The sequence below is a fragment of the Shewanella sp. MF05956 genome, assembly GCF_059758055.1.
This window is the reverse complement of the sequence record NZ_JCAYNV010000018.1, coordinates 1-98,447: the sequence shown is the minus strand read 5'-3', so window position 1 is coordinate 98,447 and position 98,447 is coordinate 1. Positions and strand designations below refer to the sequence as shown.

General features: G+C 42.0%; 84 protein-coding genes and 4 pseudogenes. 36 read left to right on the top strand and 52 right to left on the bottom strand.

All coding sequences use genetic code 11. The annotated features are described in order from the left end of the window. Positions 1-179: 179 nt before the first annotated feature. The 3 genes from AC19MX_RS17990 to AC19MX_RS17980 are packed head-to-tail and all read right to left on the bottom strand — an operon-like array spanning position 180 to position 1,662. The gene (locus tag AC19MX_RS17990) at positions 180-710 is read right to left on the bottom strand and encodes a hypothetical protein (RefSeq protein WP_432406144.1); all 531 of its coding nucleotides are present in this window, start codon (positions 708-710) and stop codon (positions 180-182) included. Between the two features lie 42 nt (positions 711-752). Next, on the bottom strand, positions 753-1,331 hold the full coding sequence (locus AC19MX_RS17985) for a hypothetical protein (protein WP_432406147.1): 579 nt from the start codon (positions 1,329-1,331) through the stop codon (positions 753-755). A gap of 13 nt (positions 1,332-1,344) precedes the next feature. Next, positions 1,345-1,662 (bottom strand): hypothetical protein, encoded by a 318-nt coding sequence (locus AC19MX_RS17980; protein WP_498299321.1) that lies wholly within the window; start codon positions 1,660-1,662, stop codon positions 1,345-1,347. 185 nt (positions 1,663-1,847) lie between these two features. On the opposite strand from AC19MX_RS17980, the gene AC19MX_RS17975 reads away from it, so the two are divergent. Continuing rightward, entirely contained in the window at positions 1,848-2,951 is a 1,104-nt protein-coding gene (locus AC19MX_RS17975; protein WP_498299320.1) for an ISAs1 family transposase, read from the top strand. Here AC19MX_RS17975 and AC19MX_RS17970 read toward each other — a convergent pair. The 8 genes and pseudogenes from AC19MX_RS17970 to AC19MX_RS17935 all read right to left on the bottom strand — a co-directional run. Continuing rightward, positions 2,923-3,345 (bottom strand): ChaN family lipoprotein, encoded by a 423-nt coding sequence (locus AC19MX_RS17970; RefSeq protein ID WP_432406164.1) that lies wholly within the window; start codon positions 3,343-3,345, stop codon positions 2,923-2,925. The genes AC19MX_RS17975 and AC19MX_RS17970 overlap by 29 nt on opposite strands. Before the next feature lie 113 nt (positions 3,346-3,458). Continuing rightward, positions 3,459-4,025 (bottom strand): hypothetical protein, encoded by a 567-nt coding sequence (locus tag AC19MX_RS17965; RefSeq protein ID WP_432406160.1) that lies wholly within the window; start codon positions 4,023-4,025, stop codon positions 3,459-3,461. Further along, entirely contained in the window at positions 4,015-5,136 is a 1,122-nt protein-coding gene (locus tag AC19MX_RS17960; protein WP_498299319.1) for an ISAs1 family transposase, read from the bottom strand. The genes AC19MX_RS17965 and AC19MX_RS17960 overlap by 11 nt, the downstream gene beginning before the upstream one ends. 44 nt (positions 5,137-5,180) lie before the next feature. Beyond that, complete coding sequence (locus AC19MX_RS17955) at positions 5,181-5,843, bottom strand: lipase family protein (protein WP_432406093.1); 663 nt, start codon at positions 5,841-5,843, stop codon at positions 5,181-5,183. Between the two features lie 51 nt (positions 5,844-5,894). Then, complete coding sequence (locus AC19MX_RS17950; RefSeq protein WP_498299318.1) at positions 5,895-6,362, bottom strand: DUF6795 domain-containing protein; 468 nt, start codon at positions 6,360-6,362, stop codon at positions 5,895-5,897. Positions 6,363-6,567: 205 nt separating this feature from the next. Continuing rightward, entirely contained in the window at positions 6,568-7,251 is a 684-nt protein-coding gene (locus AC19MX_RS17945) for a GAD-like domain-containing protein (RefSeq protein ID WP_432406098.1), read from the bottom strand. Continuing rightward, positions 7,252-7,416: a hypothetical protein gene (locus AC19MX_RS17940; protein WP_432406101.1), complete on the bottom strand. Its 165-nt coding sequence runs from the start codon at positions 7,414-7,416 to the stop codon at positions 7,252-7,254. A gap of 26 nt (positions 7,417-7,442) precedes the next feature. Further along, positions 7,443-8,000, bottom strand: a pseudogene (locus AC19MX_RS17935) (transposase); the annotation flags it as partial. Between the two features lie 67 nt (positions 8,001-8,067). Between AC19MX_RS17935 and AC19MX_RS17930 the strand changes: the two are divergent. Next, positions 8,068-8,636, top strand: a pseudogene (locus tag AC19MX_RS17930) (IS3 family transposase); the annotation flags it as partial. Then, a pseudogene (locus AC19MX_RS17925) lies at positions 8,627-9,367 on the top strand (ISAs1 family transposase); the annotation flags it as partial. The pseudogenes AC19MX_RS17930 and AC19MX_RS17925, both read left to right, overlap by 10 nt. Positions 9,368-9,635: 268 nt before the next feature. On the opposite strand, the gene rhlP reads toward AC19MX_RS17925, so the two are convergent. Further along, on the bottom strand, positions 9,636-10,475 hold the full coding sequence (gene rhlP, locus AC19MX_RS17920) for a rhombotarget lipoprotein (RefSeq protein ID WP_432403796.1): 840 nt from the start codon (positions 10,473-10,475) through the stop codon (positions 9,636-9,638). Between the two features lie 315 nt (positions 10,476-10,790). On the opposite strand from rhlP, the gene AC19MX_RS17915 reads away from it, so the two are divergent. From AC19MX_RS17915 to AC19MX_RS17900, 4 genes are all read left to right on the top strand, one after another. Next, positions 10,791-11,864 (top strand): efflux RND transporter periplasmic adaptor subunit, encoded by a 1,074-nt coding sequence (locus AC19MX_RS17915; protein ID WP_432403798.1) that lies wholly within the window; start codon positions 10,791-10,793, stop codon positions 11,862-11,864. Between the two features lie 12 nt (positions 11,865-11,876). After that, positions 11,877-15,128, top strand: coding sequence for an efflux RND transporter permease subunit (locus AC19MX_RS17910; protein ID WP_432403800.1), 3,252 nt, complete (start codon positions 11,877-11,879; stop codon positions 15,126-15,128). Next, positions 15,125-18,190, top strand: coding sequence for an efflux RND transporter permease subunit (locus AC19MX_RS17905; RefSeq protein WP_432403802.1), 3,066 nt, complete (start codon positions 15,125-15,127; stop codon positions 18,188-18,190). The genes AC19MX_RS17910 and AC19MX_RS17905 overlap by 4 nt, the downstream gene beginning before the upstream one ends. Positions 18,191-18,294: 104 nt before the next feature. After that, a complete protein-coding gene (locus AC19MX_RS17900; RefSeq protein ID WP_432403805.1) occupies positions 18,295-19,185 on the top strand; it encodes an MBL fold metallo-hydrolase in 891 nt (296 codons plus the stop codon). Between the two features lie 158 nt (positions 19,186-19,343). On the opposite strand, the gene AC19MX_RS17895 is transcribed toward AC19MX_RS17900, so the two are convergent. From AC19MX_RS17895 to AC19MX_RS17875, 5 genes are all read right to left on the bottom strand, one after another. Beyond that, a complete protein-coding gene (locus AC19MX_RS17895; protein ID WP_432403807.1) occupies positions 19,344-20,099 on the bottom strand; it encodes a BUD32 family EKC/KEOPS complex subunit in 756 nt (251 codons plus the stop codon). 260 nt (positions 20,100-20,359) lie between these two features. Then, a complete protein-coding gene (locus tag AC19MX_RS17890) occupies positions 20,360-20,536 on the bottom strand; it encodes a Trm112 family protein (protein WP_160054202.1) in 177 nt (58 codons plus the stop codon). Beyond that, positions 20,526-21,533, bottom strand: a complete 1,008-nt coding sequence (gene lpxK / locus AC19MX_RS17885) for a tetraacyldisaccharide 4'-kinase (protein ID WP_432403810.1) — start codon at positions 21,531-21,533, stop codon at positions 20,526-20,528. The genes AC19MX_RS17890 and lpxK overlap by 11 nt, the downstream gene beginning before the upstream one ends. Positions 21,534-21,545: 12 nt before the next feature. Further along, positions 21,546-23,357, bottom strand: a complete 1,812-nt coding sequence (gene msbA / locus AC19MX_RS17880) for a lipid A export permease/ATP-binding protein MsbA (protein ID WP_432403812.1) — start codon at positions 23,355-23,357, stop codon at positions 21,546-21,548. Positions 23,358-23,393: 36 nt separating this feature from the next. Continuing rightward, entirely contained in the window at positions 23,394-25,754 is a 2,361-nt protein-coding gene (locus AC19MX_RS17875) for a DNA internalization-related competence protein ComEC/Rec2 (protein WP_432403969.1), read from the bottom strand. On the opposite strand from AC19MX_RS17875, the gene AC19MX_RS17870 reads away from it, so the two are divergent. Both AC19MX_RS17870 and AC19MX_RS17865 read left to right on the top strand, forming a co-directional pair. Then, positions 25,702-25,839: a hypothetical protein gene (locus AC19MX_RS17870; protein WP_432403978.1), complete on the top strand. Its 138-nt coding sequence runs from the start codon at positions 25,702-25,704 to the stop codon at positions 25,837-25,839. The genes AC19MX_RS17875 and AC19MX_RS17870 overlap by 53 nt on opposite strands. Positions 25,840-25,884: 45 nt before the next feature. After that, a complete protein-coding gene (locus AC19MX_RS17865) occupies positions 25,885-26,394 on the top strand; it encodes a DUF2062 domain-containing protein (protein WP_160054206.1) in 510 nt (169 codons plus the stop codon). A gap of 97 nt (positions 26,395-26,491) precedes the next feature. Here the strand turns inward: AC19MX_RS17865 and AC19MX_RS17860 are convergent, their stop codons facing one another. The 5 genes from AC19MX_RS17860 to AC19MX_RS17840 form a co-directional block, all read right to left on the bottom strand. Then, the gene (locus AC19MX_RS17860) at positions 26,492-26,923 is read right to left on the bottom strand and encodes a MarR family winged helix-turn-helix transcriptional regulator (protein ID WP_432403814.1); all 432 of its coding nucleotides are present in this window, start codon (positions 26,921-26,923) and stop codon (positions 26,492-26,494) included. A 92-nt stretch (positions 26,924-27,015) separates the two neighbouring features. Further along, positions 27,016-27,255 carry a DUF3624 domain-containing protein gene (locus tag AC19MX_RS17855; RefSeq protein ID WP_432403816.1) on the bottom strand — a complete coding sequence of 80 codons (240 nt, stop codon included), beginning with the start codon at positions 27,253-27,255 and terminating at the stop codon, positions 27,016-27,018. Between the two features lie 17 nt (positions 27,256-27,272). Beyond that, positions 27,273-28,514 carry a lipoprotein-releasing ABC transporter permease subunit LolE gene (lolE, locus tag AC19MX_RS17850; RefSeq protein WP_432403818.1) on the bottom strand — a complete coding sequence of 414 codons (1,242 nt, stop codon included), beginning with the start codon at positions 28,512-28,514 and terminating at the stop codon, positions 27,273-27,275. Beyond that, entirely contained in the window at positions 28,511-29,224 is a 714-nt protein-coding gene (gene lolD, locus AC19MX_RS17845) for a lipoprotein-releasing ABC transporter ATP-binding protein LolD (RefSeq protein WP_432403820.1), read from the bottom strand. Before lolD ends, lolE begins: the two co-directional genes overlap by 4 nt. After that, positions 29,224-30,468 carry a lipoprotein-releasing ABC transporter permease subunit gene (locus AC19MX_RS17840; RefSeq protein ID WP_432403822.1) on the bottom strand — a complete coding sequence of 415 codons (1,245 nt, stop codon included), beginning with the start codon at positions 30,466-30,468 and terminating at the stop codon, positions 29,224-29,226. Before AC19MX_RS17840 ends, lolD begins: the two co-directional genes overlap by 1 nt. A gap of 157 nt (positions 30,469-30,625) precedes the next feature. Between AC19MX_RS17840 and AC19MX_RS17835 the strand changes: the two genes are divergently transcribed. From AC19MX_RS17835 to AC19MX_RS17820, 4 genes are all read left to right on the top strand, one after another. After that, a complete protein-coding gene (locus AC19MX_RS17835) occupies positions 30,626-31,234 on the top strand; it encodes a hypothetical protein (RefSeq protein ID WP_432403824.1) in 609 nt (202 codons plus the stop codon). Positions 31,235-31,299: 65 nt separating this feature from the next. Beyond that, complete coding sequence (mfd, locus tag AC19MX_RS17830; RefSeq protein WP_432403826.1) at positions 31,300-34,824, top strand: transcription-repair coupling factor; 3,525 nt, start codon at positions 31,300-31,302, stop codon at positions 34,822-34,824. Continuing rightward, positions 34,824-35,828 (top strand): peptidoglycan binding protein CsiV, encoded by a 1,005-nt coding sequence (locus AC19MX_RS17825; protein ID WP_432403828.1) that lies wholly within the window; start codon positions 34,824-34,826, stop codon positions 35,826-35,828. Before mfd ends, AC19MX_RS17825 begins: the two co-directional genes overlap by 1 nt. Before the next feature lie 390 nt (positions 35,829-36,218). After that, entirely contained in the window at positions 36,219-36,860 is a 642-nt protein-coding gene (locus AC19MX_RS17820) for a TetR/AcrR family transcriptional regulator (protein ID WP_432403830.1), read from the top strand. A gap of 76 nt (positions 36,861-36,936) precedes the next feature. On the opposite strand, the gene AC19MX_RS17815 is transcribed toward AC19MX_RS17820, so the two are convergent. From AC19MX_RS17815 to AC19MX_RS17800, 4 genes are all read right to left on the bottom strand, one after another. Next, positions 36,937-39,366, bottom strand: coding sequence for an outer membrane protein assembly factor BamB family protein (locus AC19MX_RS17815; RefSeq protein ID WP_432403832.1), 2,430 nt, complete (start codon positions 39,364-39,366; stop codon positions 36,937-36,939). 62 nt (positions 39,367-39,428) lie between these two features. Further along, positions 39,429-40,493 (bottom strand): VOC family protein, encoded by a 1,065-nt coding sequence (locus AC19MX_RS17810; protein ID WP_432403834.1) that lies wholly within the window; start codon positions 40,491-40,493, stop codon positions 39,429-39,431. Between the two features lie 145 nt (positions 40,494-40,638). Next, positions 40,639-41,406, bottom strand: a complete 768-nt coding sequence (locus AC19MX_RS17805) for an SDR family NAD(P)-dependent oxidoreductase (RefSeq protein WP_432403836.1) — start codon at positions 41,404-41,406, stop codon at positions 40,639-40,641. A 108-nt stretch (positions 41,407-41,514) separates the two neighbouring features. Next, positions 41,515-43,935 (bottom strand): TonB-dependent receptor, encoded by a 2,421-nt coding sequence (locus tag AC19MX_RS17800; RefSeq protein ID WP_432403839.1) that lies wholly within the window; start codon positions 43,933-43,935, stop codon positions 41,515-41,517. 367 nt (positions 43,936-44,302) lie between these two features. Here AC19MX_RS17800 and AC19MX_RS17795 point away from each other — a divergent pair, with 367 nt between their 5' ends. Then, on the top strand, positions 44,303-45,250 hold the full coding sequence (locus AC19MX_RS17795; protein WP_498299317.1) for an alpha/beta fold hydrolase: 948 nt from the start codon (positions 44,303-44,305) through the stop codon (positions 45,248-45,250). A gap of 43 nt (positions 45,251-45,293) precedes the next feature. After that, positions 45,294-47,324: a TonB-dependent receptor gene (locus tag AC19MX_RS17790; protein ID WP_432403843.1), complete on the top strand. Its 2,031-nt coding sequence runs from the start codon at positions 45,294-45,296 to the stop codon at positions 47,322-47,324. 98 nt (positions 47,325-47,422) lie between these two features. Here AC19MX_RS17790 and AC19MX_RS17785 read toward each other — a convergent pair. Both AC19MX_RS17785 and nagZ read right to left on the bottom strand, forming a co-directional pair. Then, positions 47,423-47,613: pseudogene (locus AC19MX_RS17785) on the bottom strand (IS66 family transposase); the annotation flags it as partial. Between the two features lie 769 nt (positions 47,614-48,382). Next, complete coding sequence (gene nagZ, locus AC19MX_RS17780) at positions 48,383-49,411, bottom strand: beta-N-acetylhexosaminidase (RefSeq protein WP_432403845.1); 1,029 nt, start codon at positions 49,409-49,411, stop codon at positions 48,383-48,385. A 220-nt stretch (positions 49,412-49,631) separates the two neighbouring features. Here nagZ and AC19MX_RS17775 point away from each other — a divergent pair, with 220 nt between their 5' ends. Beyond that, entirely contained in the window at positions 49,632-51,008 is a 1,377-nt protein-coding gene (locus AC19MX_RS17775) for an L-serine ammonia-lyase (RefSeq protein ID WP_432403847.1), read from the top strand. 150 nt (positions 51,009-51,158) lie between these two features. Here the strand turns inward: AC19MX_RS17775 and AC19MX_RS17770 are convergent, their stop codons facing one another. Then, entirely contained in the window at positions 51,159-52,772 is a 1,614-nt protein-coding gene (locus AC19MX_RS17770; protein ID WP_432403849.1) for a methyl-accepting chemotaxis protein, read from the bottom strand. A gap of 529 nt (positions 52,773-53,301) precedes the next feature. On the opposite strand from AC19MX_RS17770, the gene AC19MX_RS17765 reads away from it, so the two are divergent. Both AC19MX_RS17765 and AC19MX_RS17760 read left to right on the top strand, forming a co-directional pair. Then, positions 53,302-54,048, top strand: a complete 747-nt coding sequence (locus AC19MX_RS17765) for an HAD-IIA family hydrolase (protein WP_432403851.1) — start codon at positions 53,302-53,304, stop codon at positions 54,046-54,048. A gap of 139 nt (positions 54,049-54,187) precedes the next feature. Continuing rightward, the gene (locus AC19MX_RS17760; protein ID WP_432403854.1) at positions 54,188-55,840 is read left to right on the top strand and encodes a M28 family metallopeptidase; all 1,653 of its coding nucleotides are present in this window, start codon (positions 54,188-54,190) and stop codon (positions 55,838-55,840) included. A gap of 207 nt (positions 55,841-56,047) precedes the next feature. Here the strand turns inward: AC19MX_RS17760 and AC19MX_RS17755 are convergent, their stop codons facing one another. Continuing rightward, positions 56,048-56,449 carry an ACT domain-containing protein gene (locus tag AC19MX_RS17755; protein WP_432403856.1) on the bottom strand — a complete coding sequence of 134 codons (402 nt, stop codon included), beginning with the start codon at positions 56,447-56,449 and terminating at the stop codon, positions 56,048-56,050. Between the two features lie 509 nt (positions 56,450-56,958). Between AC19MX_RS17755 and asnB the strand changes: the two genes are divergently transcribed. After that, positions 56,959-58,623, top strand: coding sequence for an asparagine synthase B (gene asnB, locus AC19MX_RS17750; protein WP_432403858.1), 1,665 nt, complete (start codon positions 56,959-56,961; stop codon positions 58,621-58,623). An 87-nt stretch (positions 58,624-58,710) separates the two neighbouring features. Then, positions 58,711-59,214 (top strand): GNAT family N-acetyltransferase, encoded by a 504-nt coding sequence (locus AC19MX_RS17745; RefSeq protein ID WP_432403860.1) that lies wholly within the window; start codon positions 58,711-58,713, stop codon positions 59,212-59,214. 44 nt (positions 59,215-59,258) lie between these two features. Here AC19MX_RS17745 and AC19MX_RS17740 read toward each other — a convergent pair whose 3' ends face one another. The 4 genes from AC19MX_RS17740 to AC19MX_RS17725 form a co-directional block, all read right to left on the bottom strand. Further along, complete coding sequence (locus tag AC19MX_RS17740; protein WP_432403862.1) at positions 59,259-59,456, bottom strand: DUF1289 domain-containing protein; 198 nt, start codon at positions 59,454-59,456, stop codon at positions 59,259-59,261. Further along, positions 59,437-59,787, bottom strand: a complete 351-nt coding sequence (locus AC19MX_RS17735; RefSeq protein WP_432403864.1) for a VOC family protein — start codon at positions 59,785-59,787, stop codon at positions 59,437-59,439. The genes AC19MX_RS17740 and AC19MX_RS17735 overlap by 20 nt, the downstream gene beginning before the upstream one ends. Positions 59,788-59,884: 97 nt before the next feature. After that, on the bottom strand, positions 59,885-60,583 hold the full coding sequence (locus tag AC19MX_RS17730; protein ID WP_432403866.1) for a DUF445 domain-containing protein: 699 nt from the start codon (positions 60,581-60,583) through the stop codon (positions 59,885-59,887). A 161-nt stretch (positions 60,584-60,744) separates the two neighbouring features. Then, positions 60,745-61,128: a GNAT family N-acetyltransferase gene (locus tag AC19MX_RS17725; RefSeq protein ID WP_432403868.1), complete on the bottom strand. Its 384-nt coding sequence runs from the start codon at positions 61,126-61,128 to the stop codon at positions 60,745-60,747. Positions 61,129-61,497: 369 nt separating this feature from the next. Between AC19MX_RS17725 and AC19MX_RS17720 the strand changes: the two genes are divergently transcribed. From AC19MX_RS17720 to AC19MX_RS17705, 4 genes are all read left to right on the top strand, one after another. Continuing rightward, positions 61,498-64,770 carry a DUF748 domain-containing protein gene (locus AC19MX_RS17720; RefSeq protein WP_432403873.1) on the top strand — a complete coding sequence of 1,091 codons (3,273 nt, stop codon included), beginning with the start codon at positions 61,498-61,500 and terminating at the stop codon, positions 64,768-64,770. A 107-nt stretch (positions 64,771-64,877) separates the two neighbouring features. Next, positions 64,878-65,234, top strand: a complete 357-nt coding sequence (locus tag AC19MX_RS17715) for a glutaredoxin family protein (RefSeq protein ID WP_432403876.1) — start codon at positions 64,878-64,880, stop codon at positions 65,232-65,234. 163 nt (positions 65,235-65,397) lie between these two features. Then, positions 65,398-65,847, top strand: coding sequence for a hypothetical protein (locus tag AC19MX_RS17710; RefSeq protein ID WP_432403879.1), 450 nt, complete (start codon positions 65,398-65,400; stop codon positions 65,845-65,847). A gap of 203 nt (positions 65,848-66,050) precedes the next feature. Then, positions 66,051-66,278 (top strand): DUF2986 domain-containing protein, encoded by a 228-nt coding sequence (locus AC19MX_RS17705; protein WP_432403881.1) that lies wholly within the window; start codon positions 66,051-66,053, stop codon positions 66,276-66,278. A 523-nt stretch (positions 66,279-66,801) separates the two neighbouring features. On the opposite strand, the gene AC19MX_RS17700 is transcribed toward AC19MX_RS17705, so the two are convergent. Together AC19MX_RS17700 and AC19MX_RS17695 are read right to left on the bottom strand one after the other, a co-directional pair. Continuing rightward, a complete protein-coding gene (locus tag AC19MX_RS17700; RefSeq protein WP_432403884.1) occupies positions 66,802-68,298 on the bottom strand; it encodes an MATE family efflux transporter in 1,497 nt (498 codons plus the stop codon). A gap of 87 nt (positions 68,299-68,385) precedes the next feature. Next, a complete protein-coding gene (locus AC19MX_RS17695) occupies positions 68,386-69,216 on the bottom strand; it encodes an ion transporter (RefSeq protein ID WP_432403887.1) in 831 nt (276 codons plus the stop codon). Positions 69,217-69,426: 210 nt separating this feature from the next. Here AC19MX_RS17695 and AC19MX_RS17690 point away from each other — a divergent pair, with 210 nt between their 5' ends. Together AC19MX_RS17690 and AC19MX_RS17685 are read left to right on the top strand one after the other, a co-directional pair. Next, the gene (locus AC19MX_RS17690) at positions 69,427-69,909 is read left to right on the top strand and encodes a L,D-transpeptidase family protein (RefSeq protein ID WP_432403972.1); all 483 of its coding nucleotides are present in this window, start codon (positions 69,427-69,429) and stop codon (positions 69,907-69,909) included. 39 nt (positions 69,910-69,948) lie between these two features. Further along, complete coding sequence (locus AC19MX_RS17685; RefSeq protein ID WP_432403890.1) at positions 69,949-70,518, top strand: VOC family protein; 570 nt, start codon at positions 69,949-69,951, stop codon at positions 70,516-70,518. A gap of 45 nt (positions 70,519-70,563) precedes the next feature. Here the strand turns inward: AC19MX_RS17685 and AC19MX_RS17680 are convergent, their stop codons facing one another. The 3 genes from AC19MX_RS17680 to AC19MX_RS17670 all read right to left on the bottom strand — a co-directional run bounded on the left by AC19MX_RS17680 (position 70,564) and on the right by AC19MX_RS17670 (position 73,000). Beyond that, positions 70,564-71,022 (bottom strand): GNAT family N-acetyltransferase, encoded by a 459-nt coding sequence (locus tag AC19MX_RS17680; RefSeq protein ID WP_432403892.1) that lies wholly within the window; start codon positions 71,020-71,022, stop codon positions 70,564-70,566. A gap of 331 nt (positions 71,023-71,353) precedes the next feature. Further along, a complete protein-coding gene (locus AC19MX_RS17675) occupies positions 71,354-71,668 on the bottom strand; it encodes a hypothetical protein (RefSeq protein ID WP_432403895.1) in 315 nt (104 codons plus the stop codon). Between the two features lie 120 nt (positions 71,669-71,788). Then, a complete protein-coding gene (locus tag AC19MX_RS17670; protein WP_432403898.1) occupies positions 71,789-73,000 on the bottom strand; it encodes a YbfB/YjiJ family MFS transporter in 1,212 nt (403 codons plus the stop codon). A 125-nt stretch (positions 73,001-73,125) separates the two neighbouring features. Here AC19MX_RS17670 and AC19MX_RS17665 point away from each other — a divergent pair, with 125 nt between their 5' ends. The 4 genes from AC19MX_RS17665 to AC19MX_RS17650 all read left to right on the top strand — a co-directional run bounded on the left by AC19MX_RS17665 (position 73,126) and on the right by AC19MX_RS17650 (position 77,613). Beyond that, positions 73,126-73,959 (top strand): LysR family transcriptional regulator, encoded by an 834-nt coding sequence (locus AC19MX_RS17665; protein ID WP_432403901.1) that lies wholly within the window; start codon positions 73,126-73,128, stop codon positions 73,957-73,959. A gap of 423 nt (positions 73,960-74,382) precedes the next feature. Next, the gene (gene norV / locus AC19MX_RS17660) at positions 74,383-75,876 is read left to right on the top strand and encodes an anaerobic nitric oxide reductase flavorubredoxin (RefSeq protein WP_432403904.1); all 1,494 of its coding nucleotides are present in this window, start codon (positions 74,383-74,385) and stop codon (positions 75,874-75,876) included. Further along, positions 75,873-77,018, top strand: a complete 1,146-nt coding sequence (norW, locus tag AC19MX_RS17655) for an NADH:flavorubredoxin reductase NorW (protein ID WP_432403907.1) — start codon at positions 75,873-75,875, stop codon at positions 77,016-77,018. Before norV ends, norW begins: the two co-directional genes overlap by 4 nt. Before the next feature lie 259 nt (positions 77,019-77,277). Next, the gene (locus AC19MX_RS17650; protein WP_432403911.1) at positions 77,278-77,613 is read left to right on the top strand and encodes a TehB family protein; all 336 of its coding nucleotides are present in this window, start codon (positions 77,278-77,280) and stop codon (positions 77,611-77,613) included. A gap of 182 nt (positions 77,614-77,795) precedes the next feature. Here the strand turns inward: AC19MX_RS17650 and AC19MX_RS17645 are convergent, their stop codons facing one another. After that, on the bottom strand, positions 77,796-78,461 hold the full coding sequence (locus AC19MX_RS17645) for a DUF3047 domain-containing protein (RefSeq protein ID WP_432403913.1): 666 nt from the start codon (positions 78,459-78,461) through the stop codon (positions 77,796-77,798). A gap of 218 nt (positions 78,462-78,679) precedes the next feature. Here AC19MX_RS17645 and AC19MX_RS17640 point away from each other — a divergent pair, with 218 nt between their 5' ends. After that, complete coding sequence (locus AC19MX_RS17640; protein WP_432403916.1) at positions 78,680-80,299, top strand: NAD(P)/FAD-dependent oxidoreductase; 1,620 nt, start codon at positions 78,680-78,682, stop codon at positions 80,297-80,299. 271 nt (positions 80,300-80,570) lie between these two features. On the opposite strand, the gene AC19MX_RS17635 is transcribed toward AC19MX_RS17640, so the two are convergent. The 4 genes from AC19MX_RS17635 to AC19MX_RS17620 all read right to left on the bottom strand — a co-directional run bounded on the left by AC19MX_RS17635 (position 80,571) and on the right by AC19MX_RS17620 (position 85,111). Beyond that, positions 80,571-81,386, bottom strand: coding sequence for a M23 family metallopeptidase (locus AC19MX_RS17635; RefSeq protein WP_432403975.1), 816 nt, complete (start codon positions 81,384-81,386; stop codon positions 80,571-80,573). A gap of 119 nt (positions 81,387-81,505) precedes the next feature. Continuing rightward, the gene (locus AC19MX_RS17630) at positions 81,506-82,378 is read right to left on the bottom strand and encodes a 6-carboxytetrahydropterin synthase (RefSeq protein ID WP_432403919.1); all 873 of its coding nucleotides are present in this window, start codon (positions 82,376-82,378) and stop codon (positions 81,506-81,508) included. A gap of 529 nt (positions 82,379-82,907) precedes the next feature. Then, positions 82,908-83,612, bottom strand: a complete 705-nt coding sequence (locus AC19MX_RS17625) for a response regulator (RefSeq protein ID WP_432403922.1) — start codon at positions 83,610-83,612, stop codon at positions 82,908-82,910. Then, positions 83,609-85,111 carry an ATP-binding protein gene (locus AC19MX_RS17620; RefSeq protein WP_432403926.1) on the bottom strand — a complete coding sequence of 501 codons (1,503 nt, stop codon included), beginning with the start codon at positions 85,109-85,111 and terminating at the stop codon, positions 83,609-83,611. The genes AC19MX_RS17625 and AC19MX_RS17620 overlap by 4 nt, the downstream gene beginning before the upstream one ends. A 135-nt stretch (positions 85,112-85,246) precedes the next feature. Between AC19MX_RS17620 and AC19MX_RS17615 the strand changes: the two genes are divergently transcribed. Then, complete coding sequence (locus AC19MX_RS17615; protein ID WP_432403930.1) at positions 85,247-85,510, top strand: hypothetical protein; 264 nt, start codon at positions 85,247-85,249, stop codon at positions 85,508-85,510. 22 nt (positions 85,511-85,532) lie between these two features. Further along, positions 85,533-85,895 (top strand): hypothetical protein, encoded by a 363-nt coding sequence (locus AC19MX_RS17610; protein WP_432403933.1) that lies wholly within the window; start codon positions 85,533-85,535, stop codon positions 85,893-85,895. A 62-nt stretch (positions 85,896-85,957) separates the two neighbouring features. Here AC19MX_RS17610 and AC19MX_RS17605 read toward each other — a convergent pair whose 3' ends face one another. Next, the gene (locus AC19MX_RS17605; protein ID WP_432403936.1) at positions 85,958-88,453 is read right to left on the bottom strand and encodes a putative bifunctional diguanylate cyclase/phosphodiesterase; all 2,496 of its coding nucleotides are present in this window, start codon (positions 88,451-88,453) and stop codon (positions 85,958-85,960) included. A gap of 280 nt (positions 88,454-88,733) precedes the next feature. Continuing rightward, positions 88,734-89,597: a protease HtpX gene (htpX, locus tag AC19MX_RS17600; protein ID WP_432403938.1), complete on the bottom strand. Its 864-nt coding sequence runs from the start codon at positions 89,595-89,597 to the stop codon at positions 88,734-88,736. A 265-nt stretch (positions 89,598-89,862) separates the two neighbouring features. Between htpX and pepE the strand changes: the two genes are divergently transcribed. Continuing rightward, a complete protein-coding gene (gene pepE, locus AC19MX_RS17595) occupies positions 89,863-90,573 on the top strand; it encodes a dipeptidase PepE (protein ID WP_432403942.1) in 711 nt (236 codons plus the stop codon). A gap of 57 nt (positions 90,574-90,630) precedes the next feature. On the opposite strand, the gene AC19MX_RS17590 is transcribed toward pepE, so the two are convergent. Continuing rightward, positions 90,631-91,050, bottom strand: a complete 420-nt coding sequence (locus AC19MX_RS17590; protein ID WP_432403945.1) for a VOC family protein — start codon at positions 91,048-91,050, stop codon at positions 90,631-90,633. A 97-nt stretch (positions 91,051-91,147) separates the two neighbouring features. Here AC19MX_RS17590 and soxR point away from each other — a divergent pair, with 97 nt between their 5' ends. Beyond that, positions 91,148-91,594 (top strand): redox-sensitive transcriptional activator SoxR, encoded by a 447-nt coding sequence (gene soxR / locus AC19MX_RS17585; protein ID WP_432403948.1) that lies wholly within the window; start codon positions 91,148-91,150, stop codon positions 91,592-91,594. Between the two features lie 135 nt (positions 91,595-91,729). Here soxR and AC19MX_RS17580 read toward each other — a convergent pair whose 3' ends face one another. Continuing rightward, positions 91,730-92,176 (bottom strand): Hsp20 family protein, encoded by a 447-nt coding sequence (locus tag AC19MX_RS17580; protein WP_432403952.1) that lies wholly within the window; start codon positions 92,174-92,176, stop codon positions 91,730-91,732. Between the two features lie 363 nt (positions 92,177-92,539). On the opposite strand from AC19MX_RS17580, the gene AC19MX_RS17575 reads away from it, so the two are divergent. Further along, the gene (locus AC19MX_RS17575) at positions 92,540-92,770 is read left to right on the top strand and encodes a hypothetical protein (RefSeq protein WP_432403955.1); all 231 of its coding nucleotides are present in this window, start codon (positions 92,540-92,542) and stop codon (positions 92,768-92,770) included. Positions 92,771-92,868: 98 nt separating this feature from the next. On the opposite strand, the gene AC19MX_RS17570 is transcribed toward AC19MX_RS17575, so the two are convergent. The 4 genes from AC19MX_RS17570 to AC19MX_RS17555 all read right to left on the bottom strand — a co-directional run. Further along, positions 92,869-93,993 (bottom strand): ABC transporter permease, encoded by a 1,125-nt coding sequence (locus AC19MX_RS17570; protein ID WP_432403958.1) that lies wholly within the window; start codon positions 93,991-93,993, stop codon positions 92,869-92,871. Positions 93,994-93,996: 3 nt separating this feature from the next. Beyond that, the gene (rbbA, locus tag AC19MX_RS17565; RefSeq protein WP_432403962.1) at positions 93,997-96,753 is read right to left on the bottom strand and encodes a ribosome-associated ATPase/putative transporter RbbA; all 2,757 of its coding nucleotides are present in this window, start codon (positions 96,751-96,753) and stop codon (positions 93,997-93,999) included. 15 nt (positions 96,754-96,768) lie between these two features. Next, positions 96,769-97,794 carry an HlyD family secretion protein gene (locus AC19MX_RS17560; protein ID WP_432403965.1) on the bottom strand — a complete coding sequence of 342 codons (1,026 nt, stop codon included), beginning with the start codon at positions 97,792-97,794 and terminating at the stop codon, positions 96,769-96,771. 390 nt (positions 97,795-98,184) lie between these two features. Continuing rightward, positions 98,185-98,447, bottom strand: a 263-nt coding sequence (locus AC19MX_RS17555) for a hypothetical protein (protein WP_498299316.1), incomplete at its 5' end; no start/stop codon positions are given.

Genomic DNA, 98,447 nt, shown 5'->3' with positions numbered 1-98,447 from the left:
GAAATTCTCTTTGAAGTGGTCAATATGCATGGTGTGCTCCCGAAAAAAGGGAGTATAAGATCATAGCGAGATGTTAACGTCAAATAGTGCGTCAAATTGTTCAAAAAACATTCACGATCTCGCCCTGTACGGTTACCCTGGACAGCATAACTATTGAGGTGATTAGCAAGGATATTCTGTTAATGTTTTTTATGTATGCCAGTTAAATCAAAATCATAGTACGACAATTGATTTATCACCTTATCATTAACAAATTCGCTTTTGTTAACTTCAATGCTTCCATTTACGATATTGATTTCGCTTAAATTACTACTTAACGTCAAGTTTGGGATTTCAACTAGAGTAGAGTCAATATATTGGTATCCTTTCAATACTTGAAGCTTATTTCCAGTATGATATTTAATCAAAACATACTCTATTTCATCTTTTTTTATTAATGTGATGTCTGGTGTATGCCCCTTCAAACGAGCAGCAATATACGGAACACCCATATCATATGCTAAAACATAAGTATCAGGCGTCGGTAAACAAATACCCGATTTATCTTCATGTAAAAGCTTAACTTGATCAAATCTTTTTGACTTAACATCATCACTACTAAATTGAACTGTTATAGGCTTTATCACTTTTATTTGAATACAATCAGAAGCAACTGCAAAATGACTCACTGTCAGTAATAAGACTGTTAAAATAATTAATGTAAACTTCATATACACCTATCAATAAGTTTGTTTTTATTGATGCTTAGAATGTCATTCCTCGACTAATTTGTCTTGTGCGAACTTAATCAATTGAGCAGCATATTCTTTATTAAATTCAAACGTAGTATTATCAAAAACGTACTGGGCGTGATCACTAACCGCTAGCCAATTCTGTTGTATTATATACAGCTTTGCTAACTCTTCATGAGCAGCAGTAACTGACGATTTAGGTAGCTCAACATCCAATGCTAAAAACTCTTTATGGAGTGAAATAGCATGATTTATATCTTGCGCTATAAACATACCACTTTCATATAGCCAAGCCAGTGTAGAGTAAGCCATAGGGTCTTTTGCATTGACTCTTTTTGTTGCTTCCTTAACTAACCGAACACCATTACCTGTGTGCAAACTAAGTGGAACCAAACCTCTCCAATACCCCATACCAATGGCTTTTTCACACCAGAGTTCAAGCTTCTCGGGAGCATTAATTAAACTTTTTTGACACTGTTCAGCTGCAACACTAACCTTTAAGTGAGGATCATTTATATCAATTGAATCATCCCACCTTGGACCTGCTGCATTGGCGGAAATAGCCACACAGAATAAAGATAATGAAAATATTTTTATCATGTCAAAATACCTTCTAAAAATACTTTTTCTGAGGGAGATGTACAGTAAAAGAGGGCATTGGCGAAGGAATAAATGCGCCTTTTCGATAAAAATAAGTGTCTTGTAAAGATTTACTTTCATCTGATTGACCTTCACAAATACCATTATCAGAGCATATAGCACCACCAACATACTCTATAATACTCATACTATTAACATTCATACTTAGCATCAATGAATCAATACCAACATGTTTGTTTCCTGCATTAAACGCATGATATCTTTGCATAAAAGCGACTATACGAGCGTGTTTATACACTTGTAAATTCGTTTTCAATATACTTGCCCACATTTGATTTCGCTGTATGTGAGAATCTGAACAAGAACCTGTATTGGCATCCTCCCAGCTACACAGGGGCTGATCATACTCGATCGCTTTTCATACATCCTTTTTAAAAACAAAGAGATAAAAAATAGCTTGATTGATCTCGCCAGTGTGATCAAATAGCGCTCTTTTTCTTTGTCTTTATACTTAATATGCTTAAACATCTCGATAAGATTACTGATTGTCGTTCCCATATAAATCAAGAACATGATGTCATTGATATCTGCTTCCTCGTCCTAAGCGCAGTGATATCAGGTGCGCAAAGTTGGGCCGATTGCCACGAGTTCGGGACATTAAAACTCATGTGGCTGCGTAAATATCGCCCCTTCGCTAATGGTATTCCCAGCCAGCAGAGTATTGGTCGCATCTTCAGAGGAGTGTCAAAGCAATCCTTGCTAGATGCCTTGTTGAGTTGGGTCAACGAGCATCGGCTTAGCACAGGACTTTCTTCTATTGCGATTGATGGGAAAGTGCTTAAAGGTGCCAAAGCATCAGCCTCGAGCGCTGCATTACATATGGTCACTGCATATGATACCGGCTCTGGTTTAGTCTTCAGCGCTAAATCAGGTGCAAGCAAAAAGAGTGAACTCAAACTCGTTCAAGAATTGCTGACGTGTCTTGATTTGAAGTCTGAGTTACTGACATTTGATGCGCTGCATTGCCAGACGCAAACACTTGATTATATTGTCAAAGAAGGTGGGCATTGTATTTTGCAAGTCAAAGGTAATCAGCCCAAGCTGTACGAGGCAGTACAGGCACAATTTGCTGATTACATTACAAATACCCCAGATGCCGAATGCTTTACGCAAGACGATAAAGGCCATGGTCGAGTTGAAAAACGGATAACGTTCCAGTGTCCATTGAATTTACCCGCTGAGATAACGATGAAATGGTCTCAATTAAAAACATTAATCGCTGTAGAGCGTCATCGAAAAGTGGGTAACAAAACCAGTATAGATACGCATTTTTATGTCAGCAGTGCAGTGCTGACATCAGAAGCCTTTGGTACAGCGATTAGGGCTCACTGGCAAACGGAAAATAATCAGCATTGGCTTTTAGATACGCTATTTCAAGAAGATAAGCAGAAGATGTATGATGAAGATGGCGCCAGTATTCTAGCTATTTTAAGGCGTTGGGCGTTAAATCTAGTGAAGCTACATCCCGCTAAAACAAGCCAGAATCAGAAATTCAATAGAGCTTGTTGGAGTGATGATTTCAGGGAAGAGATTATTTTTGGTGCTGGTCAAAAAGTGTAATCAGCCCCTGCCAGCTACATCGTTCATCAATTAAATCCATCATTTCAATTGGCATATCTAACGGAATAATTTTCATACCTAAATCGTTTGCAGCTTTTACTAGCTCAGCATAACCAGTGCTAGCAGCATTATTCCAATTCCAATTATCTTTAAAATACTGCTTTATTGCATCAAAACCTTTCCCTGTTTTTTGGTAGAATTCAATTTTTTCATTTATATGTAATGGCAACATTTCCATTGCAAAGTGAGTAAAACCAGCTGCTTTAAGTTGTTTTAGTGCACGTATAGCTTCATATTTATAAGAAACAGGGTTATGGCTAGATTCTGCGATAATAACTAATCTAGCATTACCAGCCATTTTTCTGTAATTTACATCCGTGTTAACTTTGTTCATTGTTATTCCATAACTTCTTTATATTGAATATGATTTAAATTGCAAAAATAAAGCCTATTAAATACATTTTTTCCTACATGGAAAGCAGTATTCTAGCAATTAGAATCTATTAGTTAAAAAACTAACCCTAAGGCCTCAACTACGACAGATTTTAATCTACTCAATAGCATAGCTAAAATACTTCTCACGGTACTGTAACTGAGGTCAATAATCTTAACTCCAGGCTTGCCGATAAAAGTTAATATATGACCTAGCAATCCTTTACAATCTTCAGCATATTCACGAGACATTTCAGATAGCTCAACTAATGAACGAGCAATTAAATCATAAATGGATAACGTCGAACTGACGCCTACTTGGGCAAGTATTGAAGTCAATTTACCACTTGAACGTAAAAGCCATATTAATCCAGCACTAATTTTATCTGACCAGTGGGCATTAAAACACGCTAAATGACGTTTTTCATACTTTAAGCGAACATGTTCAAGGTTACAGATTGACCCCATTTTCATCTGCTTATAATCAGCGTATCTAGAAGCGGTATTAATGTAACCAGGAGCATTCCCTTTCATTTTGTGTGACGCACCAACAAAAGAAACACAGGTACTTAATCTATATTCATCCCCAGCATGTACAAAGGGCCAAACAGCAGGGTAAGAGCATGAAAATTCACTTGCCAAAAATAACCTTTTCAAGGTAATCGGTGTTGCGATTAGCTTTCATTTGTTTCGCTCTTACTCCTTTTTTAAAGCTTGTCTCTGACTGAAGACGATTCACTGCAACATGCCTAACACCTGCCATAATTTCCGGTGCACCATTACGTCGGATACGACAATCATCTTCTTTCATTCCAACATCAAGTTTCCAGTGCAATCCATTTTCAATACTCCAATGCTCTCGGGCACTTGCTGCCAACTCTTCTGCCGTTAGCGTGGCTGAACTGATGTAGTATCTAAAATTTAACTCTTTGGATACTTTGCCTTTTTCTTTTCGATAAGAAATGATCACCCCAATTGTCGTTAACATTGGCCAATCTGCCGCTGCGGGGATTTGACTCATGTCATTGGTCACAATACAGCACCGGTACTCTTCTCTATTCCGTTGGTAATCCGCTTCCTGAAATAGCGTTCCATCCTGACACTGGCGGCTAATTTCTGGTCCTAATAATTTCTCTACCTGGGAAAAGAACATAGGCTGATTGCCTTTAAGTGCCAGCAGATAATTCGCTTCTTTATCCAAAATTTTCTGAGCTATCGCTTTCTGACATCCCATGGCATCGATGGTGACTAGGCAACCTTTTATTTCTAACAAGTCAAGCAGCACTGGGATGGCGGTTATCTCATTGGATTTACAGTCGGTTTTCTGTTGTCCAAGCACCACACCATTTTCACAAGCAAATGCGCTCACCATATGAATGGCATCCTTTCTATCAGACTGATTAAATGAACCTTTTAATCTTTTCCCATCAATAGCAATCACTTGTCCAGCAGTGACCTGGTGGCACTCTTGCATCCATTTAGAGAAGCAGGATTGAAACGTACTCATATCAATAGTGCTGATAACCCTCGCTATCGTGTCATGTTTAGGAATACCATTTTCAAAAGAGACAAATTTGCGTAACCAATCGAGACGGTCGTGTCCAAAATCCTCAATTTCTTCCCACCCTTGGCATCCAGCAATCACTGCGCTGAGGGTAAGGAATAGGATATCAAAGAGTTTATGGACAACTTTACCTTGTTGACGGGGGTCATCAATGTTTGAAAAGTACTTGAATAGCTGTAGTTGCGACATGGGTTAACTTACTTCTTACTAAAAAGAAGTATAAGATCACAAACTTAAGTCAAGGTAAAGCTTCGTGATCTTGCCCTGGGCCAAACAGGAACCATAGGTACTGGGTCACTTCGGTGAACAGCACGATAAATACCACTTAAACTGGTTTCAACTTGAATTGCATACGGTGCAAAACCCACTCTTGGAGCCCCAAAAGTATATAATTTAACAGGATTTTTGAAGTTTGTTCGAATCCAAATTGCAGCAAGGTTGGCTAAAGCACCACCTAAACTATGACCAATACAATGTAAGGGCTTATCTCCAAGATTTTCTAGTAGCGTTTTGATTTGAGGTTTCATTGAGTTAAATGTTCTATTAAAGCCTGAGTGAACTAATTGGTTATTTGGACCAGATGTTACACCACAATGGAGATCGGTCAGTACATCACACATACCTGCAGTACCGCGAAAAGCAAGCACAGCCTCTCCTTTAAATATCCCCTCATTACGACCAATACCAAAAAAACCGAAACCAGACGTATGGTTTAAAACATGTTCAGCTGTAGTACCTGATACACCATGTAACGTTGACTTTTGAGCATTGAATAAAAAATGTTCCGAAAGAATTGCTGGAACCCTAATTTTAGCAATATTATTACTTTTAATAAATTCACTTTTGTAGGCAAAATCAGCCAAGTTAGAAGCTAGAGTTGGTGTCAAAGTTTTCATTTCATTCCCTTGAATTTAAGTTTACTTTAAGTACAAATTAAAAATTAAAAATTAAAAATTAAAAAAGTCATCATCGTCATCGTCATCGTCATTTCTTTCATAAATATCAAAATCCGTTTCCCATCGACAAATACTTATACCATCAAACATTAAGTTTGCATTTTTTTTATTTGGAAAGGTAAAAGTCACTTCTTTATTACTTAGGTCACAATTTAGCATTGTTAATTTTTCTTTAAACTCTGGAAACTCTTCAATACCACCGAACTCTGAGTCCCATAAAATATACTGAACACTATCAATAATGATGTAAACTTTCTGCATAACAGAATCATTGACGAACATATCACCTGGTTTTTTTGAACTGATACTGACTTCTGGCATAAAAAAACAGCCACACTCGTCCGTTAAGGTTTCATCATTTGATTCAACTTGATGAATATAACTAAGTTCTCTTATCACTTTAGCGCCAACAACAGGTTTTCCGTTTGACAGGACTCGCCCTTTTACTTCTGAGCACATGTGCACGTCGTATGTTTTTAGTAGTCCAAACATGTTGAGCAAATCTCCCTATTAAAACAGCCTTGTTGGCTGATAGCGCAACAACTGCGGTAAGCGTTAATGTTATTTTTTATTCTACACTTGCTAAAATTTAACAACATAGAACTGTATGTTTATCGCACTACTTTTAATTAAACTAATTAGTGTTTAGCATTAGAAGTAATATTTATTGGTTATGTGGTAATTGGTTTGATAAAGCAACAATATCAGCCATGACACGTTTTTCACCGAGTTCAGCTAGAAAGTTAATATGTTCTAGCGCTTTCATTTTTTGTAAATTCTCTAGCTTATTAATCCCACCTAATGATAGCGCAGGCACAAAAGAATAGATTTCATCAGACTCTAGGACTCCCAGCTTTTCTAGGGCTCGATTAAATAAAGGCATTCCATCTGCTTCTTCTTCAATTGAATCTTTTGACATAACTGCAAAAAATAAGTCAATTGATCGTTCCTCGCCCAACGCCTTCAATTTATCACTATAATCAGCAGGGAGTAACATTCCATAACTTGGATTTATTTTAATGCTTTGCCCAGACGTTTTACCCCATACAAATAAGCGACCAAATGCACCTCGACCGATTACATAGTATTTATCGATACCATCTTTCTCTCGTTCTTCAAATTCTGTACCTGACAACCATACTTGTAAAACCTCATGATAATCAGCTGGATTTACAGTCCAGAAAGCTCCATTACCCCAACCACAAAATCCATATTCTTGCCAATATTCTAAAAGACGGTTCGGCAGTTTTTCCTTAAAATAATCAAGCGTTTCTTGAGTAGGATTCACTGACTTGATAGCTGGTCCAAACCCTTTAAAGTTATAAAAATTATCAAAAAACTTATTCATTTATTTACACCTATGCAAATCTACATTCATTTTTGTCTCTGGACCTAACTCTTCTAGTGCTTTTTTAGCCTTTACATCCATCATTTCAACGCGGCTTGCTAGCGATTTATTACCCAACTCATCTTTACCTTTGTTCTTCCACTGCGAGCCTATGGATTTATTAATACTAGCATCACCTCATATACTGGACCTTAAGCATTAAGGCCTGAAAAAACTCCATCTAACGTTATGTCTTTTCTAGATTTTCTTTGTTGTGACTTTTTTGCGTTTATTGTTATATAGCAGACCGCCCAGTCTATCTTTTCTGTTATTTCTGACCAAGCCCGATGACAGATACACTCAAAGATTGGCAGCAGCCAAACGTCCACATTCTTTGCCGCTTTGAACAGCGAAACTGAAGGCATGATGCGCATCGCTGTGCTGCGTCTGATGATAAGTGCCAGCAGGCTGGCCCATACTAGGCCGTCAACTATCGCTTTCTGCGCGGTGGCAAATCTCTGCCAGTTTGTATGTGATTTCAACTCTTTGAACAGCAGCTCAACCTGCCAGCGGCAGCGGTAAATCGCCATAATGTCATCGGCTGAGTAAGACTCTGCCGGTAAGTTGGTTAGCCAGATGCAAAATCGTTTTTCTTCTGCAAACCAACGCCTTATCACTCGAAATTCCTGCGTTCCCCGCTGGGCTTTTAGGTCAAGCACTTCTGAGCGATTGGTGCGACGCGTGATGTCTTTAAGTTTCACTCCGGCAAGTGTAATGGTCTAATGAAACTGTAGAGATTTATAGCTTAAAATATGCAAAATCTTAAAGGTATTTATTATGATTAGAAAAACTAAAATCACTGTCAGCCCTCTTCAAAAATTACAATATGCCAAGCTGATGGTCGAACAGGGTTACACGAACAAGCAAATTGAAGATATGTCAGGTGCAGGTAAATCTGCGGTGTCTAGATGGAAAGTGCAGTACCAGGCTGAATTAGCCGGTAAAACACCGGAAAATACCAAAGCATTAACTGAAGAACAACGAAGAATACAGCTTCTAGAAGCCCAACTAAAACAAGCCATGAGGGATAATGATATCTTAAAAAAGGCTGCAGCTTTCTTCATTCGAGACAATCAAAACTTAAAATGATGCGCGAAGTAAAGAAAGCAAACCCAGGCTTTAAAATGAGTGAATTATCCCGAGTATTCGAGATCAGTTGCAGTAGTCTCTATTACAAACCGATCCCCAAAAGCGTTGAAAAACAAGCTCAGATACAATTGATAGAGCAAACTTTCTCTGAGTCACACTCGACGTATGGTAAACGTCGAATACAGGCTGATTTATTAGATTTAAATTGTAAGGTTGGGGTTTACGCCATAGCTAGCGTAATGAAAAAATTGGGATTAATGGGAAAGTGCTTAAAGGTGCTAAAGCATCAGCCTCAAGCACTGCATTACATATGGTCACTGCATATGATACCGGCTCTAGTTTAGTCTTCAGCGCTAAATCAGGTGCAAGCAAAAAGAGTGAACTCAAACTCGTTCAAGAATTGCTGACGTGTCTTGATTTGAAGTCTGAGTTACTGACATTTGATACGCTGCATTGCCAGACACAAACACTTGATTATATTGTCAAAGAAGGTGGGCATTGTATTTTGCAAGTCAAAGGTAATCAGCCAAAGCTGTACGCAAGGTGATAAAGGCCATGGTCGAGTTGAAAAACGGATAACGTTTCAGTGTCCATTGAATTTACCCGCTGAGATAAAGATGAAATGGTCTCAATTAAAAACATTAATCGCTGTAGAGCGTCATCGAAAAGTGGGTAACAAAACCAGTATAGATACGCATTTTTATGTCAGCAGTGCAGTGCTGACATCAGAAGCCTTTGGTACAGCGATTAGGGCTCACAGGCAAACGAAAAATAATCAGCATTGGCTTTTAGATACACTATTTCAAGAAGATAAGCAGAAAATGTATGATGAGGATGGTGCCAGTATTCTGGCTATTTTAGGCGTTGGGCATTAAATCTAGTGAAGCTACATCCCGCTAAAACAAGCCAGAATCAGAAATTCAATAGGGCTTGTTGGAGTGATGATTTCAGGGAAGTAATGATTTTTGGTGCTGGTCAAAAAGTGTAATCAGCCCCTGAGTATGATCAACCCTTGATACAGAAGAACGCTAAATACCAATCGCTAGTAACATGATTTTAATTAATGTCTCCAAAACTAACGATAGTGTTTCTTGCGCACGCCATTTGCTTTCATTAAGGGTCTTATTGGCTGAAGTTATACATTGGGGAGTCAGCACGTAATTATTAAAACATTGATAAGTGTTTATCTTCTGATTGACCAAACTAAAAAAGCGCCGAAAGGCGCTTTTTTGTTATTATCGTTACCATCGATCGCTTTAATTGAGTTTACGCTTTCTGTTCAATGTCACTATCATTGCAATGAGACACATTAAAAACAGCAGTAAAGGTTCGATCGCGCCACCGCTGTAATTAGTTTTGTGTTCGACCTTAGCGATTTTCTCTTCTTTTACCCTTGTTTTAAAACGCGCTAATTCATCTTCTAAGTTTTGACTCATATCCGTCACGGCGATATTAAATCCTTCCATCGACTTTTCTGACAATGTTTCGTCTATACCGACAGCAGTAGTGCGTTTTTCGAGCTTACTTATTCCTGGTGCTCTAAAAAGCATTTTGCGGCTTTTAATATCAAACACTGCAGTATCAACAAAAGTTTGCACTGTGTTTTCATTTCCAGGAATAATGTACATTCCGACAATCGTCCAGTACAACAATGCGGCGTTATTCTCTACCGACTGAGTCACTTGATCATAAGACACTAATGCCATCACATCGACATTATATAAGCGCCCTACTTGTTCTAATGTGGTAAAGCCTTCACCACCAGCCAGATACGTGCTGGGAATAACCTCAATTCGGTCAATATAATCGTATTTTACAAACGCTGCTTTGACTTTTTCCAGTAGTTCATACTGATCTTTATTATGAATGGCATCGCTGTTCAAGCCACTTGAAGGCACAAAGGCAATCCCGACATTAACAGGTAAACTTAACACTGGGATTTCAGGACTGTGGGCGGCTTTATCTGTTTTTTCAGGATAAAGAAAATCCATTAAACTGCTTGAAACAGATTGCTTGCCCGTTTGTTGACTCATTAGCATACTGCAAGCCGATAATAGGCTGACAGATGCAGCCACTACTAACCATGTTACTCTCATTCACGTTTCCTTTTGTTGTAATTATGTCCGTGTATATACCCAATCAAATACTCGTTAATCAGTCGGTTAACGGATCTCATTAAAAGTTAATCTTTTTCACTATTGTAACATTGTCAATTTTACCAACTTACTCACAGAAAACAACTAAACCGTTGTTATATAACAGTTAACATTATTGGCACACTATGTGCTTTCTATTGGGATATCGACACGCATTAACATTCGTTACAAATGATAACGTGACGTTTACCAATAAAGGCATAGCATCATGCTTAACCGTCACTCAATTAAAAATATAACACTGGCAGGTACCCCATGGATAGGTTTAACAGCATGAAAAAAATGGCAATCCCACTACTTTGCATTGCAGCCCTTAGTGCATGCTCAGGTGAAGCAGAGCAAGCAAAAGAAGAAGAGAAATTTGCTATCCCAGTAGAAACGGCATTGGTTGAAACGGGTAACGTGTCGTCATTTTATAGCACAACCGCCACACTCGAAGCACCAGAAGAGTCGCATGTGATGAGCCGCATAGCGGGAATTGTTGAAGCGATAAATGTTGAAGAAGGCGATAGAGTCACTAAAGGACAAGTGCTTGCAGTGATTGATGCTAAGCGTCAACGTTACGATTTCAATCGCTCTGAAGCTGAAGTACAGATCATTGAGCAAGAATTAAATCGTTTAAATAAAATGATCAATAAAGAGTTTATTAGCCAGGATGCCATGGCTAAACTCGAGTTCAACTTACAGGCGGCAAAAGCACAACGCGATCTTGCTGAGCTTCAAGTCAAAGAAAGCCAAATCACCTCGCCTATCAATGGCGTTATCGCTACCCGTCACATTAAGCTCGGCAATATGGCTAAAGAGTTTCAAGAGCTGTTTTATGTCGTCAATCAAGACCAACTGCATGGAATTTTACATTTACCCGAGCAGCAACTTGCCAGCTTACGCATTGGTCAACATGCCAGCATAGTGCAGCAACATCAAAGTAATAATGACAGCAGTATCGATGCACAAGTATTGCGGATAAGTCCAATTGTTGATGCCCAAAGCGGCACCTTTAAAGTGACATTGGCGGTACCCAATCAAGATGCAACCTTAAAAGCAGGCATGTTTACTCGCGTCGAGCTTAAATACGATACCCATCAAAATGTATTAACCGTGCCATACAATGCCTTGATAAACCAAGACAATACTCAAGCCTTGTATGTGATTAACGACACTAAAGCAGAGCGCCGTGAAGTTAGCCTAGGTTACCGTGAAAACAACACCGTTGAAATTGTATCGGGCGTTAGCGCAGGCGAACAAATTGTGATCCGCGGCCAGCAAAATCTCAAAGACCAATCTCTGGTAGAAATTATCACCCCACTTAGCTTTGCAGCCATTCGATAACGGAGCAAGATCATGTCAATGATAAATACCTCAGTTAACCGTCCGGTGACTGTGTGGATGTTCATGCTTGCCGTTATGTTATTTGGTATGGTGGGATTTTCACGCCTTGCAGTAAAGTTGCTGCCCGACTTAAGCTACCCTAGCGTGACTATTCGTACCGCATATGATGGCGCTGCACCGGTCGAGATTGAACAACTGGTGTCAAAACCCATAGAAGAAGCGGTCGGTGTGGTAAAAGGTTTGCGTAAAATTAGTTCGATTTCTCGCTCTGGTATGTCTGATGTGGTGCTCGAGTTTGAATGGGGCACAAATATGGACATGGCAAGCCTAGAGGTGCGTGAAAAAATCGACACCATTGAGCTACCATTAGACATTAATAAACCGTTGTTATTGCGCTTTAACCCTAATCTTGATCCCATTATGCGCTTAGCATTTTCAGTGCCCAACGCTGATGCTGAGCAGCTTAAACAAATGCGCACCTTTGCCGATGAAGAACTTAAGCGTCGCCTTGAAGCGTTATCGGGCGTGGCCGCCGTTAGGTTATCGGGCGGACTCGAGCAAGAAGTGCATATTGAGCTAAATCAACAAAAGCTCAGTCAATTAAACCTCAATGCTGACCAAATTAAACGTCGTATTAATGAAGAAAACATCAATTTATCTGCCGGTAAAGTTATACAAGGTGACAAAGAATACCTAGTCAGAACCTTAAATCAATTCAACTCATTAGCAGAACTTGGCCAGGTCATTGTTTATCGTAACGAGCAAACCTTGGTGAGACTGTCTGACATTGCAGTCATATCAGACGCCTATAAAGAGCGTAGCGACATCACGCGTATTGGTGATATGGAGTCGATTGAGCTCGCCATTTATAAAGAAGGTGACGCAAATACGGTTGCTGTCGCTAAAAAGCTGCAAGATGAACTGGCCAAAATCAATTTAGCAGGCAATAAAAATCAATTAAAAGTCATCTACGATCAATCAGAATTTATTGAAAGCGCTGTCAATGAAGTCACCTCGGCAGCATTGTTTGGTAGCTTATTGGCCATGTTGGTTATTTATCTGTTTTTACGCGATATTATTGCCACGTTAATCATCTCCATCTCAATCCCCTTCTCGGTCATTGCCACCTTCAATATGATGTATTTTGCCGACATCAGCTTAAATATTATGTCACTTGGCGGTATTGCGCTGGCTATCGGTTTATTAGTCGATAACGCCATTGTGGTACTCGAGAATATTGATCGCTATAAATCACTCGGAATGAGCAAAGTTGATGCTGCCGTCACCGGCTGTAAAGAAGTCGCGGGGGCTATTTTTGCCTCAACATTAACTACGTTAGCGGTGTTTTTACCGTTAGTATTTGTCGACGGAATTGCCGGGGCATTATTTGCAGACCAGGCATTAACCGTCACCTTTGCGTTATTGGCTTCATTATTTGTTGCGCTAACCGCCATCCCGATGTTGGCATCTCGCCAAGGATTTACCAGCCTGCCAGAGCCGGTCGAAACGCCAAAAGTTGCCAAACCCACTAGCGTTAAAGGCAAAATTGGATATTACCTCTTGGCGATAGTAAAATTTCCATTTACATTATTATTCAGCTATTTACCCGCAGGATTACTCACCGCGATTATTGTTATCAGTCGGTTCGTCAGCAGTGTATTGGGATTAATATTAACGCCCCTTTGCGCCGCTTTTAATGCTGTTTATCGCCTTGTTGAATCATTTTATTACCGTATTTTACACCATGCGCTGCGTCATCAAGTCCTCACGGTTGTTATCGCGCTGGTAATGACCTTGGCATCGAGCAGCTTGTTGCCTAGGCTCGGTATGGAGCTTATTCCGCCCATGAACCAGGGCGAGTTCTATGTAGAAATATTATTGCCGCCCGGCACCGAAGTCAGCGAGACTGATGCGGTTTTGCAACAACTGGCCTTATCGATTAAAGACCGCGATGATGTAAAACACGCCTATAGCCAGGCTGGTAGCGGTGGTTTAATGACATCAGACACTGCACGTGGCGGTGAGAACTGGGGCCGTTTACAAGTAGTATTAGCCGACCATTTAGCCTTTAATGCGGTCAGTCAGGTGCTACGCAAAACCGCCCGTAATATTCCTGAGCTTGAAGCGCAAATAGAGCACCCTGAACTGTTTAGTTTTAAAACCCCGTTAGAAATTGAGCTTTCGGGCTATGATTTAAGTTTACTTAAGCAAAGTGCTGATCAGCTAGTGAAAGCCTTAGGTGAAAATGACCGCTTTAGCGACATCAACACCACATTGCGAGATGGCCAACCTGAAATCAGCATTCGCTTTGATCATGAACGTTTAGCGGCACTCGGTATGGATGCACCAACGGTCGCCAATCGTATCGCGCAGCGTGTTGGTGGCACTATTGCCAGTCAATTTACGGTTAGAGATCGTAAAGTCGACATTTTAGTGCGCAGCGAATTAGCGGAACGCGATCAAATAAGCGACATAGAATCATTAATTATTAACCCTAATAGCAAGCAGCCTATCCCGCTCAGTGCGATTGCCGCAGTGCATCTGCAAATTGGCCCCTCAGCCATTAACCGTATAAGCCAACAACGGGTGGCGATTGTGTCATCAAACTTAGCTTACGGGGATTTAAGTGAAGCAGTGCTTGAAGCGCAACAGATACTGGCTAAACAGCAACTGCCCAGTTCTATCCAGGCACGTTTTGGTGGCCAGAACGAAGAGATGGAACACTCATTTGACTCGCTTAAAATCGCCTTAGTGTTGGCCATCTTTCTGGTTTACTTAGTAATGGCAAGCCAGTTTGAATCACTATTGCATCCATTGTTGATTCTGATTGCGGTGCCAATGGCCGTTGCTGGCAGTATTGTCGGATTATTTATCACCGGGACACACTTAAGTGTAGTGGTGTTTATTGGGCTTATTATGCTGGCAGGGATTGTAGTGAATAATGCCATTGTATTGGTTGACCGTATTAACCAGCTGCGCCGTGAAGGCCAGGATAAAATCAGCGCCATTAATGACGCTGCGCAATCGCGTTTACGCCCGATTATGATGACAACCCTCACCACCACACTCGGGTTATTGCCCATGGCGATTGGCATGGGCGATGGCAGTGAAGTGCGTGCCCCCATGGCCATTACCGTCATCTTTGGCTTAAGCATGTCAACATTACTGACATTACTGGTTATTCCAGCGCTTTATGCCCTATTTGACCGTAAGCAATACGCGACTAATGACGCAGCGATAAATAATGCGGAGACACCAGCATGAATATCACTCAATTAGCGATAAAGCGTCCGGTCACCACCAGCATGTTTTTCTTGGCCATAATGCTCTTTGGCATGGCCGCGAGCCGCATGCTGCCGTTAGAGATGTTTCCTGGCATCGATATTCCGCAAATTATGGTTAATGTGCCTTACAAAGGCTCTAGCCCAGCTGAAGTTGAGCGTGACATCACCAAAGTGTTAGAGGAGTCGCTCGCTACCATGAGCGGCATTGAAGAAGTGCGCTCTGACTCAACCCAAGATGGCGCTTTTATTCAGCTTAATATGAAATGGGGTGAAGACGTTGCCACTAAAAGCTTAGAAGCGCGTGAAAAAATCGATTCAGTGCGTCACTTACTGCCGACCGATGTCGAGCGAGTCATGATCCAGCAGTTTTCGACGGCCGACATGCCAGTGCTGACTATCCGAATATCAAGTGAACGTGAGCTATCAAATGCTTTTGATTTACTCGATAAACAGTTACGTAAACCACTCGAGCGCGTCGATGGGGTATCTAAAGTCACCCTGTATGGTGTAGAACAAAAACAAATTGAAATTAGATTAAATGCCGACAAGCTCGCATCGTCTGAGATCAACAGCCTCGATTTACGCACCCGCTTATTATCCGAAAACTTTGTTATTAGTGCTGGAACCATTCGCACCAATTCACAGGTGTATCAGGTGACGCCAAAAGGAGAATTTACCAGCCTAGACGACATCAATGCGCTGGTGATTGTACCTGGCGTTCATTTACAAGACATCGCAACGGTCAGTTACGCTTTACCAGAGAAAGTAGAAGGCCGCCATTTAGATCAAAAGTATGCGGTGGGGATTGATGTATTTAAAGAGTCCGGTGCTAACTTGGTTGAAGTGTCTGATCGGGTACTTAAGGTCATCGAACAGGTTAAACAAGACCAGCAATTTAATGGCATTAAACTGTTTATCATGGAAGACCAGGCTTACGGCGTTAAATCATCTCTTAAGGATTTATTGCTGTCTGGTTTAATGGGCGCTGTATTATCATTTGGGGTGTTGTATTTGTTTTTACGCAATCTCAAAATGACTTTAGTCGTGGTGTCATCTGTGCCGATTTCGTTATGCATGACCCTGGCCGGAATGTATTTTTTAGGCTACAGCCTGAATATCTTATCCATGATGGGCCTGTTATTAGCCGTCGGTATGCTGATTGATAATGCCGTGGTAGTCACTGAAAGTGTGCTGCAAGAAAAGCAAGCCGCACATATCGATGATACCTGCCAAATAAAAGCCAATCAGCTGGCAGTATTAACAGGCGTTGAAAAAGTCTCACTGGCGATATTGGCGGGCACACTCACTACTGCAATCGTATTTTTACCCAATATTTTTGGCGTTAAAGTCCAGCTGACCATCTTTTTAGAACACGTCGCCGTGGCTATTTGTATCTCGTTAGCGGCCTCTTTATTAGTGGCTAAAACGCTTATTCCACTGATGCTTAATCGTTTTCACTTTGAGGTAGAACCCGTTAATGACCACAACCGTTTAGGGCTGTTTTATCAACGCAGCTTAACCTGGATATTAACCCGCCCTAAACGTTCTGGAGTGATTGCTATCGCGCTACTCGTATCAACTGCCCTACCATTAAGTTTAGTGCAACAAGACCAAGGTGATGGCGAAGGCAATGACCGCTTATACATTAACTATCAATTAGAAGGTCGGCATAATTTGGCTGTGACCGAAGCGATGATTAATCGCATGGAGGATTACCTCTACAGCAACAAAGACACCTTTTATATCGACGCGGTATACAGTTATTACGCGCCACAAGATGCGCAATCAACCATTTTGCTAAAAAAAGATATTCCTATTGAAATGAGCGAGTTGAAAAAGATGATCCGCGAAGGGTTCCCTAAATTCTCTATTGCCACACCTCAGTTTGGATGGGGCAATGAAAATAGCGGAATACGGGTCACATTAACAGGTCGCTCTACCACCGAGCTCATTCGCCTCAGTGAACAAGTCTTGCCGTTATTGAGTAACATTGAAGGTCTTGTTGATGTGCGCTCAGAAGTCAACGGCGCCCAACAGGAAGTGGTTGTGGTGATTGATCGTGAAATGGCTGCAAGGCTTGATCTGACCTTAAGCGATATCGCCTCTAACATTGCTATCGCCCTTAGAGGGTCACCTTTACGTTCATTTAGGCATGATCCAAGCGGTGAGCTTCGTATTGAGCTGGCTTATGATAAAAGCTGGCAAAACTCGCTTGAAAAACTCAAACAATTGCCGATTATTCGCCAGGGTGACCGTGTTTACACGCTCGACAGTTTAGCCACAGCCACGGTAGTGCCACGCTTTGACACCATTAAACACTTTAATCGCCAAACTGCGTTGTCGATTGGCGCAAACCTAGATGACTTCACCACAGAAGAAGCACAAGAGAAAATCACCCAAGTCATGGATTCGGTGAATTTTCCTTACGGATATGGCTACTCGCTACGTGGTGGTTTTGAACGTCAAGATGAAGACCAATCTATCATGGCAGTGAACATGATTTTAGCTATCGCGATGATTTATATCGTCATGGCAGCATTGTTTGAATCATTATTGCTACCCACCGCCATTATCACCTCGATAATGTTTTCCATTACTGGGGTATTTTGGGCTTTGTGGTTAACGGGCACACCCATGTCGGTCATGGCCATGATTGGTATCTTGATTTTAATGGGTATTGTGGTCAATAACGGTATTGTATTGGTGGATCAAATTAATCAAATGACACCGGATTTAGATAAACTGAGCGATACCATTATTAGCGTGTGTATTACCCGTTTACGTCCGGTATTAATGACGGTAGCCACAACCGTGCTCGGCTTAGTACCATTAGCCATGGGCGACACCCAAATCGGTGGCGGCGGCCCACCCTATTCACCAATGGCCATTGCCATTATCGGCGGACTCACCTTCTCCACTGTCACCAGCTTGTATTTAGTGCCTTTGTGTTATCAAGCACTATACTTAGTTCGCCATAAGTCTGCGATTCGATTGGGTTTAGCCAACAATTTTGCTCAAAAGCTGTTACCTTGGACCCGATAAGATATTTAATAACAAGTTTGTAACCTAAAAGTGATCAAACAGGCCAGAGCATCAGTATTAATGTAGTTGATTACCAGTTATCCAGCACAAATAAAGGGACAAAAATGAAACAGAGATTTCAAACAAAGATGATTAAACTTAGCACATTGGCCTTATTGGCGATCAGTAGCAGTGCAATAGCCGATGACAGCATGAGCGATGTCAACATCACCTCAAAAAAGCTCAATGACAATACCTATATGTTTATGGGTGCTGGCGGCAACATTGGCGTATCAGCGGGTAGCGACGGTATTTTGATTATTGATGATCAGTTCGCGCCATTAGCCGATAAAATATCAGCCTCATTAAATGAGATACAAGCTGGAGTGCCTAAATACATTGTTAATACTCATTACCATGGCGATCATACCGGTGGTAATGCACACTTTGGTGCCACGGGTACCATTTTAGCCCACCACAATGTATTAAAACGATTAAGTGAAGACAGCAAAACCCCAAAATCAGCCTTACCGGTCATTACCTTTGCTGAAAACATCTCGATTCATTTTAATCAAGATACCCTAGAAGTGATCCACCTGGGTCCAGGCCATACCGATGGTGACAGTGTCGTCATGTGGCAAAAAGCCAACATTATCCACATGGGCGACTTGTATTTTAAAGACCGCTTTCCTTACATAGACCTAAAAGGTGGCGGTTCCGTAATAGGGTATCGTGACAATGTCAGCGCAATTTTAGACAAACTCGATAATAAGGTGCAGGTGATCCCAGGCCATGGTGAACTAGCAACCCGTAACGAATTATTGAAATTTAAGCATATGCTTGATGATTGTATTAATTGGATGCGCGGCGAAATTGAAATGGGTCACGACCTGGCTAAAATCAAACAACAAGGCGTACCCAAAGAGTATAAAAATTGGGGATGGCAGTTTATCTCAGCAGAAAAATGGATAGACACCTTGTATGAAGATCTCAGCCCAAAAGCTGACGTGCAATAACTGACGATCTATCTGTGACTTACAATTAATGACAGTCAATTAATCAATGGCACTGAATAACTAGCGTTAAAAAAGCTTACTGATCAATAACACTAAGCAACAACAGTACATACCCAAACTGAATCTCAATAGCGGTATAAAACAAAAAAGCTTGCCCATCAGCAAGCTTTTTTTGTTTTAGTCTCGCACGGCAATCTATCTTGTTGCCTAAAATGCCAAAGTACCCAATACACGGGTTTTAAATCTTTGCCACCAGCATAACGAAATGGCCAAGCAAAATAATACAACCATTGCCAAGACGCTAAAAATTGTTGTGCTTTTTGCCATATTAATTCGCCACCCGCGGCACGATAAGCGTCAATAGCGTGAGAAATCAACGCATTTCGAGGACCAATATAACGATACAAGCTGTGAATAAACACCAGCAAATCTCTCACTTGTTGCGATACTATCGATTTGTCCTGTTGATGCGCTTCAAAATCAATGAACTTGACCTCGCCATCTTGCCAACTGATGTCACGCAGAGCTGGACGACCGTGTGAAAAATGCATAGCGTGCAACCTTGCCAAGGCAATCGCGACATCATTAAGAATAATGGGCAAGAGCGCTGCTTTATCATGGGCAAGCAAATCTTTAATCGTTGCGCCCGCATCTTCAATCACCATATAACCATCACCGACTTCAACCACCGCTGGCACTGGTGCGCCATGCTTAGCCAACTCAGTGAGTACGTTTATTTCTTTGTGTAATGCGAGTGTTGAATTTTGTTTAAGCAAACGCATCGCGCCTGCCAGTTTCTCCACTTGCTTAAGCCAATAACGTTTGCCTTCAAACTCAAACGAGACCACTCGCTCACCGCGATGTTCACGAATGACTTCAGCAACTAATTGTTGAAAACCTTCATGTTCAGCCATAAGACTACCTAGTCAAAAACACGTGTATTACTGATAGGTAAATTATCTGCCTCACTGATAATAAGTTCAATTAAACCAATGGTTTTTCTTGTTATTAGATATGCTTTTAGCGTTTTAGCTTCACTTTCCTTATAGCGTGTTAACATTCTAAATACACCGATAACATCCGTTGTCGAATTCAGTCAAGTTTGAAACACGGGCATAAAAAAACGCCCCGAAGGACGTTTAAAGCACCATATCACGGTTTACGTGTTTACGGTTTATTCAGCAACCCAAGGTGTCGCACGGTTTTCTAATAGCACCGGGATACCTTCTGTAATAGGGTAAGCTAACTTATCAAACTTACAGATCAATTGTTGTGCTGTTTTGTCGTATTCCAACTTACCTTTACATACTGGGCAAGCCACAATTTCGAGTAGTTTTTTATCAAATGCCATGAGACAGTCCTTTTTTAGTTTGAGCCACTTGCTGTAATTGGCTCAACAATGCGTGATCAAATTCTGGGGTAAGTTTCGCATTTACCGGTAAATACCACCAGTGACTTTCAGCAAAATCGCGACATTTAACCGCATCTTTTTCAGTCATCACTAATGGGTGTTCGCGCGACAAGGTATGTAACTCTGTCGCCGAAAAAGCTTGATGGTCGGTAAACTCAACGGTTTTGGCTAGGTTATAGCCTAATTGTGTCAGTGTATTAAAAAAACGTTGTGGATTACCAATAGCCGCCATGGCAACCACGTCTTGCGATATGGACAGTGGCACACTATCGGGTTGACTCACTTGAATAAGCGGTGCTGGCGTTAAACTCATTAACACTTCATTTTGTTGTACTGGGCCGCCATTGTTGATCACAAAATCAACACTGTTTAAACGCCAAAGCCCTTCGCGTAGCGGGCCTGCTGGGATAAGACATTGATTACCATATCGACGTTCACCATCGACTAAGGCGATTTCAATATCTCGTGCTAACGCATAATGTTGCAAGCCGTCGTCACTAATAATCACATCTACATCATTATTGGCTAACAACATATTGGCAGCATCGACACGTTTCGCGCCCACTACCATAGGCACCTGAGTTCGAGCGACTATCATGGCCGGTTCATCACCCACCTCAGTGGCTTTAGCCCCCGCATTAACCGCTAAGCAACCTGGTATTTCTACGCCATATCCACGGCTAATCACGCCTGGGGTGTAGCCTTGCTTACGCAGCAATTCAATCAAGTAGATCACGGTAGGTGTTTTACCACTGCCACCAGCGGTGATATTGCCCACCACAATGACAGGCACAGGTAATGTGGTAGCGTGCTGAATACCCAGACTGAACAAAGTTCGTCTTAACATGGATATCACACCAAACAACCAGGACAGTGGCAAGAATAACCATTTAGCCCAATGATTGTGGTACCAGATACGATGGATTAATTGCTGCATTCCACCGAACCCTTACTGACTAAACTGCATCTTGTATAAATTCGCGTAAATACCCGCATGGGATATCAGCTCACTGTGATTACCGCGCTCCACAATTTGCCCTTGATCAATGACCAAAATCTCATCGGCACTTTCAATCGTCGATAAACGGTGGGCAATGACAATTGAAGTACGATTGTGACGCAAATTATCTAAGCCTTTTTGGATGGCTTTTTCAGATTCGGTGTCTAACGCTGAGGTTGCTTCATCTAAAATCAGCACTGGCGCGTCACGAAGCATGGCTCGAGCAATGGCGATACGTTGACGTTGACCACCAGATAATAGCACGCCATTTTCGCCTACTTGTGTATCCAGCCCATCCGGTAAAGTGCTAATGAACTCCATGGCATAAGCAAGCTCAGCTGCGCGTTCGATTTGTTCGCGCGTCACTTCACCTGGGTAGGCGTAAGCAATATTGTTCGCAATGGTGTCATTAAATAACGTCACTTGCTGCGACACAAGTGCCACTTGGTTACGCAAAGACTTGAGCTGATAGTCATAAATGCTGGTGTCATCGAGGGTGATATCACCCTCACTCAAGCCACCATAAAAACGGGTGATCAAACTGGCAATGGTAGATTTACCAGAGCCAGAACGGCCAACTAACGCCACTGTTTTACCTGGCTGAACTTCAAAGCTAATCCCATTAAGTGCCGGTTTTGCTTGTTCTGGATAAGCAAAAGTCACATTGTCAAAACGCAACTTCCCTTTAACTCGCTCAATAGAAAACGGGCCATTATCGGGTTCAGGCGCGGTGTCTAATAATTCAAATACTGTGGTACACGCGGCAATACCGCGCTGAAACTCAGCATTAACACGGGTTAAGTTTTTAATCGGCTGTAACATAGCAAGCATGGCACCTAAAATAGCCGCAAACGTACCTGCGGTTAAATCAGTTTTCATGCTGTCCCATGTGGCGGCATACAATACAAATGCCAGTGCAAACGACCCTATCACCATAATCAATGGCTGACTCACCGCCTGAGCGACGGCGAGTTTCATATTTTGATAACGGTTACGATCATTCACCTGAAAAAAACGGTCTACTTCTGTTTTCTGACCACCGAACACCAACACGTTTTTATGGCCTTTAATCATTTGCTCAGTGGTTGCGGTAACACCGCCCATCGCTGATTGAATTTGCTTAGAGACTTTACGAAAGCGGCGACTAACCACGCTTATCACGATACCGATAATGGGTCCTATCACTAAAATACACAGTGACAGTTTCCACGAGTAATAAAACATAATCGCCAGCATACCCACTGCAGTCATGCTGTCGCGCACGATAGAAATAAGCGCGCTGCCAGATGCTCTAGCTATTTGTTCTGTATCAAAGGTCACGCGAGAGATTAAATTACCACTATTTTCACGGTCAATGTAACTTACTGGTAACCGTAAATAATGCTCAAACACTTGCTGACGCATATCCATAATCAGTTGTGCACTGATAAATGACACACAATAGGTAGACACAAAGTTAGCCACCCCGCGCAACGTGAACATTAAAATCACCACAATCGGCGCCATAAACATAATGTCGTTATCGGCATTAAACCCACCGTGCGTAGGCACATCGACCCCAGCTACGACAGTTGGCGTTTGGCTAAAACCTTCGTCAATAAACGGTTTAATAAAGGCAATAAAAGCGGCGTCGACTGCACCATAGGTGAGGAGCGCAAGCACGGCCATAATAAACATGGTTTTCATTGGCGCGACATAAGTCATTAGGCGCTTAAAAACGATCCACATTTCATTTTTTTCATTAGAAGTTGATGCTGACATTGAATCCAATACTTAACTAGCAAACATAAGTATATTCTACTCTGCTTTAAGTGACTCACCAAATTTAAACAAATGGTTATACCAAAATGGCGCTAAATGTTGTCGATAAGTGGCTATTCTGTAGTCATTTTTTGTAAACGTGATACTAATTTGACCTTCGTGTCCGGTTTGTAATGTGCGGATATGCCGCTGTTGATAGCGCGCCATAACATCATTTTTAGGAAAGCCATATTGATTAGCAAAGCCTGCCGTCACAATTGCAAGATCAGGGCGAACCGCATCAATAAAGGCGGGAGTAGAAGATGTTCGGCTACCATGATGAGGAACCAGTAAAATATCGGCTTCAACATCCGTTTGAGTTTGCAGTAACGATTGCTCGCGTGGAGATTCTATATCCCCAGTAAATAAAACACGTGTATTGCCATCGGTCACACTCATCACGCAAGAGTTATTATTATCATTGCCATTAAGCAATTGATTATCTATAAAATGCACATCCAAACCGTGCCAAACCAGATTATCACGACACCGTTGGCTCAACGGTTTATTGGTGTGCCCTGCTAAGTCAAAATCAGCAATCAATTGGCTGGCAGGAAATGCATTGGATAATACCCTTAATCCGCCGACATGATCGTTATCATCATGACTAACAATAATGTAATCAATATCCGTGATACCTCTAGAAGTCAAAAAGGGCAGTATCGCTCTATCAGCATAACTAAACTCACCAAAAGCGGCACCAGCATCGTAAATAAAACCATGCTTGCCCTGCTGCAACACAATCGCCATGCCTTGGGCGACATCTAACACATGCATTTGCCACACATCATTAAACTGATGATGGGGCTCATCACGCCGTTGTAACGAGCTCAGTAAGTGAACCCCTACAGGCAGGCACATTATCATTAAGCAATAACGAATAAGGCGTTTATCAACACCAATATGAGGCCGCAGATAGACCAATGTCAGGCCTATCAACATAAACAACACCGCAGCAAGCACCTGCTCTGTAATAGGCAACAGTGCTAAAGGTAAATGGTCGCTAAACTGCAATAGTTCAACAAACGGCACTAAGCTGACATCTGCCAACCTGAGTATTGTTGTGCCTATATTCTCAATCACGTGTTGTTCAACACCGAGACTAGTTAACAAGGTCGAACTCAATAACCACAAGCAAAAGCTCAACATGGTCAATGGAATAACCACCACACTAAACCAGGGGACAAACAATAAATTTAACCAAATGCTGTGCGGCGTCACCATCCCAAATAAAATGGCCTGCAATCCACCTAATCCCAATGCTAAACGCCATTGGATAGACCACAGCGTCTTAACCGCATTCAACAAGTAACCCCCTACTTCACGGCACTTGATGAATAGCCGTTGCCAGATATTGATCACAGTAACTTCTGCGCGTATTGAAGCTGATGGCGCTGTGGACGATTGCGGTTTTACGGCAAGTAAAATAATAGCGAGTGCTAAAAATGATAACCACAGACCAGCTCCTAAGGTGGCAACGGGATCTAACAGTAATACAAAAAATAGCGCGTATAGCAATCGGTCCCAACTGTGGCTAAATTGCTTAATGACACTAAAGACAACTAACAATAACATCATCAATAACGCACGTTGAGTTGCAATGCCAAACCCCGATAAGTAGCCATAACCCAAGGTAATCAGCGCTGCTGCGAGCATAATAACTTGCACTTTCCCACCATGTTGCGACGCAGGCAATACAGCGGAACAGAACAGCAATACACCATAAAACAGGCCAAAGACCACAGATAAATGCAAGCCAGATATCGCCACCAAATGCCCTGCACCTGTTTGCCTAAGTTGTTGCCATCGAGTTTCATCGAGCGCACGTTTATCGCCAAATATGAGGGCTTGTAAAATATCACCTTGGGATAAGCCCTGTAGGATAGGCAGTGTCCTATCCATAATATATTGTCTAACCGATGTATCACTGCTGATTAATGCAGCCTGCTTAACCCGTCCCTTTGCCACAATATGCTGACTAATGAAGTGCTTTTGCTGGTTAAACCCTCCTTGGTTTTGAATACTGCTGATCCCTTTCATTCGAGCACTAAATTGCCAAATTTGCCCAGGCTCAACTTTCGCTGGCTTTTGCCAAGTTAATCGGTAATATCGCTGCACATTAGAGAACGCTATGGCTTCAAATAACGATCGGTCTTGTCGTGGTGGCATAACCCGCACATCGAAACTTATCCAGTCGCTGTTTTGACTAACAAGTGTTACTATCTGCGCCGTAAATTGAATTTGTTGGGGTTTTTCAGCATTTTGGTGCAAATAAAGACATTGAAAAAACGCACTGAGCCACAGAATGGCGAAAAAGCATCCTGCTAAAAAGGACGCTTTTTTAAGGCAGAACAACACCAGTAAGCACAAGATAGGCAAACACCAGATGGGTGCCAGCGATGGCCATAACATCGCTGATAAAGAACAGGCACAAAAGCCATAGATAAATCGATTCATAGTGAATGAGTTAAGACATTAATCGACGAATATGCCAAAAAAATTAATACAAAGGTTTATGCCAAAACCAGAAACACTCCGTGAACATAAGTATTTACGGATGTTTGGCAAATTATTACACAAGCCAAATTTATGGGCTCTAAACCGAAAATCAGCACCTGGTGCGTTTGCTGTAGGCTTGTTTGTGGCTTGGATCCCCATGCCATTTCAAATGGTCGTGGCAGCCGGTTTTGCCATTTTATTTAATGTTAACTTACCCGTCGCAGTTGCTCTTGTGTGGATCACGAACCCATTAACTATGCCCATTATGTTTTATGGCGCGTATTTGTTAGGGACTAAAATCCTTGGCCATAAAGCACAAGCATTTCAATTTGAAGCCACATGGGCGTGGATTGAAGCCTCAGTGTCGACTATCGGTCCACCTTTTTTGGTTGGCTGCTTAGCATTAGCCATTATTTCTGCGCTGATCGGTTTTGTGGTGATAAAAAGCATGTGGCGTTATTCAATTTTGTTTAAATGGCAAAAGCGTAAAGGCGAGTAATACGGATCTGTGACACAAGCTCAGTAGATCAAAAAAGGCCACAATGAATATTGTGGCCTTTTGTTTTGTAAATGGGTTATCCGCGGTTGCAGAGATGTCAGTCTTGATGATTTAAATTATGCGCCATTTGTTTTGCTAACCGCGCAAAATCAGCAATTTCTTGTTCGGTTAAGCCTGTTTTCATTATCTCATTAACACGATCCTCGGTAACCGTTAACCGTTTCACCACTTCGCTTCCACTTGGGCTGATGCCTAAAAAATAGCTGCGTTTATCTGTCGGATTGTCTAACTTAAACACATAATCCAAGCTGATTAATTCTTTAATCAGTCTCGCCAACTGAGCTTTATCGAGTAGGGTTTTCTGAACAATATCGTTAGCAGTCACCTGCTTATTGTTAAACGATATTATTTTAAGCACCCGCATATGTAGCGGTGTGATGCCTAAATCATTACTATCCATTGCCTGGCGTAACGAACGCTTCATGCTGTGTAATAAATTAAACAGCGGCTCTTTTATATTCTCAGACACAAGCCATCCTCAGTGTTAACTTACTCATACAATGATAGAGAAACGGTTATTCATTATTAGTAACATGATCGAGTGCGCTCAAGGCTAGTCACTCACTCATTAAACATTATACGGCGATAAAGCCAAACCAATAAATGCAAAACCAACAACCCACTAAAACTAATGGCAAAAAATAAGAGTGCTATAGATTCAACGGTTTTAGGCGTATCAATAAAGTAATACCACCACATTGGCCAGGTCAGTAAGCTCAATACCGTGAGTTGCAGCATACAGCGCTTACAGCGGCCAATCTTTTGTTTAAATATTGAGTCAGTACATTGATTACATGCCATCAAACTACCTGCACACCTTAACGACCCGCTAATGCCGTTGCAGGAGCAATCTTAGTTGCTTTCCAGGCTGGGTAAATCGTGGCGAGCAAACTCATTACCAAGCCCATTATGATGACAACAACCACATCTTGGCTATGTAATTCAGACGGTAAAAAGTCAATAAAATAGATATCAGATGCCAACAACTGAAAGCCAAAAAGCTGTTCAAGCCCCTGAGCAATAGCACTTAAGTTATACGCAAAAATCACCCCTAAGATGCCACCAATCGTGCAACCCATGATGCCATTTAACGCCCCTTGCAGCATAAAAATGGTCATTATCGCACCGCGACTGATACCCATAGTCATTAAAATAGCAATTTCTGAGGCTTTGTCGCGCACGGCCATCACCAATGTCGAGACAATATTAAAACATGCCACTGCAATCACCAGCGCCAAGACTAAATACATCACTAAGCGCACTAATTGAATATCTTGATAAACGTGCCCTTGCGAGCGGGTCCAATCATTAATGTATAAATATTGCTCCTGAGCAAAGCCTAAATCACGTGTGACTGAAGCGGCATTCAGCACATTAGCGACTTGTATACGCACCCCACTAACACCAGTACCTAACCCTAAAACTTCGGCTAAATATTCAATGGGCACAAAAGCTTGGGTTGATTCAATTTCGCCGCCCACATTGTAAACACCCGATACCACAAAACGATGGCTTTTGGCCGAGGTCAATTGGCTATTATTGGCATCAGGGGTGAACATCGCGACGGTATCGCCGACTTTGAGCTGTAGCTTATCGAGTAAACTGCGTCCTAAAACGATATTATTTTGATTACCTTGCAAAGATTGCCACGCTGCAGCAGACATATATTGATTAATAGTCGACACATCAGCTTCGTGATTAATATCAATCCCGCTGACCACAAGGCCTTGAAAGCCTCCCGGTTTTTGCACTAAACCTTGCAAGCGAATAAACGGCGCCACACCGGTAATTTGTGTTAAGTGTTGCGCACTGTCTGCAATCACTTTCCAATCGGCTATCGGCTCATTAACACCCACTAGCTCACCATGAGACGCTACGCCCAATAACCGTTGTTGTAACTCTTTTTCAAAGCCGTTCATGGTCGACAGCAATAAAATCAACACGCCCACACCCAATGCGATACCCGCCGTTGAGGCAAACGAAATAAACCCAATAAAGCTATTGGATTGTTTAGCACGAAAAAAGCGCCAACCTATTGTTAACGGTAACCACTTACTCATTCGGCTTGCCCTGTTGTGTTAGCTACGGTTTGTAACACACCATCTTTCATGGTTAATTGACGGTCCATTTTAGCGGCGAGTTTATGGTCGTGCGTCACCACAACAAATGCGGTATCAAACTGCTGAGCCAATTCACGGATCATCGCATAGACATTATCGGCACTGCTGGCATCAAGGTTACCAGTGGGTTCATCGGCCAGTACCAATTTAGGTTTGTTAATTAACGCCCGAGCAATCGCTACTCGTTGACGCTCGCCACCTGATAATTGCGCCGGAATATGGTTTAGACGATGCCCAAGCCCCACACGCTCAAGTAATTTTTGCGCATCGGCTAAGGTTTGCTTTTTATCTCTGCCTTGAATAAATGCCGGCATTGCCACGTTTTCTAATGCGGTAAACTCGGGCAACAAATGATGAAACTGGTAAATAAAGCCTAAATCTTGATTACGCACCTGAGCTTGTCTCATGGCAGACATGCTATACAAGTCTTCGCCGTCAAGCAGCACAGAGCCCGCTGTCGGGGTGTCTAAGGTGCCCATTATGTGCAACAAGGTACTTTTACCTGAGCCAGAACTCCCCACAATGGCTAATTGCTCGCCTTTATAAACCGTTAAGTCAACGCCAGACAACACATGAGTCGTGACTTCGCCATCATGGTATTGCTTACTAACGTGGTTAACTTGTAATAACGCTGTGTGTGTTTGACTCATTATTCGTATCTCAAAGCAGAAGCGGGTTGAACCCTTGCAGCCGACAGCGCAGGGTAAAGAGTGGCAAGTAAGGTAATTAATAGCGAGCCAACAATGATGAAACTCAATTGGGTGACTGACAAGGCAACCGGCAAGGTTTGCCCTGCCCCTAAAATGGCAATGCCGAGCGCCGACAATATACTGTTTAAATTAAGGGTTAAGCCTATGCCGACTATCGTGCCTAAAACTAAACCCAGTAATGCATTTAACAGGCCTTGCACAATAAAGATAGCCATCACAGATGATGTGGTCACGCCCTGGGTTTTAAGCACGGCAACGTCAGTGGTTTTATCCACCACCATCATCACGAGTGCCGACACCATGTTAAATGCGGCAACGGCCACAATTAAACTCAGCATTAACGACATCATGTTCTTTTCCATCTTCACAGCAGAAAATAAATGACCATAGTCTTGACGCCAATCACTGGTTTTAATCTCAACGCCTTGCTTGGCAAAGGCATTCACCATTTTTGAGGCCATTTGCGGAGCCGTAAAAGGGTCGGACAAATACACCCGTAACTCATTTATTTGTTGGCTGTTTTGACGCATCAACTTGCGCGCATCTTGATAATGCACATACGCCACACTGCCATCAACCTGTGAGCCCATTTCAAATACGCCCGCCACAGTAAATTTACGCTGGCTCGGCACCGGGCCCATAGGGGAATACACCACACCATCGCCACTGAGCAATCGAATTCTATCGCCGGTATTCACATCAAGCTTTCGCGCTAACTCGCTGCCAAGGACAATATGGTAATCACCCGCAGTAAGTTGCTCAAAGGCATTTGAATAGGTATGCGAGGCAATGCTCGACAATGTTTGCTCAAGCTGTGGATACACGCCATACACTTGTACCGCACTGATGTTTTTGCTCGATTGGATCATCGCCTGTGTGGTCGTGCTTGGCACCATGCCTCGGATGCTAGAGCTTAATCCATCTTCAGCCAACACACGCTGGCTCAGCGGCTGCCAATCAGTAAAGCCTGGCTCGCTGATTAAGGTTAATTGCGGCACAGCACCCAGGATACGGTTTTTTAATTGGCCTTCGAGGCCATTCATTACCGAGCTGACCACAATTAATGCTGCTACACCCAAAAAAATACCCGAAACAGCAAAAAAGGTAATAAATGAGGCAAAAGCATTGGCTTTTCGGGCACGCCAGTAACGGTAGCCGATAAAAAACGAAAATCCGAAATTCATAAAAAAATACTAATCCTATGCGCTAATCACAGCGTATTAGTCTGACAATCAAGCTAATTTAGAAGATGAAAACAACAAGCCATTGTGTATGACTTGCTAAATCATTAAGTTGGGCACGATAATAGGGCTATTAGTGCGATAAATAAAGAGGCAAACCTTGATACCTGACAGCAATTCTTATTTTAGTGTGCCTCATAACTTTAACGCTTACTTGTCGCCGTGGGATGCAAGCCAAGGTTTACCAAGTGAAGATGAGCTAAAAGACATGCAATCGGTGGGCTTAAGGTTATTGACTGAAGTCAAAACCCTCGAAGCCAGTTGCCTTTTACAATTACGTAATTTAGATAATGACGCCAAAGCGGTAGTGGATTTTTTAAAGTTGCAATCTCGCAAGGTCGATTTAGTATTGCAACATGTCCTTGAAAAAGAAGTGCAAGAAGGTCAGCACGTTAAAGGTAATCAATTCGGCGGTAGTGGCATCAGCATCACCAGTACGTTTGCACTAAACGTGGGAGATTATTATAAAACCCATATTTATTTGCACACAGAAGTGGTCGCCTTATTATGCATTTGCCAGGTCACACAGTGTTCGCCTATTAACCAAGATGACCGAGAAGATCAAGACAGCACACCACAATGGCATGCTGAACTTGAGTTTAGTCAAATTCTTGAAGATGATATTGAACAACTTGTTAAAGCCAGCTTAGGCGTGCAACAAAAAATGCTTAAAAAACGTAAACAGAATATTGATAAGCAACGACGCTAACAACCGCGTAAACATAATGGCGTTTCAATACAAATTGACAGCAAACGGAACTGAAAAAGATTTTAATGAAACAATTTAGTGTACTCACGCCGCCGAGTGTAAAAAAAGGCCAACAAATGCAAACTTTGGCAACATTAGGTGGGGTATCTCAAGCCATCACCTTAGCCAAGTTAATTCAGCAACATTCTGGTACCAGCCTAGTGGTCACCCACGACACCCCAAGTGCGTTGTCGCTTGAGGTAGAGCTAAGCTATTTATTGCAACACAGCCAAGTTAATGTGTGCTTATTTCCCGACCGTGAAACCCTGCCTTACGACAGTTTTTCACCACATCAAGATTTGATTTCTCAGCGACTCGAAACCCTCGCCAATATTAGTCAAAGCCAGCACAACGTGGTTATTGTTCCAGTTAATACCTTAATGGTGCGCCTGCCGCCAAAATCATTTATGACCGCCAATGTCATGGTGCTCAATAAAGGCGACACATACAGTTTGCAACAAGCAAGACAACATCTTACCGACACAGGCTATCACTTAGTAGACCAAGTGTATGAGCACGGTGAGTTTGCGATCCGCGGTTCTATCATTGATATTTTCCCTACTGGCTCTCGCCAACCACTGCGCATTGAATTATTTGATGATGAAGTCGAATCGATTCGATTTTTTGATGTCGACACCCAACGTTCTGGCATGGCGCGCGATGCCATTCGCATGTTGCCAGCAAAAGAATTCCCAACAGACAGCCACGCTATTGAAGGCTTTAGACAGCGCTATCGTCGACGCTTTGAAGTGATATCAAAAGAAGCAGAGTCTGTTTATCAATTGGTTAGCCGCAATTTGATGCCCGCTGGCATTGAAAACTACCTACCGCTGTTTTTTGATGAAACCGCAACACTATTTGACTATTTACCTAACGACAGTCAATTAATTACCCTAGGTGATATCGATAAAGCCAGTAAAAATCATTTACACGAAGTGGCGGTGCGTTATGAAGACAGACGCATTGACCCATTAAGGCCGCTGCTGGCGCCGCAAGAATTGTATTTATTGCAAGATGAATTATTTGCCGCATTCAAACCGTTATCGCGCACGCAAGTTATTCAGCAAATCCATGCTAACGACACCGACAATGCCGGTCAGCCTCTAGCGCAAATCGATTTACCAGCACACGCCATTATGGCCAATGTTGAAAAACTGCCCGACATTAATGCCAACCACAAACTCAAGCAGCCTTTAATTGCGCTGCAAGAGTACAGCGCGACACAGTCGCAATTATTGTTTAGCGCCGAATCCGAAGGTCGCCGCGAAGCCTTACTTGAACTGTTTGCCAAAATTGGCATTAAACCCAAGCTGTTCGATCATTTAAATGACTACCTCGCAGCCAAAGATGCCATCGGCTTAATGGTATCGCCGCTCAGCCGTGGTTGTGTATTAACAGACACACCAAGAGGTATGGTAAGCGTTATTTGTGAAACAGAGCTGTTCGGCCAACGAATTTCACAGCAACGTCGCCGCGAAAAGCAGAAACAAGTCAGTTCAGATGTCTTAGTTAAAAACTTAGCCGAGCTAAAAGTCGGTCAGCCTATTGTGCATTTAGAACACGGTGTGGCGCTTTATCAAGGTCTTGAAACACTTGATACCGGTGGCTTAGTCGCCGAATACTTAAAGCTAGAATATTCAGGCGGCGATAAACTCTATGTGCCAGTGTCATCACTGCACTTGATCAGTCGCTTTAATGCCAGTGGCGACGGTGACGCCCATTTAAACAAACTGGGAAATGAAACCTGGGCAAAAGCAAAACGCAAAGCCATTGAGCGTATTAGAGACGTTGCGGCAGAGTTATTAGATGTGTACGCCCGTCGTCAAGCTCGCCCAGGTGAAGCCATGGCCATTGATGAGCAAGAATATGCGCAATTCAGCCAGGGGTTCCCTTTTGAAGAAACCGTCGACCAAGAAACAGCGATTCATGCCGTACTGGCAGACTTACAAGCCCCGCTGGCTATGGACCGTCTGGTGTGTGGTGATGTGGGCTTTGGTAAAACCGAAGTCGCCATGCGCGCGGCGTTTGTCGCCGTAAATGCAGGTAAGCAAGTGATTGTATTGGTGCCGACCACCCTATTGGCGCAACAACATTACGAAAACTTTAAAGACCGTTTTGCAGACTGGCCTATCGTCATCGAAGTGATGTCGCGTTTTAGAACCACCAAAGAGCAAAAAAGTGTCGTAGAGCAACTGTCTGAAGGTAAAGTCGATATTGTTATTGGTACTCATAAACTATTGTCAGCAGAAGCCGACTTTAACAATTTAGGTTTGTTGATTATCGATGAAGAACACCGTTTTGGTGTGCGTCAAAAAGAAAAGATTAAAGCATTGCGAGCCAATGTGGATATTTTAACCCTTACCGCCACACCCATTCCACGCACACTTAACATGGCCATGTCTGGCATGCGTGATTTGTCGATTATCGCCACGCCACCCGCAAAACGTTTAGCGGTAAAAACCTTTGTGCGCGAATACGACAAAGCCACTGCGCGCGAAGCCATTTTACGTGAGATATTACGCGGCGGTCAGGTATATTATTTACACAACAATGTCGAAACCATTGAAAAGACAGCACAAGACATACGCGACTTATTACCCGAAGCTCGTGTAGTGACGGCCCATGGGCAAATGCGCGAACGCGATCTTGAAAAAGTGATGTCAGACTTTTATCACCAGCGCTTTAACGTGTTGGTGTGTACCACTATTATCGAAACGGGTATCGACGTACCCAGTGCCAACACCATTATTATCGACCGTGCCGATATGTTTGGTTTAGCCCAGTTACACCAATTACGTGGTCGTGTGGGGCGCTCGCATCATCAAGCTTATGCTTACATGATGACGCCGCATCCAAAACGCATGACACCCGATGCCCGTAAACGTCTTGAAGCCATTGGCGCATTAGAAGACCTTGGCGCAGGCTTTATGCTTGCCACCCAAGATTTAGAAATTCGCGGCGCAGGTGAATTATTAGGTGATGAGCAAAGCGGTCATATTTCTAAAATTGGTTTTAGCTTGTACATGGAAATGCTCGAGTCTGCAGTTAAAGCATTAAAAGAAGGTAAAGAGCCCTCACTTGCCTACATGATGAGCGCCAAAGCGGAAATCGATTTACGTATCCCTGCTTTGCTGCCTGAAGATTATGTCAGCGACGTCAATATGCGCTTGTCACTTTATAAACGTATCGCCAATTGCGAAAACGATAATATGCTCGACGAGCTTAAAGTCGAATTTATTGACCGTTTTGGCATGTTGCCGCAGCCAACGCGTAATTTAATGGCCATTACCTTGTTTAAACATCAAGCAACCGCACTGGGAATCGTTAAAATTGAAATGCATGCCAAAGGTGGTAGCGTTGAATTTGGCCCTGAAAACTGCGTTGATCCAATGTTTATTATTGGTTTGTTGCAAAACCAGCCACAAATCTATCGAATGGACGGGCCAAATAAGTTAAAGTTCACCATTCCTGCTGAAACAAGCAAAGAGCGTCTTGAATTAGTCAATACCTTGCTTGAACAGTTCGCTAAACACCAAACTGGAGACAAATAGTGCTTCGTAAATTTGCGATGTCTATCGCCGCTATCACAGCGCTATCCCACAGCTTTTCAGCCCATGCAGAATCATGGTTTGAAGTAGAAGTATTTGTATTTGAACGCCAACATCCATCAGTTGAAAAATGGCTCGATGCATCACCACCCAAATTAGCCAATAATACTGTCGATATTATCACTCCGGTGATCAGCACCGACATCACTGGCGTTGCTGTGGGACTCAATGGTTGTTCGTCTACCGACTGGGCCAGTGACACCAGCAACTGCAACGACCCTAAAGTGAGTAATAATATTGCCACTCACCCAAGCCAGGTGCCTTTTAATATTGGTGCAAGTAGCCCACAATCGGCTTACTTAGGTCAAGGTCCATTATTGCTGGCACAAAGCCAAGGGCAATTTAGCGATATTATTCGCACCATCAGTCGTGAACCCTATGTTAAAGGTTTAGTGCACTTAACCTGGCAGCAAAATATGCAGTCTCGTCGAGCGGCAAAACCGGTGCGTATTTTTGGTGGTAAAGATTTCTCTAAAACTTTTGATTACCACGGCTTAAGCGTGAATAAACCCGCAGACAGCAGTAACAGCATGCCTGCAGGTGATTACAGTGCATTGGGTGGGTTTTATGATGCACCGAAAATCAGCCCTGTGTGGGAATTAGATGGCTCAATTAACATTTACCTAAGCCATTACCTGTACATCGAAAATAATTTGGCGTTGCGTAAACCAACCCAAAAAATGATTGAATCGACTCCTGCTGCGTTTAACGAATACGCTGCATTAGATATTGATGGTAAAAAGCAATTAGCCCCTTACCTGCAAAGTATTCCGTTAATTCAAAACCGCCGAGTAAAAAGTGGCGAGTTACATTATTTTGACCACCCACAAATGGGCATTGTGATGCAAATTCGTAAAATGGCGCAACCTACCAACGTAAAGCCTATTGATTTAACTGTGCCTCGTTCTGTGAGTAACGCCACCAGTTCAGACTTTGGCTCAAATTAGCTTCTATTATTAAGATATTAATTTGAGTTAAAACAAGAGAGACTAAAAGGCGTTTAATCTGTTGATTAAGCGTCTTTTGCATTTATATCGATAACTTATTTATCAAAAGCTGTTCTCAACTTGACGTGGCATTCACACTTTCGCAAGTATCTATAAAATATAAGTTTTAAAGTAATCCTCCTGTGCAAACAATGTAAATATGACACATTATTCAAATGATATAAACGAAGTATATCTTTTAGATAACATGAATTATTTGACGCTTATACTTCTTCAAATGTAGTAACAACACGCTGAAAATAGTTATACTGATTTTCTAAAGCGAATGATGAACTTTCTATTTAATCCAGCCCATTCATGAATTAGCAGCATAAAGGTCCCGTCTACAGTATGGCTACAGTAAAGAAAAAAAGAACTCGACTTGCTCCTGATGTTAGAAAAGATTTAATTCTAGATAGAGTAGCTGATATTGTTGCAACTGAAGGCGTATCATCGTTAAGTATGGATCGTATAGGCAAAGAGGCTGGAATAAGTAAATCGCTGGTTTATTCCTATTTTCCTACTATTAAAGAAATGCTTCAGACGTTACTTAAAAGAGAATACGAACGTTTAAGAGCTTTACAAGACCAGGCAGCTCAAAGTGCTGAAACATTTGAACAATTAGTACGTCGAGTCACAACCGCTTATTTAACCTATATGGAAGAACGTGGACTGATCCTAGATAGATTAACCGCTGAACCAAACTTGACAGATATAAGCGATCCTACTGAGTTTAGTCGAGACACCGCCGTACGGCATTTAGCCAAAATTGTACGGGATCATTTTGATATTGATATGGAGATAGCTTTGCCGGCAGTCGATATCTCTTTTGGTATGCCAGCGGCTGCGGGACATTATTTGATTAAAAACAATGTGCCACGCCAAACGATTGAAGACATTACCGTTGCGATGATTATTGGCAGTATAGAAGCATTAGCAAAAAGCTATAAAACCTCATTTAAGCTTATCAAGAAAAAACCAGTACAAATATAAAAATGACTGCGTTAGTTTTTAAATAAAAAAAGCCGAATCGATGATGATTCGGCTTTTTCTATTACTGTGATGGTACTTAATCTTCTAAAGCATAAGCAATAACATAACCGCCTTTACCGTCTACCACACTTTGAGAATCAGAGTAGGTATTGGATTTAGGATCTCGCGGGTAACGCCAGCTTGGGTTTGGTACAGTCACAATTAAATACTGCTTACCGTTTTTGTTCGACAAGTAAGACATTGGTGTTGCTTGACCATTGCCCGGTAACGCGTCAGACCATTTCAGTTCACCAGTACGTATATCATAAGCACGTACAGTACTGTCCATCGTCGAACTAATAAAAGTCAGTCCGCCACGTGTTGTTAGTGTACCAGCGCGTACAGCAGTACCAACATCAAAAGGTAAGCCAGAACGTATTCCAAATGGTCCTGAATCTTTCATACTGCCTAATGGTCGACTCCAAAGCAGCTCTTTTGTATTAAGATCTATCGCAGCAATCAATGACCAAGGAGGTTCAAAGCAAGGCACTTGTGAACCGATGATTGACATAAAGGGTAAGATTAATCCGTAATATTTAATACGAGCATAATCATAGGGATCAGTCGGATCTGGTTCACGGCTTACTGGCATAGGCGCATTAATATCCATTCTTACAGCAGGATGCTCTTCACCCAATAATAATGCAGCTCTAGGACCCGCTTCAGCAACTCGTTCTGGTGATACGGCAATAAGGGTATGTGCAAGCAACATCGGAGCGGCAATTAAAATACCATTGTCTGCGTCTACTGAAACACTGCCCCAATTAAAGCCACCAAAATTCCCCGGTGCAGCCAATGTGCCTTCTGGCGTCGGCGGAGTAAATAGTCCGTCATAGCGCATTCGTTTATACATTATGCGGCAGACTAGTTGATCTACAGGTGTTAAACCCCACATGTCTTTTTCAAAACGATGCGGATGAAAGTTAGGTAATGGCGATGACGGTTGTGTGGCAGATAAGTATTCATCAATCACAGGGTTTTGTGGTACTGGCTTTTCTTCGATGGGATGAACCGGAGTGCCATCTCGTCGATCTAACAGAAATATCTCTCCTGTTTTAGTGGGTACGGCGACAGAAGGTACCATTTCACCTTCACGTTCTACGTTAACCAATACAGGTTGAGCCGGAACATCGTAATCCCAAATATCATGATGAACCGTTTGAAACTTCCATTTAGGCTCGCCTGTTGCGCCTTTTAATGCCACAACTGACGATGACCATTCGTCATCAAAATCACGTCGAGCACCACCAAAGTAGTCTGGATTGGCATTACCTGTCGGCGCATAAATGAGATCTAATTCAGCATCGTAACTCATTATCGACCATACATTGGGTGTACCAGGCGTGAATGTTTCGCCAGCTTTAGGTTCGCCATAATAACCTGGATTACCTAAATCCCATGCCCAGGCAAACTTACCCGTATCAGCATGATAGGCACGAACTACACCCGATGGTAAACCAAGATCTTGTGAGTCTAAAACAAGCCCGCCCACCACAAACACATCATCGGCAACCAATACTGGTGAAGTAACATAGTATTGTTTTGCTAAATGCTCACCTAAACCTTGGCGGAGATCGACAATGCCGTTATCACCGAAATCAGTACATAACTCACCAGTTTTGGCATTGACGGTTAATAATCTAGCATCAACCGTACCCGTAACAATTTTAGTTGGGCATTGGCCTTGATAATCTGGAGGGGATTCGTAATAGCTTATCCCGCGGCACGTACGTGCGTATTGATGTGCATCAGGCACAACCGCTTTAGGGTCATAACGCCATAACTCTGTACCCGTGTCACTATCAACTGCCATCAAGACATTTTGAGCACCACAAATGTATAAAGTATTGCCCACTTGCAGCGGGGTCATTTTAAAATCTTCGGAAACACCGGTGCGGTAGCGCCATACTTCTTTAAGCCCACTTACTGTGTCTTTGTTGATTTGATCTAATTCAGCAAAGCGAGTGCCGCCATCGGTATTACCGTATTGACGCCAGTCAGTTATTGGCTCACTTTTGGCTATATCGCGAACGGTACCTGTACCATTTTGCTCATAACCTTGCAGCGATGCTACGGTTAATAATAAGATTGTTGCTATGCTAGGCAATGCTATCCAGCGATGGCGATAAGTTGTTTCGGTTTGGATTAATGTAGAGCGATACCAAGGTGTAATAAACCATAAACCTAAGCCTAACCATGTGGCTAAACGGGGAAGTAACGCTAATAAGTATAAGTGTGATTCATACACTGACCAACATAATGATATCAGCAGCATTAGGCCGTAAAATTTTGCTGCATTGGGATTGTGTTTTATCATTAAGTAAGCAATGACAATCAAACTTATGCCCGTGATCACATAATAAAAACTGCCACCAAGGTAGCCCAGATAACCGCCACCCAAGGTTAAACATAGTCCGATGACTATGAATACAATGATGACAAACCAGTTAATAATTCTTGCTAGCATAATGAGCTAATTCTCCGACAATACTTTTACAGGGTCTTTGGTATTAAATTGGTTGAGGTTATTTAAGTACCATTATTTGCAAATTGTTTAGCTGAAAAAATAGAGTCTGTGGGTAAGGATTGGAAACCCAATAAATTACCGTCTACATCACGACCAAATAAAATGTCATTACCATCTAATGGCTGATTCTCAGACACAATTGTTCCGCCTGCTTCAAGCAGTTTCTCTTTTGCTTTAGCGAGGTTAACGACATCAAAAACAATCATATTATATCCAAGTGCGTCAATAGGACGTGGTGTGTCTGAAGAGGTCGGAGCTGGGTTGTGGTATTGAATAATCTCGAGTTCTAAATTACGAACTTGAAACCAAGCCATTTCTAATTCAGTTTTGTCAAAGCCTGAAACTTTATCGACTTTCTCACCTTTTAGCGCAATCAATCGGCCTGCTCGTCGAGGGTTTTGAGTCTCTAACAAGTGGGAGTAAAATTTAACTGCACGCTCCATATCTGTGGTTGCTAACGAGATGTGTCTAATACGGTATTCATTACTCGGTGGAGTGGGTAAATTCAGTGCCGCAACATCAACATGCTCAATTTCAACCATGATGTTGTCGTGATCCCTCGCATATGCGTAATAAACAGGATTTTTAGGGTTAATTTGTATCATTTCGGCGGCGCCGATATGCGTCGCACCAGCAGCTAAGAATTTATCATAAGCCTTAGTTGTTTCATTTACTTGAAAACAGACATGAGCAATTCCAGGGCCATTTGCGTCGACAAATTTATGTGAGTGTGCTGAATGTGAAGTTGTGCCAAAATCCATAAAACGTAATTGGGCGTTCACACTGGCCATTAATTGAGTGTTAAGTTGAGTATTCTCTCTACCCGTAAGCGTATTAATTACCGGGCTATTATCAATCGTGTCTTGGTGAGCGATTTTAAGGTCCATTGCTTGCTGATACAAAGTAGAAGCTCGTTCAAGATTGCTTACTGTCATGCCTACATAATGAACACCGGTAATAACAGGATTACTGGCTTGTACCGGTGGTTGAGTCAACCAGTAGTAACCGCTGAGTACGGTTAACAACAGAAATATGATTAAACCCACAATAATTTTTATAGTACGCACGATTTTTCCTCTCTTGTTCAATATACCCCCATTAAACACAGATTATGCCTTAATAAGGGGGGGGAATAATATATTACGCCTTATTACTGGTTAAAGTGTCAATAGCGAGTTTTTAACACCGTATTTGTGGCGACGTAATTAAGGATCAGTAGTTCACCGTTTTAATTGCTCCACCATCAACTCGTAAGTTTACCGCAGTAATATTTGATGCTGCTGGGCTTGATAAAAAAGTGATCGCGTTAGCTACTTCGGTTGGTGTACCCATACGATTAAAGACCGACACAGCACATGCACGTTGATATAAATCAGGCTGTTTTTGTTTAACCATTTCCCAAAACCCTTGTTCGTGATGTATGGGACCAGGCGAGACTAAATTGACTCTAATATTGAATTGACCTAATTGATTTGCTAGCTGAGTGGCGTAAGACACTAACGCGGCTTTCATCGTGCCGTATTCAACTTCGCTTGGCATATTAGCTGTCATCACCGAGGCAATAGAGGCCACATAAACAATGGCAGGTTGGTTTCCTTTTTTTAAGTAGGGCAGTGCTAATTCAGTTGCACGAATATGTTGTAATAAATCAACTTCAAAGGTGTCTTTCCAGCGCTCTATCCCTTTAGATTCAATACGGGTTGTTACGTTACTGACGAGTATGTCTAATCCGCCAAGTTGCTGAACCGACTGCTCAAACCAATTTGCGTATGCCTGTTCGTCAGTAACATCAACTGACTGACCTGTTACGCAAGTACCCGCTTTATTCCATTCTGTTAAGCTTTTTTCTAAAGAAGCTAAGCCTCTAGCACAAGTGGCAACTTGCATGTTTTCAGCGACAAAGTTATCAATAACTGCTTTACCAATGCCTCTGCTTCCACCCGTTACGATCGCGCGTTTACCGTTTAAATTTAAATTCATATTGTGTATCTTCTATCTGAAAAAATTAAAAAATCTAGATAAGTAGTAACGCCAACATTTAACAGAGGGCGATACTATTTACTGTAATATCCATTGCGTCAGTTTTTATTATTCAAAACGGTACTGAAATCTCACCCCATATTGAATCGGGTCTAAAATAGCGGGTAAGCGGAATCTACCCGTTAATGAGTTTTCTACAGATAAGCCTGTGACTGAGTCGTTATTGCTGACATTCTTCACAAACGCTTCAACTTCCCATAGTTTGTAAGTGTCTGAAATTGATACGGTAAAATCAGTCTGGTTCCAGCTGTCAATGTTATCTGTAGACGTGTTGTATACGCGGGCATAGAAATCGTCCTGCCAGTATGTTTGTGCAAGGTAGGTAATTTCTAAATCGTTGAAAATCCCGTGAGTGTACTGCACGCCGAATTGAATTGAAGATTCTGGTGCATAAGGCAAAGAATTACCTTTAACATCTGGCGCTATTGCCGTGCGACCTAAGCTACCGTCTGGTGTTGAGAATGTGCCGGTGATTTCTGAATCAAGTAATGCCACATTCAAATTAAACATTAAATCGGCAATTGGCATTGCGACAAATTCAAACTCAGCACCAGATACTTTTGCATCTGTGTTATCTGTAATCGCTGCGCCGGTTCCACCTTGCTCTAATGCACCCAGTTGAATGTCTGAGTAATCATAGTAAAACACGGTGACGTTAGCTTGTAAGCGGCGATCAAGCATGGTGTTTTTGGTACCAAACTCAATAGAATTAATATATTCAGCGTCAAATGCTTTTTTGCTTGCACCACCTGGGTTTAAGCCGCCAGCTTTGTAACCGCGGGCTAATGTACCAAAAAATAGTGTGTCATCAGTAAAGCTGATATCAGCGTCGTAGCTTAAGCCAATTTTTCCGGTGGTTTCTTGCCAGTCATTTTCTAAATACTCAAATGCGGTTGGATCGAAGCCTGGTTGTAAAAAACTTAACGGAGACACGGTTTGTGTTGACTGACTCTTCTCTTCATTTGAATAGCGAATACCCGTTGTTAATTTAAGCTTTTCGGTTAAATCAAAGTAGGTTTCACCAAAAATCGCCCATGAGCTTGTATCAAGTTCAGGCGTGCGAGTGTCAAACTCATGGAATTCATTTGGAAGACGCAGTGCCGAAGCTAATAAACTAAGATAAGGGACGAAGGTGGCGACTCTTGAGTCTGATTCATAATTTAACCAATAGACCCCAGCCGTGTAGTTGAAATTAGCATCTAAATCAGACACGAAACGAAACTCTTGGCTATATTGCTTTGATGTCGCCTCTAGCACTTGTACCGCTTCGTAATTGCGAGTGCCTTGTAATACAACATCATCATTGAAAACGTAATTAACAGGGATCAAAAAAGCATTAGACCCATTGGCATTATCGTAATCTCGTTGACCAGCATTGTCTCTATCATGATATGCAGTTACGCTGGTAAATATACCAGAATCAATGACATAATTGAGTTCGAAAGAGACTAGCAAATCATCGGCTATAGCGATAGGGTCATTATCAAGATTGACTTTATGCGGGTCATTAGGGTTAATTTTTATTGACCCATCTGGATTGGTATTAAAAAAGTCAGATCTAACAATAGCGGCTGATGCACCTAATGCAGCCTTAAGATTACCGTCTAAATAGTCTGAATCAACAAATTCAAAGCCAGTTTTGTCAGAGGCACAACCTAAGATGGGATCAGAGATACAACGCACACCTCGTCGATTAGAGCGGTTGCTATCTTCTTTATAATATTGCGCAAATAAAGTGGCATCAAGTGCATCACTGAGCTGAAATGCTGTTGTACTTCTAACAGAGAATTGGTCACGACCGTCAATGTCATTACCCGTGGCAATATTTTCGGTAAACCCATCTCGTTTAACGGTGTTAAACGCAAACCGTTGTTTAATATTGTCGCTAATGGGGATATTGACCATGCCAACAGTACGAAGGCTGTTGTAATTACCAACCTCAACGTTAATGCTGGCTTCAAAATCTTCTGTGGGGCGTTGCGTGATCATATTCACTACACCCGCAGTGGTATTGCGCCCGTATAAGGTACCTTGAGGGCCACGTAATACTTCAATGGTCTGTAAATCATAAAACTCATTTGACGCTGACGGAGCCGTTAAATATATCCCATTAACATGAACCCCTGTGCCAGATTCTGCTGATGCGCCAATTGCATTATTTCCCACGCCGCGAATATTGTAAGTGCCGCGATCGGTAAACATTGCATTCGGTATAGCAAATTGAATGTCATTGGGTTCTTCAATATCTTGGCGGGCTAATTCATTTGCATTAAATGCACTAATTGCAATAGGCGTTTCTTGCAGAGTTGATACCCGTTTTTCAGACGTGACAGTAATGACTTCAATTTCAGTCTGTTCTTTTTGTGCCCCATTAGATTCAGCTGCAATTGCTTGCGCAATAGACGATAACGCAAATGGTATAGCCATCACTGTACCAATGATTTTTATTTTTTTTATATATGTAGTCATACGTAAGTGCATCCCTTGTTGTAATGTTTATTTAATCAAGATACGGCGTTAATTGACAAACCAGCAGCGCTATTACGCAATGTGTCACTAATGACTGATAACTTATTGACATATTGTTCAGTAGTCAATATTTTTATTTGATAAACTTATGGTTTGGCGCTATAAATATGATTCAACATCTATTTAAAAACACGATAAATGTGGATTAGTCATTGTTTTAAAGGTGTTAAACCTGTTTTTAATTTTGTTTTTCATTTTAATGTCGAAGTGTTCACTAGTAATTTGATTTGTTCGAACTTAATTAATACATAGAGGAAATATGAAAATAACAATTATGTTGTCTTTTTTGATCTCGATAGCAGGTTTTGTGAGTATTTCTGGTTGTGATAACAATCAGGGCACACTGACATTACAACAAGTTAACGAGCCAAAGAGCTATTTGGGTTATTCATCAAACACTGTAATGATAAATGGACTTAGGTTTCATTATGTTGAGTCAGGTTCAGGCCCTGTAATAATACTCTTGCATGGTTTTCCATATTTCGGTGAAACGTGGGATCCATTACTAAAACCATTAAGCAAACGATTTCATGTAGTTGCACCAGACAATCGAGGCTATGGTTTTACTGAAAAACCACCCGAAATAAATGATTATAAAATCGAGTGTTTAGTGAGCGATGTTGTTGAATTAATTAAATATGTAGCAGATGATAGACCCGTTATTATCATTGGTCATGATTGGGGAGGCGTTTTAGCTTGGTCAGTGGCTCAGCAACATCCTGCACTCGTCGATAAACTTATCGTTATTAATGCACCACCATATAATGTCATGTTAAATATGCTGTCAAACAGTGATTCACAAAGGGCTGCATCTGGATATATCAGTAAAATGACAAGTTGGGTTGGAAAACTCTACTTTTATATTAAAGGACCTGAATTAATGTGGGGCGAGGCACTGGCTAAACTGCATGAACAAGGTGTGTTAAGTGATGAATTTAAGCGTGCATTCTTATCGGCATGGAGTCAGGCAGGTGCTGCAGAAGCAGCGATTAATTGGTATAAAGCCAATATTCCTAATTTTGATGATATTAATGAAAAGAGTTATTGGCCGAGTAAAGCTGCCCGGGTCACTGTTCCCAGTTTATTAATTTGGTCGAAAGATGACAAAGCGTTTTCTAACGACACATTTCGAGAAATACCTCGTTTTGTCGATAATCTACAGATAAAAGTAATCAATACAAGCAGTCATACACCCTTTTTAGATCACACAAACCAAGTTATTGATTATATTGGGCAATTTATTAGTACGCAATAAGTATCATTTTAAAACCTTGAGCAAATGAAGATTAGGAATACCTGTGAAACTAAAAATAATTACATTTTCGCTTCTACTTGCTAATGGCGCTGTATTAGCAAACACCTCAAATGAATCTATTGAACAAATAACAGTAACAGCTACTGCAACAGAGAGTCCGTTACTCTCTGTTGCAAGTAATTTGGCGGTAATCAATGCCGAAGAATTAGGTTTTATTGAACATGAACACATTAATCAAGCTTTTTCACGCGTAGCTGGCGGTTGGATTAGCCGCGGAAATGGACAAGAGCATTTAACGGCGATCCGCTCCCCCGTATTAACGGGAGCAGGAGGCTGTGGGGCATTTGTCATAGCACAAGATGGTATTTCAGTTCGAGCTCCAGGCTTTTGTAATGCAAATCAGTTATTTGATGTGAATAGTGAACAAGCTGCACGCATTGAGGTACTCCGAGGGCCATCAAGTACTTTATTTGGCACAAATGCTGTTCATGGTGTTATTAACATCATTACTCCTAATCCAATAGATCAAGCAACAAACTCCATAGGAATTGGCATTGGTCCCCACGATTATTTGAATAATCATATAAGCGTAACACGTTTAATGGATGACCACGCCATCATGTTTTTTGGCAATACTAGCCAAGATGGTGGTTATAAAAATGACAGTGGTTATGAACAACAAAAAGCGACGGCAATACATCAATATCGAACACATAAACTCGATGTTAAAAGCGTTATCGCTGTTACAAATTTAAATCAAGAAACGGCAGGATTAGTTGCCGGATTTGAAGCTTATAAAGATCACAGTTTAAGACAAGTTAATCCAAATCCAGAAGCGTTTCGAGACAGTAAATCGGTGCGAGCATATAGCAAAGTAGATATACAGGTTGATCAAAATACAAACTACAGTATTACTCCATATGTTCGTTGGACCGATATGGCCTTTTTGCAACATTATTTGCCTTGGAAACCATTAGAAGAAAATGATCAACTGGGACTTGGGTTAAAAACAAATATGGTAAAAAAATTTGGCGATGCGCAATGGCATTTAGGTGCAGATATAGATCTTACAGCAGGCGACTTAACAGAAACCCAAGCTGCAGACTTTTCACCTACAACCCCCACTGGAGTTCATTATAATTACACCGTAGATGCAAAGATTTTAGCCTTATACAGCCAACTTAATTGGGCTTGGTCATCGAAAGGCTCACTCTCTGCAGGGGTTCGATTAGAACAAACTAAGTATAATTATAAAAATCATTTATCCGATGGTGATATTTGCAATGTTAATGTCACTAAATGTAGATTCACTCGACCTAAAGATCAAAATGTTACATTTGCTGAACCAGCATATCAGTTAAGCAGCCAATATTTACTTGGTGATAAACATAGTATTTACTCCACTTATTCAATAGGTTATAGAGCACCTCAAGCTACAGAGTTATTTCGGTTGCAAGCAGGGCAACAAATCGCGGACTTAGAACCTGAGCAAATCAGCTCCTTTGAAATTGGATTACGAGGGCAATATTCAGATATTTACTACGATATAACCGCGTTTACGATGCAAAAAGATAATTTTATATTTCAAGATACTAATCGACAGAATATCAGTGATGGCAAAACGTCACACAATGGCTTTGAATTAAGTCTTAATTATCAATTACCGTATAGATTATACCTAAATGCTAATGGTACTTTGGCAAACCACAAATATAATTCAACACTGAATCTAAGTCATAATGATATCAAAGGAAATGAAATAGACACTGCACCACAGCACATGGGGAGTGTGCAGTTAGGATGGAACAGTGATCAAGGGTCAAGAGTTGAACTTGAATGGATTCACTTAGGTAATTATTTCTTGAACCCTGAGAATACCTCTGAATATGAAGGTCATAATTTATTGAACTTGAGAATGAATACTGACATCCATAGGAATTTAACATTTAGTGCACGTATATTAAATTTAACTAATCAAAACTATGCAGAAAGAGCGGATTTTAGTTTTAATCAATACTCGTATTTTATCGGAGAACCCCGTTCTTTATTTTTTTCGTTAAAATATACTTTCTAGTGTAATCGACTAGCTAACTGCACCGATTGTTTAAAGTCAGATGTAACAGGCTGCCAATGTCCGGCTTGAGTTGACACTGTTCATCAAGGTAAGTGATGTTTAAGCTTGCTTAGAATAGGCAGACTAACCTCTTGTCTAGCGACGTACTTTCATCACTGCTTTACACTTTTACCCGTGGCTCAACACCGTACAACTTTTGGATAAGGCTTAGTATCACATCAACTCTACCGGTTATATTTTTCCTTTGTAGTTTTTTCTCGTCGATAAATTTACGACGAGTATGAGCCCATGACAGCATGAAGGTAGACCAACTCAGACGGCTAAGCAGAACAGTCAATTAAGCTTGTCTCTTTTTTGGTATGATCTTAATATCATTAAAGATAATCAACCACGCAGCCAGGCACAGCATTGGCAAAGTTGAATTAGGCTTGTACTCAACCAGTAAAGCACGCTAATTATAGTAAGTGATGATAGAGATTTTATGTAGTTGGCAAAATTCGATAGTAGTGCCACTAAACAAGCTACGTTGCTGAAGTAGCATCTGCCACTGAGTAGTGGTTCTGTAAGTTTTCATCACCAGCTCCAAATTGCTCATTGAGCAGGTATTATTAGAGAAACATAACATCAGTATTAGGTTTACTTCGTTAGACGTTTACATGCATGTGATGAATATGCTTTCTTAATAAAACGACGTTGTTCTTACCAAATAAAAACCTCTGAAAAGTCTAATGGAATCACTACCACCTAGCTTGAATAAAACTTCTGAACATCGAAGGTGCTTTTATTTCAATCAATGTTACGGGTTACCAAGTTAACATTGCAGATCACATTAGTAAGCAAGGTCGAGATTACTTTTTGCCCCTAAAAGTAATTAAAGCAACAGACATAACACAGTAGAAAAGCATTTTCAGAGACACTGAAAACCGCTTTTCGGTTTAAACTAGCTAAAGCAAAACAGGGTCGTATCGAAGCGCGATTTTACCCTGTATTGAATGCCGAATAATTCAAAATAAATGATCACCATGGCCGCAATGACAAATACTTGAATACCCTAATAATTACATTAGCGATTTTATGAAATTATTTATTTCCAACATGAGCACTTGCGCCGCTTGAATGCGGGATTGCTGCTCTAGAGCATGGCACACTTGCGCAGGCTGACTTTTAAGCGCCAATGCCGTATGCAGCGGCTCATCTGCTGGCCAAACAAAATCAGTCAGTAATGCATTAACGCCTGTCGGGTCGTTACACACTAAAATCATGTCACATCCCGCCTCTAAAGCCGCTTTAGCACGTCCTTGATAGTTACCCGCAAAGCTCGCGCCCTTCATGCCTAAATCATCAGAAAATATCACCCCGTCAAACGCCAATTGTTGACGTAATACCGTTTGTAACCAGTATGCTGAAAACCCAGCAGGATTAGGGTCAATAGCTGAATACACTACGTGCGCGGGCATCACTCCTTGCAACTGTTTTTGGCCAATCAGTTGCTTAAATGGCACCATATCAAATGCGTCAATCACATCTTTAGTGCGAGGGTCTACTGGCATTGCAATGTGCGAATCGGCAGCAACACTGCCGTGTCCAGGAAAATGCTTACCTACTGCTGCCATACCCGCTTCGTTCATGCCGATAATAAACTGCTCAGCTAGCGCACTGACGTGTGCAGGGTTAGGACTAAAACTGCGTTTACCAATCACTTCACTTATACCGTTTACATCTAAGACCGGTGCAAAACTTAAATCAATATCGCACGCAAGTAGCTCTATCGCCATTAAAAAGCCACATTCTTTCGCCCATTGTTTTGCTAATGTTAAATCCATGTTCGCAGCGGGTAAAATATCACCCATCGCAGGAATTAAACTAAAACCTTCACGAAAACGCTGTACCCGGCCACCTTCGTGGTCTACGGCAATTAACAATTCTGGCCGAATGCGGCGAACTTGCTTAACTAGCTCAATTAGCTGGTTTTTATTTTCAAAATTGCGTGTAAATAAAATTATCCCACCCACTTTTGGGTGTTGTAACTGCTCGGTTTCCAGATTTGATACTGTTAAACCGGCTAAATCCATCATTAAATAGCTCAAACTGTTCCCCTAATCGTATCGTCAACGTCTAAATATTGCGGTTATTGTGCATGATAAGACAAGCTAATGTGAAAATTATGCATAAAAAAATCTAATGAACTGTCATTCATCAAACTGTGGGATACTCTGCTCACAAAAGAGATAAACCGCCAAGTTGATATAAGGCGATTATACTCACTAATAACGAAAACAATAAACGACTCAGCAAGGGTTACACAAGATGATTAGTGTATTTGACATGTTCAAAATTGGTATTGGTCCTTCAAGCTCCCACACGATGGGCCCGATGAAGGCTGGTAAAATTTTTATTCAACATGTAGCAGACAACAATTTATTGGATCAAACCGATGAATTACAAGCCGAATTGTTTGGTTCTTTAGGTCAAACAGGCAAAGGCCACGGTACCGGTAAAGCGGTCATTTTAGGCTTAATGGGTGAAGATCCTGAAACCGTTGACACCGATGGGGTTGATGCCATTTTAGACGCGGTCTCAAAAAACCAACAACTCACTCTGGCCGATGGTCGTTTAGTTAAGTTTACCCGTGATGATGGCGTCACTTACCACAGACGTAAAACCTTACCTGCGCATGCAAACGCCATGACGTTATACGCGCTATCAAAAGGCGAATGCATTTATAAGCGCACCTATTACTCTGTAGGCGGCGGCTTTATTCTTGATGAAGATGAAATTACCCAACGTAATGCCTCACCTGCCACACCGATTGAACAAGCCCCCTACGACTTCAACAGTGCTTTGCATTTATTGCAACTGTGCTGCGATAACGGTTTAAGCATTTCATCGTTAATGATGTCTAACGAAATGAGCATCGCCAGCGAAGAAGACATTAAACAAGGTTTGTGGAAAATTTGGCAAACCATGAAAAGCTGCGTAGAGCGCGGTTATCAAAAAGAAGGTATTTTGCCTGGCGGCTTAAAGCTACGTCGTCGTGCCCCTGCACTTTATCGCCGCCTAAAAGCCGAAGGTCGTAATAATACTGATCCGCTAACCGCAATGGATTGGGTTGATTTATTTGCCTTGTCGGTTAACGAGCAAAATGCCGCGGGCGACCGCGTTGTTACCGCACCAACAAACGGTGCTGCGGGCATTATCCCTGCGGTATTGTGTTACTACGATATGTTTGTGCAAGAAGTCGACATTGATGTCTGTAGCCGTTACTTACTCACGGCAGCTGCAATTGGTATTTTATACAAGAAAAATGCCTCTATCTCTGGCGCTGAAGTAGGCTGTCAGGGTGAAGTAGGCGTAGCTTGCTCGATGGCAGCAGGTGCATTAACCGAAATTATGGGCGGTACGGTTGAGCACGTCGAAAACGCCGCCGAAATCGGCATGGAACATAACCTTGGGTTAACTTGCGATCCTGTTGGCGGCCTCGTACAAGTGCCGTGTATTGAACGTAATGCGATGGGCGCGGTGAAAGCCATTAATGCCTCACGCATGGCACTGCGCGGCGACGGTAATCACAAGGTGTCGTTAGACAAAGTCATCAAAACCATGATGGACACCGGTAAAGATATGCGCAGCAAATACAAAGAAACTGCCAAAGGTGGTTTAGCGGTTAACATCGTTGAATGTTAAGCCTGATTAGCGGTTAATTACTTACCATTAACCATTAACCACATCAACACAATAAAAAATGCCTGTTATCGCTAACAGGCATTTTTGTATCATTTTATCAATCAAATCAATAACCACATATAGTGATCGTATGGTGGATTAAACCATTAACTAATGCGTTTTAAATTGACCAATTTGTCCACGCAGTTGCTGCGATAACTCATCTACTTGCACGCTGGCACTGTAAGATTGCTGCGCGTTGTTCGCCGTTAATCCTGCTTCGTCGCTGATATTAACAATATTACGATTAATCTCATCCGTCACTGCGGTTTGTTCTTCAGCGGCAGTAGCAATTTGAGTCGCCATATTCGATATAGTCGCAACCGATTCAGTAATTTTACTGAGTGCCTCACCCGCTTGCGCGGCTTGTTCTGTGCTCTTAAATGCTTGCTGACGACTTGAATCCATTACGGTCACCGCATCTTTCACACCGTTTTGTAACTGACCAATCATTTGCTGAATTTGATTGGTCGAATCTTGCGTGCGTTTTGACAATGTTCGTACTTCATCCGCCACTACCGCAAAGCCTCGGCCATGCTCACCCGCACGTGCAGCTTCAATCGCGGCGTTAAGAGCCAGTAAGTTGGTTTGGTCAGAAATACTGCGGATAACATCTAAAATACTGCCAATATTATCGGTATCTTTTTCAAGCTGATGTAACGCGGTGGCTGCGTGCTCAACGCCATTGGCTAATGCTTCAATTGAGGTAATCGTAAGCTGAACCACTTTATCACCCTGCACCGCTTGGGTATCAGAGTCCTTGGCTGCTTGGGCGGCTAATTCGGCATTGTTCGCCACTTCTATCACGGTGGCTTGCATTTGATTCATCGCTGTTGCTACTTGCTCGGTCTCACTTTGTAGACGCTGCATACCGGCTAAGGTTTCATTGCTTGAAGAGGTTAACTGCACGCTTGCCGTGCCCAATTGTTGACTATTGTCATTAAAGTCAGTAATTAACTCGCGTATTTGGCGTACAAACAGGTTAAAGCTACGTGCCACTTTGGCAATTTCAGTATTGCCGCTGTCATCCAATTTGACCGTTAAATCTTTTGCACCAGAGGCGATATTGCGCATCGAATCATCTAATATTCTCAAAGGGTTAACAATCGCGCGGTAAAGCAGCAATAAAATAATGGTCAGAAACACGCCGAGGCCAATATTACCCCACAATTGCACGCTGGCAGCAGATTGCGTGGCGAATAAGGTCTCTTTCACCGCGGCATCAAATTTACCATCAATTTCATCAGCCAATAAATCTAAATCATCAGCAAGGTTCGATGACACTTCATCAAATCCACCCGCCCCTTTCATAAGCTGATTACCCGCTTCAGTACCTTGAGTTAAATAAGCATCAGCCATATTAACGCCAGAGGCATGCAAATCATTGACCTTGCGTTTAATCTCTTGCGCTCTTTGACTCACCTCTGGCGCAACAGCAATCAATAAATCAAGCTTTTCGAGTGCGCCGTTTAGGCTTTCTAATGCTTCCGCTTTAGCTTCATCGCTCTTGGTGGCGCCAACATCGGTTAAAAATTGCTGAATTTGCACCACAAAATAACGCGTGTCTTTAAGCGCGAAAATAGCATTAACCTGCGCCTCTTCGTGCACGACACCTTCATGAATATGGGTTTGTTGAATATTACTGACCGAAATCAAAATCACTAAAGCCAACAAGGAAAGCGTGATTGTGATTTGGAGCATTTTTTTGATAGATAAATCAAACATTATTGAGGCACCTGTATCGGAATAAGTAGATCCTGTTTATAGGATAACGCTCGGTATATTGACTGTCATTAAGTGTAAATCAATTATATGCACTACATCTTATAAACATAGAAAATGCATTATACAGACAGTCCAAAACCCTTAAAAACCTATAATCCCTCACAAATTTATAACATCATCATACTTTAGCCTGAAGCACATAGAAATGGCTTTGCTGTTTTTTGCGTTATTTTGTCGCTTGAAAGACCCACTGAGTGTGCTAGGAACGCTTTAGGAAGGAGGTCCGAAATGAAAAAGGTAACCTAACGATCTAGCTAAAGGTGTGACTGCACGACAGGAGGTATATGTGTTAGCACAATGAAAGTAATAATTAACATAACCATCACTCTTATTTATCCCTTCAAATAACCTTCATTTAACGAATAGTGCTGTTAATTCAATACCTGCATTTTTTGCATTTAATCGTTGTTTTCTAGTCTGAATTAGCATTAGATGTAAGTAGGTTGTATTTGAAGGAAGAAATGAAAGAATGAAAAATATTATATGTGATATTGATGGTGTGTTACTGCACGACAACAAGTTAATCCCTGGTAGTGATAAATTTATTCACCGCATCTTAGAGCAAGGCAATCCGCTGGTTATTCTCACCAATTATCCTGTACAAACCGGTAAAGATTTACAAAACCGTCTGGGTGCGGCGGGCATTAATGTACCCGAAACCTGCTTTTATACCTCGGCAATGGCAACGGCGGATTTTCTTAAACACCAAACCGGCACCAAGGCCTATGTGATTGGTGAAGGCGCCCTCACCCACGAGTTGTACAACGCAGGCTTTACGATTACCGACATTAACCCTGATTTTGTTATTGTGGGCGAAACGCGCTCATACAACTGGGAAATGATCCATAAAGCGTCACGTTTTGTGGCGGGCGGTGCACGATTTATTGCCACCAATCCAGATACACATGGCCCAGCATTTAGCCCCGCGTGTGGCGCATTGTGTGCTGCTATTGAACGTATAACAGGCAAAATGCCCTTTTACGTGGGCAAGCCAAGCTCATGGATTATTCGCTCCGCACTGAACCACATTCAAGGCCATTCTGAAAATACCATTATTATTGGTGACAATATGCGCACCGATATTTTAGCGGGCTTTCAAGCAGGGCTTGAAACTATTTTAGTCACCAGTGGCGTGAGCCAAATGAGCGACATCGATAAAGAACCGTTTAGACCAAACCATGTGTTTGCCTGCGCCGGTGATATTGACGTGGTGTAAGGCCACACATTTAACGATTACATTAAGCCATTACATTTACATTAGGTAACACATTATCAAGCCAGAGCCCTTGTCATAGCGCGCTGGCTTGATTCATTATGCTGGTCCGAAATAATAAAAACGATAATCAGGATAGAGCATGAAACGACTGTTTCCTCTTTGCGCCGTAGCGCTGCTCAGTGCATGTAATGGTGGTGAGTCAACCACCCCACCACAAGATACCCCAACAAAAACAACTCAAGTGAGCTTTGACGAGCAGCGCTTTAGAACCGATATCGAAACCTTATCATCAGACAAATTTGAAGGCCGTGCGCCCACGACCCACGGTGAAAAACTCACCCTTGACTATCTGTCTGCCGCTTTTACTAAAATGGGTCTTACCTGTGCAAATAATGGCAGCTTTTTACAGCCTGTGCCGATGGTGAGTTACACCGCGAGCGAACAACAAAAGGTTAATTTAGCGGGTATAGCAATGCAATATCGCCAAGATATTGTGCTGGGCAGTCGCCACGACAACCAACAAGTCAGTATCAAGGATGCCCCATTGGTGTTTGTGGGTTATGGCATTAATGCACCTGAGTACGAGTGGAACGATTATCAAGACATCGATATGCAAGGAAAAATAGCCATTATATTGGTTAATGATCCCGGTTTTGCGCATCCTAATGATAAAAAGTTTAACGGCAATGCCATGACGTATTACGGCCGTTGGAGCTACAAATTTGAAGAAGCCAGCCGTCAAGGTGCGCTGGGCGCGATTATTATCCACGACACCAAACCCGCATCCTACCCTTGGTCGGTGGTTGAAAATAGCTGGACAGGTGCGCAACAAGATTTAGTGCTGAACAAAACTGAACAAGACAAACGAGTACAAGTTGAAGGTTGGATAACCTTAGACAGTGCCAACAACTTGTTTAACAAAGCGGGTTTATCATTACCCTCGTTAATGGACCGCGCGGCAGACAGCGCATTAAACGTTGATTTAGCCCAAAATGCCTCTATCGAATTTACCAATAAAGCGGACTATGCCGACAGTTATAATGTCGTGGCTACCTTACCTGGTACTAGCCAGGTTAATGAGCATATTCTGTTTACCGCCCACTGGGATCATATTGGTACCGATGACAGTAAAGAAGGCGACAAAATCTACAATGGCGCCCTAGATAATGCCTCAGGCACAGCGGGCATATTAGAAATAGCGCGTCAATTTGCCGAGCAAGCTAAAGCGGGGAATGGCCTTAAACGCTCATTAACCTTTATTGCTACCACGGGTGAAGAGCAAGGCTTACTCGGTTCTCGCTACTACGCAGCCAATCCGCTTTATCCTATCGATAAAACGGTTGCAGTGTTTAACCTCGACAGTACCAATGTGTATGGCAAAACCAAAGATTACACCATTGTCGGCAAAGGCCAGTCCGAGTTAGAAGTGTATTTAGATAAGGCTGCGGCAAGTCAAAACCGGGTCACCACTGGTGAAAGCAATCCAGCCTCTGGCGGTTTTTTCCGCTCAGATCATTTCAGTTTTGCCAAGTTAGGCGTTCCAGCCGTATTTGCCGGTGGCGGCGCAGAGCCGCTTGATGAAGCAACCGCGAAATATAAAGCGCTAATGAGTGAGCAAATGAAAGGCTGTTATCACAACGTATGCGATCATTACCATGCAGATTGGGATTTATCTGGTGCATTGCAAGATTTGGGCGTGTACTACCAAGCAGCTGCTGAGTTAGGTAACAATCAAGATTGGCCTGGCTACTTTGCCGGTTCTGAATTTAATCAATTACGTCCTGCAGATTAGCGCAGCACCACCGAATTCCTTCCCCCCAGCAAGGATTGGCCCATCATGTATTTGATGGGCTTTTTTTATTCGTATTTGGCTAGTATTTGGCTAGTATTTGGCTAGTATTTGGCTAGTATTTGGCTATTATTTTGCTAGTAACCATCTGTGCCATTAATCTTTGTGTCATGTAAGCGTTGTGTGAGCCAAGCCGCTGGATAAACGTGACTACAGGTTGCTAAATTCATTTAGGGCTTCGATGGCTAAAGCCGCCTTTTCGGTTTGCACAAAAATATGGTCATGATAATAAGCGGCAATGACATTGGCACTGATGCCTTTTTCGGTGAGTTTATTAGCCACAGCTGCCGTTAAACCAACGGCATCAAGACTAGAGTGTACCGTTAAGGTAATGCCTTTAAACACTGACTCAAAAGACAAGCCACCCTCTAGCGCTGCCGTTTTGGTTAATACTAACGTCAACCCTTCTGATTCGCGAAAGGTCGCCAGTGGCGATAAGCGTTGATAATCACCATATTGGCCGCCCGGCACTGAGCAAAAAACGTATTCATCATCTAACAATACCGGTGACATTGATGAGAGTAATGTCGTTAAATTTGTTTCACCTACCATTCTTTCTCCTTCAATAAGTTTTCGTTATAAAATGATGTTATTCATCAGGTTCGGCTGAGTGAGCAAAAAAAGTGATCATATCGAGTATTAAAACACATCACTCGTTAGATATGATTGGCTACCTGTGAGTGAATAGAAGCCCCATTATCGCGCATCTGCATGTCCCGTAGGCGCTATTATGGCCATGTTAATGCCGTAAAATGACCATTAAGCCCCACTTTTGCTCAAATAAACATCAAGCGCACAGCATTAGTGCAATTATGGCTTTTAGTGGGATTTGATTATGAAATCTTAAAAAAAATAGCCATTATCGCGATAAAAATAAAGATACTGCAGATAAATAGCAATTTCACAAAACATTACTCAAACAAAAAGATATTTAAAAGAGATAAAACCATTAAAAACACCATATTTATGATGTTATCTCAAAAAATTGACTTGGCAGTTAACAAAAATACTGGCAAAGTAGAAAACAGATAAAGATTAGCTAACGCTGCTGGAGCCGTATTATGTGTTCAATATTTTCAATTTTAGACATCAAAACTGATGCAAGTAAACTTCGCCAGGTGGCGTTAGAAATGTCAAAGCTACTGCGTCACCGCGGTCCAGATTGGTCTGGCATCTATGCTGATGACAAAGCCATTTTAGCGCATGAACGTTTATCGATTGTTGACGTTGACCACGGAGCGCAACCGCTTATCAGTCTTGATGGCAACATAGTATTAGCCGTAAACGGTGAAATTTATAACCACAAGCAGTTAAAAGCTCAGCTAGGTGACAAATACCAGTATCAAACCAACTCAGATTGCGAAGTGATTTTGTCACTTTACCAAGAATACGGTTGTGACTTTTTAGACAAACTGAACGGTATCTTCGCATTCGTACTGTATGACAAAGCCAAAGGCACTTACTTAATCGGTCGCGACCACATGGGTATTATCCCACTTTACACCGGTCTTGATGCGTCTGGTAACTTCTACGTTGCCTCTGAAATGAAAGCATTAATGCCAGTATGTAAAACTGTTGCTGAGTTTTATCCAGGACAGTATCTATATTCTGCCGACGGTAAACCAACTCAGTATTATCATCGTGACTGGCGCGATTTTGACGCCGTTAAAGATAACCCAGCTAGCATTGAAGAATTACGTGACGCATTAGAAGCGGCGGTGAAACGCCAATTAATGTCGGATGTTCCTTACGGAGTATTATTGTCTGGTGGCCTAGATTCATCAGTGATTTCAGCCATTACCCAAACATATGCAAAACACCGTATTGAAAACGATGGAGAAACAGGCGCATGGTGGCCACAACTGCATTCATTTGCAGTAGGGTTAGCAGAATCTCCTGATTTGGTTGCGGCGCAAAAAGTGGCCGATGCTATTGGCACTATTCATCACCCAATTGTGTACACCTTCCAAGAAGGCTTAGATGCGATTAAAGAAGTGATTTATCACCTAGAAACATACGACGTCACCACTATTCGTGCCGCTACGCCAATGTACTTAATGGCACGTAAAATTAAAGCTATGGGCATTAAAATGGTGTTGTCTGGCGAAGGTGCTGACGAACTATTTGGTGGCTACTTGTATTTCCATAAAGCGCCTAACGCCCAAGCGTTTCATGAAGAATTAGTGCGCAAACTTGATAAGTTACACTTATTTGATTGCCTGCGTGCTAACAAAGCCATGGCAGCATGGGGACTAGAAGCACGCGTACCTTTCTTAGATAAAGAGTTTATTGATGTAGCAATGCGCATTAACCCTGAAGCGAAGATGTCTAAAGACGGTCGCATCGAGAAGCACATTTTACGCCAGGCATTTGAGCACAAATTGCCTAAAGAAGTGGTGTGGCGTCAAAAAGAGCAATTCAGTGATGGTGTGGGATATTCGTGGATTGACGGCTTAAAAGCTCACGCGGCAGCCAACGTTGATGACGTGCAATTTGCTAACGCTAAATTCCGTTTCCCGTACAACACGCCAGAGTCAAAAGAAGCGTACTTCTATCGCAGCTTCTTTGAAGAGTTCTTCCCACTAACCAGTGCAGCAGAAACGGTACCAGGTGGCAAAACAGTGGCCTGCTCTACACCAGAAGCGCTATTGTGGGATGCAAGCTTACAAGGCATTAACGACCCATCGGGCCGTGCAGTGAAAAACGTTCACGCCAGCGCTTATTAATTGCAAGTCGCATAGCAAACACCACCTACCTAGGTGGTGTTTTTGTTTATACTAACCACTCAAAAGCACAAAAAGAGAATCCGATAGATGCCAGAAATCAGTATTTTTAATTTAGAAATGACCGACCGCAGTCAACTTAACGCTAAGCCGCAATCTAACGGTTTAACGTTAATCCAGACCAAGGTTAAACAATTTGAATTCAATCGATTTCTGTATCAGTTTGTCGGCGCGGCATGGGAATGGACCGATAAACTGGCGTGGACAGACAACCAATGGCAAGCCTATAGCGAAGCGGAAAACCTGCACTTGTATGTTGCTTATGTTGAGGGGGCACCAGCTGGTTATTTTGAATTACAGCAACAAGAAGCTGGCAATGTAGAAATAATGTATTTTGGCCTAGGAGAGCGGTTTATTGGTAAGGGCTTTGGTGGCGATTTACTCACACAAGCCATCGAACATGCGTGGGCATTACCCAATACTCAACGTGTTTGGGTGCATACGTGTTCGTTAGATCACCCCAGTGCATTACATAACTATCAAGCGCGTGGGTTTACGCTCTTTAGAACCGATATTGAACCGCAAACAAATTAGGCAATACAGGAAAAATAGGAAAAATAGGCTGGTGAAACCACAGATTAGCGATGTTTACTCGCAATTGCGCGTTGCTGCATAATGCCGAACAAGGCAGTTTTTTGTTGATCGTTCATCGAATGCCACGCTAGGATTTCATCTAACGAGCGATGGCAACCTAAACACACATCGTTGCTGTCTAAGCAACAATGGCGGACACAAGGTGTTTCAACTGTCGAGCGATTATTCTGACCATACGGCATATTCGTTACCATTTACGTCGGTGAAGTGAAAACGTCTACCTCCGGGGAAAGTAAAAACATCACGGCTGATAGCACCGCCCGCTTGAGTAATTGCAGTTTGTGTCGCCAGTAAATCTTGACTGTAAAGTACAATCAATGGGCTGCCTGTTGCTAATGTAAACTGGGTAGACGACTGGTAAAAACCGCCGTCAATACCCACTTGTAAAAAGCAACTGTAATCAGGACCGTAATCCTGAAACTGCCAACCAAACACTTGCTTAAAAAAGGCTTTAGTGGCCAACACATCTTTTACCGGTATTTCTAAATAATTAATTTTGTTGTGCTGGCTCATATTGACCTCAATTAAAGGTGTTAAACACACTGGCTATTAGATGATGAGCATAAAACGAGTCGATGATTAATGTGAGCAAAATGCCTTAAGTGACGTCTTACTGTATCAGTGCCGCTGCAGCACCAATAATGCCACCAAACACCCCGCCCCATACCACTAACCAACCGAGGTGGGTTTTAATCATATCTTGTATTATCTGCTTGACTAACTCTGGGGTTAGCTCGTTTAAGCGTTGCTCAACAATATTGGCGACCTTAGCTTGCATATCTGCCATGACACTCGGTTGTTCAAGCTCACTAACTAAAATAGCGTTAAATTGATCACTTTGCGCTAATTCGACCAAAGATAGCTTCATTTTTTCAATAAAGGGCTCTTTTAATGGGATAAGCGCTTCAGTGCCGCCAAACATTGCTAACATGCCACCAAACGATGACTTCTCAATCGTATCAACCAACGCATCAAAAGACGGCGCTAAATCAATTTTTTCAATCACGGGCGTTAAATCAATATGACTGGCACTGCTGCTCGTTAAAAAACGGTCAATGTTTTCTTGGGTAAAAAACTGCTGCATCATTAAATGTTGAATACCGGCTTTAAATTCTTCAAAACGTGATGGCACGACGCCAGAACCATATAACCCTGGGACTTTTTCAAACAGCATATGGATCGCTAACCAGTTAGTGATTGCGCCAGATAATGCAAATAAGCCTATGGTTAATACGATTTGCTGCTCTAAGCCGTAACCGACCAATACAAAAATGGCGGCTATTAAATTTGTCGCTACGCTCTTGTTCAATCTCTGTTCCTTAACATTATCCCGTCCCGATAATCGGCCACACCTTGAATGCAGTAACTATATAGAGGACACAAAAAAACCTCGGTCATTTTATCAGAAAATGGAACCGAGGTTTATAGCTTGTTATGAGTGGCCGTCAATAAACTGCAAACTAATAAAGCTTAAGCAGTACATTGTTCCTTTAACACCTGTTGCTCATAACGGTTGATCAATAACACCCCAGTGCTTTGTGCCAACTGTTCAGCCTTTTGGTGCATTTTATCAACAACATCTTGTTGTTGATATTCCGCTAACACAAACACGTCTTCTAAATACCAAACGGGGGCGAGTAATAAAGATGAAAATGATGGGTATAATTGCGTAAAGCCCACCATATGATCGTCTTTAATACACACAAAAATCATGGTGTCATTTTCAGCAAGACGATGCTTTAAAAAGGCATGGCAAGCAGCATAATCCTTAGGTTGATGAAATTGTTGGCGATACAAATCAAATAAGGCGCTCAGTGGTTCTAAATCGATGCTCGAAGCAAGACGAATTTGCATTTATCATCCTTGAAAATAGTCATCACAGCGAGATGAGTCGCTATTGATTAAGTTAATGAGTCATTATGCTACGCGCCGTTAACAACCCAGTGGTTTTATGCGCAAACAGACAATGAATGTGATCATGATTGTGATTGTGATTGTGAATCTAAATGTTAACAAAGCATTAGTTTGCTAAGCGAACAAAACATCATCACAATACGAATATAAAACCTATTAATTACATAAACTTAATTTAGATATTTAACAATCTAGCATCAATAAAGACCAAAGTAAATTAATCTGTTTCTACTGTAAAATAATCCCTAGTAACGAAATTTATTTGTTACTATAACTCACTGTGACCCTGCATTTATCAAGAAATCTCCTATGAAATCCTTTTTTGCTCAACTTCGCACAAGTTTTAAACGCCGTCCTCGCTATCAAAAATGGCTATTTTGGCTCGTAAGCGTGTATCTACTCTTGTGTGCCATTTTAGGCGGATTAATTCCTGCGGTTGCTAAACAACAACTGCCACAGCAATTAAGCGATATATTGGGTCGTCAGGTGACATTGCAAAACGTTGAAATTAATCCGTTTACGACAGAACTCACCGTCACAGGCTTTGCGATAAACGAACAAAAACAAGACACTCAGTTTGTCAGTTTTGAGCGCTTATATGCCAACTTACAAGTGTGGCAATCTATACGGTTAATGGGCCTGGTCCTCGAAGATGTCGTGCTTGAACAACCTAAAATTCAAGTTAGCCGCAGCCAAGATAGCCAGCAACATGATGTGTTTAACTTCACTGATATCATTGAACGTATTGCCAGTAATAGCAGCGCGCAGCAAGCAGAGCAACAACCTCAATCGGCAGAAATGTTGTCGATGCGCATGGCAAACATTCAACTCATTGACGGGACATTTACGTTAAACGATAAGGTCACTGACACTAAAATCAGCTACCCGAATATTCAACTAAAACTAAGCCAATTTGACAGCATTATGGCGGCTATTGATGATCAGCAAAACTTGGTTAATCAATTTAATATCGCCATTGAAGATCAATTCCAAGGGGCATTAAGCCTTCAAGGTCAGCTACAGCTGGCACCGCTCATGCTCCAGGGTGATATCAACGTTGCCAAAATCGATTTATCGCGTTACTGGTCTTTTATCGACCAATTGTTTGCCATCAATTTAGCCCAAGGCCAACTCAGCGTGAATGGACACTTTCGTGTTGCGCTGCAAAATGCCGAATTTGAGCCAATAAGCGACATTCACATTGCCAAAGCACGCGTGGTGATTGAAAACGTAAAAGCGGTACACCTACAAGATGAAAAAATCTCGATTGGCGTTCTGGCGTTAAATAACATCAATGTTGATACCCCAAAACAACAGGTCACCATTGATGAGTTTTACAGCGAAAATGGCAAAATCAACCTGAATATTACTCCCACAGGTGCAGATCTCGTTGCCTTGTTACTCCCAAAAAACACTGAGCTTGTGGTTAGCAGTGACGATGCAGCGATTGCAACAACAAACACAAATACAAAAACTGCCGAAACGGAAACCACAGCAACTGCAACTTCTGAGATTGAAAACCCAGAAACAAAAACCGCCGCTATTGATACTACAACTATTGAAACTGCAGCTACTGAAACGATAGCTATTGATACGACAGCGACTGAAACGATAGCTACAGAAACGCCAGACACTGCGGTGCAAATTGAATCCTCGGGCACAGACAGTCAAGGCAAGCCATGGCTCGTTACGCTCAACAAATTCAAGCTTGAACAGTACCAGGTAACATTAGGTGAAGGCATTGCTAGCGACAACATTATCATATGGCAACTCGGCCCGATTAATGTCAGTACCGGCAAAGTTATATCAGACTTTTCTAGCCCGATAGATTATCAATTCTCAACCGTGATTAACGAGCAGAGCCAATTGAGTTCCACTGGCCAAGTCGATGTATTGGCGCAAAGTATTGTTGCTGACATAGATTTTAGCAACATGATGTTGACGCGCTTGCAGCCGTATATCGCTCCTTATATTAACGTCACGTTAGAAGATGGGGTATTTTCAACGCAAGGAAAACTCATTGCAGACGCTAACGAAACCTTAATTTATCAAGGCAGTGCCAAAATTGAACAACTCGACATTACAGATAATATGCTTAAGCGGCCTTTATTAAATTGGGAAACCATGGCGATAAACCAACTGTCTTATGACCGTAAACAAGCCAAAATAGACATAGACGAGATTAACTTCGACGCCCTCTTCGCGCGTTTAATTATTTCAGCTGACCGAAGCACAAACATTAGCCAATTGATCCATGACAATGGCCCTGACCAAGCAGACGCGACTGCAAAGGATAGTTCGACGGAGCCAAAGTTAGCGGCTGCAAATGAAAACGCCAAACAAGAAACCACAACAGATACGCCTGAAATGCAGCTCAACATTAACAAAATTGGCGTTAAAGACAGTTCAGCCTTTTTCGCAGATAACTCGTTAACGCCCAATTTTGCTTCCGGCATCGAAATGCTCAATGGCGAAATCACTAATTTATCGTCTAACCCGCAAACCACTGCATCAGTCGACTTAGCCGGTAAAATAGATAAATATGCACCAGTGACTTTAAAGGGTGATGTCAATCCTCTGTTAGAACAACCGTATTTAGACTTAAACCTCAACTTCAAAAAAGTAGAGCTCACATCGGTTAACCCTTATTCGGGCACTTACGCTGGCTATTACATCGATAAAGGCCAGCTGTCGCTTGATTTAAACTATAAATTAAAAGACAACGTGCTTGTTGGCAGCAATCATCTGGTTATCGACCAGCTCAAACTGGGTAAACGCAGTAATAGCGACTTAGCAACCAGTTTACCGGTTAGCTTGGCAGTGGCATTGCTGCAAGACCGTCACGGAGTGATTGATTTAGGGGTAGATGTGTCTGGCGACATTAACTCACCCAGTTTTAGTTTTGGCAGTATTATTATAAATGCCATCGGTAACTTAATCACCAAGGCGGTAACCTCACCATTCTCATTTATTGCAGGGCTAGTTGGCGGTGAAGAAGCCATCGATAAAGTCGGCTTTGATTATGGTGTCAGCGCCATTGAGCATCAACAACAAGTCACCCTGGATAAATTGGCCAGCGCCTTAATCGAAAGACCGTTATTGAATCTTAATATTAAGGGTAGTGTTGATGTGGCTAACGACAAACCTGCGCTGGCAGAACTGAAATTACATAAAAAACTGGCTAAAACGGCTTCTATTAAGCTGCGTGCGCTGCCTAAACATTTATCGGCAAGCCAGTTCCCAGTGTCAGGCCCGCTAACCGATGCGCTTTATACATTAGTGGAACAAGAGTTAGGACAATTGCCAGACGACATTAAGCAGGCTTTATTAACAGAAGCCCCAGAGCTTAGCCCACAAGAGCTCACTACGCGCTGGCACATCGCGCTTTACAATATGTTAAAAAACAATCAAGACGTCAGCATTGATGATTTAGGTCTACTTGCTCAAGCACGCGCCAGAGCAGTGAAAGCCTATTTAGTCGAACAGGGCCAAATTGATGCTGGAAAAGTTTTTGTACTCGAAAGCCGTATAAACACCAATCAAACTGCGGCATCGGCGTTGTTAGAGCTACAAGCAAAATAACCCGAGCTTGTTATCTGCGCTTAAGTTGGAGTAGACTGCGGCTAATTTAATTAAGGCCATGCCACCACAAGGTTTTGGTCTTCACATGATGATACTTGAGGATAGATATGTTCATTGTTCGCTGGATTTTAGGTCGAATTATTTTATTATTAAATTTTGTATTTGCGCCTAAAAAACGTCAACGCCCGCAAGAACAACAAGCCGTTGTCGACCAACAAACTCAGGCACTGGCGCTCTATCAATATGCTGCGTGTCCGTTTTGTGTAAAAGTACGTCGTGAAATGCGCCGTCAAAACTTGAACATCAATATTGTTGATGCCAAACAAGAACACAACAAAGCCTTACTCACAGCAGAAGGTGGTAAGTTACAAGTACCTTGCTTACGTATCGAGCAAGATGGCCAAACACAATGGTTGTACGAGTCTAAAGCCATTACGAGCTATTTGAACGAACGTTTTGCCTAGATGCCCTGAGCATTAATAAATAAGCCGCACTTGTTGCGGCTTATTTTTGGCTGTTTAACAGTGTAAACCCTCTCTTTAAGTTAATTTACCTTGCTGTGGGCTATCATCCTTCCAACCGCTTAGGTTATGATTTACGCCATTATTTTGCTTTAGGGGTTTATCTGTGTTTAAAAATAGTCTGGTAATATGTAGCGTGGTGTTATTGAGTGCATGCAGTTCAAGCCCACCCGACCCAATGGATTTTGCCGGACAATTTCGCGACACCTTTAGCACGCAAATAAAAGGTGACGGCATTAAGCTATTCACCTATAGAGCAAAATTGGCCACGGCAACAGATCGCCCTCTGCCTGGCGAACAACCTCACGACCAACGTATAAACCGCCGTAAGCAAGACATGCAAAGTTATTTAATTGAACAACGCAACGCCGAAGAACGCCTTGAGTTGTGGCATCAACAAGTTGATTTGGGCCTACAAAAAACCATCGAAATGAGTGGTTACTGCAAAACGAGTTTTGTCGAGTTAAGTCGTTATGTGGAACCCGATCGTGCAGAAGTGCGCGGTGAGTGTAATGACGGCGCGACTGAAGAAGACATTAAAAAATTCGGTCGCTAATGTCACAGCAACAGCTTCTTGAGCGGCGCTTTGTTGTGCTTGTTATAAATTGCTGTATCCAGCACCGCAATTGAGCTAGAATTAGCCTCCAATTTTCTCGTGAAGTTGCCGACGGCCGTTAGACCAGCGCCTTCACGCTTTGATAAGCCATTTATCTTCTGAAATGATATGAATAGTTTGTCGTTTACACAGTAAGAAGTCAGATGAATAGAAAGCAAGAGATGATCAAAAAGTTGGCCAAACGTGCCAAAGCACGTGCCAACAAAGTGGTGCCATCGAACCCAAGCACTAAAACGGTTGAACGTTATATTTCTAAAGCTGATCGCGAAAAAATCGCCTTAGCACAGGCGGCTGAGCAAGCTGCTGATACGAGTGAAACAACTGAAACGACCGTTGTTGACACTGCGACAGAAGATTCAGACAACAAATAAGCTCATTAATACCTTAGACGTTAATGACTAAAAAGCCCTTATTGCATGCAATAAGGGCTTTTTTAATGGCGTATGACTGAATGTATAGTGGTTCTCTGTCAAAGTCATGCAACGCAGTGTAAGCCCTTTATACCAATTCTATTAATTATGTGACCAATCAGAGCCACTCAGATTGTTCAGTTTGAGGCGCATTGTTGAAATAATGGTTATTCCCTTTTAAGGCAATGCAACAAAGAAATGAACGGTCTGAGTGTCTCCTGTAAGGCGGGTTTCTGTGCCTTCCATGCTGCTTAATAGCATTTTGACGTAGAACAACTATGCCTACAATTCTATTACTTGCCTAGAAGACACAGAACTCCCGCTGAATGACCAGATAATTAGTGGAATTGGTATTAAACACTCGCCTAAAAGGAATGTCCTAGCCGTTTTTGCTCTGCGCACTCGCCATTCGAACAAGAACAACCATGACGCTATAGCGACGCTTTAATCAAAAACAGCTGAACGTATTCTGAGTGGTTCTTTATTAATGCCGATTGGTATTACGTGTCTCTTGCTCAGCTAATTGCTTGCACAAGGGCTCTTCGTCTAACTGCGCCATCTGAGTTCGTCCTGGCATAGGCGATGGCGCGGCAACCATATCAATATTGATGGCATCATCTTCCAGTAATTGCTTGTTGGCACCGGCTGATACCAAGCCTTGCTGGCTGATTTTATCCACTAATCGATAAGCACATACAATACCGATAACGCCAAAGATAATCGCGCCAATCACCTGGCCAATTAACACGCCGTACACCCCGCCCCACTGCGCACCAAAATACACAAAAGGGATCGTGCCAATCGTGGCTTTGCCAACATTAAACATCGTCGAATACTTCGCTTTGCCTAAGTTATTAAATGAGGCATTGGCAATAAATAATATCCCCGAGAAAATGAAGAACACAGCGATATATTGACAGAAAAACAAAATCAATTCGGCAGCATCGCCTTTCATATCAAAACTACTGATAATCACATCTTTTAGTAAAAACAGCAGCAACGACATAGCTAATACATACACAACACAAAATTGAATAGCCTTGGTCAAGCTTAGCCTTACTCGCTCAAACTCATTCGCACCAAAATTCTGACCCACGATTGGGCCAACGGCACCCGATAAAGCAAAAATCATCCCAAAGGTCACCGGAATTAACCGACCTAGCACCGCCCAGCCGGCCACATAACTGTCGCCAAAATCTGCAATCGCTCGCGTTACTACAGCGTTACCAATAGGAGTCGCCACATTCGTCAGCATGGCTGGCGCTGCAATCGCAAAAATAACCCCTAAATCTTGTTTAAACTCAACCCAGGAAAATTGACCTAATAACTTATGCTTAACGACAACCCCGCGAGCAGAGATAATAAATACCGCGATACGCGCCAATACCGACGCAGCAGCAGCGCCTTCTATGCCCATAGACAAGGTAAAAATAAAGATCGGATCGAGCACGGCATTAACGCCACCACCCGCGAGTGTCGACATCATCGACAATTTAGCATCACCCACCGCACGCAGTGCGCCGCCTAACGCCATGGCTAAACAAATAAACGGTAACGAAGGCACTAATATTGTTAAGTAGCTTTCAGCCAGTTCAGCAGTTCGCCCAGTAGCGCCAACAAGTGCCAGTAATTCTGGAATAAAGAGGTATACAACAATGGCCACCAGCACGCTGGTTAACAGCGTCACTATGGCACTGTTTAAAAATAACCGTTTGGCTAACTTGATATTTTTTGAACCGATGGCTTTGGACACCAAAGCGCCAAGCGCAATCGATAAACCTATGCCAATCGAGGTGGTGAAAAATGAAATCGTACTGGCATAACCCGCTGCGGCTGCAAGCTCAATTTCACCCAATAAACTTAAAAAGAAAATATCGAGTAAATCAACAACGAATAACGCCGAAATGCCGACCGCCGCGGTCGAACTCATCACCAATATGTGACGTAAAATAGGACCTTCGACAAACTTAGCTGTGGTCATGCGTATCCTTTAATAAAAATCACCCAGCAAAACCAATCTCGATGATAAAGCGCTGGGTCTATAAAATGGCAACATTAATGATGCACATCAGAGTTTTTCTAACTCGCTGCCACAGTGATTACAGTAATCAGCATCGTTGTCGTGACCTTTTTTGCCACAATTACTGCACTTACGTAAATCACGGGTTCTCACCATCTCATGAGAAATCTCCGCGGTTAAAATCCCCGTGGGTATGGCAATAATCGAATAACCAATTAACATGGTTAATGCGGCAATACCCTGACCTAGTGGCGTTTGTGGCGTAATGTCGCCATACCCTACGGTGGTAATCGTGACTACGGTCCAATACATGGATTTAGGGATCGAGGTAAAGCCATTATTAGGCCCTTCGACGACATACATAATCACACTGAGCACCATGATGATGAGGCTGACCGAAAAGAAAAACATAAACACTTTACGGCTAGACTGCACCATGGCTTTTAATAACAAGTGGCCATCGCTTAAATAGCGCAATAGCTTTAACACTCTAAATACCCGGAATAAACGCAGCACTCGTAGTGCTAAGGCCACGTTTGCCCCTGGGAAAATCAAGCCTAAATAACTGGGCAAAATCGACACTAAATCGACCAGGCCAAAAAAGCTGCGAGCATAATGTAAGCGATTGAGCGAGCAATATAAGCGTAATATGTACTCAACGGTAAACAATACCGTAAAGCTCCATTCAGCGATACTAATAAGCTGACCATATTGCTCATTGATGTGCTCAATAGTGTCAATAAAAATCAACACCACACTCAGCACAATGCATATCATCAAAATGATATCGAAACGTTTACCTTCTGGCGTTTCAGTGCCAAAAATAACATTTCGGAGTTTTTGCTTTAGCGGACTGTCGGACTTTTCTTCGGCATTCATTTCAGGTTTCGCTATATTAGGCAATCTTTTAGACGAACTTGCAAAAAACTTGCAAATAAACTCGGTTAACTAATATCAATTAACCCTTGATGTCGTTAAAATCTAACATTGACTGCCGAGTTTTAACATTCGGAATTAGTCATTTTACAATAAAAATTAAAATGGTCATTGGTTTACGGAGATTTCATGCGCGCGTTGTCTATATTATTTATGGTTATGTTTTTTTGCCCACTGTTGGCAAATGCTTCTTCATCTCAATCATTAAAAGCCAAAGTTGACCTCGTGGTGGTGAACAAATCAGAATCTCGCTTGTCTGTGATGCGCGACGGTAAAGTAGTTAAGAGTTACCTGATAGCCATGGGCGATGTACCGCAAGGACACAAACTCAAAGAAGGTGATCAGCGCACCCCACAAGGTCGTTACACCTTAGATTATAAAAAATCTGACAGCGCTTTTTATAAATCGATTCATATTTCATACCCTAATGAAGAAGATAAATTACGTGCTGATGCATTAGGCATTCGCGCCGGTGGCATGATTATGATCCACGGTGAAAACCCACGCTCACCTTTACCGCCAGAAGAAGCTCAAAAGTACAATTGGACCAACGGTTGTATTGCGGTAACCAACAAAGAAATGGACGAGCTTTGGCAAATGATTGATGCCGGCACTCCAATTGAAATTTGGCCATAGCCACTGCCGTTTTACGTTAATAATTGTTTGAGTGTGCACATGAACTACCAACATCTACAACAAACCTGGGCTGACTTTAGCGTGCGGATAACCGCCTTTATTGAGCAGTTAGGGCTAGACCGTTTATCTTTACAGGCTGATCACGCCGCATTGCGGGTTAATAACAACCAAACAGCGCAGTTACTTGCTGATGAATTTAGCCAATATGGCGAGATTATTTCAAATAACATGATTAATGGCAGACCCATTTTAATCATCAAGTTAACTGAGCCCTTAGTGATAGGTAAAATGCAGATTAATTGTGTTGAGCTGCCCTTCCCATCAGATAAAACCTATCCGGTAGAAGGATGGGAACACATTGAATTGGTGTTTCCCTCTCAAGCACAAACCTGTGAAGCCCTTGTTGCCGAGCTAATTGAACAAGCACCACAATTGGCCAGCATCATAGAGAATGCTCAAGCTGGGATTGGAAAGATTAAAGTGAAACAGAGTTCACCAAAAGGTGATAACGAACGCTTAGCCAACCCAACCATCGCATTTAAAGCCAATGGCATTTGTTTAAAAGTGCATCCGCATGATATTCAAACTATTATCGCCAGCGAACAGTAACCACATTACTCGGCTCGAGCTTAATCAACGCTGATATCTATTCACTCAATCAATGAATCGGGTCATAAATAGACTATTAGGATCAGCCTGATAATTCGCAAATGGGCCGCAATATTCAAAACCATGACGTTGATACAAACGTCTTGCGGGGGCAAAAAAGTCCATCGAGCCAGTTTCTAAACTCAACTGCTGATAACCTCGACGTTTAGCCTCATTGAGCAGATGTAATAACAAGGCTGTCGCCACACCCTGGTTTCTCGCCGCTGCGGATGTGCGCATTGACTTAATTTCGTCATGGGCTTCATTGAGCTCTTTTATCGCCACACAACCTAACACTTCGCCTTGAAGCTTCGCGCACCAAAACGTAATACTAGGATGAGTTAGCGCATCGATATCTAACGCATGCACACTCTCTGGTGGTGAAGTCGCATACATGTCAGCCAAGTGCGCTTGTAATAATTCAATCACACCAGCACCTTGTAAATCATCCACCAAAATATCCATCGACTAACATTCCTTTTGCGTTGAGATTATTAATTAAGCGTCCAACCACAGATATAATACCAATTCTATTAATTATCTGGTCATTCAGCGGGAGTTCTGTGTCTTTTAGGCAAGTAATAGAATTGTAGGCATAGTTGTTCTACGTCAAAATGCTATTAAGCAGCATAGAAGGCACAGAAACCCGCCTTGCAGGAGGCACTCAGACCGTTCATTTCTTTGTTGCATTGTCTTAGAAGGGAATAACCATTATTTCAACAATGCGCCTCAAACTGAACAATCTGAGTGACTCTGATTGGTCACATAATTAATGGAATTGGTATAATACTGCTTATTATTTACACTGAATTTCAGCTTTTAACCAGGGATGATCAATAGACGTCACCCCGCCTAAAAAAATCCCACCATCCGTTTTGCCTTTATTTTCATCGATAACATCATAGCCATTTGGGCATAATTCAATGGCGCGAGTACTCCAAAACATGTTCAGCATTTCAATTGAGGTTGTGCCATTACCATAATATTCTACAAGGTAATGATTTTCAGCCAACACTTTGTCTTTATATCCACCAGACCACGTATAAGCTTGATAACCAGTCGCACAACCGCTTAGTGATATACATAACGCAATTAGTCCTAAACACTTCATATATCGTCATCCCTCGCGTGACATAAAATCTTATGGAAAATACACAATAAATTAACTGATTATTTTATTGTCCGCTAGAAATTAAATGCTTGGTTTTAACATTATGATGTACTTCTGTATTTAACCAATAACCACCTGATTTTCTTTGCCTATACGCTTACTCACCACTGCGCGGCTTTCGAGTCTAAGTAAGCCGAGTAAAAATAGCGTTCCCATCATCACCACACTGGCAGAAACGTATAAACCAATGTCATAGTTGCCAAAAAATTCGGCGAGGTAACCCGTTGGCACTGGTGCAATTATTTGCGCGGCGCCATAGGCTAATGTCATGGTACCCATAAACTTCGCGGGATTACTGGGGTAGAACTTCCCTGCCATGGTAAGCACTAAGCTGACACACGCTATAAAGGTGCCACCAAATAACAATGCGCTAATAATGACCACGGCTAAGCTGTCGTTAAGTACAGGCAGAATAATCCCCACAGCTTGCAAACAATACGCGGCTAACAGTGCTTTAAGGAAACCTGTTTTACGCGCAATCCGGTCCCATATTAACGCGGCGGGAGTGGCGGCGAGTCCAATCAATAAAAAAGTTAATCCACCTTGGCCTTGCAGCCCTTCAGTTCGCTCAACAATATCGACAATAAAGGTTGAACTCACAACATATCCATAGCCGGCACAAAAATAGGCAGACATCATCAGTAACTTAAATGTGTTTGTTGGTGGATTGTCCTGCGCAACCTCCCCTTGTTGTTCACCCGCAGAGGGATGCGGCATCCATAACCAGGCGGGAACAGAAACCACTAGCGCCAACACCGCAAGCGCTAACCATTGTTGTTGCCAATCAGCAGACAACCCAAGCATCAGTTCGAACAAGAGTGAAGTGATAATAATACTCAGGCCAGCGCCTGCAAAATGAATACCTAATTCTGCACGATGATTGTGTCTTACCAACCATTTTAAAATAAGCCCAGATGCAATAATAAAGCCGCCAGAGGCACAAATCCCTGCAATAAAACGCAATACAGCCCATGCAACAATGTCAGTCGTCATCACCATGGCGACAGAAGTCACCACACTCAAGAGTAAATACACTCGCTGTAAATGGTATTTGTAGTGCAGATTATGCAGGCTCGCAGCAAGCAAAACACCACTCATGTAACCCATAAAATTAGCGGTTGCCAACCAACCACCTCCAGACTCGGTTAGGCCAGCACTGTCCTGCATTACGGGGAGTAGCAAACTGTAGGAAAACCGTGCTACGCCAACGGTGACGATTAAACTGCAGATCCCTGCCAAATAAACCCGAAATTTTGTCAGTTCCATTAACATTTATTGTCGCCTAATCGAAAAATGATTCACTGACAATACGTCAACCTGTTAATCTAAAAAATTGAATTATTGAGAACTTAAACTTCTTGTATTGAGAACTATACTGAGCACTATATTGGAGCTATATGGAAATATTGACGCTTAAAACGTTCAAAGCGGTAGTAGACGAACAAGGTATTAAAGGCGCAGCCGATAAACTCAATACCGTTCAGTCCAATATTACCAATAGGATTAAAAAGCTTGAAACCGAAATAGACACCAAGCTGTTTACCCTAACAGGCAGAAAACTGCAACTCACGCCCAGCGGACAGCTGTTATACGAATATGCAGAACAAATATTAGAACTGGAATACCAAGCTATTTCAGCGATATCACGCAATAAAAACACCTATGAACTGCGTGTTGGCATGCCTGAAACATTTGCTGCCGTACACATGCCATTAGCGCTCAAACAACTTAAGCTCAACCATGCTGAAATTAAAACCAAAATCCATACCGATACTAGCGAACGCCTAGTGTTTTCGGTACTCAATAATAAAGTCGATTGCGCTGCAATAGGCAATGCTCCTCAGCATGAAAATCTGGTAGTGATCCCAATCGTTAAAGAAGAGTTGATCATGGTAACACCGCGAGACAGCGAATATGATCCAGTATTATTGGTTAGAGATGAAGGGTGTGGTTATCGACAACATGCCATGCTCTGGCGACAACAAGCGGGTCGTGGCAGTGATGAGCTAATGATAATGAGTAGTGCTGATGGTGTGTTAGGCTGCATCGCTGCGGGGTTAGGTTATACCATTATTGGCAAAAATATGGTCGCTGGCAGTCGTTATGAAAAGTCTCTGGTTATGACGCCTGTGAGCCATGGTCCAAAACATGTTCAGCTATCGATTGTCTACCACAAAAATAGCCCGCTAGAGTCAGGAATATTGACCCTTGCAAAGCTGTTAACCAAGTAATAACGGTCTGTTCAAGTCATCAACAATGGTTTATTCATTACCGTGATGGCTCTGCCATACAAATCAACTAACCCTTTATAAAGTACGACAATCAACTCAATCACAATTTGTTCTGGTAGCTACTTGAATAGAATCACTTGATTAGAATCACTTGAATAGAATCACTTGAATAAAGTCTCATCAATAACGCCACTTGAGTAAAGCCACGCCCAATACAATCACTCCGATATAGTCAAAATGACAATTCGCAGTCATAAAGACACTGATTATAAATGTCATTATGACAGTGCTTATTCCACAAAAATATCATCAGTCACATACTTATCAATCACTTAGCTAGTTGGCATGCCATCTGCAATAACGAAGTTAACTTTTGAAACTTCATCTTTAAACATTAACTTCTACTTTATTACAGGTGTACTTATGACCATTCACATTAAAAATAACATCAACTGGGTTGGCCAACGCGATTGGGAAATATTAGACTTTCATGGCACTGAATATAAAACGACTAAAGGCACGAGTTACAACAGTTACCTTATTCGTGAACAAAAAAATGTCTTAATCGATACAGTTGACCATCGCTTCAGCCTGCAATTTATTCAAAATCTTGAGATGGAAATTGATCTCGATAAAATTGATTACATTGTCATTAATCATGCTGAAGAAGATCACTCTGGCGCATTAGCCGCACTCATGGCAAAAATTCCTAATACCCCAATTTATTGTACCGAAAATGCTATCGATTCCATTACCGGATTACATCACCATCCTGAATGGAACTTCAATATTGTCAAAACTGGCGACAGCCTAGATATCGGAAATGGCAAGCAATTGGTCTTTATTGAAACCCCAATGCTACATTGGCCAGACAGCATGATGACTTATTTAACCGAAGATGCGGTGTTATTTAGTAACGATGCATTTGGTCAGCATTATTGCGATGAACGCCTGTTTAATGACGAAGTTGATCAAATTGAATTAATGGATCAATGCTTGCGCTATTATTCCAATATTTTAACTCCATTTAGCGCATTAGTGACCGCAAAAATTAACGAAGTTTTGGGCTTTAACCTTCCCGTTGATATGATTGCCACTGCCCACGGTGTCGTGTGGCGAGATAACCCAACTCAGATTATTCATCAGTATTTACAATGGGCTGATAATTATCAAGAGGATCGCATCACAATCTTCTACGACTCAATGTCTAACAATACCCGTTTGATGGCCGATGCCATTGCTCAAGGGATCCATGATGTCGATCCTGGTGTGTCTGTAAAAGTGTTTAATGTGGCTCGTCACGACAAAAATGACATTCTTGCGAATGTATTTCGCTCTAAAGGCATTTTAGTCGGCTCATCAACCATGAACAACGTCATGATGCCAAAAGTCGCGGGCATGTTAGAAGAAATAACCGGTTTACGTTTTAAAGATAAAAAAGCCGGTGCTTTTGGAAGTTACGGTTGGAATGGCGGCGCTGTTGACCGTATTCATACCCGCCTGACTGACGCCGGGTTTGAAACCACTGTTGGCCTAAAAACAAAATGGAAACCAGACGGTAAAGCAATGCGCGAATGCCGTGAGCATGGCCGCCAAATAGCCAAGAGCTGGGCGTTACATGATCTCAGTAATGTCGATTCCATTTCATCTTCCCTTACCCAATACAAACCCTTAAAAATGCCAGAAGTGAAAACACCTACTGCTCAAACATCTTGCGCATCAACCACCAGCAGTGACGATAAACAAGACATGTTATGTACGGTATGTAACTGGGTTTATCAACCGGTATTAGGTGAGCCAAATCAAGATGTGCAGCCGGGAACCCCTTGGTGTGAGGTACCTGACTTTTTCCTTTGCCCTGATTGTGGTTTAGGTAAAGACGTATTTGTGCCTATTGACGCGAGGAAAGCATCATGAATGCACCTATCATCATTATCGGTAGCGGCTTTGGCTCATATCAGTTAATCAAAACGATTAGGCGCACAGACAAGCACATACCCATAACGGTTTTTACTCTTGATGACGGTCATGATTACAATAAACCAGATTTAAGCCATGCATTCAGTCTCCAGCAGACAAGCGCCGATTTAATTCGTCAGTCGGCTCAGGAGTTTGCTTCAGAGTACAATATTACCTTGCATGCACTCACTCGAGTAGACAGCATTGATAGCCAACAACAAAGTGTATTGGTTAATGGTACTGCCTACCCTTATTCACAATTGGTATTGGCTACTGGAGCAAAAACATTTGTGCCTCCCATGCAAGGTAACGCAACCAATAAAGTCATTACCTTAAACAGCTTACAAGAGTTTGAAAGCGCACAGCAGCAATTACGCGAGGCAAAGAGAGTATTGGTTATTGGCGCTGGGCTTATAGGCACCGAAATCGCCATGGATTTAAGTCACTGCGGTAAACAAATCGTGATGGTAGAGCCAAGCAAAGGCTTAATGGCGAATATGTTGCCAGAGCTCGTCGCGACCGCACTGCAACACAAGTTAATTGAGGCTGGCGTTGAGTTTGAATTTGGTCAAACAATAAACTCATTAGATCACAACTGCTCGGCAATATGCGCCACGCTGAGCTCAGGTAAAACAGTGGATATTGATTGCGTCATTTCAGCTGCTGGATTGAAGGCTAATGTTGGTTTAGCCCGTCAATCTGGATGTAAAGTGAATAACGGTTTAGTGGTTAATAACCAGCTGCAAACCTCTGTGAATAACATTTACGCCTTAGGTGATTGCGCCGAAATCAACGGTAAGGTGATGTCCTATTTACAGCCTATCTTGTTAAGTGCCAATGCATTAGCAAAAACCTTACTCGGTCAACCAACAGATTTGAAGCTACCGCCTATGCTAGTGAAAGTTAAAACGCCACACATGCCAATTCAATTAGGCGGCAGCACCGTTAAGGATGTGGCTTCATGGCAAATTGATATTGACGCCACTGGTTGCTCAGTAAAAGCCTACAACGAGCAAAAACAAATTATTGGCTTTGTGGTAACCCAAGGACACATGAGCAATACATTCCCATTACTTAGAGCCTTACCAGCAAGCCTTTAGTATTTAATCGAGTAGGCTTTACCCTTAAAGCCTACTCATCAATCAATTTAACCTGAATTGTGGATAAGGGATGAACTCATGCTATTTAACATCAGCATGTAAACCCCCTCACTTTCAAGCTTGTCATTTGTTATGCTAACAAGGCGAGTTGACGTGTCAATACCTAGCCTATTGTAAGTCGATTCAACGCAGTTAGCAGGGCAAAGGACTGATTGAAAGACGTTTATTATCCCAAGTTCAGATTATTTAGGAGAACATTATGTCTCATCAACGTATCCCAGCAAATTGGACTATTCAGCGTTCTACACCATTTTTCACTAAAGACAATGTGCCAGATGCATTGCTAAGTCACCACAATACCGCCGAAGGTGTTTTTGGTCAGCTCTGTGTCATGGAAGGCGTGGTCACGTATTATGGTTTTGCCAACAGCGAAGCGACTGAACCTGAAGTGAAAGTCGTGATTAATGCAGGCCAATTTGCTACCAGCCCACCGGAGTACTGGCACCGTATTGAATTAAGCCCTGATGCCCAGTTCAATATTAATTTCTGGTCTGAAAAAGATAAAACCGGCCAGGCGATGTTTAACAAAAAATAATGCACTACTATTCTGATTAATAAAGCTATTAAAGACATATCCTCTACAGATAAATCGCTTGTATGAGATACATGCAAGCGATTGATATAAAGTTTAATCAGCGCTTTAATTAACGGTAAAGTAACAAGCAATGTGGCTTAGTTAGGCCGCTTAGTACCCAGTGAATTCCGGTTGATCAGTGACTATTTTTCAGTAAATATTATGTCACCATAATACGATTCTGCATTTTTGCCGCTGTTGTCGGTATCGGTCATAATCGCAATCATATCGATGTATTGATACGCTTTGCGGTTAGCTTTTTCACTGCCTTTATCGCCAAATGTGTCAATCAAATCTTGGTACACATTGCGTTTTTCGTCATACCACTGACCGGGTTGCGATTGCTGTCCTCGCACAGACATCATTTTAACACTTGAGCCAGCAAAAGCGTTGTTCCACACCAAGCCTTTGTCTTGATTACTCGACCAAACATAGTTTAATGATTTGGTGTTCCACACCATAAAACCGCCATCCATAACCACATAAACTCGCGCCACAAAGTCATCTCCCGCTTTACTGCGCTCGTCTAACGGCGACAACGTCTGTTCAACTAACCAACTCCAGTTTAGATAAGGCGTAGCAATGAGGTCAATTTGCTTTTCTAGCACCAGTCCTGATGCAGAATGATGACTGAGTGCTTTTAATGCTAGGCGCCCTTTATAGTCTTCAACGCTGTAAATTGATTCACCAGAGAATACTTTAGAAGTCCAACTCTCAATCCCGTTATCACTCAATAAAGTCACATTAATAGCAGCTTGCACGTTCACACAAACGGTTACGCTACAAAGTAATATCATCCATCGCAACATATGCATCTCCTATTCCCCTACTCACTTATAAACACTCAGCTCATACGCTCAGCTCATCCACTAGAATGGGCTACACTGAGTGAGCTATTTTACCCATTAATCATGATGATAAAGAATGCAGCAAGACATAGCTCATGTACCATCAATAGATAATTTCATTTTAATGTTAAATCACGTAAACTACGCGCTGTTTTTTTAAGTCTATTTTTAGGTAAATCATGATCCGTTTAAACCAAATAAAATTGCCTCTCGACCATAATGAAGATGCGCTGCAAGAGCTCGTATTGCAAAGGCTTTCTATCTCAGCGGATCAACTGGTTGATATACATGTGTTTAAGCGTGGATATGATGCCCGTAAAAAGAATTTAATTTCGTTAATTTACACATTAGATGTGACATTAGCCAACGTAGACGAAGCCGCGTTATTGGCATCACTTGCTGACGACCATAATATCCGCGTATCGCCAGATACCGACTATAAATATGTCGCAACAGCACCTGAAGGCTTAACGGAACGCCCACTGGTTATCGGCATGGGACCCTGCGGCTTGTTTGTTGGGCTTATGTTGGCACAAATGGGCTTTAAACCGATTATTTTAGAGCGTGGAAAATCTGTCCACGAACGTGCTAAAGATACCTTCCGCTTTTGGCGTACCAGTGAGTTAAACACAGAATCTAACGTACAATTTGGTGAAGGTGGCGCGGGTACATTTTCTGATGGTAAGTTATATAGCCAAGTTAAAGACCCTGGATTTAAAGGCTTAAAAGTTAAACAAGAATTTGTGGCTGCGGGTGCACCCGCTGAAATCATTTATGTGAGTAAACCACATATAGGTACCTTTAAGTTGGTCACCATGGTGGAAAAAATGCGCCGTGAGATCATTCGATTAGGCGGTGAGATTCGCTTTGAAACCCGTGTTGATGAAATCAATATTACTGACCGCCAAGTCACGGGTGTGACGCTGAGAAATGGCGAAGTATTACATTCTAAGCATGTCATTGCTGCTATTGGTCACAGCGCCCGCGATACTTTCCAAATGCTACATGATAAAGGCGTGTATATGCAGGCGCAGTCATTTTCGATTGGCTTTCGTATTGAACACAAGCAAGAGATGATTGATAAAGATCGCTTTGGCATTAACGCGGGTCACCCAATGTTAGGGGCAGCTGATTATAAGTTAGTCCACCATTGTAAAAGTGGTCGCAGTGTTTACAGCTTTTGTATGTGTCCTGGCGGTGTGGTTGTGGCGGCTACGTCAGAAGAACATGCGGTAGTGACTAATGGCATGAGCCAATATTCGCGCAGTGAACGTAATGCCAACAGTGCCATCGTAGTTGGCATTGATCCAAGTGATTTTGATAACGATCCACTTCAAGGTATTGCGTTACAACGTAAATTAGAACGCCACGCCTATATCATGGGCGGCAGTAATTACGACGCTCCTGCACAAATGGTTGGCGATTTTTTAGCGGCGGGAGTGGGTAAACCGTTTGAAAACGTTGAGCCTTCTTATAAACCTAACGTAAAAATGACCGATTTAAGCGATGCATTACCGCAATTTGCTATCGATGCTATTCGTGAAGCCATCCCGGCATTTGGTAAAAAAATTCGTGGTTTTGACAGTAAAGATGCCATGTTAACCGGCGTTGAGACTCGTACCTCGTCACCGGTACAGATTAAACGTGGTGCTGATTTCCAAAGCATTAATACCAAAGGTTTATATCCTGCAGGTGAAGGTGCCGGTTATGCTGGCGGGATTTTATCGGCGGGTATTGACGGTATCAGTATTGCAGAAGCCGTTGCGTTAGACATGATTAAAGAAATGACAAACAGTTAAATCCATCCTGAGTAAACAGAGCAATCATAATTGAATGCTCTGTTTACTGCTTGCTCACCGCAACAATAATATTCTACTTAACCCGAACGCTCTAACTTACCGCTACTCATGATGAAATCTTCTGATAGCTCAAGAAGTAAGAAGTAAGCAGTAAGCATTAAAAAATAAGCAGTCCACGTTCAATTCAATAACATGACTATCAAATAACATGACCCATCAATAGAAGGTTCAGGTTCAATAACCATACCTAAACCCTACATGTGGCTTAATACTATTTTGCCGCTTTTTTAGCTGCCAGCACGGCCGCCATTGGCGGTACAATCGAGACGGGATCTAAACGCATTTGGAACCAGTTTAAACGCCAATCTAAATGCGGACCCGTTACTCGACCGGTGGCACCGATTTCAGCGACGTTATCACCCTGCACAACTTTATCACCGACCTTTAAATACAGTTTACTCAAGTGCAAGAAGGTAGAGCTCACGCCATAACCGTGGTCGATAATCACAGTGCCACCAGAATAAAACATATCTGGCTCGGCTAACGTAATCACACCATCAGCAGGTGCAACGACAACGGTGCCAGTTGGACGCGCGACATCAACACCAAAGTGTGGATTGCCAGGTACATCGTTGTAAACCCGCTGACTACCATAAACGCCCGAAATCCTGCCAGTTACTGGCCAGATAAACGATTGCATAAAAGCCTGTTGTTCACTAAAGATATCTCGCGCTGCTCGGGTTTGTATCGCATCTTTCGCCGCCCTTGCCTGCGCGATAGGATCAGGTTTCATGATTTTTTGACTAATCCCAGTCACACGGTCAATTTTGTATTGTTTGGTTGCAATTTTTAGCGGCTTAATTTCGGTTAATCCGTCTGGGTAAGTCACTTTAAAGAGTTGGTCAACGGCGGCATCACGATCAAAACCAATCGCAAACTGTCCATTAGGAGTCACTTTTACCGCTTCACCATTAAGTAATATTTTACTGCCAGCTGGCACGCTACCTCTGACTAATGCCCCTTGCTCAAATTGGCCTTGAAATGTCACGGCTGCTGCAAAGGTGCTAAAACACAATAAGCTCGCCATCAATATGGCGGCGACAGAAATCACTTTACCAGGAGATTTTTTTAATAACATTAAAGCGCATTCCTTGTGAAATAAATAAAAAAAGGGCCACCTTTTGGCAGCCCGTTTATATTACTCGATTAACCTTTTACCGCAATGGCCCCTTTGCCAATACCTTCATAGGCAATCACTTTAAAGTGACTTTCTGGCACTTTATTCGCCAATGTATTGGCCATGTAATCTGCGAGTAATTCGACCGTTGTGTCGTGCGGGATCAAATCACAGCACTCTTTTGGCATCGCAAGTTGAAAATCACCTTGAGGCGCCATGTAATGGAAACCAAAATGGGTTTTATCGCTAATATTGGTTTGTTTAGACAATGCTAAGGTATCAACCGGTACAAGATCTTCTTCGGTACCGAGATACACATCTTGCCAACGTTCAGCCCAGTATTGGTCCCACTTAGGTTCTGCGATGCCGTTTTCAAATACGGTAACAGGGCTTCGATGGCCGTGTGCAATACGCTGACAGTTACCGTCGTGTTTACGTAAACCATGACTGTAATGGTAAAACGGTGCATTAAGCACTTCACTACGTAACGTTATGCTAATACCTTGAACATTTTCGGGTAATGCTTCACGCAAGGCTTTTTTGAGAAAGTCGTTAACGCTTTCGTAATCAATAATTTCGGTTGGAATAAGCGCAAAAGCTTGCGACGGGCACGCTAGGTGAATGTCACCTTTTTGACTTGAGAAATCCATCCATACCCGATCGCCTTTTTGCTGCCAACGTACTTCGCTGCAGGCGGTAGGGATAAGTAAGCGATGATCAGCAACATCGTCTATGGTATTTTTAATGATGCGTTTTACTTTAGCAAAATCCAACACCATATTTTGGTCATCTAAACCACCATCTAACAATATATCGACGATCCAGCTTTCTCCTACCATGCCACGAATGGGGCAAAGGTATGAAAAATCGATAACGGTTAAATCTTTTACAAACAGTTGCATTAATGCTCCTAGGCAGAAAAACAGTCCACCTCAGTTTAAATGTATTCCGAATGGCGCTTGCCAGTGGAAAAAGTATCTTATGGCATCTTTATACGATGAGCTATCACTCCTTGGTCTAATACTTAGACGAAAAAGTCATCCAACTCATAATTAATGCCAATAACACAGACATTCTAAACAAAAGCCAGCCACGGAGCGAGTAAACATAAGCGATTAGTTAAAAAAACTCGCTAATGTTTAACGAGTAATTTAATCCATTGATATGAACATGGTGTCAGGTAAGCGTCACGGTGAGATATGAAAGCGGTAAAATGAACCACGTTAATCGGGATCGGTTAAATTTGGGTCTAGTTCTGCGTTAAAAAAGACCACCAGCAAGCTGATAAGAATCACACACTGGCAACACAATAGTAAATAAATCATCAATGAAGACATGCGGTTATCCCTACGAAATCCTTTTCAGTACAATAACAAATAACCGTGCAGAAAATGTGCAGACTTCAAGGAGTTAATGTAAACAGGGTATCGATTACTCGACCTTATAACCCACTCCGTAAATAGAGTGTAATACTTCTTTTTGTTTAGTCACCTGAGCCAGTTTATGCCGTAAGTTTTTGACGTGACTGTCGATAGTACGAGAGCTAACAATACGATCATCGACATAACACACTTGCATTAAGCTGTCGCGAGAGTGCACGACACCGGGACGTTTGAGCATTGTTTGTAGCAACCTAAATTCAACCGGTGTTAACTCAACTTCTTGCTTATCAACATGGCATTTAAATCGCTCAATATTTAAGTCAATGTGTTTGTATCGAATAATTTGTTCATTTTGACTGCCTTGGGTATTTTCAACCCGTCTTAAAATGGTTTTAACTCTTGCAACCACTTCTCTTGCCGAAAAAGGTTTACACACATAATCATCGGCTCCGAGTTCCAGTCCCATCAATCGGTCAATTTCGTCAACGCGAGCAGTGAGCATTAATATTGGCATCATAGAAAACTGACGAATTTCACGGCAAATCGTTAGGCCGTCTTTATAAGGCAACATTAAATCTAAAATGACAAAGTCGATTGACTGAGTTTTAATCGTTTCAATCACATCCCTACCGTCATATTGCACTTGTGTGTTAAAGCCTTCTAGCGATAAAAAATCAACCAATATCTGTGCAATCTTTGGCTCGTCTTCTACCACTAATACGGTCATTGGCTGTTGATGAGCAAATCCACTCATATTGACTTCCTTAACAAAGGTAATTGGACTCTAATGCATAATCCACCCATTAATGATGGGGTTGCGGTAATACTACCGTTATGCGCTTCGACGATATTTTTACAGATAGTAAGCCCTAAACCTGCACCACTGCCTCTGCGAGTCCTTGCTGTATCCTGGCGATACAGAGGTTCAAACAAATGTTCACATTCCGCTTCTGTCGCACTGGGTTTGGTATCGTTAATGGTTAAAATAACCGTACTTGCTTGCGATGTTAACTGTACGTCTATATTGCCAGGGCTGTCGGTATACGCCATCGCGTTCATCAATAAATTAATAAACAACTGTTCTAAACGCCTAACATCAGCAGAAACAAATAGCATTGGCGCAATCTGTTTACTCAGCGTTAAGCCTTTTTCATGCATAGATGAAGCAATACTAACCAAGGTGCTGTCTAACGACTCGCTAATATTTACCGTCGTTAAGTGATAACGAAGTCCACCCACATCTGACAATGACAATTCATACAAATCGTCGACCAAATGCTTCATTCTTAATACTTCTTGTTCAATCGATATGAGCTGTGTTGAGTCAAATGCTCTGATCCCTGCTTTAATTGAATCTATCTCGCCACATAAAATACTCAACGGTGTGCGTAACTCATGGGAAATATCTGCCAACCAACGATTTTTAGCACTGCGGTTTTTCGATAACGTCATCGCTAAATGATCAATATTAGCCATTAACTGCCCGAGTTCATCGGCACGTTGAGTGTCCATGACTCGCTGGTCATAATCGCCCTTAGACAAATACGACACACCTAACATCACTTGTTTTACCGGCACCAATAAAAAGCGTGCTAACCACCATGCAATTGCACTGGCTAATAATAAACACACAAGGCCAATGCCAACGCTCGTCCATCGCTGTTGCTGGGCAAATGCCGTTGCAGATGACGAAACAATTTCTCGCATGGGATTACTGTATAAGTAGCCAATCACTTGTTGGTTGTACATCAGCGGATAACTAATGGTATCGACTTTCTTATCGATTACAGTACCTGCAATATATTGATCGTCAGCCGAATATAACCCTGTCGGTGGGCCACCGCGATGGCTCGAAGCGCCTGGACGCATATTAGGTGGTGGTTGACGAGGGCCTTGACGTGGTTGTTCTGCTAATCGACCAGCCGGACGAGGTGGTTTATCAAAGCCATTGGCGTTATTGTCTCTGGGAATACGCGGCAAACGAGAGTGTGTCAAAATAGTTTGGTTTAGTGAGTTTTGGCTAAGCTTGTACCAACCAAGTACCGACTCTGCTTCTTCTGTTACTGCAGGTAAACTGGTTGCATAGAGTGTCAATATATCTTCAGACAAGCTGGCCAGGCGCTCTTGCTCTAAGCTATTAATGTAATCTAAAAAACCTTGGTCAAAGCTCCACCGCGCTAACGATAACGTGGCGATAAGCACAATACTGGTTAAGCCAACAAAGGCTAAAAATAGTTTTTGGGATATTTGCATAAAATACAGTATAACCAGCAATATAACGCTGCACTAGTGACGCGTAAAATCTGAATACAATCTCCTTAAATTCTGCACATTTTCTCCACATTGTTGGTTTATATTACCTTAAGAAACCCATTTAGGAATGCCATCATGACCCTTAACCCAATCAATATCACTTTACTTACATTGAGTTTAGTTGTCTCTGCAGCTGTGTTTGCCAATCCTCCCGGTCGCAAACCACCACAGGAGGCAATTGATGCCTGTGCAAGCAGTTCTGAAAACAGTCAAGTCAGCTTTGAAAATCGACGTGGTGATACCCTTGAAGCGACCTGCAAAATGATAGACGGTAAATTAGTAGCTGTGCCAGACAATGCGCCAGATGACTCGAATAAACCACCGAAAAAAAGTAGTTAACGCAAAATATTAAGGAGGGAATATGCAAGTAACTAGTGGCAGTACCTCGATGCAAATGTCATCGACAGAGAGTACACAACGTCCACCTCGTCCTGACGGTCCGCCACCACCAAAAGGTGGAGTTCCACCAGGATTAGACAGTGCAGTGTCGACATTGACAGAAGAAGAGCAGCAATCAACGACAGAGATGCTGGCATCATTAACTGAAGAACAGCAAATTGAATTAAAGTCAGTTTTAGATGAGTTAAAGCCAATGACTGAAGGATTATCAGATGATGATATCGGCAGTATTTTTTATGAAGCTTTAAACAGTATTTACAATAGTGGCGAGACACAAACCGCTAACAGTAAATCATCTACCGTGAATGTAGACGTATACGCATAACACTCCTGCGTAAATAAAAAGCCAGCACATAACATTGCTGGCTTTTTTCGTTATGCCAATATTTAAGGGCTAACACCAGCCACTGGTGGTAAAAAATCGGCTAATGCATCTGGTAATCTTGGTTTACTGTATAAATAACCTTGGGCAAAGTCACAACCATTAATGCGTAAAAAATCTGCCTGGGCTTGCGTTTCGACCCCTTCAGCAATAATTTGTAAATTCAATGCGTGGCCTAATGCAATTACCGCCTTGGCAATGGCCGTATTATTCGAGTCGTGCGGAATATCACGCACAAAAGATTGATCGATTTTAAGCTTATCAATGGGGAGTTTCTTCAAATAATTTAATGACGAATATCCAGTACCAAAGTCATCAATACTCAATGCAATACCCATCGCACCTAATAGTTTTAAATCACGAATAATGGCATCAGGATCGTGCATCATGCAAGATTCTGTCACTTCTAACTCTAAGTGTTTTGCCGGCAAGCCTGTTTCCAATAAAATCAGCCTAACTTTTTCAACAAAGTCACTGCGCTGCAATTGTAAACTGGCGACGTTGACCGAGATACGCTCAAAAGATTTCCCTTGAGTTAACCACGCAACACCTTGCAAACAAGCCGTTTTTAACACCCATAAGCCGATATCCCAAATTAAACCAATTTTTTCAGCAATAGGGATAAACTCACCAGGAGATATATCCCCTAAAATGGAGTCATGCCAGCGTATTAACGCTTCAAATCCGCACGTTGATAAATCACTTAATGCCAGCTTAGGTTGATACACTAAATAAAAGTCTTCATTGATGAGAGCTTGATGTAACGCCGTTTGTAACTTTATTTGCACAATAGCTTGCTTGGTCATCGACTCAGTATAAAACGCATAGTTATTGCGGCCGTCATGTTTGGCTCGGTGCATTGCGGCGTCCGCATTGCGCAATAAGCTGTCATGATCATCACCGTCGCTGGGGTAAATACTGATCCCCATACTGGCCGTCAGTCTTACAGACTGTGCATTATCAAGGATAAAGGGTAATTCAAAAACACTGCGAATACGGTCGAGAGTTGATGTAACATAATCAGTACTCATAATATTGGGCAGCATTACAACAAACTCATCACCGCTTAGACGGGCTAACACATCGAAATCTGATAATGCATAAGACAAGCGCTTGCCTAATTCAACTAATATTTCGTCGCCCATAACATGGCCAAGGCTGTCGTTAATATGCTTAAAAAAATCGATATCAAGAAAAACAACCGCAAGTTGCTTTTTGGCTCTATGAGAGTGGTTAACTTCTTGTTCTAACAAAGACATAAATTGCATGCGATTAGGCAGCTGCGTCAATGGGTCAAAATAAGCTAAATTCTTCAGCTTTTCTTCATTTTGCTTTTGTGTCGAAATATCAGCAAATACCGCGACGTAATATTGAATGATATTTTGTTTATCAAATACCGCACTAATGGTAATGGCTTGAGGAAAAATTGCGCCATGCTTACGGCGATTCCATATCTCACCATGCCATTTTCCCTGCACCAATAGCGTGTTCCATAACTTATCAAAAAAGCTTTTGGGATGACGACCTGATCTTAACATTCGTGGATTTTGGCCTAACACTTCTTCGCGGCTGTATCCGGTAATATCAGTAAATGCTTGGTTAATTTCAGTAATATTGCCGTCGCTATCTGTTATAACGACTCCTTCAACAGCATTTTGGAATACATTAGCAGCCAGAATGAGTTGGTCTTGTGCCTCTTTGTGCTTGGCAATGTTGCGGGTCATGCCAATAACACCCGTCAATTCACCTTGGGCATTAAACACGGGCGCTTTAATGGTTTCTAGCCAGACTTTATTAAAATTAACATCCACTTCTTCACATTCAGACACCACTACCGTAGAGCCAGTATCAATAGCCAATTTATCACTTTCAAGAAACTGTTCTGCTGTACGTTGGTCAAATAAATCAAAATCGGTTTTACCTACGATTTGCTCTTTTGATTTTCGCCAAGCGCGTTCGACACTTTTATTGCAAGCGATATAAATACTTTGAGTATTTTTTATCCACACATGTTCATCAAATGCATCAATAAAAGCCTGAACATCAACATCATGTGTCACCTGTTGATCATGTTTAATCTCGAGATCGATATTTTGCACATAGACTCGTATGGCACTGCTCAACATATCAGCAATGCGTGTTTGAATCGCGGTGAGCTCTTGGAATAATTCTGGTTTATTAAGATTATGATTGATTGAGCTAAAGCTGAGTGCAGCTAATACATACCCATGCTGATCGCGGATTAACTGGTGGTACACTTTTGCATTTTGACCATCTGATGCTGTGACGGTAGGGATAAGACAAAGATGTTGTAACAAGCTGATTTGGTGTTGCTGACGAGTACGCTCATCTGCGCTTTGGCTAATGCAAATGTCCTGCACTCGATGATCAGTAATGTTTATTTGACTAAAGGTAACGGTGAGACGAAACTCGGCAGAAATATCATTTATTTCTTGCTGCCATTCTCTGAGTTGAGCTTGAGAAATAGCTTTTGTTAGCATAACACCTTCCTAAATCTATACATTAATAATCGCGACCTACTTATCGCCAGCAAAGCCACTAGTCTTTCATTGAGCATATAACAGGCAATAGACCAGCCTATCTTAATCCCAGTATAAACAACATAACAATGGATAACTATAAGCTATAAATATTGATAACACGCTATGGATGAACAAATTAATCACAATATTCAATCATAAGTTAGGTTTTTAAAACAAATAAGGAACCCTAAGGCTCCTTATTTAACTTTACCATCTAACAAACTGTAAATATTAGTGATTAAAGATTTTTTAATGCTGCAATGCGTTTCTCTAACGGTGGGTGGCTCATCATAAAATCTGCCATTGACCGTTTACCGTTAATGCCAAAGGCCGACATTTGTGCTGGCATCGCGCCTGATTCAGGGCCTTGGCGTAAACGCTCTAGCGCAGCAATCATTTTACCTTTACCCGCTAAACGAGCTGCACCTTCATCAGCTTTAAATTCGCGAATACGTGAGAAGTAAGCCACGATCATCGAGGCCAAAATACCAAACAGCATGTCTAATACAAAAACCACTGCCATGTAGGCAAACATGCCTAAGCCTTCACCTTCTTCATCATTGCTAGACACAACATTATTGATAATGCCAGCAACCACGCGAGCAGCAAAAATAACAAAGGTGTTCACCACACCTTGAATTAAGGTTAATGTCACCATGTCACCGTTAGCAACGTGGCTCACTTCATGGGCAAGTACACCTTCGATTTCATCTTGAGTCATCCCGTAAAGTAAACCCGAGCTAACCGCGACAAGTGCGTTGTTTTTGCTTGGACCAGTGGCAAATGCATTCATTTCTGGTGATTGATATATCGCAACTTCAGGCATTTTAATGCCAGACTTTTCTGCTTGGCGAGCCACGGTCTCAACTAACCAGCGCTCTGTATTGTCACGTGGATGGGTAATGACTTCACAACCCATTGTCTTTTTAGCCATCCATTTTGAAATGGCTAAACTGATAAACGAGCCACCAAAACCGAAAATGGCAGCAAATACTAACAGTCCACCCATAGATTGGGTATTAACCCCTAGAATAGACATAACAATTGAGGCAACCAGTAATATGGCAAGGTTGGTTGCGATCAACAAAAATATACGCTTCATTTAAGCTCCTGTATGGCAAAATGCCGATTTACGATTGTTACTACAGACATAATATGTCCATAATTTTAGAATTCAAGCTTAGTTATATTAAAAAAGATTTATGAGTCTTTTTACATCGATAAAACCCTACTTAAAAATCTAGCGAGCAGAGTCTAGGGAGAGATTATTAATTGAAACTGAAAAACATCAATCGATGATAAACTCAGTGTATGCAATGGTTAATCTTTGATAAACTATCGAAAATAAGAACAAAAAAGGAATTTTTATGAGCATTAATGCATTAATGTTAAGCGCCTCGCGCGTCGGTGATTCAGCCTATTTAACTCACACGGTTGAGCTTATCCGCCCACTCACTCAACCAGGGCAACAATGGCTATTTATTCCTTATGCAGGCGTGAGTGTCAGTTATGATGAATATTTAACAAAAGTGCAAACAGCACTAGACCCTCTGCCAATAACCATTAGCAGTATTCATCAATTTGCCGACCCTAAACAAGCCATTCAAGATTCTGCGGGGATTTTGGTTGGTGGAGGCAATACATTCCAACTGTTAAACGAGCTATACCGCTACGATTTAGTGCATTTAATCCGTGAAAAAGTTCAAAATGGCATGCCGTATGTAGGTTGGAGTGCAGGCTCAAACATCACAGGTACCAGTATTCGTACCACCAATGATATGCCTATTGTAGAGCCTCCTTCTTTTACTGCATTAAGTATTCTGCCCTTTCAGTTAAACCCGCATTACACTAATTACCAAATGCCAGGACATAACGGCGAAACTCGTGCGCAACGATTATTAGAGTTTACCATTGTCGACCCGTTAACCCCCGTTATCGGTATCCAAGAAGGTAGTGCATTATGGCGTCAGGGAGATAAATTGACGTTAATTGGCGATCAAACTGCCTATTTATTTCATGGTAAGCAACAAGAAGTCGAAATTGACGCCAACAGTGACTTATCTGAATACCTCAAATAACTAAGATCATTTCTATGGGGTTTATGAAATAAAGCCATAAGCCCCATGGTTGTATCATTAATCATATTGATTTCTCTCACTGGGAATATCAGTCAAATACTCAACAAATTCAATTTCAAATCCATTAGGGTCAATAAAATAACGACTTTTATAAGCAAAATCTTCTGCGCCCATAATAGCAACGCCAAACCCCACCAACGCTAACCGTGTCACTAACGCATCGATATTATCCACCACATAGGCAAAGTGAGCTAAACCCAAAGCGTTACTTTTAACATCACGCATATTTCCTGTACCAGAATCATTCAATGATAAATAATGGTAATCATCACCAAAATGTAGCCATTTCCGTGGGGTGCCATGCCATATAGACTCACCGCCACCACGTACTCGCCAATGTGGAAACGCAGCCTGATAAAAACCCAATGTTTCTTCCAAATCATTCACTACCAAATTTAAATGTTCTAATCGCATCACTTATCTCCTTATGATTAATGCAACACAGCTTAATACCTCAGGTTAACTTGAGGTAAAGCGCTAATTTTGCCAAAATAATAAAAAATTTGGAGTGTATATGTCAGAAGAAGCAGTATTGAGTGTTGGCCAAGTGGCAAAGCGTTGTGGAATTAACATCTCTGCAATCCATTTTTACGAGCAAAAAGGCCTGATTAGCAGTTGGCGTAACCAAGGTAATCAACGTCGTTATTCACGCGATGTCATTAGACGAATATCACTTATCAAAGCGGCGCAACAATTAGGCATATCTTTAGATGAAATTGGCAGCGCATTTGCCTCTCTGCCGAATGGCAGGACAGCCACCAAACAAGACTGGGCGGCATTATCAGTTAATTGGAAAGACACACTCACTCAGCGTATTAGTCGATTACAAAGTATGAAAGATTCACTTGAAGGTTGTATCGGTTGTGGCTGTTTATCGATGAATCATTGCCCTTTGTATAACCCAGATGACCTGCTCGAACCACAAGGTCCGGGGCCTGTACTGTTAAACAAAAAAGCCTAGTATCAAATAGACACTAGGCGTAAGCAATAAGCTAAATTGGGGAGTGATAAACAATAGGAAGAAGATAAACGATAAAGTGGTCGCATTAAGTTTTAAGCCACCACTTTACCTGCCCATATGCTGAACTACACTGGGTTAACCGAGTGTGTTTGTACTGACAATATCAATTTTACGAGGCTTCATTGCTTCAGGAATTTCACGTACTAAATCAATATTTAATAAGCCATGTTCTAATTCCGCACCCACAACGCGTACGTAATCGGCCAGTTGGAATGTCCGCTCAAAGCCACGTTCTGCTATGCCTTGATGTAAGTACTTACGGTCATCGGTTTTTGTCGTCTTATTACCTTTAACTAACAGTTTCTCACCCTCGCTCATAATGTCTAACTCAGACATTGCAAAGCCTGCTACAGCCATAGTGATCCGATAACGATTTTCCCCAAGCAGTTCAATATTATAGGGAGGGTAACCACTGTTAGCATTATTGGCAGCTGCATGTTCAGCCAGTTGGGCTAAACGGTCAAAACCAATCGCACTACGGTAAAGAGGTGTTAAATCTGGTGTAAGATTAAAGTTTCGCATGTTCATATCCTTGTCTAAAGCAATATGTAAAAAATGACCACTATTTCATAACAGTGGCAATGTGAGTAACAGCCCTTACGGCACTGTCATAGTCAGAGTAGTAAAACCTCATTCGAGCGTTTCGTTATCTATCCTGCTACAAAATTAGATATATGGACACAGTGTTTGATATCAAGGCAAATGAATAAATAAATTTAAAAAAATAGATAAAAATATTAAATTACAACAATATTTCAATAGCTTAAATACAACCCATTATAATCAATTACGCCTGCAAACCTGTTTAAATGACTTTTGTCACTGGTAATTATATTTGAAAACGTCACAATAACTCTCAACGCAATACATCAATAAGGATATGTTATGAACCCTGCAACACTGGCACTATTAATCCCAATTATCGCCATTATAGGCAGTTTTATTGTGAGTATTATGAAGCTTAAAGAGCGCCAAAGCCTGGCGGCAAACCAACAAGAAAACAACAATAAGTCACTGCACGATGAAATCAGATCGTTACGTCAACGTATTGAAGTGTTAGAACGAGTGATTACTGAAGACGCGTATGACTTAAAACAAAAAATTAATAACGCATAACAGAGTATTTATTGTTGTTAACACCAAAAAGCCACCATTATCGGTGGCTTAATGATTTAACGGCATGTCGAAACAAACAACCAGTTAACTGTTTACGGTTATTTATTGACCGAAATTGAGCGCCTAAATAGCGCTAAACTGCTCACAAAAAACACCATCCCAAGCCCAATAATATTCAGCAACTCTGGCCACACAATACTAAAATCGGCACCACGAAAAACCACCGCCTGCGAAAATGCCATAAAGTGCCGCGAAGGGAATATCCATGTGAATGGTTGAACAATGGCAGGTTGACTCTCAATGGGCGTAATCCCTCCAGACAGTAACATCATGGGGATAATCACAATCATTAACAGTAAGGCAAACTGCGCCATGGTGCGGGCTATGGTGCCAAGAAAAATCCCAATCGAGGCTGCGGCAAATAAGTAAATCGTTGTTCCACCCACTAATAACCAACGGGATCCAGCAATGGGGACATCCAGCAAGGTTTCGACCATAAAGAAAAGTGACAACGAAAAAGCAACCAGCACAATAAGTCCGTTTGCCCATACCTTGGACATAATGATTTGAAATGACGTCAGCGGCATAACCAGTAAATGCTCAATGGTGCCATGCTCACGTTCACGCAGCAGTGCAGCGCCTGTCAGAATAATAGCCAACAAGGTGACATTATCGAGCAGCGCTCCCATTGAACTAAACCAGCTCATGGTGCCATTAGGATTAAATGCACGGCGCTGGACTAATACTACGGGATAATCGATGGTTACATTAGAGCGATTAACAAAAAAGTTAACCTCCTTGGTGATGATACTTTGAATATAACTATTACCTAAACTTGCTTGAGTCACAGCGGTTGCATCAACATCGATTTGCACACTCGGTAAGCGTCCATCACGCACATCTGCCTCAAAACGTGGTGGAATGCTCACCACAAACATAAAGCGGTCTTGATCCATTACTTGGTCTACCTCACTGGCAGATATTTGCTCTGCAAACTTAAAATAAGGAGGATAGAAAGCATTGGCAATGTTACGCGACAGCGTTGAGTGGTCTTCGTCGACAATCGCAATGGATGCATTATTCACCGACTCACTAATGGCGGTTGAACGCGAATAAATCTGCGCACTGAATAAAAACACAATCAGTATTATCATGGTCACGTCACCCATGACACTGCGAAGCTCCTTAGTACCAAGCCAGAAAATATTGCTCCAGATTTTCATCGGTTATGCCTCCTGCTTTTTCAAACACGCCGCAGCAAAAACCACTAAAATAGGACCATATATCGACAACATCATGATGTCGCCTATCAGGTCAAAAAAGTGCAAACCTTTAGTAAATGCCGCCACACTCAAATGCATATAATAGGTTGCCGGCCACGCCATACCGATAATGTACCCGCCCCCCTCTAACGTGGATGTAGGTTGCACTAGCCCCGAAAACAGCGCTGTGGGTAATAACGATACAATAGTGGTGGCAAACACCGCGGTGACTTGAGTTTTAGTGACAGATGACACCACTAAACCAATGCCGGTTGAAGCGCACACATAAAAAAACGCCCCAACGGTGAGCCCCAATAGGCTGCCTTTTAATGGAACCTGCAATAAAAACACCACCAAAAATGTCAAAATAAAAAAGTTGATCATGCCAATAGCGATATACGGCAGCTGTTTACCAATAAGAAATTCAAACTTATTGGTTGGCGTAACAAAAAAGTTAGTGATAGTGCCGACTTCCTTTTCACGGGCGATACTCACAGCCATGAGTATTGCCGGAAAGAACAATAACAATAACGCTGGCGTTTTAGGCCCAATGGAATAAATACTTTCAAATGAAGGGTTATAGCGATAACGAGACTGCAAATCGACATTATACAGTGCACTGGCATCAACCCCGGATTCTGTCGCTAATTGTGTCAGGTACCAAATATAGCCACCAGTGACATAGCCTTCGATAGTGCCGGCTCGGGTGGTATTAGCACCATCTATCCATGCCGAAACGTGTGCAGTCTGACCCTTTTTAATATCGCGACCAAAACCGGCCGGGATCTCTATCGCCAAGGTGATATCGTTAGACTGTAAACGCCGCTCAAGTTCGTCTTTACTTTGTAATACAGGTCTTTCGATAAAATAATGAGAGCCTTGAAAGTGACTAACGTATTCTCGGCTTTGCGGTGTTTGGTCATAATCGAGCACCGCGAAAGTCAGATCTTCAATATCTAACGAGATCCCATAAGCAATCACAATCAACAAAATCACACTGCCAAAAAACGCAAATGCGAGGCGAATTTTGTCACGCATTACCGCCATCATTTCAAGATAACTATACGCTAGCAACCGCGATAAATTAAAGCCAAAGCGTTTTGCATGCTGTGGTTGGCTTTGGGTTAATGCCGTCGGTTCTGAGGTAGGGGCTATTTCAAATTGCGCTTGCTTTTGAGGGGGCTGGCCTATCGCATCTTCAAGATAACTGATAAAAGCTTCTTCAAGCGACGTTGACCCTTTGGCTTCAACAAGGTGTTGTGGCTCATCGTAAACTAAGACTTCACCTGCATGCATTAATGAAATACGGTCGCACCGTAACGCTTCATTCATAAAGTGGGTTGAAATAAATATGGTGACTTTATCGCGACGTGACAACTCAACAAGCAATTCCCAAAATTCGTCACGTGCAACAGGGTCAACACCCGATGTGGGCTCATCAAGGATCAGCATTTCAGGCTCGTGGATCACCGCAACGGCAAGCGACAAGCGTTGGCGGATCCCAAGTGGCAGTGATGATGCCAAATCATCCATTTGCTTACGCAAACCAAAGCGATCAACCAGTACATCAATTCGCTCTGTGGTTTTCGACGCAGATAAATGGAACAAACGCGCATGCAAGGTCAAGTTCTGTTTAACCGTCAGCTCACCATACAAGGAAAAAGCTTGCGACATAAACCCTACTCGATTGCGCATGTCGATATTGCTGGCATCGACAGGCTTACCAAATAAAAACGCCTCACCCTCTGACGCAGGTAACAGTCCGGTCAACATTTTCATGGTGGTTGTTTTACCGCAACCATTTGAGCCCAAAAAGCCAAAAATCTCACCGGCTTGAATGTCAAAACTCACATTACTGACAGCAGTAAAATCCCCAAAACGCCGGGTTAGCCCTTTGGCAGTAATTGCAGGTGAAGCATCGGTTTTTTCAAAAGGAGGAATAACAAGCTCATTACCACTGCCGCGCTTTTCTTTTGGTAGTAGCCGAGTAAAAGTTTGTTCGATATTTTCAGATTGGGTTTTGAGTTTGAGTGCTTCAGGTGTGCCCGAGTCCAACACATGGCCTGCATCCATAGCCACCAACCAATCAAATCCTTCGGCTTCATCCATATAAGCGGTAGACACTATCACGCTCATGCTAGGCCGTTCACTGCGTATTGTGTTAATTAACTGCCAAAATTGTCGTCTAGAGAGAGGGTCGACCCCGGTAGTTGGCTCATCTAATATCAATAAATCCGGGTCATGAATAAGCGAACAACACAAACCGAGTTTTTGTTTCATCCCGCCGGATAACTTACCTGCTGGCCGTGATAAAAATGCATTAAGGCCCGTTGCATGGGTGAGTCGGTCAATGCGGGTTTTACGTTCAGAGGCTCCCTGGCCAAATAATTTACCAAAAAAGTCGAGGTTTTCGGCGACACTGAGCTCACTGTATAAATTCTTGCCAAGTCCTTGAGGCATGTAAGCAATACGAGGGCCAACATTTGAGCGATGTCGAGCCGAGGCCATATCACCGCCAAGCACTTCAAGATTACCACTCTGTAATTTTCTGACCCCAGAAATCAGTGCCAACAAGGTTGATTTACCCACCCCATCAGGGCCGAGCAAACCCACCATTTGTCCTGAAGGAATACTGAGTGTGACATCTTCAATCGCCATGACTTTTTTATATCTATGACTAACATTGTTAATACAGACGATCGGATTGTGTTGTTGGTCCATGATTATGTACCCACATTAATGTTGATTGACTGAATTAGGCTCAGAGTCTGGCAACAATTGTTGAAGAAAATCAGGCCACGGAGTCAGCTGCTCTCCGGGTAAAGGTGTCAGGCGTATATAAGCCACGCCACGCACGCCAGTCTTAACATCTTCTATGTGTTTTTGAACTAGGTATTGAGGGATCCGCACCTTAACACGAAACATCAGTTTTTCACGTTCGCTGAGGGTTTCAACTTGCTTTGGGGTAAATTGTGATTCGGGTGATACAAAGCTCACCGATGCAGGAATGGTATAATCGAGAACATCTAATTTAATTCTCGCCTCTGCACCTATCGCAATACGATTTGCTGGTGCCGAAGGTACAAATATCTCCATATAGACATCAGCAAGGTTAATCATAGTCAACACTTTGCCACCACTGCCAAGCACCTCACCTGGTTCGGCAAGTCGGTATATCACTCGACCAGTCACTGGGGATTTCAGCACACAATCATCAATTTGAGTTTGGATTTCTTTGGTACTGGCCCTAACAGCATCCACCATACGTTCACGATACACAAGGCCTGCCTTAGCCGCTTGAAGCGCAGCTTTAGCTACAGCAACCTGACTGACTCTTGTATCGTAGGTTTCTTTACTAATATGGTTATCTTTTACCAGTGCTCTAGCCCGAGACAATTCTTGTTCGGTTAACACTTCCTCAGCCTTTGCCTGCTCGATGGTTGCCAGAGCAGAAGCAACTTGGCTTTCAGCACTGGCCACATTAGCTTCAGCACCAAGCAGTTGAGCACGCAATTGATCGGTATTAATTTGCGCGACAACTTGTTGCTCTTTAACAAGGTCCCCTTCCTGAGCCAAAATGGTATCGACCCGTCCCGCTATTTTAGTTGATACATCAACTTCTACAGCTTCAATTCTGCCGTTACCTGACACTAAACCATCGGCTAGCGGAGCGACTTGTAAATATTGCCACCCCCACCAAAAAGAAAAAATAAGCACTATAAAAACAACGATATATATAACTCTCTTCAGTATGTTATTCATTGTCTAAAAATCCTTCTATGAGTGACAGCAATCTTTTTTAACGCAACAAGCTGACATTATTCAATCTCTGTCAAAAACCTTGTCTCGGCACCACAACCTTGAACAGTATTAATCGGCTAGAGAGCCAGACATGCATAAAATGAGAAGAGACAACGGCTCGTAATATGTTACCTAGTTGCAATAACAACTAAAGCGAATCAATATCAGATTGTAAAAACCGCTATCCTCACAGATAAATCTAGATTTCATTTGTCGATGTATTTATTTAACGCACAAGTGCAGCAAATGATGATATTTAGCAAGGTAGAAAACGGTATTCACAACGCTCCCCCCCATTCAAACGATAAATTAGTGTATTAACTCAATTAAATTTTGTATCAATAAAACAGGTTAAACCTTGATCTGCCTCACAGTTAGAGTGAATAAGCGGACATAACTTAAAATAAGTACAAAAGTTTGATCATTCTCTGCTACGCATTCAAGCACTGAATATTTCAACCACAATACTATTTGCTCAAATTCAAGACGTAAAAAAGCCCGTTGCGTTAGCAACGGGCTTATCACTACTCTTTCGAGTAAATTAGGCGCCTGGAAATGACCTACTCTCGCATGGGGAGACCCCACACTACCATCGGCGATACTGTGTTTCACTT

What these genes read in the sequence shown, in the direction of transcription:
- AC19MX_RS17990 (WP_432406144.1), bottom strand. Translation starts at nt 710, where the DNA reads ATGAAGTTTACATTAATTATTTTAACAGTCTTATTACTGACAGTGAGT.
- AC19MX_RS17985 (WP_432406147.1), bottom strand. Translation starts at nt 1,331, where the DNA reads ATGATAAAAATATTTTCATTATCTTTATTCTGTGTGGCTATTTCCGCC.
- AC19MX_RS17980 (WP_498299321.1), bottom strand. Translation starts at nt 1,662, where the DNA reads ATGTGGGCAAGTATATTGAAAACGAATTTACAAGTGTATAAACACGCT.
- AC19MX_RS17975 (WP_498299320.1), top strand. Translation starts at nt 1,848, where the DNA reads ATGCTTAAACATCTCGATAAGATTACTGATTGTCGTTCCCATATAAAT.
- AC19MX_RS17970 (WP_432406164.1), bottom strand. Translation starts at nt 3,345, where the DNA reads ATGAACAAAGTTAACACGGATGTAAATTACAGAAAAATGGCTGGTAAT.
- AC19MX_RS17960 (WP_498299319.1), bottom strand. Translation starts at nt 5,136, where the DNA reads ATGTCGCAACTACAGCTATTCAAGTACTTTTCAAACATTGATGACCCC.
- AC19MX_RS17955 (WP_432406093.1), bottom strand. Translation starts at nt 5,843, where the DNA reads ATGAAAACTTTGACACCAACTCTAGCTTCTAACTTGGCTGATTTTGCC.
- AC19MX_RS17950 (WP_498299318.1), bottom strand. Translation starts at nt 6,362, where the DNA reads ATGTGCTCAGAAGTAAAAGGGCGAGTCCTGTCAAACGGAAAACCTGTT.
- AC19MX_RS17945 (WP_432406098.1), bottom strand. Translation starts at nt 7,251, where the DNA reads ATGAATAAGTTTTTTGATAATTTTTATAACTTTAAAGGGTTTGGACCA.
- rhlP (WP_432403796.1), bottom strand. Translation starts at nt 10,475, where the DNA reads ATGAGAGTAACATGGTTAGTAGTGGCTGCATCTGTCAGCCTATTATCG.
- AC19MX_RS17915 (WP_432403798.1), top strand. Translation starts at nt 10,791, where the DNA reads ATGGATAGGTTTAACAGCATGAAAAAAATGGCAATCCCACTACTTTGC.
- AC19MX_RS17910 (WP_432403800.1), top strand. Translation starts at nt 11,877, where the DNA reads ATGTCAATGATAAATACCTCAGTTAACCGTCCGGTGACTGTGTGGATG.
- AC19MX_RS17905 (WP_432403802.1), top strand. Translation starts at nt 15,125, where the DNA reads ATGAATATCACTCAATTAGCGATAAAGCGTCCGGTCACCACCAGCATG.
- AC19MX_RS17900 (WP_432403805.1), top strand. Translation starts at nt 18,295, where the DNA reads ATGAAACAGAGATTTCAAACAAAGATGATTAAACTTAGCACATTGGCC.
- AC19MX_RS17895 (WP_432403807.1), bottom strand. Translation starts at nt 20,099, where the DNA reads ATGGCTGAACATGAAGGTTTTCAACAATTAGTTGCTGAAGTCATTCGT.
- AC19MX_RS17890 (WP_160054202.1), bottom strand. Translation starts at nt 20,536, where the DNA reads ATGGCATTTGATAAAAAACTACTCGAAATTGTGGCTTGCCCAGTATGT.
- lpxK (WP_432403810.1), bottom strand. Translation starts at nt 21,533, where the DNA reads ATGCAGCAATTAATCCATCGTATCTGGTACCACAATCATTGGGCTAAA.
- msbA (WP_432403812.1), bottom strand. Translation starts at nt 23,357, where the DNA reads ATGTCAGCATCAACTTCTAATGAAAAAAATGAAATGTGGATCGTTTTT.
- AC19MX_RS17870 (WP_432403978.1), top strand. Translation starts at nt 25,702, where the DNA reads ATGGCGAAAAAGCATCCTGCTAAAAAGGACGCTTTTTTAAGGCAGAAC.
- AC19MX_RS17865 (WP_160054206.1), top strand. Translation starts at nt 25,885, where the DNA reads ATGCCAAAAAAATTAATACAAAGGTTTATGCCAAAACCAGAAACACTC.
- AC19MX_RS17855 (WP_432403816.1), bottom strand. Translation starts at nt 27,255, where the DNA reads ATGGCATGTAATCAATGTACTGACTCAATATTTAAACAAAAGATTGGC.
- lolE (WP_432403818.1), bottom strand. Translation starts at nt 28,514, where the DNA reads ATGAGTAAGTGGTTACCGTTAACAATAGGTTGGCGCTTTTTTCGTGCT.
- lolD (WP_432403820.1), bottom strand. Translation starts at nt 29,224, where the DNA reads ATGAGTCAAACACACACAGCGTTATTACAAGTTAACCACGTTAGTAAG.
- AC19MX_RS17840 (WP_432403822.1), bottom strand. Translation starts at nt 30,468, where the DNA reads ATGAATTTCGGATTTTCGTTTTTTATCGGCTACCGTTACTGGCGTGCC.
- mfd (WP_432403826.1), top strand. Translation starts at nt 31,300, where the DNA reads ATGAAACAATTTAGTGTACTCACGCCGCCGAGTGTAAAAAAAGGCCAA.
- AC19MX_RS17820 (WP_432403830.1), top strand. Translation starts at nt 36,219, where the DNA reads ATGGCTACAGTAAAGAAAAAAAGAACTCGACTTGCTCCTGATGTTAGA.
- AC19MX_RS17815 (WP_432403832.1), bottom strand. Translation starts at nt 39,366, where the DNA reads ATGCTAGCAAGAATTATTAACTGGTTTGTCATCATTGTATTCATAGTC.
- AC19MX_RS17805 (WP_432403836.1), bottom strand. Translation starts at nt 41,406, where the DNA reads ATGAATTTAAATTTAAACGGTAAACGCGCGATCGTAACGGGTGGAAGC.
- AC19MX_RS17800 (WP_432403839.1), bottom strand. Translation starts at nt 43,935, where the DNA reads ATGACTACATATATAAAAAAAATAAAAATCATTGGTACAGTGATGGCT.
- AC19MX_RS17775 (WP_432403847.1), top strand. Translation starts at nt 49,632, where the DNA reads ATGATTAGTGTATTTGACATGTTCAAAATTGGTATTGGTCCTTCAAGC.
- AC19MX_RS17770 (WP_432403849.1), bottom strand. Translation starts at nt 52,772, where the DNA reads ATGTTTGATTTATCTATCAAAAAAATGCTCCAAATCACAATCACGCTT.
- AC19MX_RS17765 (WP_432403851.1), top strand. Translation starts at nt 53,302, where the DNA reads ATGAAAAATATTATATGTGATATTGATGGTGTGTTACTGCACGACAAC.
- AC19MX_RS17760 (WP_432403854.1), top strand. Translation starts at nt 54,188, where the DNA reads ATGAAACGACTGTTTCCTCTTTGCGCCGTAGCGCTGCTCAGTGCATGT.
- AC19MX_RS17755 (WP_432403856.1), bottom strand. Translation starts at nt 56,449, where the DNA reads ATGGTAGGTGAAACAAATTTAACGACATTACTCTCATCAATGTCACCG.
- asnB (WP_432403858.1), top strand. Translation starts at nt 56,959, where the DNA reads ATGTGTTCAATATTTTCAATTTTAGACATCAAAACTGATGCAAGTAAA.
- AC19MX_RS17745 (WP_432403860.1), top strand. Translation starts at nt 58,711, where the DNA reads ATGCCAGAAATCAGTATTTTTAATTTAGAAATGACCGACCGCAGTCAA.
- AC19MX_RS17740 (WP_432403862.1), bottom strand. Translation starts at nt 59,456, where the DNA reads ATGCCGTATGGTCAGAATAATCGCTCGACAGTTGAAACACCTTGTGTC.
- AC19MX_RS17735 (WP_432403864.1), bottom strand. Translation starts at nt 59,787, where the DNA reads ATGAGCCAGCACAACAAAATTAATTATTTAGAAATACCGGTAAAAGAT.
- AC19MX_RS17725 (WP_432403868.1), bottom strand. Translation starts at nt 61,128, where the DNA reads ATGCAAATTCGTCTTGCTTCGAGCATCGATTTAGAACCACTGAGCGCC.
- AC19MX_RS17720 (WP_432403873.1), top strand. Translation starts at nt 61,498, where the DNA reads ATGAAATCCTTTTTTGCTCAACTTCGCACAAGTTTTAAACGCCGTCCT.
- AC19MX_RS17715 (WP_432403876.1), top strand. Translation starts at nt 64,878, where the DNA reads ATGTTCATTGTTCGCTGGATTTTAGGTCGAATTATTTTATTATTAAAT.
- AC19MX_RS17705 (WP_432403881.1), top strand. Translation starts at nt 66,051, where the DNA reads ATGAATAGAAAGCAAGAGATGATCAAAAAGTTGGCCAAACGTGCCAAA.
- AC19MX_RS17700 (WP_432403884.1), bottom strand. Translation starts at nt 68,298, where the DNA reads ATGACCACAGCTAAGTTTGTCGAAGGTCCTATTTTACGTCACATATTG.
- AC19MX_RS17695 (WP_432403887.1), bottom strand. Translation starts at nt 69,216, where the DNA reads ATGAATGCCGAAGAAAAGTCCGACAGTCCGCTAAAGCAAAAACTCCGA.
- AC19MX_RS17690 (WP_432403972.1), top strand. Translation starts at nt 69,427, where the DNA reads ATGGTTATGTTTTTTTGCCCACTGTTGGCAAATGCTTCTTCATCTCAA.
- AC19MX_RS17685 (WP_432403890.1), top strand. Translation starts at nt 69,949, where the DNA reads ATGAACTACCAACATCTACAACAAACCTGGGCTGACTTTAGCGTGCGG.
- AC19MX_RS17680 (WP_432403892.1), bottom strand. Translation starts at nt 71,022, where the DNA reads ATGGATATTTTGGTGGATGATTTACAAGGTGCTGGTGTGATTGAATTA.
- AC19MX_RS17675 (WP_432403895.1), bottom strand. Translation starts at nt 71,668, where the DNA reads ATGAAGTGTTTAGGACTAATTGCGTTATGTATATCACTAAGCGGTTGT.
- AC19MX_RS17670 (WP_432403898.1), bottom strand. Translation starts at nt 73,000, where the DNA reads ATGTTAATGGAACTGACAAAATTTCGGGTTTATTTGGCAGGGATCTGC.
- AC19MX_RS17665 (WP_432403901.1), top strand. Translation starts at nt 73,126, where the DNA reads ATGGAAATATTGACGCTTAAAACGTTCAAAGCGGTAGTAGACGAACAA.
- norV (WP_432403904.1), top strand. Translation starts at nt 74,383, where the DNA reads ATGACCATTCACATTAAAAATAACATCAACTGGGTTGGCCAACGCGAT.
- norW (WP_432403907.1), top strand. Translation starts at nt 75,873, where the DNA reads ATGAATGCACCTATCATCATTATCGGTAGCGGCTTTGGCTCATATCAG.
- AC19MX_RS17650 (WP_432403911.1), top strand. Translation starts at nt 77,278, where the DNA reads ATGTCTCATCAACGTATCCCAGCAAATTGGACTATTCAGCGTTCTACA.
- AC19MX_RS17645 (WP_432403913.1), bottom strand. Translation starts at nt 78,461, where the DNA reads ATGTTGCGATGGATGATATTACTTTGTAGCGTAACCGTTTGTGTGAAC.
- AC19MX_RS17640 (WP_432403916.1), top strand. Translation starts at nt 78,680, where the DNA reads ATGATCCGTTTAAACCAAATAAAATTGCCTCTCGACCATAATGAAGAT.
- AC19MX_RS17635 (WP_432403975.1), bottom strand. Translation starts at nt 81,386, where the DNA reads ATGGCGAGCTTATTGTGTTTTAGCACCTTTGCAGCAGCCGTGACATTT.
- AC19MX_RS17630 (WP_432403919.1), bottom strand. Translation starts at nt 82,378, where the DNA reads ATGCAACTGTTTGTAAAAGATTTAACCGTTATCGATTTTTCATACCTT.
- AC19MX_RS17625 (WP_432403922.1), bottom strand. Translation starts at nt 83,612, where the DNA reads ATGAGTGGATTTGCTCATCAACAGCCAATGACCGTATTAGTGGTAGAA.
- AC19MX_RS17620 (WP_432403926.1), bottom strand. Translation starts at nt 85,111, where the DNA reads ATGCAAATATCCCAAAAACTATTTTTAGCCTTTGTTGGCTTAACCAGT.
- AC19MX_RS17615 (WP_432403930.1), top strand. Translation starts at nt 85,247, where the DNA reads ATGACCCTTAACCCAATCAATATCACTTTACTTACATTGAGTTTAGTT.
- AC19MX_RS17610 (WP_432403933.1), top strand. Translation starts at nt 85,533, where the DNA reads ATGCAAGTAACTAGTGGCAGTACCTCGATGCAAATGTCATCGACAGAG.
- AC19MX_RS17605 (WP_432403936.1), bottom strand. Translation starts at nt 88,453, where the DNA reads ATGCTAACAAAAGCTATTTCTCAAGCTCAACTCAGAGAATGGCAGCAA.
- htpX (WP_432403938.1), bottom strand. Translation starts at nt 89,597, where the DNA reads ATGAAGCGTATATTTTTGTTGATCGCAACCAACCTTGCCATATTACTG.
- pepE (WP_432403942.1), top strand. Translation starts at nt 89,863, where the DNA reads ATGAGCATTAATGCATTAATGTTAAGCGCCTCGCGCGTCGGTGATTCA.
- soxR (WP_432403948.1), top strand. Translation starts at nt 91,148, where the DNA reads ATGTCAGAAGAAGCAGTATTGAGTGTTGGCCAAGTGGCAAAGCGTTGT.
- AC19MX_RS17580 (WP_432403952.1), bottom strand. Translation starts at nt 92,176, where the DNA reads ATGCGAAACTTTAATCTTACACCAGATTTAACACCTCTTTACCGTAGT.
- AC19MX_RS17575 (WP_432403955.1), top strand. Translation starts at nt 92,540, where the DNA reads ATGAACCCTGCAACACTGGCACTATTAATCCCAATTATCGCCATTATA.
- AC19MX_RS17570 (WP_432403958.1), bottom strand. Translation starts at nt 93,993, where the DNA reads ATGAAAATCTGGAGCAATATTTTCTGGCTTGGTACTAAGGAGCTTCGC.
- rbbA (WP_432403962.1), bottom strand. Translation starts at nt 96,753, where the DNA reads ATGGACCAACAACACAATCCGATCGTCTGTATTAACAATGTTAGTCAT.
- AC19MX_RS17560 (WP_432403965.1), bottom strand. Translation starts at nt 97,794, where the DNA reads ATGAATAACATACTGAAGAGAGTTATATATATCGTTGTTTTTATAGTG.